This window comes from Stenotrophomonas geniculata ATCC 19374 = JCM 13324 (genome assembly GCF_001431625.1).
GTDB lineage: Bacteria > Pseudomonadota > Gammaproteobacteria > Xanthomonadales > Xanthomonadaceae > Stenotrophomonas > Stenotrophomonas geniculata.
This window is the reverse complement of sequence record NZ_LLXT01000082.1, coordinates 1-112,085: the sequence shown is the minus strand read 5'-3', so window position 1 is coordinate 112,085 and position 112,085 is coordinate 1. Positions and strand designations below refer to the sequence as shown.

Annotated in this window: 107 protein-coding genes (1 of these 107 running past the window's edge); 56 read left to right on the top strand and 51 right to left on the bottom strand. The window is 66.7% G+C overall.

Annotation, left to right across the window (positions count from 1 at the left end; translation table 11 throughout):
- A protein-coding gene (locus tag ARC63_RS05180) for an autotransporter family protein (RefSeq protein ID WP_057502704.1) crosses the window boundary here: on the bottom strand, positions 1-1,927 show its 5' portion. 944 nt of this gene lie to the left of the window's left edge; 1,927 of the gene's 2,871 nt are visible here — the first part of the coding sequence; the start codon lies at positions 1,925-1,927; its stop codon lies off the left edge, out of view.
- A gap of 254 nt (positions 1,928-2,181) precedes the next feature.
- On the opposite strand from ARC63_RS05180, the gene ARC63_RS05175 reads away from it, so the two are divergent.
- The 5 genes from ARC63_RS05175 to ARC63_RS05155 are packed head-to-tail and all read left to right on the top strand — an operon-like array spanning position 2,182 to position 8,185.
- Positions 2,182-2,691, top strand: coding sequence for an RNA polymerase sigma factor (locus ARC63_RS05175; protein WP_082587815.1), 510 nt, complete (start codon positions 2,182-2,184; stop codon positions 2,689-2,691).
- The gene (locus tag ARC63_RS05170; protein WP_057502702.1) at positions 2,688-3,656 is read left to right on the top strand and encodes a FecR family protein; all 969 of its coding nucleotides are present in this window, start codon (positions 2,688-2,690) and stop codon (positions 3,654-3,656) included. Before ARC63_RS05175 ends, ARC63_RS05170 begins: the two co-directional genes overlap by 4 nt.
- An 11-nt stretch (positions 3,657-3,667) precedes the next feature.
- Positions 3,668-6,466, top strand: a complete 2,799-nt coding sequence (locus tag ARC63_RS05165) for a TonB-dependent receptor plug domain-containing protein (protein ID WP_057502701.1) — start codon at positions 3,668-3,670, stop codon at positions 6,464-6,466.
- 46 nt (positions 6,467-6,512) lie between these two features.
- Positions 6,513-7,469: a hypothetical protein gene (locus ARC63_RS05160; RefSeq protein ID WP_057502700.1), complete on the top strand. Its 957-nt coding sequence runs from the start codon at positions 6,513-6,515 to the stop codon at positions 7,467-7,469.
- A complete protein-coding gene (locus tag ARC63_RS05155; protein ID WP_049455613.1) occupies positions 7,466-8,185 on the top strand; it encodes a hypothetical protein in 720 nt (239 codons plus the stop codon). The genes ARC63_RS05160 and ARC63_RS05155 overlap by 4 nt, the downstream gene beginning before the upstream one ends.
- An 82-nt stretch (positions 8,186-8,267) precedes the next feature.
- Here ARC63_RS05155 and ARC63_RS05150 read toward each other — a convergent pair whose 3' ends face one another.
- The 7 genes from ARC63_RS05150 to murJ form a co-directional block, all read right to left on the bottom strand.
- On the bottom strand, positions 8,268-8,933 hold the full coding sequence (locus tag ARC63_RS05150; RefSeq protein ID WP_054171253.1) for a lysoplasmalogenase: 666 nt from the start codon (positions 8,931-8,933) through the stop codon (positions 8,268-8,270).
- Complete coding sequence (locus tag ARC63_RS05145) at positions 8,930-10,813, bottom strand: M61 family metallopeptidase (RefSeq protein ID WP_057502699.1); 1,884 nt, start codon at positions 10,811-10,813, stop codon at positions 8,930-8,932. Before ARC63_RS05145 ends, ARC63_RS05150 begins: the two co-directional genes overlap by 4 nt.
- Before the next feature lie 182 nt (positions 10,814-10,995).
- A complete protein-coding gene (gene ispH, locus ARC63_RS05140) occupies positions 10,996-11,946 on the bottom strand; it encodes a 4-hydroxy-3-methylbut-2-enyl diphosphate reductase (protein ID WP_010483308.1) in 951 nt (316 codons plus the stop codon).
- Between the two features lie 27 nt (positions 11,947-11,973).
- Positions 11,974-12,498, bottom strand: a complete 525-nt coding sequence (gene lspA / locus ARC63_RS05135) for a signal peptidase II (RefSeq protein ID WP_010483311.1) — start codon at positions 12,496-12,498, stop codon at positions 11,974-11,976.
- Complete coding sequence (gene ileS / locus ARC63_RS05130; RefSeq protein WP_049411378.1) at positions 12,498-15,329, bottom strand: isoleucine--tRNA ligase; 2,832 nt, start codon at positions 15,327-15,329, stop codon at positions 12,498-12,500. The genes lspA and ileS overlap by 1 nt, the downstream gene beginning before the upstream one ends.
- A complete protein-coding gene (locus ARC63_RS05125; protein ID WP_010483316.1) occupies positions 15,326-16,273 on the bottom strand; it encodes a bifunctional riboflavin kinase/FAD synthetase in 948 nt (315 codons plus the stop codon). The genes ileS and ARC63_RS05125 overlap by 4 nt, the downstream gene beginning before the upstream one ends.
- A gap of 75 nt (positions 16,274-16,348) precedes the next feature.
- A complete protein-coding gene (murJ, locus tag ARC63_RS05120; RefSeq protein WP_057502698.1) occupies positions 16,349-17,953 on the bottom strand; it encodes a murein biosynthesis integral membrane protein MurJ in 1,605 nt (534 codons plus the stop codon).
- 117 nt (positions 17,954-18,070) lie between these two features.
- On the opposite strand from murJ, the gene rpsT reads away from it, so the two are divergent.
- Positions 18,071-18,340 (top strand): 30S ribosomal protein S20, encoded by a 270-nt coding sequence (gene rpsT / locus ARC63_RS05115; RefSeq protein WP_005408560.1) that lies wholly within the window; start codon positions 18,071-18,073, stop codon positions 18,338-18,340.
- A gap of 216 nt (positions 18,341-18,556) precedes the next feature.
- Here rpsT and cgtA read toward each other — a convergent pair whose 3' ends face one another.
- From cgtA to rplU, 3 genes are all read right to left on the bottom strand, one after another.
- On the bottom strand, positions 18,557-19,609 hold the full coding sequence (cgtA, locus tag ARC63_RS05110; RefSeq protein ID WP_057502697.1) for an Obg family GTPase CgtA: 1,053 nt from the start codon (positions 19,607-19,609) through the stop codon (positions 18,557-18,559).
- A 193-nt stretch (positions 19,610-19,802) separates the two neighbouring features.
- Complete coding sequence (gene rpmA, locus ARC63_RS05105) at positions 19,803-20,066, bottom strand: 50S ribosomal protein L27 (RefSeq protein WP_005415704.1); 264 nt, start codon at positions 20,064-20,066, stop codon at positions 19,803-19,805.
- Between the two features lie 18 nt (positions 20,067-20,084).
- Positions 20,085-20,393, bottom strand: a complete 309-nt coding sequence (gene rplU / locus ARC63_RS05100) for a 50S ribosomal protein L21 (protein WP_005408557.1) — start codon at positions 20,391-20,393, stop codon at positions 20,085-20,087.
- A gap of 338 nt (positions 20,394-20,731) precedes the next feature.
- Here rplU and uvrA point away from each other — a divergent pair, with 338 nt between their 5' ends.
- The 3 genes from uvrA to ARC63_RS05085 all read left to right on the top strand — a co-directional run bounded on the left by uvrA (position 20,732) and on the right by ARC63_RS05085 (position 24,940).
- Positions 20,732-23,722: an excinuclease ABC subunit UvrA gene (gene uvrA, locus ARC63_RS05095; protein WP_043396729.1), complete on the top strand. Its 2,991-nt coding sequence runs from the start codon at positions 20,732-20,734 to the stop codon at positions 23,720-23,722.
- A complete protein-coding gene (locus tag ARC63_RS05090; protein WP_010483330.1) occupies positions 23,722-24,129 on the top strand; it encodes an acyl-CoA thioesterase in 408 nt (135 codons plus the stop codon). Before uvrA ends, ARC63_RS05090 begins: the two co-directional genes overlap by 1 nt.
- Before the next feature lie 85 nt (positions 24,130-24,214).
- Positions 24,215-24,940, top strand: coding sequence for a hypothetical protein (locus ARC63_RS05085; protein WP_057502696.1), 726 nt, complete (start codon positions 24,215-24,217; stop codon positions 24,938-24,940).
- A 72-nt stretch (positions 24,941-25,012) separates the two neighbouring features.
- On the opposite strand, the gene ARC63_RS05080 is transcribed toward ARC63_RS05085, so the two are convergent.
- A complete protein-coding gene (locus tag ARC63_RS05080; protein WP_010483333.1) occupies positions 25,013-25,459 on the bottom strand; it encodes a copper chaperone PCu(A)C in 447 nt (148 codons plus the stop codon).
- Positions 25,460-25,493: 34 nt separating this feature from the next.
- Between ARC63_RS05080 and ARC63_RS05075 the strand changes: the two genes are divergently transcribed.
- The 4 genes from ARC63_RS05075 (at position 25,494) to ARC63_RS05060 (ending at position 29,234) form a co-directional block, all read left to right on the top strand.
- A complete protein-coding gene (locus ARC63_RS05075) occupies positions 25,494-26,270 on the top strand; it encodes an enoyl-CoA hydratase/isomerase family protein (RefSeq protein ID WP_010483336.1) in 777 nt (258 codons plus the stop codon).
- Positions 26,271-26,357: 87 nt separating this feature from the next.
- The gene (gene tesB / locus ARC63_RS05070; protein WP_005408551.1) at positions 26,358-27,278 is read left to right on the top strand and encodes an acyl-CoA thioesterase II; all 921 of its coding nucleotides are present in this window, start codon (positions 26,358-26,360) and stop codon (positions 27,276-27,278) included.
- A 4-nt stretch (positions 27,279-27,282) separates the two neighbouring features.
- Positions 27,283-27,792 carry a hypothetical protein gene (locus ARC63_RS05065; RefSeq protein ID WP_057502695.1) on the top strand — a complete coding sequence of 170 codons (510 nt, stop codon included), beginning with the start codon at positions 27,283-27,285 and terminating at the stop codon, positions 27,790-27,792.
- A gap of 224 nt (positions 27,793-28,016) precedes the next feature.
- Positions 28,017-29,234: an RNA polymerase sigma factor gene (locus tag ARC63_RS05060; RefSeq protein WP_057502694.1), complete on the top strand. Its 1,218-nt coding sequence runs from the start codon at positions 28,017-28,019 to the stop codon at positions 29,232-29,234.
- Between the two features lie 51 nt (positions 29,235-29,285).
- On the opposite strand, the gene ARC63_RS05055 is transcribed toward ARC63_RS05060, so the two are convergent.
- Positions 29,286-29,846, bottom strand: a complete 561-nt coding sequence (locus ARC63_RS05055; RefSeq protein WP_043396741.1) for an EF-hand domain-containing protein — start codon at positions 29,844-29,846, stop codon at positions 29,286-29,288.
- Between the two features lie 156 nt (positions 29,847-30,002).
- Between ARC63_RS05055 and ARC63_RS05050 the strand changes: the two genes are divergently transcribed.
- Positions 30,003-30,758, top strand: a complete 756-nt coding sequence (locus tag ARC63_RS05050; RefSeq protein ID WP_010483343.1) for an arginyltransferase — start codon at positions 30,003-30,005, stop codon at positions 30,756-30,758.
- Positions 30,759-30,796: 38 nt separating this feature from the next.
- Positions 30,797-32,011: an endonuclease/exonuclease/phosphatase family protein gene (locus ARC63_RS05045; RefSeq protein WP_049411395.1), complete on the top strand. Its 1,215-nt coding sequence runs from the start codon at positions 30,797-30,799 to the stop codon at positions 32,009-32,011.
- Between the two features lie 97 nt (positions 32,012-32,108).
- Here ARC63_RS05045 and purT read toward each other — a convergent pair whose 3' ends face one another.
- Positions 32,109-33,296, bottom strand: coding sequence for a formate-dependent phosphoribosylglycinamide formyltransferase (purT, locus tag ARC63_RS05040; protein ID WP_057502693.1), 1,188 nt, complete (start codon positions 33,294-33,296; stop codon positions 32,109-32,111).
- Between the two features lie 137 nt (positions 33,297-33,433).
- Between purT and ARC63_RS05035 the strand changes: the two genes are divergently transcribed.
- Genes ARC63_RS05035 through ARC63_RS05015 form a run of 5 tightly spaced genes read left to right on the top strand, consistent with a single transcriptional unit; the run spans position 33,434 to position 36,129 of the window.
- Positions 33,434-34,315 carry an SPFH domain-containing protein gene (locus tag ARC63_RS05035; protein ID WP_057502692.1) on the top strand — a complete coding sequence of 294 codons (882 nt, stop codon included), beginning with the start codon at positions 33,434-33,436 and terminating at the stop codon, positions 34,313-34,315.
- A gap of 45 nt (positions 34,316-34,360) precedes the next feature.
- Positions 34,361-34,540 carry a type II toxin-antitoxin system antitoxin gene (locus ARC63_RS05030; protein WP_010483358.1) on the top strand — a complete coding sequence of 60 codons (180 nt, stop codon included), beginning with the start codon at positions 34,361-34,363 and terminating at the stop codon, positions 34,538-34,540.
- Positions 34,537-34,716 (top strand): DUF4177 domain-containing protein, encoded by a 180-nt coding sequence (locus ARC63_RS05025; protein ID WP_010483360.1) that lies wholly within the window; start codon positions 34,537-34,539, stop codon positions 34,714-34,716. The genes ARC63_RS05030 and ARC63_RS05025 overlap by 4 nt, the downstream gene beginning before the upstream one ends.
- 3 nt (positions 34,717-34,719) lie before the next feature.
- Positions 34,720-35,310, top strand: a complete 591-nt coding sequence (locus ARC63_RS05020; protein WP_057502691.1) for a PH domain-containing protein — start codon at positions 34,720-34,722, stop codon at positions 35,308-35,310.
- Positions 35,311-35,319: 9 nt separating this feature from the next.
- Positions 35,320-36,129 (top strand): M15 family metallopeptidase, encoded by an 810-nt coding sequence (locus tag ARC63_RS05015; protein ID WP_057502690.1) that lies wholly within the window; start codon positions 35,320-35,322, stop codon positions 36,127-36,129.
- A gap of 159 nt (positions 36,130-36,288) precedes the next feature.
- Here the strand turns inward: ARC63_RS05015 and ARC63_RS05010 are convergent, their stop codons facing one another.
- From ARC63_RS05010 to ARC63_RS04995, 4 genes are all read right to left on the bottom strand, one after another.
- Complete coding sequence (locus ARC63_RS05010; RefSeq protein ID WP_057502689.1) at positions 36,289-36,660, bottom strand: DUF423 domain-containing protein; 372 nt, start codon at positions 36,658-36,660, stop codon at positions 36,289-36,291.
- 103 nt (positions 36,661-36,763) lie between these two features.
- Positions 36,764-37,837 carry a polyketide cyclase gene (locus ARC63_RS05005; protein ID WP_021203110.1) on the bottom strand — a complete coding sequence of 358 codons (1,074 nt, stop codon included), beginning with the start codon at positions 37,835-37,837 and terminating at the stop codon, positions 36,764-36,766.
- 234 nt (positions 37,838-38,071) lie between these two features.
- Complete coding sequence (locus ARC63_RS05000; RefSeq protein WP_057502688.1) at positions 38,072-38,713, bottom strand: response regulator; 642 nt, start codon at positions 38,711-38,713, stop codon at positions 38,072-38,074.
- Positions 38,713-39,915, bottom strand: coding sequence for a sensor histidine kinase (locus ARC63_RS04995; protein ID WP_057502687.1), 1,203 nt, complete (start codon positions 39,913-39,915; stop codon positions 38,713-38,715). The genes ARC63_RS05000 and ARC63_RS04995 overlap by 1 nt, the downstream gene beginning before the upstream one ends.
- A 153-nt stretch (positions 39,916-40,068) precedes the next feature.
- Between ARC63_RS04995 and ARC63_RS04990 the strand changes: the two genes are divergently transcribed.
- Genes ARC63_RS04990 through ARC63_RS04970 form a run of 5 tightly spaced genes read left to right on the top strand, consistent with a single transcriptional unit; the run spans position 40,069 to position 43,093 of the window.
- A complete protein-coding gene (locus ARC63_RS04990) occupies positions 40,069-40,665 on the top strand; it encodes a GNAT family N-acetyltransferase (protein WP_010483371.1) in 597 nt (198 codons plus the stop codon).
- Positions 40,611-41,456 (top strand): septum site-determining protein MinC, encoded by an 846-nt coding sequence (gene minC, locus ARC63_RS04985; RefSeq protein WP_049455603.1) that lies wholly within the window; start codon positions 40,611-40,613, stop codon positions 41,454-41,456. The genes ARC63_RS04990 and minC overlap by 55 nt, the downstream gene beginning before the upstream one ends.
- Positions 41,457-41,493: 37 nt before the next feature.
- On the top strand, positions 41,494-42,303 hold the full coding sequence (gene minD / locus ARC63_RS04980; RefSeq protein ID WP_010483375.1) for a septum site-determining protein MinD: 810 nt from the start codon (positions 41,494-41,496) through the stop codon (positions 42,301-42,303).
- Between the two features lie 2 nt (positions 42,304-42,305).
- The gene (minE, locus tag ARC63_RS04975) at positions 42,306-42,566 is read left to right on the top strand and encodes a cell division topological specificity factor MinE (RefSeq protein WP_004148073.1); all 261 of its coding nucleotides are present in this window, start codon (positions 42,306-42,308) and stop codon (positions 42,564-42,566) included.
- 44 nt (positions 42,567-42,610) lie between these two features.
- Complete coding sequence (locus ARC63_RS04970; protein ID WP_057502711.1) at positions 42,611-43,093, top strand: hypothetical protein; 483 nt, start codon at positions 42,611-42,613, stop codon at positions 43,091-43,093.
- Between the two features lie 120 nt (positions 43,094-43,213).
- Here ARC63_RS04970 and ARC63_RS04965 read toward each other — a convergent pair whose 3' ends face one another.
- The 3 genes from ARC63_RS04965 to ARC63_RS04955 all read right to left on the bottom strand — a co-directional run bounded on the left by ARC63_RS04965 (position 43,214) and on the right by ARC63_RS04955 (position 48,860).
- Positions 43,214-44,470, bottom strand: a complete 1,257-nt coding sequence (locus ARC63_RS04965) for a DUF819 family protein (protein WP_049411403.1) — start codon at positions 44,468-44,470, stop codon at positions 43,214-43,216.
- Between the two features lie 114 nt (positions 44,471-44,584).
- Positions 44,585-46,663, bottom strand: coding sequence for an alpha/beta hydrolase family protein (locus tag ARC63_RS04960; RefSeq protein WP_057502686.1), 2,079 nt, complete (start codon positions 46,661-46,663; stop codon positions 44,585-44,587).
- 232 nt (positions 46,664-46,895) lie between these two features.
- Entirely contained in the window at positions 46,896-48,860 is a 1,965-nt protein-coding gene (locus tag ARC63_RS04955) for an OPT family oligopeptide transporter (RefSeq protein WP_010483387.1), read from the bottom strand.
- Between the two features lie 199 nt (positions 48,861-49,059).
- On the opposite strand from ARC63_RS04955, the gene ARC63_RS04950 reads away from it, so the two are divergent.
- Positions 49,060-50,208 carry an acetyltransferase domain-containing protein gene (locus ARC63_RS04950; protein WP_057502685.1) on the top strand — a complete coding sequence of 383 codons (1,149 nt, stop codon included), beginning with the start codon at positions 49,060-49,062 and terminating at the stop codon, positions 50,206-50,208.
- Between the two features lie 79 nt (positions 50,209-50,287).
- On the top strand, positions 50,288-52,042 hold the full coding sequence (locus ARC63_RS04945) for a peptide MFS transporter (protein ID WP_057502684.1): 1,755 nt from the start codon (positions 50,288-50,290) through the stop codon (positions 52,040-52,042).
- Between the two features lie 57 nt (positions 52,043-52,099).
- Here the strand turns inward: ARC63_RS04945 and ARC63_RS04940 are convergent, their stop codons facing one another.
- A complete protein-coding gene (locus tag ARC63_RS04940) occupies positions 52,100-54,082 on the bottom strand; it encodes an alpha/beta hydrolase family protein (RefSeq protein WP_057502683.1) in 1,983 nt (660 codons plus the stop codon).
- A gap of 167 nt (positions 54,083-54,249) precedes the next feature.
- On the bottom strand, positions 54,250-54,885 hold the full coding sequence (locus ARC63_RS04935; RefSeq protein ID WP_005408523.1) for a LysE/ArgO family amino acid transporter: 636 nt from the start codon (positions 54,883-54,885) through the stop codon (positions 54,250-54,252).
- 137 nt (positions 54,886-55,022) lie between these two features.
- Between ARC63_RS04935 and ARC63_RS04930 the strand changes: the two genes are divergently transcribed.
- The 13 genes from ARC63_RS04930 (at position 55,023) to ARC63_RS04870 (ending at position 69,365) form a co-directional block, all read left to right on the top strand.
- On the top strand, positions 55,023-55,928 hold the full coding sequence (locus tag ARC63_RS04930) for a LysR family transcriptional regulator ArgP (protein WP_006424060.1): 906 nt from the start codon (positions 55,023-55,025) through the stop codon (positions 55,926-55,928).
- 169 nt (positions 55,929-56,097) lie between these two features.
- Positions 56,098-56,544, top strand: coding sequence for a GNAT family N-acetyltransferase (locus ARC63_RS04925; RefSeq protein WP_019336987.1), 447 nt, complete (start codon positions 56,098-56,100; stop codon positions 56,542-56,544).
- 192 nt (positions 56,545-56,736) lie between these two features.
- Positions 56,737-58,425 (top strand): malate dehydrogenase (quinone), encoded by a 1,689-nt coding sequence (gene mqo / locus ARC63_RS04920; protein ID WP_049480122.1) that lies wholly within the window; start codon positions 56,737-56,739, stop codon positions 58,423-58,425.
- A gap of 324 nt (positions 58,426-58,749) precedes the next feature.
- Positions 58,750-60,942 carry a TonB-dependent siderophore receptor gene (locus ARC63_RS04915; protein WP_057502682.1) on the top strand — a complete coding sequence of 731 codons (2,193 nt, stop codon included), beginning with the start codon at positions 58,750-58,752 and terminating at the stop codon, positions 60,940-60,942.
- 190 nt (positions 60,943-61,132) lie between these two features.
- Entirely contained in the window at positions 61,133-62,776 is a 1,644-nt protein-coding gene (mdcA, locus tag ARC63_RS04910) for a malonate decarboxylase subunit alpha (protein WP_057502681.1), read from the top strand.
- 10 nt (positions 62,777-62,786) lie between these two features.
- On the top strand, positions 62,787-63,107 hold the full coding sequence (mdcC, locus tag ARC63_RS04905; RefSeq protein WP_043396784.1) for a malonate decarboxylase acyl carrier protein: 321 nt from the start codon (positions 62,787-62,789) through the stop codon (positions 63,105-63,107).
- Positions 63,104-64,012, top strand: coding sequence for a biotin-independent malonate decarboxylase subunit beta (locus ARC63_RS04900; RefSeq protein WP_049455597.1), 909 nt, complete (start codon positions 63,104-63,106; stop codon positions 64,010-64,012). The genes mdcC and ARC63_RS04900 overlap by 4 nt, the downstream gene beginning before the upstream one ends.
- Positions 64,013-64,014: 2 nt before the next feature.
- On the top strand, positions 64,015-64,719 hold the full coding sequence (mdcE, locus tag ARC63_RS04895) for a biotin-independent malonate decarboxylase subunit gamma (RefSeq protein WP_057502710.1): 705 nt from the start codon (positions 64,015-64,017) through the stop codon (positions 64,717-64,719).
- On the top strand, positions 64,712-65,353 hold the full coding sequence (gene mdcG / locus ARC63_RS04890) for a malonate decarboxylase holo-[acyl-carrier-protein] synthase (RefSeq protein WP_010483417.1): 642 nt from the start codon (positions 64,712-64,714) through the stop codon (positions 65,351-65,353). The genes mdcE and mdcG overlap by 8 nt, the downstream gene beginning before the upstream one ends.
- The gene (mdcB, locus tag ARC63_RS04885; RefSeq protein WP_057502680.1) at positions 65,350-66,207 is read left to right on the top strand and encodes a triphosphoribosyl-dephospho-CoA synthase MdcB; all 858 of its coding nucleotides are present in this window, start codon (positions 65,350-65,352) and stop codon (positions 66,205-66,207) included. The genes mdcG and mdcB overlap by 4 nt, the downstream gene beginning before the upstream one ends.
- The gene (mdcH, locus tag ARC63_RS04880; RefSeq protein ID WP_057502679.1) at positions 66,204-67,124 is read left to right on the top strand and encodes a malonate decarboxylase subunit epsilon; all 921 of its coding nucleotides are present in this window, start codon (positions 66,204-66,206) and stop codon (positions 67,122-67,124) included. The genes mdcB and mdcH overlap by 4 nt, the downstream gene beginning before the upstream one ends.
- A gap of 97 nt (positions 67,125-67,221) precedes the next feature.
- Positions 67,222-68,589 carry an SLC13 family permease gene (locus tag ARC63_RS04875; RefSeq protein ID WP_057502678.1) on the top strand — a complete coding sequence of 456 codons (1,368 nt, stop codon included), beginning with the start codon at positions 67,222-67,224 and terminating at the stop codon, positions 68,587-68,589.
- A gap of 56 nt (positions 68,590-68,645) precedes the next feature.
- Positions 68,646-69,365 (top strand): GntR family transcriptional regulator, encoded by a 720-nt coding sequence (locus ARC63_RS04870; RefSeq protein ID WP_057502677.1) that lies wholly within the window; start codon positions 68,646-68,648, stop codon positions 69,363-69,365.
- A gap of 110 nt (positions 69,366-69,475) precedes the next feature.
- On the opposite strand, the gene ARC63_RS04865 is transcribed toward ARC63_RS04870, so the two are convergent.
- Positions 69,476-69,808, bottom strand: coding sequence for a hypothetical protein (locus ARC63_RS04865; RefSeq protein WP_057502676.1), 333 nt, complete (start codon positions 69,806-69,808; stop codon positions 69,476-69,478).
- A 151-nt stretch (positions 69,809-69,959) separates the two neighbouring features.
- Between ARC63_RS04865 and ARC63_RS04860 the strand changes: the two genes are divergently transcribed.
- Entirely contained in the window at positions 69,960-70,907 is a 948-nt protein-coding gene (locus tag ARC63_RS04860) for a nucleoside hydrolase (protein ID WP_010483429.1), read from the top strand.
- A gap of 4 nt (positions 70,908-70,911) precedes the next feature.
- On the opposite strand, the gene ARC63_RS04855 is transcribed toward ARC63_RS04860, so the two are convergent.
- The 6 genes from ARC63_RS04855 to ARC63_RS04830 form a co-directional block, all read right to left on the bottom strand.
- Positions 70,912-72,171: an MFS transporter gene (locus ARC63_RS04855; RefSeq protein WP_057502675.1), complete on the bottom strand. Its 1,260-nt coding sequence runs from the start codon at positions 72,169-72,171 to the stop codon at positions 70,912-70,914.
- A 78-nt stretch (positions 72,172-72,249) separates the two neighbouring features.
- Positions 72,250-73,263, bottom strand: a complete 1,014-nt coding sequence (locus ARC63_RS04850) for a hypothetical protein (RefSeq protein ID WP_057502674.1) — start codon at positions 73,261-73,263, stop codon at positions 72,250-72,252.
- A gap of 83 nt (positions 73,264-73,346) precedes the next feature.
- Entirely contained in the window at positions 73,347-74,660 is a 1,314-nt protein-coding gene (locus ARC63_RS04845) for a sensor histidine kinase (protein ID WP_010483435.1), read from the bottom strand.
- Complete coding sequence (locus ARC63_RS04840; RefSeq protein WP_057502709.1) at positions 74,657-75,397, bottom strand: response regulator; 741 nt, start codon at positions 75,395-75,397, stop codon at positions 74,657-74,659. Before ARC63_RS04840 ends, ARC63_RS04845 begins: the two co-directional genes overlap by 4 nt.
- 57 nt (positions 75,398-75,454) lie before the next feature.
- Positions 75,455-76,000 carry a redoxin domain-containing protein gene (locus tag ARC63_RS04835; protein WP_057502673.1) on the bottom strand — a complete coding sequence of 182 codons (546 nt, stop codon included), beginning with the start codon at positions 75,998-76,000 and terminating at the stop codon, positions 75,455-75,457.
- Between the two features lie 3 nt (positions 76,001-76,003).
- Positions 76,004-76,798 carry an alpha/beta fold hydrolase gene (locus ARC63_RS04830; protein WP_057502672.1) on the bottom strand — a complete coding sequence of 265 codons (795 nt, stop codon included), beginning with the start codon at positions 76,796-76,798 and terminating at the stop codon, positions 76,004-76,006.
- Between the two features lie 293 nt (positions 76,799-77,091).
- On the opposite strand from ARC63_RS04830, the gene ARC63_RS04825 reads away from it, so the two are divergent.
- The 5 genes from ARC63_RS04825 (at position 77,092) to ARC63_RS04805 (ending at position 80,676) form a co-directional block, all read left to right on the top strand.
- On the top strand, positions 77,092-77,736 hold the full coding sequence (locus ARC63_RS04825; RefSeq protein ID WP_057502671.1) for an HvfX family Cu-binding RiPP maturation protein: 645 nt from the start codon (positions 77,092-77,094) through the stop codon (positions 77,734-77,736).
- Between the two features lie 99 nt (positions 77,737-77,835).
- Positions 77,836-78,327 (top strand): HvfA family oxazolone/thioamide-modified RiPP metallophore, encoded by a 492-nt coding sequence (locus ARC63_RS04820; protein WP_057502670.1) that lies wholly within the window; start codon positions 77,836-77,838, stop codon positions 78,325-78,327.
- A 54-nt stretch (positions 78,328-78,381) separates the two neighbouring features.
- Complete coding sequence (locus ARC63_RS04815) at positions 78,382-79,227, top strand: HvfB family MNIO-type RiPP peptide maturase (protein ID WP_049413507.1); 846 nt, start codon at positions 78,382-78,384, stop codon at positions 79,225-79,227.
- The gene (locus ARC63_RS04810) at positions 79,220-79,954 is read left to right on the top strand and encodes an HvfC family RiPP maturation protein (protein ID WP_057502669.1); all 735 of its coding nucleotides are present in this window, start codon (positions 79,220-79,222) and stop codon (positions 79,952-79,954) included. Before ARC63_RS04815 ends, ARC63_RS04810 begins: the two co-directional genes overlap by 8 nt.
- Before the next feature lie 83 nt (positions 79,955-80,037).
- On the top strand, positions 80,038-80,676 hold the full coding sequence (locus ARC63_RS04805) for a ferric reductase-like transmembrane domain-containing protein (RefSeq protein ID WP_057502708.1): 639 nt from the start codon (positions 80,038-80,040) through the stop codon (positions 80,674-80,676).
- Positions 80,677-80,812: 136 nt separating this feature from the next.
- Here ARC63_RS04805 and ARC63_RS04800 read toward each other — a convergent pair whose 3' ends face one another.
- The 9 genes from ARC63_RS04800 to ARC63_RS04760 all read right to left on the bottom strand — a co-directional run bounded on the left by ARC63_RS04800 (position 80,813) and on the right by ARC63_RS04760 (position 89,901).
- Positions 80,813-81,949, bottom strand: a complete 1,137-nt coding sequence (locus ARC63_RS04800; RefSeq protein WP_057502668.1) for a metallophosphoesterase — start codon at positions 81,947-81,949, stop codon at positions 80,813-80,815.
- A 121-nt stretch (positions 81,950-82,070) separates the two neighbouring features.
- Complete coding sequence (locus tag ARC63_RS04795) at positions 82,071-83,612, bottom strand: TerC family protein (protein WP_057502667.1); 1,542 nt, start codon at positions 83,610-83,612, stop codon at positions 82,071-82,073.
- A gap of 43 nt (positions 83,613-83,655) precedes the next feature.
- Positions 83,656-83,880: a helix-turn-helix domain-containing protein gene (locus tag ARC63_RS04790; protein ID WP_010483459.1), complete on the bottom strand. Its 225-nt coding sequence runs from the start codon at positions 83,878-83,880 to the stop codon at positions 83,656-83,658.
- A complete protein-coding gene (locus ARC63_RS04785; protein WP_057502707.1) occupies positions 83,880-84,347 on the bottom strand; it encodes a DUF2975 domain-containing protein in 468 nt (155 codons plus the stop codon). The genes ARC63_RS04790 and ARC63_RS04785 overlap by 1 nt, the downstream gene beginning before the upstream one ends.
- A gap of 184 nt (positions 84,348-84,531) precedes the next feature.
- On the bottom strand, positions 84,532-85,116 hold the full coding sequence (locus tag ARC63_RS04780; RefSeq protein WP_057502666.1) for an NMCC_0638 family (lipo)protein: 585 nt from the start codon (positions 85,114-85,116) through the stop codon (positions 84,532-84,534).
- A gap of 94 nt (positions 85,117-85,210) precedes the next feature.
- Positions 85,211-85,642: a pyridoxamine 5'-phosphate oxidase family protein gene (locus ARC63_RS04775; RefSeq protein ID WP_029379872.1), complete on the bottom strand. Its 432-nt coding sequence runs from the start codon at positions 85,640-85,642 to the stop codon at positions 85,211-85,213.
- Positions 85,643-85,871: 229 nt separating this feature from the next.
- Positions 85,872-87,614: a GGDEF domain-containing protein gene (locus ARC63_RS04770; RefSeq protein ID WP_057502665.1), complete on the bottom strand. Its 1,743-nt coding sequence runs from the start codon at positions 87,612-87,614 to the stop codon at positions 85,872-85,874.
- Between the two features lie 162 nt (positions 87,615-87,776).
- Positions 87,777-88,802 (bottom strand): AI-2E family transporter, encoded by a 1,026-nt coding sequence (locus ARC63_RS04765; RefSeq protein ID WP_019337057.1) that lies wholly within the window; start codon positions 88,800-88,802, stop codon positions 87,777-87,779.
- 124 nt (positions 88,803-88,926) lie between these two features.
- Positions 88,927-89,901: an isocitrate lyase/PEP mutase family protein gene (locus tag ARC63_RS04760; protein WP_231298583.1), complete on the bottom strand. Its 975-nt coding sequence runs from the start codon at positions 89,899-89,901 to the stop codon at positions 88,927-88,929.
- Here ARC63_RS04760 and ARC63_RS04755 point away from each other — a divergent pair.
- Positions 89,887-90,783, top strand: a complete 897-nt coding sequence (locus ARC63_RS04755; protein ID WP_057502663.1) for a LysR family transcriptional regulator — start codon at positions 89,887-89,889, stop codon at positions 90,781-90,783. The genes ARC63_RS04760 and ARC63_RS04755 overlap by 15 nt on opposite strands.
- Here ARC63_RS04755 and ARC63_RS04750 read toward each other — a convergent pair.
- Complete coding sequence (locus ARC63_RS04750; protein WP_057502662.1) at positions 90,771-91,823, bottom strand: sensor domain-containing diguanylate cyclase; 1,053 nt, start codon at positions 91,821-91,823, stop codon at positions 90,771-90,773. The two genes, ARC63_RS04755 and ARC63_RS04750, sit on opposite strands and share 13 nt — an antisense overlap.
- A gap of 146 nt (positions 91,824-91,969) precedes the next feature.
- Positions 91,970-92,977 carry a LacI family DNA-binding transcriptional regulator gene (locus ARC63_RS04745; protein ID WP_057502661.1) on the bottom strand — a complete coding sequence of 336 codons (1,008 nt, stop codon included), beginning with the start codon at positions 92,975-92,977 and terminating at the stop codon, positions 91,970-91,972.
- Between the two features lie 95 nt (positions 92,978-93,072).
- On the opposite strand from ARC63_RS04745, the gene ARC63_RS04740 reads away from it, so the two are divergent.
- The 5 genes from ARC63_RS04740 (at position 93,073) to ARC63_RS04720 (ending at position 97,715) form a co-directional block, all read left to right on the top strand.
- Positions 93,073-94,125 carry a sugar phosphate isomerase/epimerase family protein gene (locus ARC63_RS04740; protein ID WP_057502660.1) on the top strand — a complete coding sequence of 351 codons (1,053 nt, stop codon included), beginning with the start codon at positions 93,073-93,075 and terminating at the stop codon, positions 94,123-94,125.
- 27 nt (positions 94,126-94,152) lie between these two features.
- Positions 94,153-95,370, top strand: a complete 1,218-nt coding sequence (locus ARC63_RS04735; protein WP_057502659.1) for an MFS transporter — start codon at positions 94,153-94,155, stop codon at positions 95,368-95,370.
- A gap of 12 nt (positions 95,371-95,382) precedes the next feature.
- Positions 95,383-96,507: a Gfo/Idh/MocA family protein gene (locus tag ARC63_RS04730; RefSeq protein ID WP_057502658.1), complete on the top strand. Its 1,125-nt coding sequence runs from the start codon at positions 95,383-95,385 to the stop codon at positions 96,505-96,507.
- 19 nt (positions 96,508-96,526) lie between these two features.
- Positions 96,527-97,390 (top strand): sugar phosphate isomerase/epimerase family protein, encoded by an 864-nt coding sequence (locus ARC63_RS04725; RefSeq protein ID WP_010483479.1) that lies wholly within the window; start codon positions 96,527-96,529, stop codon positions 97,388-97,390.
- A gap of 70 nt (positions 97,391-97,460) precedes the next feature.
- A complete protein-coding gene (locus ARC63_RS04720) occupies positions 97,461-97,715 on the top strand; it encodes a c-type cytochrome (RefSeq protein ID WP_049455691.1) in 255 nt (84 codons plus the stop codon).
- 10 nt (positions 97,716-97,725) lie between these two features.
- Here ARC63_RS04720 and ARC63_RS04715 read toward each other — a convergent pair whose 3' ends face one another.
- From ARC63_RS04715 to ARC63_RS04690, 6 genes are all read right to left on the bottom strand, one after another.
- Entirely contained in the window at positions 97,726-98,484 is a 759-nt protein-coding gene (locus tag ARC63_RS04715) for a 3-keto-disaccharide hydrolase (protein ID WP_043396888.1), read from the bottom strand.
- A complete protein-coding gene (locus ARC63_RS04710; RefSeq protein WP_057502657.1) occupies positions 98,484-99,059 on the bottom strand; it encodes a gluconate 2-dehydrogenase subunit 3 family protein in 576 nt (191 codons plus the stop codon). Before ARC63_RS04710 ends, ARC63_RS04715 begins: the two co-directional genes overlap by 1 nt.
- The gene (locus ARC63_RS04705) at positions 99,059-100,744 is read right to left on the bottom strand and encodes a GMC oxidoreductase (protein WP_057502656.1); all 1,686 of its coding nucleotides are present in this window, start codon (positions 100,742-100,744) and stop codon (positions 99,059-99,061) included. The genes ARC63_RS04710 and ARC63_RS04705 overlap by 1 nt, the downstream gene beginning before the upstream one ends.
- A gap of 27 nt (positions 100,745-100,771) precedes the next feature.
- The gene (locus tag ARC63_RS04700; protein WP_057502655.1) at positions 100,772-101,677 is read right to left on the bottom strand and encodes a hydroxypyruvate isomerase family protein; all 906 of its coding nucleotides are present in this window, start codon (positions 101,675-101,677) and stop codon (positions 100,772-100,774) included.
- Positions 101,678-101,888: 211 nt separating this feature from the next.
- On the bottom strand, positions 101,889-102,671 hold the full coding sequence (locus tag ARC63_RS04695) for an SDR family oxidoreductase (RefSeq protein ID WP_057502654.1): 783 nt from the start codon (positions 102,669-102,671) through the stop codon (positions 101,889-101,891).
- A complete protein-coding gene (locus ARC63_RS04690) occupies positions 102,668-102,994 on the bottom strand; it encodes a nuclear transport factor 2 family protein (protein ID WP_057502653.1) in 327 nt (108 codons plus the stop codon). The genes ARC63_RS04695 and ARC63_RS04690 overlap by 4 nt, the downstream gene beginning before the upstream one ends.
- A 57-nt stretch (positions 102,995-103,051) precedes the next feature.
- Between ARC63_RS04690 and ARC63_RS04685 the strand changes: the two genes are divergently transcribed.
- On the top strand, positions 103,052-104,005 hold the full coding sequence (locus ARC63_RS04685; RefSeq protein ID WP_231298580.1) for a LysR family transcriptional regulator: 954 nt from the start codon (positions 103,052-103,054) through the stop codon (positions 104,003-104,005).
- A gap of 123 nt (positions 104,006-104,128) precedes the next feature.
- Here ARC63_RS04685 and ARC63_RS04680 read toward each other — a convergent pair whose 3' ends face one another.
- On the bottom strand, positions 104,129-104,695 hold the full coding sequence (locus ARC63_RS04680; RefSeq protein ID WP_057502651.1) for a single-stranded DNA-binding protein: 567 nt from the start codon (positions 104,693-104,695) through the stop codon (positions 104,129-104,131).
- A gap of 170 nt (positions 104,696-104,865) precedes the next feature.
- Complete coding sequence (locus ARC63_RS04675; RefSeq protein WP_057502650.1) at positions 104,866-105,261, bottom strand: hypothetical protein; 396 nt, start codon at positions 105,259-105,261, stop codon at positions 104,866-104,868.
- Positions 105,262-105,399: 138 nt separating this feature from the next.
- Between ARC63_RS04675 and ARC63_RS04670 the strand changes: the two genes are divergently transcribed.
- From ARC63_RS04670 to ARC63_RS04660, 3 genes are all read left to right on the top strand, one after another.
- Positions 105,400-106,431 (top strand): LacI family DNA-binding transcriptional regulator, encoded by a 1,032-nt coding sequence (locus ARC63_RS04670; protein ID WP_010483499.1) that lies wholly within the window; start codon positions 105,400-105,402, stop codon positions 106,429-106,431.
- 131 nt (positions 106,432-106,562) lie between these two features.
- On the top strand, positions 106,563-107,465 hold the full coding sequence (locus ARC63_RS04665; RefSeq protein WP_057502649.1) for an ABC transporter ATP-binding protein: 903 nt from the start codon (positions 106,563-106,565) through the stop codon (positions 107,463-107,465).
- A gap of 12 nt (positions 107,466-107,477) precedes the next feature.
- A complete protein-coding gene (locus tag ARC63_RS04660) occupies positions 107,478-111,062 on the top strand; it encodes an ABC transporter permease/M1 family aminopeptidase (RefSeq protein ID WP_057502648.1) in 3,585 nt (1,194 codons plus the stop codon).
- Positions 111,063-111,195: 133 nt separating this feature from the next.
- On the opposite strand, the gene ARC63_RS04655 is transcribed toward ARC63_RS04660, so the two are convergent.
- Both ARC63_RS04655 and ARC63_RS04650 read right to left on the bottom strand, forming a co-directional pair.
- Entirely contained in the window at positions 111,196-111,489 is a 294-nt protein-coding gene (locus ARC63_RS04655; RefSeq protein ID WP_057502647.1) for a hypothetical protein, read from the bottom strand.
- Positions 111,486-111,950 carry a GNAT family N-acetyltransferase gene (locus tag ARC63_RS04650; RefSeq protein ID WP_057502646.1) on the bottom strand — a complete coding sequence of 155 codons (465 nt, stop codon included), beginning with the start codon at positions 111,948-111,950 and terminating at the stop codon, positions 111,486-111,488. Before ARC63_RS04650 ends, ARC63_RS04655 begins: the two co-directional genes overlap by 4 nt.
- Between the last annotated feature and the right edge of the window lie 135 nt (positions 111,951-112,085).

Genomic DNA, 112,085 nt, shown 5'->3' with positions numbered 1-112,085 from the left:
GGGAGGAGACCGACTGCGCCACCTGCGAGGCCAGGCCATCGGCATCGCCGCCGCTGCGCATGGCCGACTGGTGCTGCTGCACGACGTTGCCGATGCTGCCCACCAGTGCGGTGTCTGCCAGGCGCAGGCTGGCGTGCGCATCACCGCGCAGGGCACCGGCCTGTTGTGCGATCACATCGCGGTCGGCGAACTGCAGTGCGCCCAGCAGCGATCTCAGCCCCTTGTCCTGGCGATCGGAGGCCGTCGCCAGCGCACGGCCCAGGCCGTCGCCGGACGTACCGTTGGCGAACAGGCCCAGCTGGTCAAAGCCGGGGTTGGCGGTCAGCCACAGGCCATCGGCCGTCTGCTTCACGTTGAAGCTCAACAGCGAATTGTGGCGGGGACGGAACACATCACCGCTGATGCTGGCACTGTAGCCGGTGTCACCCAGGCGCACGGCCTCTTCGAAGCCACCCTGGTAGATCGGGCCCTTAACCAGATCACGACGGAAATCCTGGCCGTAGTAGCCCTGCGCCACGTTCAGTTCGAGGAAGGCCCCCTTGGAGATCACCAGTGCCCCCTCGGTCTGCTCGTCATCGAAGAAGGTACCCACGCGCAGGCGGCCTGCAGCGGTGCCGCCATTCTCTGTAACGTCGAACAGCACCTTGCCGCCCGGCATGATGTTGACGTAGCCATGGGTGACCAGGTCGCCACCGCGCGGCATCAGCGTGCCGAACACGCGCAGGCGGTTGAAACCGTCTTCGCGGTACGACGGGCCGGTGCCGTCCAGCAATGCAGCGCGGTCCATCGCAGTACCCGCCACGTCGCCATGGCCGACCAGCATGCCTGCGCCGAGCACGCGCACTTCCGATGCGCGCAGGGCACCGCCTTCCAGCGCGATGGTGCCATTGTCGACCAGCATGAAATCCGCACCCGTCGTCGCGGACGTGCGCCAGGTGGCGCCGTTGGTCACCCGGATCACGCCCATGGCGTTGTCCAGCGTGGAGACATCCAGATCAGCCAGCCGCAGCTTGGACAGCAACAGGTCCTGGATGTCCGGGTCACTGAGGTAACCCTGCACCGACAGCGCACCGATGCCCTGCGGACCCTTGCTGGATGCGTTGTAGATGCTCTGCGCGAGATTGATGTAGGTGGATCGCCAGTCGGTATTCCAGCGCGCGAAATCATCATCGACGAACGCCTGCAACTGGCGTCCGGTACGCAGGTAGCCTGGGTTGATGTCGCCGGTCACGTTGGCGGTGACATTCAAGGTGTCGCCCGGATCGCGGTACCCGTTCGCGGTGATGATCCTGTTGCTGTAGATGTCCTGGCCGGGGAACGACTCCAGCTTGCTGCCACTGCCATCGGGGTCGAAGGTGACCGAGGAACCGGTGCTGCGTGCCGGATCGCGGAACACCAGCAGGCCGTTCGGCTTCACCACTTCGTACATGGCCTTGTGCAGCAGCCCGGCATCCATGCCACCACCGTAGTTGCCGGTATAGATCTGGGTCATGCGCGGTGACGGCGTGTAGATCACCTTGCCGCCGCTGCTGGCCGCGTGGATCTGCACCGAGTCGATGAGCGGCAGATCGCCGGCCAGATAGCGTTCGACGCCACCGGACTGCATGATCGAGCAGGACGAGATGCAATTGCCGGACACGATGGTGTTCAGTCCGGAGGTGCGGATGATGCCCTGCAGCCACTCGCCGGCGATCAACGCACCGCCATTGGACGTGCGCAGCACCACCTCACGGACCGGCCGGCCTTCGGCCTGCGCCTTGGCCAGCAGTGCCGGCAGGGACACCACGTCGGCGTAGGTCACATCGCCACTCAGGAAGATGCGATCGCCCTGCACGTGATAATTCATTGCCATGACGTCATCCACCACGGATATGGCGGCAACGCCCATCAGCCCGGCCAGGGCCAGGCTCAACTTCGAATACTTCATGTGTTCTCTCTCCACCCGCAACACGCGGGTAGAACGATCAACGCCACAGCGGGGTGATCTCCCCCAGTGGAACGGATCCTGAAAAATGAATACATTCACAATGAGAATCCGATCGATGCACACTCTTCCCCATCCGGTCATCGTCGCGTAAAACTCGATGACGCATTCGCCACCGACAGTCGAGGCCAGCCCTGTCCACCCCGTCTCCCCTGATACATCGCGCGCCGGAGCTACCCGCACCTGCGGATGCCTTCATCGCGTTCGTACGCGAAGAGCGCGCACCGCTGTGCGCGTTCCTGCGCACGCGGGGGGTCGGGCCTGAGGATGCGGAGGATATCGCGCAGGACTGCATGGAGCGGCTGATCCGCTACCGCGCACAGGGCCCGGACGAACTGCGCCTGCTGCTGTATCGTATCGCCCGCAACCGCCTGGCAGACCGCGGCCGCTCGCCGCAGTTGCGGCCGCATCTGCCGCTGGCCGAACACGATGGCAGCGACGAACCGTCCAGTTCCTCGCCCGATCCATTGCGCCAGGCCGAGTCAGGGCAGATGCTGTCCCTGCTGCGGCAGGCCCTGTTCAAGCTGCCCGAACGCGCACGCGAGGTCTATCTGCTCAACCGCATCACCGGCATGAGCTACACGCAGATCGCGCGGCATTGTGGAATTACTGCCAAGACCGTGGAAAAACATATCGCCCGGGCCCTGCAGGGCCTGCGTCAGGAGTTGGGATCGGATCCGCTGCACAACGACAGGGACGGCCAATGAGTGGCACCCCGCACAGGGATGATGCACAGCTGTTTGAACGCGCCAGCGCCTGGGTAGCCCGCCCGGAAGCCCCGGACTGCACGTCGGTCGAACGCGAGGCGTTCGAGGACTGGCTGGCCGAAGATCCGGCCCACGTCAAAGCCTGGGTGCAGGCCGAAGCCCTGTTCCAGCAGGGTGCGGCGCTTGCGGCTGACCCTTGGCTGCGCACCGCCGCGGCACGGGCGGCGCGTCCGCCGCGCCGGCGCTGGCTGCCGGGCGTGGCCGCTGCCGCCGGTGTCTGCATGGCGATCGGCATCGGCTGGATGGTTGCCGTCGACGGCAACCCGACGCCGCAGGTCTACGCCAATGATTCGCACCAGCCACAGCAGCAGACGCTGGCCGATGGCAGCGTCGCCATGCTGGATGCCGGCACCACCCTCCGCGCACGCTTCGGCTGGCGCCATCGTGATCTGGTGCTGGAGCGGGGCCGGCTGCAACTGCAGGTCGCACCGTCGAACAAGGCGCTGAAACTGCACGCCGGCGACAGTACGATCCGTGACATCGGCACGACCTTCCAGGTGGAACGCCTGCGCGACGGCCTGGTCGAGGTCGCGCTGCTGGAAGGTGCCGTGGAAGTCAGCAACGGCGCAGCGCAGCACACGCTGGCGCCTGGCCAACAGCTGCAGGTACTGCCCTCCGGCCGCATCCAGCCGGGCCCTGCCCTCTCGTCCAACGCAGCCGCTGAAGGCTGGCTGCGGGGGCAACTGGTGTTCGATGCCACGCCCCTGTCGATCGTGGTCGAGCGCATGAACCGTTATGGCCGCACGCCGCTGGTGATCGTCGATCCGGAGATCACCGACCTGGCTGTAAGCGGCACCTTCCGCGCCGGTGATGCACAGGAGCTGCTGTCGGCGCTGGAACTGGGTTGGTCCGTGGCTGGCCAGACGCGTCCGGATGGCGCGCTGGAACTGCGCCGCACCTACTGAGGAGACCGGCAGTGACGGCAGGTCCGGGTGCGCTGCAGTGGGGGCTGCTCCGCGCCCTGCTATGCCTTGCACTGGGTGTTGCCGCACTACCGATGGCCGATGCCGGCGAGCCCGCCGGCACGCTGGAGATCGACGTGGGTGCGGGCCCACTGATACCGGCACTGCAGCAATGGGCCCGGCAGAGTGGCACCGCCCTGCTGTTCGACGCACGTGAACTGGATGATCTGCGCACCACTGGCACACGTGGCCAACGCGATACGGGGGCCTCCCTGAAGCTGCTGGTCGCCGGCCTGCCGGTGAACATCCTGCGCACGTCCTCGGGTGCCTTTGTCGTGCGACGTGTCCATCCCGAGCCACCTGCCACGCCACCGAAAGCGGTCGCAGCCCCGCGCCTGCCGCACCCGGCTCCCAGGTCCGCCGACACGCCACACCAGGTGGAACTGGCACCCATCCACGTCACCGGCAGCCGGCTGCCGCGCTCTTCGGTGCAGACCACACTGCCGGTCACCACCATCGATCGCGACGACATCCTGCGCAGTGGCTACGGCAATCTGTTCGACCTGCTGCGGCACCTGCCCGGCATGAACGGCCATCCCGCCATGAGTACCTCGCGCGGCGGCGATTCGCAGTACCTGCCGGTGGGTGCAGCGGCCACCACCAGCCTGGACGGCATGGGCCCGCGGGCGACGCTGTTCCTGGTCAACGGCCGGCGCCTGCCGCGTTATCCCATGGTGTCGCTGGAACAGGGCGGGCTCACCGACCTCGGCGGCATTCCGCTGAGCTTCGTCGACCGCATCGAACTGGTACGCGGCGGTGCCTCGGCCATCTATGGGGCCGATGCCATGTCCGGCGTGGTCAACATCATCCTGCGCGACCAGGCCGATGGGCCCGAAGCCATGCTGCAGACCGGACTCAGCAGCCGCGGCGATGCGGGCCAGTACCGCCTGCAGGCCGCCACGGGCGGCGCGCGTGGCAATGGGGACCGCTGGTTTGCCGGCCTGGATCTGCACCGTGTCGAGCATGTCGCCGGTGACCAGCGTGACTGGCATGCGGAAACCTCGCTGTATCCGATCGGCGCGATCTTCGGCAACTGGTACGTGCCCGCCCGACGCTGCGAGCCGCCCCTGAAGCGGCGCGAGGATGGCTGCTGGTTTGACAGCGCGCGCCCGCGTTCGCTGCAGCCCGCCTCGGATACCGCGTCGGCCTACCTGCACTACCGGCATGAACGTGGCGAGGGACGCTATGCCTATGTCGAGGCACGGGCCAGTCACAACCGTCAGCGCTTCGACCTGGGCCCGACTGCCGTTGCCGTAGTCTCGCGCGGAATCACCTTCAACAGTGTGCTGCGCGAGGCCGGCAACGTGCGCCCCAGCGTCCGCGCCACCGATGCGGACGTCACCGTCGGCATCGGCCGTGACCAGGGCCGGCGCAGCTGGGAGGTGGGCATCAGCGCGCAGCGCAGCGAAGTCACCTTGTCCACTGCCGGCACCGTGCGCACGACGCGCCTGCTTGAAGCAACGCAGGCGCGCAGGTTCACCCCCGGTTTCGACGCGCCGCCGGCGGCCGAGGCGGACACGCTGTTTCCGTCCATCCGCAACCGCGGCAGCACCGCACAATGGCAGGGCTGGTGGGGTGTGCAGCGTGAACTGATGGCGATGCCCGGGGGCAATGCGCAGCTGGCCACCGGCATCGACCTGCGCCATGAACGCTGGGTCTCGCGTCCGGATGCGCTGCTGAGCCAGGGCGACCTTGCGCTGGGCCTGCCGCAGCAGCAACGCCGCCTGTCGCGACAAAGCAGTGGCGTCTATACCGAGCTGGGCCTGCCGCTGGCACCCACGCTGCGCGCGGACCTGGCTGCACGCTGGGACCGCGACGGCGGCTTCATGGCGTTCTCGCCTCGTGCCGGGCTGCGCTGGAGCCCGACGCCGCACTGGTCGTTCCTGCTGGCCAGCGGGCGCGGTTACCGTGCACCGAGCCTGTTCGAGCAACGGCGGCCTCCCGGCTACTTCGGCTCGATCACGCTTCCGGTGTCCAATGCCCTTCCGGAATGTGCAATCGCCACCCGCGGTGGCGGCTGCAGCGTCACGGCCAACGTCGTAGAGAACGATGCACTGAAGGCCGAGCGATCGCGCAGCCATTCGCTGGCAGCCACGTGGACACCCAGCGACACGTTCTCGCTGTCGCTGACCCACAACATCGTGGAACTGCGCAACGAGATCCTCGCCCTGCAGCCCAGCGATGCGGTGTGGAATCGTAGTACCTGGGAACTGGATGAAGACGGCCACCTGAGCAGCCTGCGCCTGTCGTTCGACAACATCGGCCGCACCACCTCCCGCAACTGGGTGCTGCGTGGCGAGTACCGCATCGACAGCGGCAGCAACGGCCAGTGGTTGTTTTCGCTCGATGCGCTGAAACAGCAGGAGCTGCGCCGCCGCCGTGACCACGAGGCCGCCGTGGACCTGCGCGGCCACGTGACACCCGAGCTGGCTGCGGTGTTGAACGTGCAATGGCAGAACAGCAACTGGGACATCGCCCTGCGCGGCAACCAGGTCGGGCGCACCCGTGCCTGGCTGCCCGGGGCCGAGTGCCCGCAGGATCAGGTCGATCGGAACCAGTGCATGAATCCACGCCAGCTGCGCTGGAACCTGCACCTCGCACGTCGGCTGGGGCCGCGCCTCGTTGCAGCGCTGGATGTGCACAACGTACTCGATGCGCAACCGGTGAACTATCTGGTCGGCAATGGCGGACAGATGCCGGGCCTGGACGATCCGCTCGGCCGCTACTACCTGCTTACCCTGCAGTTCCGCTGAAGCGTAGTAATCTACGCGCCCTGTTCCACCGCGGTCCCCTTCCCCCATGAAAGCCTATCTCTGGTTCTGGGGCGCGTTCCTGCTGTTCTTCGCGTTGCCTTTTCCCTGCATTCTCTATTTCGGCACTTCGTGGCCGGTGGCGTTGGTCGACCGCAGCGCGCCGTGGCCGGCACTGTTGCTGCTCGCACTGTCGCTGGCCTTGTGGCTGACGCTGCTGTTCGCCTTCCTGCACTACCTGTTGCTGGGGCCACCGCGCGCACTGCACCGGGTGCAGTCGATCCTGGCCGACGGTGAACCGCGCAGTGCGCTGATCGAACAGGCCGAACAGACCGGCGTACAGGTGCGCGGCTTCGCGCAGTGGAAACTGCAGTTGTCCTTCAAGAACCTGTCAGGTACGCCGATCCGCGAACAGATGCTGGTGGTCGACAGCAAACCCCAGCTGCATCGCTTCGAGGTGGGCAGGCACATCGATGCGCGCCTGGGCCGGACGCCCGGGGCATTCCCCAACATCGTGCTGGACGATGCGCAGCCCGAACTGAATGTCGCCAGCCTGTGGCGGCGTGGCATCGGTGCAGCACTCGGCATCGCAGCCGTTGCCGCTGCCTATGTGTTGGCCTACCGGCTGCAGAACGAGGGGCTGGGCTGGACCTTCCTGTCGTTCGGTCACCCGCTGCTGGTATGCCCGCTGGTGCTGTGTGGCTATGCGCTGGGGCTGCGCCTGCTCGGCCGCCTGCTGCACGCCGATGCCCGCGGTGATGCGCTGAAGTATCGCGGCATCGGCGTGGAGGCCCGGGTATTGAAGGTCCGTCAGACCGGCACCTACCTCAACGAACAACCACAGGTGGAATTCCAGCTGGAATACATCGACCGCGAAGGCAGCGTGCAGCAGGCCCGCGTGCGCCGCTTCATCCCGCTGATTGAACTGGCCAACATCCCGCGCGAGCACGTGACGCTGCTGTACGACCCGGATGACCGCAGCAACGTGCGGCTGGAGGGAATATGAAACAGCCTCCCTCCACCCGCACGGTGTTCCTGGTACTGCTGCTGGTTCTGGCGGGCGCGGCCATTGCCGGCGGCGCAGTGCAGACCATCAGCGAAACGCTGGGGCATTCGGTACAGCCGGACCGGTTGCCCCCCTCCGTCCCGTCTCAGTCACAGCGCGAACAACCCGTATCGCTTGTGCCGTCCCCGGCGCCCTTCCCCGCGGCGAGTACCGCCGCGGCGCCCGAGCGCAACAATCGCCTGTTCGATGCGGACTACCTGCTGGCTGCCCGTCAGGCACTGGAGCAGCTGCCGGCACTGGCCGGCCAGCGGCTGACGGTCTTCCACAGCATCCACTTCTACGACGATGGCCGCATCAACCTGGATCTGGTCGATCCGCAACAGCCGGGCCACGTCGACAGCTATCACTTTGAACGTGGCCAGTGGCGCAAGGGCAATCCGGTGAACCCGCAGCAGTTCGCGCCGACCATCAGCCTGCAGCGCAGCAGCACATCCCTGGCCAGTATCGATTTCGAGGCCGTGCCGCGCGTGGCGCAGGCATTGCAGGAACAACGCAATGCCCTGCAGAACCCCGCATCCGAAGTCGGCCACGTGTATGTGATCGTGCGCAAGGGCGGCAAGCTGGTGTGGCTGCCGGACGAAGTGGCCGGTGACCGCGAATCCGTGCGCCTGCAGTTCGATGCGCAGGGCACTCTGCGCGGCGTGCACCGCCGATAGGCCACACAAAAAGGGGACGGAGGGGATTAAGTCGTATCTGCCTTGGTGCGGTTTTCGATTTAATCCCCTCCGTCCCCTTTTTCTATTTCACCGAGCGGGCGATGGCGTACTGCGCGCCGTAGTAGGTGGACAACACCAGCAGGCTGGCCAACGGCAGGCCACCGGCGAAGCGGTCCCAGGCCAGCAGGGAATCGCTGGCCACGAACAGCAATGCACCTGCCGCGGCCCAGCGCGCGCTTCGGGCGTCCACGGCACCGGGCTGCGGGCTGCGCCACTGCCGTGCCAGGGCCAGCACCGCCATCGACGCCAGCACCACCACGTAGGCCAGCACCGGCACACGCATCGGCACCGGCAGGTGCGGCCACAGGCCCATCACGTTGAGCACGGCAAATGCACCCAGCAGCACAGCGGCGCCGAACAGCCCACGCCCGGCACGCAGGCCATCGCGGAAGGCGACGATGTAGCAGACATGCGCCAGCAGGAACGCGACCAGTCCCGGCACGAACGCATCCATCGGCAGCATCAGCGCGATGTCGCCCACGCACGAAAGCAGCATGCCGGCCAGCACCGCGCGGCGGTAGAACGGCTGCGCCGGATCATGCACACGCCAGGCGATGGCCGCGATCAGCAGCGTGGTCGCGGGCTTGGCCAGCCAGTGCAGCCATCGCCCATCGCCGTGCAGGAACGCGCCGACGATGGCGAGGATCGTCATCAACAGGACCACGCCATCGCGGGCGCGCGACTTCATCGCGCCTTCCACAGATCTGCAAGGCGGTCTGGCTTGCCGGTGATGCGCTCCAGCACCGGGTACTGCAGGCCACCGTGATAAGCGATGCTCATGGTTTCAATGCGGTCGAACTGCTTCACCAGCAACATGATCGGCGCCTTGTCCTTCGCTGCCGCAGCCACCGCGTCCTTCAAGCGCTGGCTGCTGTACTCGCGCCCGCCCACCGCGATCACCTTCATGCCAGGTGCAAGACCGGCGTTGAAGGCCGGGCTGTCCCAGATCACATCACCGACCGTGCCGTTGTCGAGCACGGTCGCACCCAGCGAGTACGCCAGCAGCGCCGCCTTCGCGCGCTTCTCCTGCGCCTTGTAGGCATCGTTCGGGGTATCGCGGTAGACCAGCTTCCAACCCGCCAGCTCCAGGCCGCCAGTCAACGAACCGTGGCCGTCCAGGCGCCCGCGCAGGAACGTGGCCCAGTCGTACGGCGCGATGCCGTTCAAGGTCGCGACCACGTCATTGAAGGTGTACGGATTGACGTCCCAGTCGCCATTGCCGACGCCGAAAAAGGCGCGCGCGAAGTCGTCCAGGCTGCGGCGGTTGCCGCTCAGTTCGCGCAGCTTGCCCTCCACTTCCAGCCACAGCATCTGGCCGCCGGAGTAGTAGTCCTCGCTCATCTGGTAGTTGCGATACGGCAGCGTGCGACGCTGGGCGATGGTTGGGTCATTGGTGGTGTCCTGCAGCGGACGCCAGGCCAGGCCCGGGCGGCCACGGTCATAGGTCGCGGCCACATTGGCCAGCATGTCGCGCGCCTGCGCAGCCGACCACAACCCCGAGCGTGCTGCCAGCACCTGCCCCCAGAACTGGGTCTGCCCTTCGTACACCCACAGCAGGCTGTCGCCCATGGGCACGTTGAAGTTTGCGGTGGCCAGGTCGGCGCCGCGACGGTACTTGCCGTTCCAGGAATGGGTGTACTCGTGCGGCAGCAGGTCACGCATCCACGCGTTGCTGTCCCACTCGGTGAAGTAGCCCGGATCGGCACTGTTCTCGCTGGAACGGTGATGCTCCAGGCCGATGCCACCGAGGCGGTCGGTCAATGCCAGCAGGAACTCATAGTGGTTGTAGTGGCGCGCACCGTAGAGCTTGTCGGCCTGCTGCACCAGCGCGCGGTGCATCGTGATCTGCGCCTCGCTCGGCTTCAGCGACTTGGCGTCGTCGGCAAACACATTGAGGTGCACCGGCACCTTCGCACCCGGGTCGAGATCGATGCGCTGGTAGTGCTCACCGGCGAACAACGGCGAATCGACCAGGTGATCGTAGGAGATCGGCTTGAACACCACGGTGTCGCCGTCGCGGCGCGCGGTTTCCAGCGCAGTGGCGAACGACCAGCCCTTGGGCAGGGTCACGCTGGCCTGCGCCTGCAGCTGCCGTGCATCGATGCCGGCCGGATACAGCGAATTGGTATTCCACTGCAGGTTGAGCATCTCCGGGGTCATCACTACCCGCCCCTGGCTGCCACCCTGCGAAGACAGGAAATCGAAGTGGGCGACGATCTCGCTGACGCCCTCCGGTACGTTCACCTTGAAGGCATAGACGTTGTACTGGTCGCGCTGCCAGGCCAGCGGCCTGCCGTTGGCGGTCACGCGCAGGCCGGCCAGCTTGTCGATCGGGCCGGTGGGCGAATGGTTGCCGGGAATCCACTGCGGGTACAGCAGGGTCATCGGGCCGGGCTTGGCCGGTACGGTGGCGGTCACCTTGAAGATGCGACGGGCCAGGTCGCGTGCGTCGACCTCGATGCGCAGCAGGCCGGCAGCCGCCGCGTTCGCCGGTGGCGAGGTCTGCGCCAGTGCAGGCGTGGCCGCCAGCGCGAACAGCAACGACATCGCCAAGGCTCGGGGCTTCATCGGGCAACTTCCAACAACGGAGAATCTTCCGATGCTAGGCCTGTAACGTGCCCCGCCCCATGGCCAAAGGTCATGGGCAGGCCGCCCATCCTTGCATGCGAAAAAGCGTGCGAACCCGGGTTCGCACCCGCCAGAGCAGTTTCAGTAGATCCACGCCATGCGTGGATGAGGCGCTTCCGCGGTCAGTCGACCAACCGCAACCGCAGTTCCTTCGGCAGCGCGAACACCATCGATTCCGGTTCGCCGTCCAGTTCGCCCACGCCGCTGGCGCCCAGCTCGGCCAGGCGCGCGAGCACGCCGTCGACCAGCACCTGCGGCGCCGAGGCACCTGCGGTCACGCCGATGTGCTGCTTGCCTGCCACCCACGCCGGATCGATCTCGTGCGCGCCGTCGATCAGGTACGACTCCACGCCCTCACGGCGGGCCAGCTCGCTCAGACGGTTGGAGTTGGAGCTGTTCGGCGAACCGACCACCAGCACCAGGTCGCAGCGCTTGGCCAGGTCGCGCACGGCGTCCTGGCGGTTCTGCGTGGCGTAGCAGATGTCGTCGTTCTTCGGGCCCTGCATCGCCGGGAAGCGCTCGCGCAATGCATCGATGATGCCGCGCGTGTCGTCCACCGACAGCGTGGTCTGGGTGGTGTAGGCGAAGTTTTCCGGCTGGTTGATGTGCAGCGTGGCAACCTGCTCCACGTCCTCCACCAGGTAGATCTGGCCGGTGCCGGCTTCGCGGTTCCACTGGCCCATGGTGCCTTCCACTTCCGGGTGACCCGCGTGGCCGATCAGCACCACGTCACGGCCGGCACGGCAGTGGCGGGCGACCTCGAAGTGCACCTTGGTCACCAGCGGGCAGGTGGCGTCGAACACCTTCAGGCCACGGCGATCGGCTTCCTGGCGCACGGCCTGGGACACGCCATGGGCGCTGAAAATGACTGTGTTGTTGTCCGGCACTTCATCGAGTTCTTCGACGAAGATCGCGCCGCGCTGCTTCAGGTCGTCGACCACGAAGCGGTTGTGCACCACTTCATGGCGGACGTAGATGGGCGCGCCCAGCGTTTCGATCGCGCGCTTGACGATCTCGATCGCACGATCGACACCGGCACAGAAACCACGCGGGTTGGCGAGCAGCACATCCATCAGTTCAATCTCCCGGCAGCGGCCGGCTTACGGTTTCGGATTGGCATTATCCGCCTTTTTGGCGGACTTGCCGTCGAACAGGCCAAACAGGGCGATGCCGATGGCACCCACCACGATGGCCGAATCGGCGATGTTGAACGAGGGCCAGGTGTAGCTGCCCACGTACCACTGGATGAAATCGACCACATGACCATGCACCTGGCGGTCGATCACGTTGCCGATCGCGCCGCCGATGATCAGCGCATACGGCACGGCCGCCTTCCAGTTGCCACGGGCGGTGCCGCGCAGCCACCAGGCCATCAGGCCGCTGATGACGATCGCCAGCACGGTGAAGAAGTGCTTCTGCCAGCCACCGGCGTCGCTCAGGAAACTGAACGCCGCACCGGTGTTGTAGGTGCGGTACCAGTTCCAGAAGCCATCGATGACCACCACCGGCTGGAACTCCGGCAGGCTCGACAGGACCCAGGCCTTGGACCACTGGTCCAGGCCGATGATGGCCGCCGACAGCAGCAGCCAGACCAGGGCGTTCGGATGTGGACGGGGCGCGGCCATCAGAACCAGCTCCGCACTTCACCGGCACCGGTGATGTTGCTCACGCAGCGACCGCACAGCTCCGGATGATCGGCATTGCTGCCGACGTCGGCGCGGTGGTGCCAGCAACGCACGCACTTGGCCTTGGTGGTCGGCTGGGCGCTGACGAACACCTCGTCGGTGGTCGCCGGACGCACCTGCACGTCACCACTGATGAACAGGAAACGCAGTTCATCGGCCAGCGGCTGCCAGCGCGCGGCCTGCTCTTCGCTGGCGGCGATGGTGATTTCCGCTTCCAGCGCGGCACCGATGGCACCGTTGGCGCGCATCGGTTCCAGCACCTTGGCCACCTGCTCGCGCACAGCCAGCAGCTGGTCGAAATCGGCGGCGTTGAGCTGCGCATCGGCCGGCAGCGGCGCCAGGCCGTCGTACCAGGTGGTGAACAGCACGTGGCCGGCGTGCTCGCCCGGCAGGTAGCCCCACAGCTCGTCGGCGGTGAAGGTCAGGATCGGTGCGACCCAGCGGGTGAACGCTTCGGCGATGTGGTACATCGCGCTCTGCGCCGAACGGCGACCGTGCGAATCGGTCGGCATCGTGTACAGGCGGTCCTTGGTCACATCCAGGTACAGCGAGCCCAGGTCCACGCTGCAGAAGTTCAGCAGCAGCTGCACGATCTCGGCCATGTTGTAGCCGTCGTAGGCCGCCTTGATCTTCTCCTGCAGCTCCCACGCGCGATGCACGATCCAACGGTCCAGCGCGACCATCTGATCCAGCGGCTGCAGGTGCTGGGCCGGATCGAAACCGTCCAGGTTGCCGAGCAGGAAGCGTGCGGTATTGCGCAGGCGACGGTAGGCGTCGGCATTGCGCTTGAGGATCTCCTGCGACAGCGACATCTCGTTGCTGTAGTCGGCCGAGGCGATCCACAGGCGCAGGATGTCCGCGCCCAGCTTGTTCATGATGTCCTGCGGCTCGATGCCGTTGCCCAGCGACTTGGACATCTTGCGGCCGTGCTCGTCCACGGTGAAGCCATGGGTCAGGCACTGCTTGTACGGGGCGCGCTTGTCGATCGCCACGCCGGTCAGCAGCGAGGACTGGAACCAGCCACGGTGCTGGTCGGAACCTTCCAGGTACAGATCGGCCGGCTTGCCGAAGCCACGCGCGGCGAGCACGCCCTCATGAGTCACGCCCGAATCGAACCAGACGTCGAGGATGTCGGTGACCTTCTCGTAGTCGGCCGCTTCGGCACCCAGCAGTTCGGCAGCATCCAGCGAATACCACACGTCGATGCCCTCGGCTTCGACGCGGTCGGCGACCTGCTGCATCAGTTCCACCGAACGCGGGTGGATCTCGCCGGTCTGGCGATGGGTGAACAGTGCGATCGGCACACCCCAGGTGCGCTGGCGCGAGATGGTCCAGTCCGGACGACCGTCGACCATGCTCTGGATGCGCGCCTTGCCCCAGGTCGGGAACCAGCCGACGGTGTCGATGGCGGCCAGCGCATCGTTGCGCAGGTTGGCCTTGTCCATCGAGATGAACCACTGCGGAGTGGCGCGGAACACCACCGGCGTCTTGTGGCGCCAGCAGTGCGGGTAGCTGTGGCGGATCGGATGGAACGCCAGCAGCGAACCGTTGTCGCGCAGCACGCCGACGATGGCCTCCTGCGCCTTCCACAGGTGCTGGCCAGCCAGCACCACGTCACCGGCCGGCGGGGTCGATTCCAGGTACACGCCACGGCCGTCGATCGGGGTCACCTGGCCGGCGTTGTACTTGTCCAGCAGGCCGTACTTCTGGCTGACCACGAAGTCTTCCTGGCCATGGCCGGGGGCGGTATGCACCGCACCGGTACCGTCCTCGTCGGACACATGGTCGCCGTTGAGCACCAGGATCCCGCGTTCCGGGTAGAACGGATGCGCCAGGAGCTGGTTTTCCAGCGCCGCGCCGGTGGTTTCACCGTGCAGCACCACTTCGTCCACGCCGTAGCGCTGCAGTGCGCGCTCGGCCAGCGCGGCAGCCAGCACCAGCCAACGGCGCTTGCCGTTGTGCGCCGGGCCTTCGGCCAGGACGTAGTTGATCTCCGCACCAAGTGATACCGCCAGCGAGGCCGGCAGCGTCCACGGGGTGGTGGTCCAGATCGGCACCGCCACTTCGACGTCGGCCGGCACGCTCACGCCGAACGCCTGGCCGATGGCCTGCGCATCACGCGCGGCGTAGGCCACGTCGATCGCCGGCGATTCCTTTTCCTGGTACTCGATCTCGGCCTCGGCCAGCGCCGAGCCACAGTCGAAGCACCAGTACACCGGCTTGGCGCCGCGGACCAGGTGGCCATTGGCCACGACCTTGGCCAGCGCACGGATCTCGTTGGCTTCGAAGTCGAAGCTCAGGGTCTTGTACGGGTTGTCCCAGTCGCCGGTCACACCCAGGCGCTTGAAGTCCACGCGCTGGATGTTGATCTGCTCTTCGGCGAACTCGCGGCACTTCTGGCGGAATTCAACGGCGTCGAGCTTGGTGCCGACCTTGCCCCACTTCTTTTCGACCGCGATCTCGATCGGCAGGCCATGGCAGTCCCAGCCCGGCACGTAGGGCGCATCGAAGCCGGCCAGGTAGCGCGACTTGACGATGATGTCCTTCAGGATCTTGTTGACCGCGTGGCCGAGGTGGATGCGGCCGTTGGCGTACGGCGGGCCATCGTGCAGCACGAACAGCGGGCGGCCGGCGGCGTTGTCGCGCAGCTGCTGGTAGAGCCCCTGCGCTTCCCACTGCGCCAGAATGCCCGGCTCGCGCTTGGGCAGGTCGCCGCGCATCGGGAATTCGGTGGCTGGCAGGTTCAGGGTGGTCTTGTAGTCCTGGCTCACGCAGTGGCTCGCAATCTATGTTCGGAAAGGATGGCGCGCGCCTGTTCGGCGTCGCGGTGCATCTGGTCGGTCAGGGCCGCCAGATCATTGAATTTCTCTTCGTCGCGCAGCTTGGCGACGAATTCCACTTCGATGTGTCGACCGTACAGGTCGCCCTGGAAATCGAACAGGTGGGCTTCCAGCAGCGGCTCCACGCCCTCCACCGTCGGCCGCGTGCCGAAGCTGGACACCGACGGCCACGGCTGGTCGAACACGCCGTGCACCCAGGTCGCGTAGATGCCCGACAGCGCCGGGGTCTTCGGGAAACGCAGGTTGGCGGTGGGGAAGCCCAGCGTACGGCCGAGCTGGCGCCCGCGCACCACCCGGCCGCTGATCGCGTACGGTCGGCCCAGCAGATCGTTGGCGCGGGCGAAGTCGCCCTCCTGCAGCAGCTGGCGGATGCGGGTGCTGGAGATGCGCTCGCCATGCAGGTCGACCGCTTCGATTTCACCCGCGGTGAAGCCCAGTTCGGCGCCCATCTTCTGCAGCAGGGCCAGGTCGCCGCGACGGCGGTTGCCGAAGCAGAACTCCGGCCCGATCCAGACCTCACGCGCACTCAGGCGATTGACAAGCAGCTGGTGCACGAAGGTCTCGGCCGGCATCGCCGCCATTGCCGCGTCGAAACGCAGCAGGCCGATCGCATCGACACCGAGCTCGCGCAGGATCTCGACCTTGCTGCGGGCCAGGGTCAGCCGCGGCGGCGGCGTGCCCTGGGCGAAGAATTCACGCGGCAGCGGCTCGAACGCCACGGCCACCGCGGCCACGCCCAAGGCGCGCGCGCGGGCAACCGCGTGGCGGACCAGCGCACGATGACCCAGGTGGAGGCCGTCGAATGCACCGATACAGACCACGCTTCCGTTCGGGAACAGCTCCCCGCCCTCGACGCTTCTGAACAGCCTGCTCATCAACTCTCGTTCCGGCCCGACCGGGGCCGCCGCTTCAATGGTGTAACCCTGAAGTATAGCCGCCACAGGCCGCGATCAATGCCCACGCAGGTCGCGCGGGCGGAAGCCCATCGCCAGCATGGCCACCGCGTAGGTCGCACCGCCACCGCCGACCAGCAGCGACAGGCTGCCGATCCGCTCCCAGACACCCATCGCGGAGAACGCTGGCAGCCAGTGCAACAGGGCCAGCAGCACACCAACCATGGCCGCACAGGCCAGCAGCAGGCGCAGCAGATAGCCGCCCCAGCCCGGCCGGCGCTGGTAGACGTCGGTCCTGCCCAGCCAGTACCACAACAGGCCGAGGTTCAGGTAACTGGACAGTGCGCTGGCAATGCCCAGCGCCAGGTGCAGGCCCGGCTGCTTGCCGATGGCCGCCATTACGCCCTGCGCTTTCAGCTCATCGGGCACCATCACCTGGTACAGCACGGCCAGCAGCGCGAAGTTGAACACCATGTTGGCCACCAGCGCGGCCACACCGGCACGGACCGGAGTCTTGGTGTCCTGGCGGGCGTAGAACGCCGGCAGCACCACTTTCAACAGGGCGAACGCCGGCAGGCCGAAGCTCAGGCCGTACACCGACAGCGCGGTCATGCGGGTATCGAAGGCGCTGAACTGGCCGTGCTGGAAGATGGTTGCGATCAGCGGCTCGGCCAGCAGCAGCAGGCCCAGCATGGCCGGCACCGAGATCAGCAGGGTCATGCGCAGGCCCCAGTCCAGCGAGCGCGAGAAGCCCTCGCGGTCAGTACTCACGTGGTGGCGGGCCAGCGCCGGCAGGATCACCGTGCCCAGCGCCACGCCGAACACGCCCAGCGGCAGCTCCAGGAAGCGGTCGGCCAGCGACAGCCAGGACTGCGAGCCATCGGTCAGCTTGGCCGCGATGACGGTGTCCAGCAGCAGGTTGATCTGCGCCACCGACGAGCCGAACAGGGTCGGCACCATCAGCGTCATCACCTTGCGCACGCCCGGGTGGCGCCAGCCCCAGCGCGGCAGGGTCAGCAGGTTGATGCCCTTCAGCGAGGGCAGCTGGAACAGCAACTGCAGGATACCGGCGGCCAGTACCGCCCAGCCCAGTGCCAGGATTTGCTTCTCTGGAGTGCCGCCCAGCCGCGGGGCCAGCCACAGCGCACCGGCGATCATGCACAGGTTGAGGATGACCGGGGTGAGCGCCGGCATGGCGAAGCGCTGGAAGCTGTTCAGCGCGCCGCCGGCCAGCGCGGTGAGCGAGACGAACAACAGGAACGGGAAGGTCAGGCGGAACAGGTCGATCAGCAGGCCCTGCTTCACCGGGTCGGTATCAACGCCGCTTGAGAAGACCGAGGCCAGCTGCGGTGCGAAGATCAGCGCCACGGCGGTGACCAGCATCAGCACCCCACCCAGGGTACCGGCGGTGCGGGCCATCAACTCACGCAGTTCGGCGTGGCTGCGGGTTTCCTTCACTTCCGTGAACACCGGCACGAAAGCGGTGGCGAAAGAGCCTTCGGCGAACAACCGGCGCAGGAAATTGGGTACCCTGAAGGCAACCCAGAACGCATCGGTGACCGCATTGGTGCCGAACGTGGTGGTGATCACCTGGTCCCGGACAAGTCCGAGCACCCGCGAGACCATGGTCATGCTGCTGAACGACAGCAGGCCTCGCAACATCTTCGGTGAACTCACTCAGCGTCCCTCTTGACAATCGACTTGACGTGCATTTCTCGGGCCATCATACTAGCTAGCTTGCTGTTCCCATAACACCGATTTTTTCAGGAAACCACCACCGTGGCCAATATCAAGTCCGCCAAGAAGCGCGCCAAGCAGACCGTCGTGCGCAACGCGCGCAACGTGGCTCAGCGCTCGATGCTGCGCACCGCTGTCAAGAAAGTGATCAAGGCGCTGGACGCCAACGATGCCGCCGGCGCCGAAGCCGCCTTCGCCGTTGCCCAGCCGATCCTGGATCGCTTCAGCGCGCGTGGCCTGATCCACAAGAACAAGGCTGCTCGCCATAAGAGCCGCCTGAACGACCGCATCAAGGCCCTCAAGGCCGCCTGATCCGGCGTTGCCGCCCTGCCCTTCGGGGTTTGGGCTGCAGACAAAAGCCCGGCCTCGGCCGGGTTTTTTGTTGCCTGCGATCCAGCTTATGTAGAGCCGAGCCCACGCTCGGCTGCCGTCTGCGCGGAAAGCCGAGCATGGCTCGGCTCTACAGCAAAAGCAGTCCCAACAAAAAACCCGGCCGAAGCCGGGTTTTTGCACGGAACCACAACGGCATCACTGCGCGTTGCGGGCTTCCAGCTCGTCTTCCTTCTGGCGATCGAAGAACGCCATGATCCGGCTCATGATCGGGAAGGTGCCTTCGCGGCCCAGCGCCGAGACCAGGAACCACGGCTCCTTCCAGCCCAGCTCGGCGACGATCTGCTCGGCCGCGGCCTTCGCTTCGTCTTCGAACATCAGGTCAGCCTTGTTCAGCACCAGCCAGCGCGGCTTCTGCAGCAGCTCCGGATCGTGCTTTTCCAGTTCGCGCTCGATCGCACGCACCTGCTCGACCGGGGAAATGCCTTCCACCCCACCTTCCATCGGCGAGATGTCCACCAGGTGCAGCAGCAGGCGGGTGCGCTGCAGGTGGCGCAGGAACTGCGCGCCCAGACCGGCACCATCCGCCGCGCCTTCGATCAGGCCCGGAATATCGGCAATCACGAAGCTGCGGTGGTTCTCCACCTTCACCACACCCAGGTTCGGGTACAGCGTGGTGAACGGGTAATCGGCCACCTTCGGCGTTGCCGCCGAAACGGCACGGATCAGCGTGCTCTTGCCCGCGTTGGGGAAGCCCAGCAGGCCGACATCGGCCAGCAGCTTCAGCTCCAGCTTCAGCGTGCGCTCTTCGCCCGGCTCGCCCGGCAGCGCCTGGCGCGGCGAGCGGTTGGTCGAGCTCTTGAAGTGCATGTTGCCCAGGCCACCGCGACCGCCCTTGGCCACCAGCAGGCGGTCGCCGTGCTGGGTCAGGTCGCCGATGACTTCATCGGTGGCAACGTTGATCACCACGGTGCCGACCGGCACGGTGATGGTCAGGTCTGCGCCGCCCTTGCCATAGGCCTGGCGGCCCATGCCGTTCTCGCCGCGCTGCGCCTTGAAGATGCGCTCATGGCGGAAGTCGACCAGGGTGTTCAGGTTTTCGTCGGCGCGGATGTACACGCTGCCGCCCGCACCGCCGTCGCCGCCGTCCGGGCCGCCGAGCGGAATGAACTTCTCGCGACGGAAGCCAATGCAGCCGTTGCCGCCGTTGCCGGCGAACACTTCGATTTCTGCTTCGTCTACCAGTTTCATTGTTTCGATGCCTGCGATGGGCGCGGCCTGACTGCCGTCGCCTTGAATGTCATGCCGGCCGCGGGCCGACAACCCGGCATGGCCGGTCTTGCGTTCACTCTAACGAAAAGCCCCGCCGAAGCGGGGCTCTCCATGCAACGTGCTCTTCATCCAGCACAGCCATGCCGGGGCATGGGTGCCGGCGATGCCTGGATCAGGCGTCGGCCGAGACGATGCTGACGGTACGACGCTTCTTGGCGCCCTTGACCGAGAACTCCACCTTGCCGTCCACGAGGGCGAACAGGGTGTGGTCACGGCCCAGGCCAACGCCCGAACCCGGGTGGAACTGGGTGCCGCGCTGACGCACGATGATGTTGCCGGCTTCGATGGCCTGGCCGCCGAAGATCTTGACGCCCAGGTACTTCGGGTTGGAGTCGCGACCGTTGCGCGAGGAGCCTACGCCCTTTTTATGTGCCATGACTGCTTCTCCTGATGCTTAGCCGGCGATGCCGGTGATCTCGATTTCGGTGTAGTACTGACGGTGACCCTGACGCTTCATGTGGTGCTTGCGGCGACGGAACTTGATGATCCGGACCTTGTCAGCACGACCCTGGGACAGGACCTTGGCGGTGACGGCAGCGCCCTTCAGCGCATCGCCCAGCTTCACGCCGTCGCTGTCACCCAGCATCAGGATGTTGTCAAACTTGATCTCGCTGCCGACTTCGACTTCGAGCTTTTCAATGCGGAGCTTTTCGCCCTGCGCCACGCGGTATTGCTTACCGCCGGTGACCAGTACTGCGTACATGACCAGGCCTTCCTCTGTAGTTATTGTGGTCTGAGCTGCCGCCATCGAGGGCGGACAGGAGCGGAATTGTACGCAGATCAGCGGGCGCGGGTCAAGTCAACCCCTGCGCAGCCCGGGGGCCGGCCCTGTAGGGTCGAGCCATGCCCGGCTGAACGGTCCGGGGCCCAGGCAGCCGGGCATGGTCCGGCTCTACACAAAGCTGTCGGCCTGTCTCATCAGGTGAGACATCGGGCTGGCATTGTCGCCCATTGCCCCCATCTGGTCACCTCGGTAGGCTGACCGATTGCCGTTCCCTGCTGGCCCGGCACCCAGCCAACGCCCCCACAACCGGATCCCCCATGGCGATGGATTTCATCCGCATCCGCGGCGCGCGGACGCACAATCTGAAGAACCTCGACCTCGACCTGCCCCGCGACAAGCTGATCGTGATCACCGGCCTGTCCGGTTCGGGCAAGTCCTCGCTGGCGTTCGACACCATCTATGCAGAAGGCCAGCGCCGCTACGTCGAATCGCTGTCGGCCTATGCGCGCCAGTTCCTGAGCGTGATGGAAAAGCCGGACCTGGACCACATCGAAGGCCTGTCTCCGGCCATCTCGATCGAGCAGAAGTCGACCTCGCACAACCCGCGTTCGACGGTCGGCACCATCACCGAGATCTACGACTACCTGCGCCTGCTGTACGCCCGCGTCGGCACTCCGCGCTGCCCGGACCACGGCTATCCGCTGGAAGCGCAGACGGTCAGCCAGATGGTCGATCAGGTACTGACCCTGGACCCGGAACAGCGCTACATGCTGCTGGCCCCGGTCATCCGCGACCGCAAGGGCGAACACGCCCAGGTGTTCGACCAGCTGCGCGCGCAGGGCTTCGTGCGTGTGCGCGTGGACGGCGAGCTGCATGAAATCGATGCGGTGCCGCCGCTGGCGCTGCGCCAGAAGCACACCATCGAGGCGGTGATCGACCGCTTCCGCCCGCGCGAGGACATCAAGCAGCGCCTGGCCGAGAGCTTCGAGACCGCGCTGAAGCTCGGCGATGGCATGGCCTCGGTGCAGAGCCTGGACACCGCCGACGCCACGCCGGCACTGTTCTCCTCCAAGTACTCCTGCCCGGTCTGCGACTACTCGCTGCCGGAGCTGGAACCGCGTCTGTTCTCGTTCAACGCACCGATGGGTGCCTGTCCCGGCTGCGATGGCCTGGGCATCGCCGAGTTCTTCGACCCATCGCGCGTGGTCGTGCACCCGGAGCTGTCGCTGGCCGCTGGTGCGGTGCGTGGCTGGGACCGTCGCAACGCCTACTACTTCCAGCTGATCGCCTCGCTGGCCAAGCACTACAAGTTCGACGTGGACGCCGCGTGGAACTCGCTGTCGGCCAAGATCCAGCAGGCCGTGCTGTACGGCAGCGGCGACGAAACGATCACCTTCACCTACTTCACCGAAGCCGGTGGCCGCACCCAGCGCAAGCATCGCTTCGAGGGCATCATTCCCAACCTCGAACGCCGCTACAAGGAAACCGAATCGCCGGCGGTGCGCGAGGAGCTGTCCAAGTACATCAGCGAACAGCCGTGCCCGGAATGCAACGGCGCGCGCCTGAACAAGGCGGCACGCAACGTGTTCGTGGCCGATCGTCCGCTACCGGAGCTGGTGGTGCTGCCGATCGACGAGGCACTGAAGTTCTTCAGCGAACTGAGCCTGCCGGGCTGGCGCGGCGAGATCGCCGCGAAGATCGTCAAGGAGATCGGCGAACGCCTCGGCTTCCTGGTCGATGTCGGCCTGGATTACCTGACCCTGGAGCGCAAGGCCGACACCTTGTCCGGAGGCGAGGCGCAGCGCATCCGCCTGGCCAGCCAGATCGGCGCCGGCCTGGTCGGCGTGATGTACGTGCTCGACGAGCCGTCGATCGGCCTGCACCAGCGCGACAACGAACGCCTGCTCGGCACCCTCACCCGCCTGCGTGACCTGGGCAACACGGTGATCGTGGTCGAGCATGACGAGGATGCGATCCGGCTGGCCGACTATGTGCTGGACATCGGCCCGGGCGCGGGCGTGCACGGCGGCGAGATCGTCGGCCAGGGCACCCTGCAGGACATCCTGGAGGCACCACGCTCGCTGACCGGCCAGTACCTTTCGGGCAAGCGCGCGATCGAGATCCCGGCGCGCCGGCACACCCCGAACCCGAAAATGACCCTGCATCTGCGCGGGGCGACCGGCAACAACCTGAAGGGCGTGGACCTGGCGATTCCGTCGGGGCTGCTGACCTGCGTGACCGGCGTGTCCGGCTCGGGCAAGTCGACCCTGATCAACGACACCCTGTTCTCGCTGGCCGCCAACGAGATCAACGGCGCCTCGCATCCGATCGCTCCCTACAAGGAGATCGATGGCCTGGACCTGTTCGACAAGGTCGTGGACATCGACCAGTCGCCGATCGGCCGCACCCCGCGTTCGAACCCGGCCACCTACACCGGCCTGTTCACTCCCCTGCGCGAACTGTTCGCACAGGTGCCCGAAGCGCGTGCGCGTGGCTATTCGCCGGGCCGCTTCAGCTTCAACGTGCGCGGCGGCCGCTGCGAAGCCTGCCAGGGTGATGGCCTGATCAAGGTCGAAATGCACTTCCTGCCGGACGTGTACGTGCCGTGCGATGTCTGCCATGGCAAGCGCTACAACCGCGAGACGCTGGAGATCCTGTACAAGGGCTTCAACATCAACGACGTGCTGGAAATGACCGTCGAGGATGCGCTGAAGCTGTTCGAGCCGGTGCCGTCGATCGCGCGCAAGCTGGAAACGCTGGTCGACGTCGGCCTGAGCTACATCAAGCTGGGCCAGAGCGCGACCACATTGTCCGGTGGTGAAGCGCAGCGCGTGAAGCTGTCCAAGGAACTGTCACGCCGCGATACCGGCCGCACCCTGTACATCCTCGACGAGCCGACCACCGGCCTGCACTTCCACGACATCGAAGCGCTGCTGGGCGTGCTGCACAAGCTGCGCGACGAAGGCAACACGGTGGTGGTGATCGAGCACAACCTGGACGTGATCAAGACCGCCGACTGGATTGTGGATCTGGGACCGGAAGGCGGCCATCGCGGTGGCACCATCCTGGTCACCGGCACGCCGGAGGACGTGGCGGCCTGCCCGCAGTCGTACACCGGCCAGTTCCTGGCCCGCATGCTGCCCTCCACCAGCGCGCGCCCGGAGCAACCGGCTGCGGTGGCCAACAAGCCCGACGCCCGTCCGCCACGCAAGGTGAAGCCTGAGAAGCCGGCGAAGAAGGCGGTGGCTGCCAAGAGCACCGGCAAGACCAGCAAGACCGCGACGACCCGCAAGAAGAAGGACGCCTGATGAGCAGCGAACACAAGATCCTGGCCCGCATCCCGATCAGCGTGCGGTGGCGCGACATGGACAGCATGGGCCACGTCAACAACGCCAAGTACATTTCCTATCTGGAAGAAGCCCGCGTGCGCTGGATGCTGGGCGTTGAAGGCGTGTCGATGACCGACCGCATCGCACCGGTGGTGGCCGCGACCAACGTCAACTACCGGCTGCCGATCGTGTGGCCCAACGACATCCTGGTCGAGCTGTTCGTCGAGCGCCTGGGCAACAGCAGCGTGACCATCGGCCACCGCATCGTCGACCAGCAGGACGACTCAAAGCTGTACTCGGATGGCAACGTAGTGGTGGTGTGGATGGATACGCAGACCGGCAGGAGCGCACCGCTGCCGGAGGCGATCCGCAGCGCGTCGAGCTGATCCGCTTCTGGTAGATGCCGACCTTGGTCGGCGTCTGGTCCGCCGGGCATGGCCCGGCGATACCGTTGCAATTCAAAGGACTGACATGATCCACCAGACTGAACTGAGCGACCTGCTGCCCGGCATGGTCCCCTTCCCCACCGGCGTCTTCCCCGCTGACCAAGCGTGGCTCGCCCAGCATCTGCTGCCGCTGCTGAAGATCGACCTGGGCGTGCTGCGCCCGGAACTGGCCGGCCAGGTGGCAACGATGCTGTGCCCGATCGAGCCGTATGACGGCTGCATCGGCGAGACCACCGAAGAACACCACAACGATTTCACCGGCACCAACTGGATCGCCTTCGAACTGACCGCCGGCAACGAGATGCGCTTTCTCGGCAACGAGGGCTATTTCATCGGCGACGCGGTGCAGGACAAGCACGCGCAGGAACACATCGCACAGATGCGCGAGAGCTACGCCAAGGCCCGCGACTACCATGCCGCGCACGGCCGTCTCGCCTGCTACTCGCGCTACGGCAACGGTGAGGCCAGCGAGCGCGATTACCTGGATACGCTGGGGGGACCGATAGGCTTCGGCAACTGGACCGAGACCGCGGAGATTCCCGCGGCATTCGAACTGCGCTTCACCGACGCTGCCGATGACCCCAACGCTGCGGACGATGCTGAAACGGTGATCATCACCCGCAATGGCAACACGTTCTTCGCCGTGGCCGACGTGGCCGGCTACAACTGGTGCGCCACCGGTGCCGATGCGATCGTGATGCTGTACGAGCCGGAAAGCCGCACGGTGCTGTTCTCGTACGACTGGACGTAAGCCCCCGCAGTAGTGCCGGCTGCTGGCCGGCATTTCCTGTGCTGCCGGCCAGCGGCCGGCACGACCATCCCGCTACGGCGCAGCCTTGCGCACGGTCAGCGCCGCACTCGCTTCGCCACCGCCTTCCAGCTGCAGCCGCAGCGGCAGCGCCTGACCTTCCTTCAACGGGCCCTTGCCCTGCATCAGCATCAGGTGCAGGCCACCGGGTTTGAGCTCGGCACGCGCGCCCGGTGCCAATGGCAGGCGCTCGATCGCGCGCATCCGGCTGACCCCATCGACGATGGTGGTTTCGTGCAGCGACACATCGCCAAACACCGCACTGCTTGCGCCGGTGATCACCACCGCCTTGCTGCAGCCGTTGTGGATCACGCCGTAGCCGGCGGTCATCGGCATCGCCGGATTCGGTGGCAACCGCGCCCAGCCCTGCTCCACCGTGACGCAGGCCGGTTCCGCCGCCGAAACCGATGCTGCGGCCGCACACAGAACCAACAGTACGCCAACGAATGGTTTGGTTATCATCGTCCAGGTTCCTTCTTCGCAACGAGACCGCAGCATGACGACGCTCATCGAGGTGATCAACCATGGCCCCATTCGCGAACTGCGCCTGGCGCGGCCGCCGGTCAACGCACTGGACACCGAACTGTGCCGGCAGTTGATCCATGCCATCGAGCTGGCCATGGCCGAAGACGCGCACGGCATCGTGCTGTCGGGCAGCGAGCGCATCTTCACCGGCGGCATGGACGTGCCGCACCTGCTCTCGCATGGAGATGACAAGCACAAGTTGCTGGACACCTGGAACGCCTTCTTTGGCGCCGTGCGCACGCTGGCCGAGAGCCGCATTCCGGTGGTCGCGGCGATCACCGGCCACGCCCCGGCGGGTGGCTGCGTGCTGGCCCTGTGCTGCGACTACCGCGTCATGGCGCGCAGCGCCGATCCGTCGCGACCGTATGCCATCGGCCTGAACGAAGTGCAGGTCGGCCTGATCGCACCGGAGGGCATCCAGCGCCTGCTGCGCCGTGCGGTGGGCGTGCACCGCGCCGGTGTCCTGCTGACCACCGGTTCGCTGGTGCCGGCCGAACAGGCGCTGCAGATCGGCCTGGTCGACGAACTGGCCGAAGGTGACCTGGTGGTCGCGCGTGCCGTGGCCTGGCTGCAGAACCTGCTCAAGCAGCCGCGCCAGCCGATGCTGCTGACCCGCGCCATCGCCCGCGCGGACCTGCACGTGGCGCTGCAGCCGGACCTGATCCAGCTCGACCGCTTCGTCGAGGCCTGGTTTGCGCCGGACGCACAGAACGCCCTGCAGGCGCTCGTGGCCCGCCTCGGCAAATAGCGGTTGCCTCGCCCGGGGTCAGATCCCTTTCGCCGGGCGAAAGGGAACTGACCCCTGACCGGTATAATCAGGCCCTCTTTCACTGCCGTGGCCGCCCCCTTGAACGACACGCCCGAACCCGTCGTCTCCGAGCTGATCGACCTGCTCACCCTGGAGCGGCTGGAGGACAACCTGTTCCGCGGGCAGAGCCGCGACATCGGCACCAAGTACGTGTTCGGCGGGCAGGTGCTGGGCCAGGCGCTGGCCGCGGCCCAGGCCACGGTCGACAACGGCCGCCACGTGCACTCACTGCACGCCTACTTCCTGCGCGCCGGCAACATCGACCACCCGATCGTCTACGACGTGGACCGCACGCGCGACGGCGGCAGCTTCTCGGTACGCCGGGTCACTGCGATCCAGCACGGCAAGGTGATCTTCTTCTGCGCGGCCTCGTTCCAGCAGGCCGAGACCGGCGCCGAGCACCAGCACAAGATGCCCGAAGTGCCGCAGCCGGAAGACATCGAACCGAACCGTCCGCTGCCGGCCGAAGTGCTGGAGCGGCTGCCGATCAAGGTGCAGCGCTGGCTGTCGCGCGGCGGCCCGTTCGAGTTCCGCCATGTCTACCCGCGTGACGAACTGAACCCGCCCAAGCGTCCGCCCTACCACCAGGTGTGGCTGCGCCTGAGCGAGCCGGTCGGCGACGCCCCGGAACTGCACCAGGCGCTGCTGGCCTATGCCTCCGATTTCCACCTGCTGGGAACGGCAACCTTCCCGCACGGCATCAGCTATTACCACCCGCACGTGCAGATGGCCTCGCTCGACCACGCGATCTGGTTCCATCGCCCGTTCCGCGCCGACGACTGGCTGCTGTACTCCCTGGACAGCCCCAGCGCGCAGGATTCGCGCGGCCTGGCCCGCGGCCAGTTCTTCACCCGCAACGGCGTGCTGGTGGCCAGTACCGCGCAGGAGGGCCTGATCCGCGTGGTTCCCGACCAGGCCGCGGCCGCCGCCGTGCCGGCCAAGGAGTAAACCGATGCGCCAGATCTTCAGCAGCCAGCGCGTGGAAACCGTCGAAGGCGTAGCCGACCTGCTGCGCGAGCACGGCATCGACGTCAAGGTGACCAACGGGCGCTCGTACAAGACCCGCCGCCGCGGTCAGTTCAGCTATACCGACCTTGGCAACGCCAACGCCTACCCGGCAGTCTGGATCGTGCGCGCCGACGATCAGCCGCGCGCACGCGAAATCCTGCGCGAGGCCCGCCTCCTCGACACCACCCGCCGCGACCACCCAACCGCCGAGTTCGCCTTCCGCGACGCCGCCGAAACGAGCGGCAGCGGCCGCGGCTGGGCCTGGCGCATCCGCATCGCCCTGCTGGTGGTGATCGCCGGCGTGGCGCTGGTGATCGGCCTGCGCCATCGCGGCGCCCCGGCACCTGCCGCACCGGCTCCTGCCGCGCAGGCCCAGCCGCAGCAGGCGCAACCGGCCCCTCAGGCCGCGCCGGAAGAGGAAGAAGTCCGGGTCCGTATCCAGCCCTCCAAGTAAGAGGCGGTAGCGCCGGGCCATGCCCGGCGAGCACAGCGGCCTGGCAGCAGGGTCGCGACTTCACCGTAACCCGTCAGGATTGGAGCCCCCTTGTTGTTCAAGGGGGTGCGCCAACGGCGCGGGGATGAGGTGGAATGCGCGGACCGCAGATGCATCAGCATCTGCGGTCACATTGGGCGCGCAGCTCCGTCATGGGACACAATCCCAGCAGGAGAGCCGCCGCCATGACGACGTTCGCCGCATCGATCGACCAGACCCTGGAACGCGAACTGCCCGCTGCCGCCAGCGGTTGCCAGCACGCCTACGGCCGCATCGTGCTGGCCTGCCAGAACACGGTCACCGCCATCGCGCTGGCCATCACCCGCGACCGCCAGGCCAGCGAGGACATTGCCCAGGAAGCCTTTGTGAAGGGCTGGCAGCAGCTGCACCAGCTGCGCAGCGCGACCAGCTTCCTGCCGTGGCTGCGGCAGATCACCCGCAACCTGGCCCGCGACTGGCTGCGCGCCCAGCGTGGCCGTCCACTGACCGGCGAGGCGGCCGAGGTGGCGATGGGGATGGCCGCAGATCCATCGCCGGGCGCCGCCGATCGCCTGCAGCGGGTGGAGGAAGAAATCGCCGCCGAGGACATCATCTCCACCCTACCCGCCGACAGCCGCGAAGTGCTGTTGCTGTACTACCGCGAAGGCCAGCGCTCGCAGCAGGTGGCCGACCTGCTCGGTCTCAGCGACGCGGCGGTGCGCAAGCGCCTGTCGCGCGCCCGCACCCTGGTGCGCGACGGCCTGCTGCAGCACTTCGGTGAGTTCGCACGCAGCAGCGCGCCGAGCGCTGCATTCGCCACCGCCGTGGTGTCGATGGTCCTGGTGGCCGCACCCGGCACCGCCAGTGCCGCGATCCTGCTCAGCACCGGCGTCGGCGTGGGCGGCAGCAAGCTGGGCCTGGGCGGCGTCAGTGCCGCAGGCGGCGCAGCCATGGGTTCACTGACGGCCGCCGCCAGCCAGCTGCACCTGATACCCGCCAGCAACTGGGCCGCCGTTGCCGGGGGCGTCGTCGGTGGCATCATCGGCAGCTATCTGGGGGGCCGCTTCCTGCTGCGCTTCGCAGACACCCCGCAGGAACGGGCGGCCGTGCGACGGTTCGTGCACCTCAATACGTTCACTGCGATGGTCGTCTGCACCAGCCTGTTGGTTTCGCTGATGCTGCAGGTGCCGCTGTGGCTGCAACTTGCCATTCTCGTCATCGGCCTGGGTACGGTGAACTACCAGTGCCTGGTGCCGCTGCAGCGCGTGATGGCCCCCATGATCGCGCGTGATTCGGCGCGGCGCGGCCGCAGCGGAACCAACTGGCAATACGAATCCGTCTACGGGCGCACCGGCATCATCGGCGCGAACGTCTTCGTGATCGCCTTGGTGGTGTATGCATTGATGCGCAGCGGAAACGTATAACGGACAACGCCGGCAGTCTGCCGGCGTTGTCGTCATTCACTGCGTCGACCCTCAGCGCTGCGGCGCCGGTGCGCCACCGTCGCGCGGACCGCCATGGCGCGGGCCACCGTGCATCGGGCCCTTGGCGGCGTCGAACTCGGCCTTGCTCAGCTGGCCGTCCTTGTTGGTGTCGGCGGCAGCGAACCAGGCATCACGATGCTGCTTCATGCGCAGCTCGCGGTCGGCCTTGTCCAGATAGCCGTCCTTGTTCAGATCAAGCTGGTCGAAGCGCGCGGCCAGGCGCGGATCGGCCTTGGCTTCCTCGCGGCTGATGCGGCCGTCCTTGTTGACGTCCAGCTTGGCCCAGCGCTCACCGCCGTGGCCACGGCGGCCATGCTTCCAGCGCGGCAGCTCATCGCGCGAGAGCTTGCCGTCCTTGTTCTTGTCCAGCTCGTCGAACTTCGCGGCCAGGCGCGGGTTGGCAGCGGCTTCGCCGCGGTCGATGACGCCGTCGCCGTTGGTGTCCAGTTTGGCCGGACGCTGCGCGGGCGTGGCCGGGGTGTCGGCAGCGAGCGCGATACCGGAAGCGGAGGTGCCGAGCAGCAGGGCCAGCAGCAGGGGGGTACGGATCATGAGGTCACTCCTGGGGATGGGAACAGCGTCGGGGTGATCACTTCACCCTCGGGGGACAACAACGCCCGGGCGCGACATCGGTTGACGCCGCTGCCGGTGCCATTCATCCGGCGGACAGTCGCCGCCACTGCGACAACCTGGGGCTATGCTGTGCCCATGGCGATGCATGGCGACAGAGACGACGAACTGCGACTTTTCCAGACCGGCGAGCACCCCTGCGGGTACTGGTCGGACCGGGTGGCACGCGACCTGGTGCTGGACCCGAACGACCGCCGCCTCGGTGCGCTCTATCCGCTGGCACTGAGCTGGGGCTTCCGCCGCAGCGGCGATCTGGTCTACCGGCCCCATTGCGCGCACTGCCAGGCCTGCGTGGCGGTGCGGATCCCGGTGGCGCGCTTCGCTCCGGACCGCAGCCAGCGCCGCTGCGCCGCCCGCAATGCCGACCTGGAGGTACGGATCACCGCCGCCACCGCCCGCGACGACCTGTTCGCGCTGTATCACCGCTACCTCACCCACCGCCACGCCAATGGCGGCATGGACGACCACGGCCCGCACGAATTCGAGCAGTTCCTGATCGGCAGCTGGTCGCACACCCGTTTCATGGAAATGCGCCTGCCCGGCCACGACGGCCAGCCCAGCCAACTGCTGGGGGTGGCGGTGACCGACGTCACCGAGCACGGCCTGTCGGCGGTCTACACGTTCTTCGACCCGGACCACGCCGCGCGCGGGCTGGGCACCTTCGCGATCCTGCAGCAGATTGAATGGGCGCGCCGCGAGGGCCTGCCACACGTGTACCTGGGCTACTGGATCCGCGGCCACCAGAAGATGGACTACAAGCGCCGCTTCCATCCGCTGGAGGCGTACGACGGCCGCCGCTGGCACGATTTCGACAACGAACTGGACGGGCGCTGACAAACCGCTGACACCAGGCCAGGTGCACAATACGGCCCATGAACATGACCCGCCGCCATCCCCTGATCCTCGCCCTGGCCCTGCTCTGCGGCGCCACCGCCCCTGCCTTCGCCACGTCCCCCGCGATGACCGAAAAGCCGTCCACTGCGCTGCGCCTGGCTACCTACAATACCTCGCTGTACTCCGACGACGCCGGTGGCCTGATCAAGGAACTGGAAGGCGACAGCGAGCACGCACGCAAGATCGCCGCGGTACTGCAGCAGGTGCGCCCGGATCTGGTGCTGCTGAACGAATTCGATTTCGACGACGCCCATCGCGCCGCCGACCTGTTCCAGAAGCGCTACCTGGAAGTCGCCCAGCCCGGCGGCGGCAAGCCGCTGCATTTCGCCTACCGCTATCTGGCCCCGGTCAATACCGGCGTGCCCAGTGGCCTGGACCTGGACAACAACGGCGTGGTCGGCGGCGAAGGCCGCAGCCGCGGCAACGATGCGTGGGGCTACGGCCTGCACCCGGGCCAGTACGGCATGCTGGTGCTGTCGCGTTACCCGATCGATGAAGCCAAGGTACGCAGCTTCCAGCTGCTGAAATGGAGTGCGATGCCGGGTGCCATCCGCCCGGTCGATCCGCGTACCGGCCAGAGCTTCTACAACGACCAGGTGTGGTCGCAGCTGCGCCTGTCGTCGAAGTCGCATTGGGACGTGCCGGTGAAGACCCCGGCCGGCGTGGTGCATGCGCTGGTCTCGCACCCGACCCCGCCGGTGTTCGACGGCCCGGAGAAGCGCAACGCGGCGCGCAACCACGACGAGCTGCGCCTGTGGCAGGAGTACCTTTCCAAGGGTGACAAGCCGTGGCTGTGTGACGACAAGGGCCAGTGCGGTGGCCTGGCGCAGGACGCACGCTTCGTGATCCTGGGCGACCTCAACAACGACCCGGTCGACGGCGATGGCCGCCATGAGGCGATCGTCGAGCTGATCGAGAACGCCCGCGTGCTGCGCTACCCCACCCCGCGCAGCGTCGGCGGTGAGCAGACCAGCCTGGCCTATGCGGCCAAGGGCATCGAGCGCAAGGGCGCACCGTTCCACGCCACCGGCGACTTCGGCCCGAAGTCCGGCACCATGCGCCTGGACTACGTACTGCCCTCGACCGGTTTCGAGTACATCGGCAGCGGCATCTTCTGGCCGGCCAATGAAAGCCCGGAGGCGAAGATCGCCGACGGCAGCGACCACCACCTGGTGTGGGTGGATGTGCGGTAGAGTCGACTGTTAGTCGACTGCACGGAAATCTGTACCGACCAACGGTCGGTACCCACCGGGTTTCGGTAGGCGACGACCGTTGGTCGTCGCTCCTTTCTTACGGGCGCAGTTCGACGCCGATGGCGTCGGCGGCATCACGCGCGATGGCGCGTGCTACGTCAATGGTTTCCGCGCGCGCCAGGGTCACGCCCACGCGGCGATGGCCGTGCACGCTCGGCTTGCCGAACAGGCGCACGGCGGTGTCCGGCATCTGCAGGGCGGCGGCGACGTTGTTGAAGTACGGCACGCCCTCGCCGTGCGCCAGCAGCGCGCACGAGGCCGACGCGCCGCTCTGGCGGATCACCGGAATCGGCAGGCCGAGGATGGCGCGCGCGTGCAGCGCGAACTCGCTCAGCTCCTGCGATACCAGCGTCACCAGGCCAGTGTCATGCGGGCGCGGCGACACTTCGCTGAACCACACTTCGTCGCCCTTCACGAACAGCTCCACGCCGAACAGGCCCCAGCCACCGAGGTCGTCGGTGATCGCGCGCGAGATCTCTTCCGCGCGCGCCAGTGCCGCGCTCGACATCGGCTGCGGCTGCCAGCTTTCGCGGTAGTCGCCGTCCTTCTGCAGGTGGCCGATCGGTGCGCAGAACGAGGTGCCGCCGGCGTGGCGCACGGTCAGCAGGGTGATCTCGTAATCGAAATCGATGAAACCTTCGACGATGCAGCGGCCGGCACCGGCACGGCCACCGGTCTGCGCGTACTCCCACGCCGGGGCGATGTCCGCCTCGCTGCGCAGGGTGCTCTGGCCCTTGCCCGAGGACGACATCACCGGCTTGACCACGCACGGCAGGCCGATGGCGGCCACGGCAGCACGGTACTCGGCCTCGGTATCGACGAAGCGGTACGGCGAGGTCGGCAGGCCCAGGGTTTCGGCGGCCAGGCGGCGGATGCCTTCGCGGTCCATGGTCAGGCGTGCAGCACGCGCGGTCGGGATCACCCGCAGGCCCTGCTCCTGTTCCAGCTGGACCAGGGTCTCGGTGTGGATGGCCTCGATCTCCGGCACTACCAGGTGCGGCTGCTCCTGGGCGATCAGCGCGCGCAGGGCCATCGCGTCCAGCATGTCGATCACGTGCGAGCGGTGTGCGACCTGCATCGCCGGCGCGTCGGCGTAACGATCGGCGGCGATCACCTCCACGCCCAGCCGCTGCAGCTCGATGGCCACCTCCTTGCCGAGTTCGCCCGAGCCCAGCAGCAGCACGCGGGTGGCGGAGGGGGACAACGGAGTTCCAAGCTTGGCCATGGCAGTTCCAGCAGCGATGTGAAGGCGGGTGGGCATTCTAGCTGGCCGGGCACCCGGGCCATGGCATCCGACGAACGGTAGTCGACAAGTGATATCACTTTGATATCTTCACCTTGAACCCTCAAGGACGTACCGCCATGAAAGAGAAGTCGCTTGCCTCCCTCAACGGCCTCGGCACCCTGGCCGGATCCCTGCTGGCTGCGCTGGCCGGCGGGGCGCTGTTCGTGCTGGGGGTGGCGGCCAAGGCCAGCACCGGCTCGCCCAACCTGCTGCTGATGCTGGCCGGCGTGCTGGTGGTCGCTGCCGCGGTCTTCATCCTGGCCGGCCTGTACACCATCCAGCCCAACCAGGCGGCCGTGCTGAGCCTGTTCGGCAAGTACGTCGGCACCGTCAAGGACAACGGCCTGCGCTGGAACAACCCCTTCTACGCCAAGCGCCGGGTCAGCCAGCGCGTGCGCAACTTCGAGAGCGGCAAGCTGAAGGTCAACGAGCTGGACGGCAGCCCGATCGAGATCGCCGCAGTGATCGTCTGGCAGGTGGTCGACGCCTCCGAAGCGGTCTACAACGTGGACGACTACGAGAGCTTCGTGCACATCCAGTCCGAATCCGCGCTGCGTGCGATGGCCACCAGCTATCCCTACGACCAGCACGAGGACGGCCAGCTGGCCCTGCGAAGCCACGCCAGCGAGATCTCCCAGCACCTGAAGAACGAGCTGGCCGAGCGCCTGGCCGATGCGGGTGTGCAGGTGATCGACGCGCGCATCAGCCACCTGGCCTACGCCGCTGAAATCGCCCAGGCGATGCTGCAGCGGCAGCAGGCCAACGCGGTGATCGCCGCACGCACGCGCATCGTGGCCGGTGCAGTGGGCATGGTCGAGATGGCCCTGGCCGAACTGCATAAGAACGGCGTGGTTGAACTGGACGAGGAGCGCAAGGCGCACATGGTCAGCAACCTGCTGACCGTGCTGTGCTCGGACCGCGGCACCCAGCCGATCGTCAATGCCGGCTCGCTGTATTGAGCCACACTCGCAACGGGGCGCCCCACCGCCCCGCCAGGAGCCCCCATGAGTGAGAAGAAAGCCTATCCGCTGCGCATCAACGCCGAGGTCCTGGCCGCGGCGCAGCGCTGGGCCGACGACGAGCTGCGCAGCCTCAACGCGCAGATCGAATACGTGCTGCGCGACGCCCTGCGCAGGGCAGGACGCCTGCCGAAACCCACGCCATCGCCGGAGGACAAGGAATGAGCACGCGCTGGAGTTACCAGACCATCGAAGTGAAGACCACGATGATGGGCACCCTGAAGGCCGAGGACATCCAGAGTGAACTGACCCGCCAGGGCCAGCTTGGCTGGGAACTGGTCAACGTCATCATCCCGGCCCCGATGCGCCCGGCGATGCTGGTGTTCAAAAAGGAGGCCTGAACCATGGGCGGCAGCGACCCCAAACCCTTTGACGTGGCCGAGAGCTCGCCGCTGCGCGTGCTCTGGATCGTGCTGCCGCTGCTGGCTGCCTTCGTGGCCTGCCTGTACGCACAGCTGTACAAGGCACCGGCAGGCGCCCCCTGGATCGAAGTGACGCTGTCGCCGCCCTGGTTCCGGATGGGCGGCAGTGCGGCATGGAGCCTGATCGTCATCGCTGTACTCGCTGTCGGGCTGGGAGCCGCATTCTTCCGCCGCCGCGTGGCGCTGGCCGGCAACGTGCTGGACGTGCGCTCGACGATGTATCGGCGGCGCGTGCCGGTGGCGCAGCTGCGGCTGGACCAGGCCGAGGTGGTCGACCTGCAGCGTGACCGCCGCTACGGCATCCGTGTCAAAACCAATGGCTATTCAATGCCGGGCTTCTACTCGGGCCACTTCCGCCTGCAGGGCGGCGGCAAGGGCTTCGCCCTGGTCACCGACCGTGCGCGCGTCCTCGCCCTGCCGGTCAGTGATGGCAGCACGCTGCTCAGCGTGGACCGGCCGCAGGCCCTACTCGATGCACTGCGCAAGGTGGCCGCGTCGGCGCCACGGCAGTAAGCTGCGGCGATGCAACGACGCGCCCCCCTGCTGATCAATACCGAGGCCATCGAGCTGTGGCCCGCCCACCTGCTGCGTGCACGCAGCAACCTGGATGCACGCCTGCTGTCGCAGGCGCACTGGGTGCTGCGGCGCAAGCGCGATGGTCGCTACCTGGCGGCGGTACTGGCGCAGGGTGTGCACGCCATGGTGCCGCGCCTGCAACGCGAGCCCGGGGTCGAGGAAGCACTGGCGCTGCTGGATGCCGCGGCAGCGCGGCCCTTCGCCGCCGGGCTGGAAGAACAATGGCTGCCGCTGGCCGGGTTGCAGCAGCGCCTGCAGCAGCTTGGCCTGGATGCACAGCGCTACGCGGACGGCAGCGGCTTGCCGCTGGAATCCGAACCGTGCCTGCTGCACTTCGCCGGTCGCGACCGCTTCGCCCGCCCGTTGTGGCTGCGCCGTGGCGCCGCGCAGGGCTGGCGGCGGATGCAACTGCACGCGGCACAGGACGGAATTGCGCTGGACGCGATCTCCGGCTTCCGCAGCCATGCCTACCAGCTGGGCATCTTCGAACGGAAGCTGGCGCGCGGCTTGAGCGTGGCAGAGATCCTGAAGGTGAATGCCGCACCGGGGTTCAGCGAACACCACAGCGGCCACGCGCTGGACATCGGCACGCCGGGCGACGCGCCGGCCGAAGAATCGTTCGAAGCCACCGACGCGTTCGCGTGGCTGCAGGCCCATGCCGGTGAACACGGCTTCCATCTGAGCTACCCCCGCGACAACCCGCACGGAATCGTCTACGAACCGTGGCACTGGTGCTGGAAGCCGGCCAACGGCTGAGCCCCTCGTGGCGAAAGCCTGGGGCAATCAGTGCATGGCCGCAGGATGGAACAAGAGAGCAAAGACAAAAGCGGGTCGCTTCGCTCGAAGCCGAGCATGGCTCGGCTCTACAGAAGCTGACGGCGCAGCGGTGTCGTGCTTGGCCGATCTCCGCTGCCGTCACCGCCTCAACGCATTGATCCCCAGCAACACCCATCCGGCCATCATGCTGGTGCCGCCAATCGGTGCCATCCGCGTCGGCCACTGCCACAACGCGCCGCCCACCAGGCTGCCGGAAAACAGCAGCACTCCCAGCAGCAGCAAGTACAGCGCCAGATGCGCGATCGCTCCCTGCGCGCGCGGTCCGAGCGCCACCAGTACCGCACCATGCGCGAACGCATACAGCGCCGCCATGTTCAGATGCTGCTGCGCCAGCGGGTCGGCCACACCGTGCGAGGCGTAGGCCGACAGGCCGATCGAGACGGCGGCCAGCAGCGCACCCAGGCAGGCCAGCAGCGAAGGCTTACGTGCGCGACGTTCGAGATTGAACATGTGGGCTCCTTGCGCAGCGCCCTTGCCGGGCGCCAGATGAAAAAAAACGCGCCGCAATGAGCGGCGCGTTTTCGTGTCCAACACTACATGGGTCAGCCGAAGCTTACTTGACGGCCCAGTAGATGTCGTAGGTACCTTCCGGGGTGAACGACTTGTCGATGCCGTCCTTCCAGGTTTCGTACGGACGGTCGATCACTTCGTTGCCGGAAGTCACGGCCCAGGCACGCAGACCGTTGCGGGCCACGTCCAGACCCGCCATGTGGCCGGTGTAGGCGGCATGCGCCGAACGGTGCGGAGCCACATGCACGTACTTGACCGGAGCGCCACCGTCGATCTTGACGGTCAGCTCTTCAGCGGTGGCACCTTCAGCACCCTTCTTCTTCACCGGCTGGGCGATGTCGAAGGCGTACTTTTCCTGACCGAAGTCGGTGGTGATGATGCGGAACGGACCGGCGGCTTCAAGGCCATTGGCCTCCATCACGCGCTTGATCCACTCCTGGTTGTCCTTGATGGACTTGGTGATCGTGTCCTGACCACGGTCCACGTTACCGGCGTTGACGACCAGCAGGTCTTCAGCCGGCACGTCGACGATGCCCAGATCGGTCAGCGGGGCTTCCGGGGTGCGGTAGTCCACGTTCGGGACGGTGGCCAGCATGTTGGCCATGCGCGACAGACCCATCTTGATGTCGTCGCCGATCTGGCGGCTGACATACAGGCCTGCATAACGGCCGAACAGGTCAAAGCCGTACTTCACCGAGTAGTCCTGGGTGATCTTGACGTTGCGGCCACCCTTGCCGGTCGGCTCCAGCGTGAAGGTGGTGATCTTGTCGTGACCCTTGGTGGCGTCATCGATGGCGATCGCAACACGCTTGTTCTCTTCGGCTTCGGTGATCTTCCAGGAACCGGTGCCCAGGTCCTTGGAGGTGAAGTCGAGAGTGGCACCGACGCCGGAGGCCGGGCCGGACAGCTTCAGTTCAACGGCGGGATCGCGCAGTACCAGCGGGTTCCAGTCCTTGAAGCGGCGCAGGCTGCTGACCGTGTCGTACACGATCGTCATCTTGCGGTTGGTCTCGATGCTTTCGGTGATGTGACGCTCGCCCGGCAGACATACGCCAATGATGACGAACAGGCCAGCCACGATCCCCAAGGCGATCAGGAACTCGATAATACGGGTCATTCAGAGAGTCTCCGGGGCCGATCCCACGGCCGGGTTGATTGAAGCGAAGCGCCAATCCTAGCAGGCTTCGCGGGCATTGTTTATCGGGATTGGCGCACCGGTTTCCCTGCCGGCTGCGTATTTGTATGGACAAAGAATTCGAAGGGTACCGCATACCGATACCCGTGAAGTAGGGGGCAACCCCACCCGAGGGCCATGCCTGGGCCTCAAGTCATTGTCCTGAAAAGGTTTTCCTCAGACCAGCTGAAGCTCGAACGCCTTCAGTACGGCACGCGTACGGTCGCGCACGCCCAGCTTGGACAGGATGTTGGACACGTGGTTCTTGATGGTGCCTTCGGCCACACCCAGCGAATTGGCGATCTCCTTGTTGGAGAAGCCACTGGCCATCAGGCGCAGGATCTCGGTCTCGCGGTCGGTCAACGGGTCCGGCCGGTCCAGGCTGACGAACTCGTTGCGCATGTGCTCCAGGCCGGACAGCAGGCGCTGGGTCACGGCCGGCTGCACCAGCGAACCGCCTTCGGCCACGGTGCGGATGGCACCGACCAGCTGCGCCAGGGTCACGTCCTTGAGCAGGTAGCCCTTGGCACCGGCCTTGAGCCCGGCCAGCACCAGCTGGTCGTCGTCGAAGGTGGTGAGGATGATGGTCGGCGGCAGCTGCTCCTGGCGCGACAGCACCTGCAGCGCCTCCAGCCCGGACATCACCGGCATGCGCATGTCCATCAGCACCACGTCGGGACGCACCTGCGGTATCAGCTCGACCGCCTGCCGGCCATCGCCGACCTCGGCCACCACCTCGATACCGTCGTCGAGCGCCAGCAGGGAGCGGATTCCCTGCCGCACCAGGGTTTGGTCGTCGACCAGGCAGACGCGAATCATCAACGCACTCCTTCAGGAACCTTGGTAAGGGTGGCCGCCAGCACCGTTGCCGGCACCGTCGCCCGCAACCGGAAGCCTTCACCGGGGCGGGTTTCGACCTGCAGCTGGCCACCACATTGTTGCAGGCGCTCGCGCATGCCGCGCAAGCCATTGCCCACATTGACCATATCCGCGCCGACACCGTCGTCGCGGGCCTCCACCACCACCCGGTCGGGGGCTTCACGGTACACCTTGATCCACAGGTGGCGGGCGCCGGCGTGGCGCACCGCGTTGGTGATGATCTCCTGGGTGCAGCGCAGCAGCACGTGGGCCCTCTGCGGGTCCTCCACGTTCAGCGGATCCTCGATGTCCAGCTGGATGTCCAGCGAAGGCACATTCTCGGTCAGCGGGCGCAGTGCCGCGGCCAGATCGATGGCGCCGGTCTCACGCAGCTGGCTGACCACCTCGCGCACGTTGCCCAGCAACAGCTTGGCCAGGGCGTGCGAGCGCTTCACATGGTCCAGCGCCTGGCCCTCGGCCAGGTGGCCGGCCACTTCCAGGTTCAGGGTCAGCGCAGTCAGCTGATGCCCCAGAAGATCGTGCAGCTCACGCGAAATGCGGGTTCGCTCATTGACCCGGGCGCTTTCGGCCAGCAGGGCGCGGGTGGCGCGCAGCTCCGAATTGAGCCTTCGCTGCTCGTCGCGGGCCTGGGTCTGCTGTCGCGCGACAAGGCTGGTCACGAAGATGAACATGGAAAAGCCGCCATACAGCAGCGATTGCATCACGGCTTCGAACAGCGGGAAGTGCAGCAGCATGTAATAGACCGGGGCCACCGCCAGCTGGCTGACCAGCAGCCACAGCACGCACAGGCGCGCCGACAGCATCCACGGAATGACGCCGGCAGCCACCATCATCAGGATGCTGCCAAGGCCGGAACCACTGAGGTAGCTGACGCCGAGCGCCGAAACCGTCAGCAGCAGCAGCAGGCCGCGGTCCAGCCAGGTGGTGTGACTGTCGCTGTCGCTGCGCAGGAGGCGGGTCAGCCAGTAGTACGCGGCGCCGAAGGACAGGTAGGCGACGAACAGCAGGATCGCCCAGCTGCCCATATCGCTGCGGCTGTGCAGGTTCTCGAACTGCGAGTACGCCAGTGGCAGGCCGACCATGACCCAGGTAAACAGGCCGGCCAGACGGAGGACGCGGGTATGGCTGAGGACTCCCAACATGCCAGCACTCTACGGGCCCGGCCTGCGTCGCGCACTCCCACGGAAGTCATGCATCTGCGGCCCCCTGTTCATGCCGCAGCCCACCCCGGGCATGCAATAATCGTGCGCAGGGTCCAATTTGACGGACCAACCGCGTTACCCCACGGAGTCACAATGTCGATTGTCATCCGCGACGTGCGCGAGCACGAGCTCGATTCCGTCCTGGCTTTGAACAACAACGCTGGCCTGGCCATCCTTCCCCTGGATGCGGCCCGCCTGCGCCTGTTCTACGAAACCGCTGAGTATTTCCGCGTCGCCGAGCGCGACGGCAACCTGGCCGGTTTCCTGATCGGCTTCGGCAGCGACAGCCAGCACGACAGCAGCAACTTCGCCTGGTTCAAGCAGCAGCTGGACACCCCGTTCTTCTATATCGACCGCATCGTGGTCGCCAGCCGCCGTCGTGGCGGTGGCGTCGGCCGTGCGTTCTATGCCGACGCGCAGAGCTTCGCCGAGCTGCGCTACCCGCAGATGACCTGCGAAGTCTTCCTCGACCATGGCGCCGATGCCGCCCTGCTCTTCCACGGCAGCTTCGGCTTCCGCGAGCTGGGCCAGAACACCATGCCGCAGGTCGATGTGCGCGCCAGCATGCTGGCCAAGGAACTGTGCAGCTACCCGTGGGTCCAGGAGACCTACGGCGGCAAGCTGCCGGATGTGGCATGGACACGTGCCCGGCAGCTGCCGGCACAGGCACAGCGGCCGACGGGGACCTGAGCGTGGCGGTGAATTTCGATTACGAACAGGCCGGTGAACTGAAGATCGGCCAGGTGGGCGTCGCCAACCTGCGCATCCGCACCCTTGATGTCGAGCGCCTTGTGCAGGAAATGCGTGAACGCGTCACCCGTGCGCCGAAACTGTTCGGCCGCGCGGCGGTGATCCTCGACTTCGGCGGCCTGAGCCAGGTGCCGGACGTGGCTACCGCGCAGGCGCTGGTCGATGGCCTGCGCAGTGCCGGCGTGCTGCCGGTGGCGTTGGCCTATGGCACCAGCGCGGTCGACCTGCTCTCGCAGCAGCTCGGGCTGCCCCTGCTGGCCAAATTCCGCGCCCAGTACGAGCGTGCCGAGGCCGAGCCGGCTCCGCCGCCGTCCGCGCCTGAACCGCGTCGCGCGGCCCGTGCCGAACCGAAGCCGGCGCCGGCCACGCCGGTGGCCAAGGTCGCCGACGCCGCCGCACCGCAACCCGGCCGCATGCAGCTGGGCAACGTGCGTTCGGGCCAGCAGCTGTACGCTGAGAACTGCGACCTGACCGTGATGGCCACCGTCGGTGCCGGCGCCGAAGTCATCGCCGACGGCAGCATCCATATCTACGGCACCCTGCGCGGCCGCGCGCTGGCAGGGGCCCAGGGCAACACCGCGGCACGCATTTTCTGCCGTGATTTCCATGCGGAACTGGTGGCCATTGCAGGCCACTACAAGGTACTGGACGATGTCCCGGACAACCTGCGCGGCAAAGCCGTGCAGGTGTGGCTGGAACAGGACCAGATCAAGATCGCTGCGCTGGACTGACGCAGCTCCAAACTCATGCAGAACCAGGAGAAGTCCTTTGGCTGAAATCATCGTAGTCACCTCCGGCAAGGGCGGCGTCGGCAAGACCACTTCCAGCGCGAGCCTGGCCTGCGGCCTGGCACGGCGCGGCAAGAAGGTGGCGGTGATCGACTTCGACGTCGGCCTGCGCAACCTCGACCTGATCATGGGCTGCGAACGCCGCGTGGTGTACGACTTCGTCAACGTCGTGCACGGCGAAGCGACCCTCAAGCAGGCCCTGATCAAGGACAAGCGCTTCGAGAACCTGTACGTGCTGGCCGCCTCGCAGACCCGCGACAAGGACGCACTGACCCAGGAAGGCGTGGGCAAGGTCCTGAAGGACCTGGCCGCCGACGGTTTCGATTACATCATCTGCGATTCCCCGGCCGGCATCGAGAAGGGCGCCTTCCTGGCGATGTACTTCGCCGACCGCGCCGTGGTGGTGGTAAACCCGGAAGTGTCGTCGGTGCGCGACTCGGACCGCATCATCGGCCTGCTCGATTCGAAGACCCACAAGGCCGAGTCCGGCCAGGACGTGCCGGCCTTCCTGCTGCTGACCCGCTACACCCCGCTGCGCGTGGAAAGTGGCGAGATGCTCAGCATCGCCGACGTCGAGGAAGTGCTCGGCCTGAAGGCGATTGGCGTGATCCCCGAGTCGGGTGACGTGCTCAACGCCTCCAACAAGGGCGAGCCGGTCATCCTGGATGTCGAGTCCGCTGCCGGCCAGGCCTACGACGACGCCGTCGCGCGCATCCTCGGCGAAGAACGCCCGATGCGCTTCACCAACGTCGAGAAGAAGGGCTTCTTCAGCAAGCTGTTCGGAGGGTAAGCATGGGCCTGTTTGATTTCCTCAAAGCGAAGAAGACCACCGCCGAAACCGCCAAGAACCGCCTGCAGATCATCATCGCGCAGGAACGCAGCAACCGTGGCGGCCCCGATTACCTGCCGCTGCTGCAGCGTGAGCTGCTGGAAGTGATCAAGAAGTACGTGAACATCGACGTCGATGCGGTGAAGGTCGACCTGGTGAAAGATGGCCAGCACGACGTGCTGGACATCTCCGTGGCGCTGCCTGAAGGCCCGGACAAACCCTGATCTCCTGCCCCGCCCGTGCCTGCATGGGCGAGGCGCCCAACCGCATGACCGATACGACAACCGCCGTGGACATCACCTGCGTGGGCGACATCGCCTTCGCCGATGCGCAGCGCCTGCTCGCCGCGCATGGCCTGCGGCTGCACCACGTCGCGGCCGGTGAAGCGATTCCCGGCAGCTACTGGGGCGAGCCCGAGGCCGGCATCATCGCCAGCAACGTGTATGTGCGCGACGACACTCCCGTGCATTCGATGCTGCACGAAGCCTGCCACCTGATCGTGCTGCCGCCGGAGCGGCGTGCGCGGGTGCATACCGACGCCACCGACTCGGTGGCCGAGGAAGATGCCACCTGCTACCTGCAGATCGTGCTGGCCGGGCAGCTACCGGGTGTTGGCACTGCGCGGCTGATGGCCGACATGGATGCCTGGGGGTATACGTATCGGCTGGGATCCACCAAGGCGTGGTTTGAACAGGACGCCGAGGATGCGCGGGCGTGGTTGATCGAACGCGGGTTGCTGCAGGCGGCGTAACCGCCATCCACGCATGGCGTGGATCTACTGCAGAGCCGAGCCCATGCTCGGCTGCTCTTCGCTGTCACGAGCGCGAATGCAAAGCCAGAAGCAGCCGAGCATGGGCTCGGCTCTACAGGATCACCCCTGCCCGGCCAGCGCGCGCAGGGTAATACCGACGATGTAGGCCAGGTACGTGCCGGTCGCATAGCCCATCGTGCCCAGCAGCACGCCCACCGGCGCCAGCGCCGGATGGAACGCGGCCGCCACTACCGGCGCCGAGGCCGGGCCACCGATGTTCGATTGCGAACCGATCGCGAAATAGAAGAACGGCACCTTCAGCAGCTTGCCCAGGCACCACAGCAGCACGATGTGCACGGCAATCCAGATCAGGCCGAGCAGGAACAGCCACGGGCGATCCAGCAGCGCCAGCAGATCCATCTGCATGCCGATGCAGGCGATCAGGAAATACAGCAGCAGCGAGCCCAGCCGCGAGGCGCCCGCCCCTTCCAGGGTACGTGCACGGGTGAAGCTCAGGCTCAGGCCCAGCGAGGTCGACAGCACCACCACCCACACGAATGGCGCATCCAGGCTGAACTGCGAAGCCCAGCTGACGTTGGCCTTGAACCACGCCGCCAGCGGCGCGCCGATGGCGTGCGACAGGCCCACGCCACCGAAGGCCACCGCCACGATCAGCATCAGGTCGGTAAGGCTGGGAATGCGCTCGTGCTCGGCCTGGAAGCGCGCGATGCGCTCCTTCAGTTCATCGATGGCCGAGGTATCGGCGCCGCTGCGTGCATCGATCTTCGCGGCGCGCCCGGCCAGGAAGATCAGTGCCGCCATCCACACGTAGCCGACACCCACGTCGACCACCGCGAACTGGCCGAACGTGGTGGCGTTGACGTCGAACACTTCGCGCATCGCCAGCATGTTGGCGCCGCCACCGATCCAGCTGCCCGCCAACGCGGCCATGCCGGCCCAGGTGTCGCCGGCCACGGTTTCCGGATGCACCGCGCGCATCAGCAGGAAGGCCACCACCGCGCCGAGCATGATGCTGGCCGATGCGCCCAGGTACATCAGCACCAGCTTCGGGCCCAGCCGCAGGATGCCCTTGATGTCCACCGCCAGCGTCAGCAGGATCAGCGCCGCCGGCAGCAGGATGTCGCGTGCGATCGGGTTGTAGAGCTTGGTGTTCTGGCCATCGATGAGGCCGACGGTGTTGTAGATGCCGGGAATCAGGTAGCACAGCAGCAGCGCCGGCACGAACGTGTAGAAGCGCTTCCACAGGCCCTGCTCGCGCGAGGCGGTCCAGAACACGGCGCCGAGGGTGGCGGCGATCAAGCCGAAGACGACGATGTCGTTCTGGATCATGCAGGTGCTCTTGTAGAGCCGAGCCATGCTCGGCTGCTGTTGGCGAAGGTGTGCCGACCAACGGTCGGCACCCACCGGCGGGAACATCGGCACCCACCGTCGAAAACAAAAGCGCCGCCCCGAAGGGCGGCGCTGCAGTCATCAGTTGCCGATGTGCTGCTTCAGCCAGGCATTGACGGTGTCATGCCACAGGATGCTGTTGTTCGGCTTCAACACCCAGTGGTTCTCGTCCGGGAAGTACAGGAACTTCGATTCGATGCCCTGGCGCTGTGCAGCGGTGAACGCAGCCAGGCCCTGCTCGACCGGAATGCGGAAGTCCTGCTGGCCGTGGATGACCAGGATCGGCTTCTTCCAGTCCGCCACGTGGTTGACCGGGTTGAACTTCTCGTAGTTCGCGGCCTTCTGGTACGGGGTACCGCCCTGCTCCCACTCGGTGAACCACAGCTCTTCGGTGGCGTAGCCCATCATGCGCTGGTCGAACACGCCGTCATGGTTGACCAGGCACTTGAACGGGCTGTTCCAGTTGCCGGCGATCCAGTTGACCATGAAGCCACCGTAGCTCGCGCCCAGCGCACAGGCCTTGTCACCGTTGAGGAAGGAATACTTCTTCAGCGCCGCGTCCCAGCCCTTCTGCAGGTCTTCCAGCGGGCGGTCGCCCCAGTGCTGGCTGATCGCATCGGTGAAGGCCTGGCCATAGCCGGTGGAACCGTGGAAATCGATCATCACCACCGCGTAGCCCTGGCCCGCGTAGGTCTGCGGGTTCCAGCGGTAGCTCCAGCCGTTGCCGAAGCTGCCCTGCGGACCGCCGTGGATCAGGAACGCGACCGGGTACGACTTGCCTTCCTGGTAGTTGTGCGGCTTGACCACGTAGCCGTGCACGGTGTCGTTGTTCCAGCCCTTGAACTCGAACTGTTCGTAGTCACCGAAGGTCACGTCCTTCAGCACCTCGCCAGCAGCCGGGGTCAGCGCGCGCAGTTCGCCGATGGCTTCGCCCGCGGCCGGCAGCAGGCCGACCAGTACCTGGTCGTTGCTCTTCAGGCTGTTGCGGGTGATGGCCACGCTGTTGCCGGCCACGTCGACAGCAGTAACGCTGCCATCGCCAATCAGCTTGGTGGCCTTGCCGCTGGCCACGTCGATCTGGAACAGCGGGTGTTCGCCGAGGTCATCGGCAGTGGTGTAGATGCTGGCACCGTCGGCGGACAGGGCGATGCCGCCAGCCGAACGATCCCACTGCGGGGCGATCTCGCGCGTCTTGCCGCTGGCAACGTCCATCGCCATCAGGCCAAAGCGATCGGCTTCGAAGCCCGGGCGCTTCATCGCACGGTAGAACAGGGTTTTGCCGTCGGCGCTGAACACCGGGCCGGCATCCCAGGCCGGGTTGGACGCGGTCAGGTTGACCGGTGCCTGCTTGCCTGCGGCGTCGAAGCGGTACAGGTCGAAGTTGGTCGACCATGGCTCCTGCTTGCCGGCCACACGGATGCTGGCCACCACGCTGGCACCATCCGGCGACCACGCGAAATCATCGTTGCCACCGAACGGCTTGGACGGCGCGTCGCCATCGATGGTCGCGCTCAGTGCAGAAGCGCCCTTGACCGCGCCGGCCTTGGCCGACGGCAGCGGCGCCACGAACAGGGTATTGCGGCGGCCGTCGTTCCAGGTATCCCAGTGGCGCACGAACAGCGAATCGAAGACCTTGCCGCTGGCCTTGGCGCCGGCCACGTCCTTCAGCTTCTTCTCGGTGCACGCCAGATCCGAGGCGCAGGCCTGGAACACGCCGGCGCTGAACAACACGCGGTCGTCCTGCGGCGACACGTGGTAGCTGTCCACGTCCACCGGGAAGTCGGTCAGCTGGCGCGGAGCACCGCCGCTGATCGGCTGCGCGTAAAGCTGCTGGCTGCCGTTCTTGGCGCTGAGGAAGTACACGGTCTGGCCATCGGCCGACAGCGATGCGGAGTTGACGTTCCAGCCAGCCGGGGTGATCTGCTTCGGCGGCGCCGCATCGCGGGTGCGCAGGTTGCGTGCGAACAGCGCGGTGGAGGCCTTCAGGTTGGCGTCGACGCTGCGCTTGGCGAACACCACGGTGCCGCCGTCAGCGGTCAGTACCGGCGCGGAGACGCGGTCCATGGCCACCATGTCGCGGACTTCCAGGCCACGGGCAGCGGCAACGCTGGGCAGGGCGGCCAGCAGGCTCAGTGGCAGCAGGGCATGACGCAGTTTCATCGGGGTCTCCGCAGGACGGCAAAAAACCGATGTTAGGCCCGTGCGGCCGGGGCTGCCAAGGCCATCGGTCATGCCTGTGGGCGGCAATCGCCAGAAACAGCAAACCGCGCCGTAGCGCGGTTTGTGGGGACACGGGGGTCGGATCCGATTCCGGCGGAATCGGCTCTGACCCCAGACGCTGTCAGCGTGGGGTCAGAGCCCTTCCCTCCGGGAAGGGATCCGACCCCCTGCATTACGCCTTGGCGTACTTGCCAGTGCGGTAGATCAGCCAGCCGACCAGGAACAGCACGGCCAGGCCGATCCACTGTGCGCCCGGCAGGTGGAACGGCACGGCCAGCACGTCTGCGCGGCTGCTGACCACGATCGGAATCGCGATGGCGATGCCCATCAGCGCCTCGCCGGTGATCAGGCCGGCAGCGAACAGCACGCCCGGCTTGTGCACGCGGTCGCGGCCTTCTTCGTCATCGGCGCGCACCTTGTGGAAGCGCTCCACCAGGTGGGCAATCAGGCCACCGAGGAAGATCGGCACCATCAGTTCCAGCGGCAGGTAGATACCGATGGCGGCGGCCAGCACCGGCACGCGGAAGCGTGCGTTGCGCGACTTCAGCCAGCTGTCGAAGGCGATGATGGCGGCGCCGACCACGGCACCGATGCCGATGAAGGTCCACGGCAGTTCGCCACCGAACAGGCCCTTGGCCACCGAGGCCATCAGGTTGGCCTGCGGTGCAGCCAGCGCGTTCGGGTGCAGCTCGGACTTCACGCCGATGCCGTAGGCGGTAGCCAGCAGGTTCAGCACCGGGGCCATGATCAGTGCGCACGAGAACGCACCGATGCCCAGCATCAACTGCTGCTTCCACGGGGTGGCGCCGACGATGTAGCCGGCCTTGAGGTCCTGCAGGTTGTCACCGCCGACCGCCGCAGCGCAGCACACCACCGCGCCGATCATGATCGCAGCCACCGCACCCAGCGGCGCACCGCCGGCACCGACCGGCTTGAGGCCATCGGCGCCCAGCAGCACCACCAGCACGGCCGAGGCGAACAGGATGGTGGAGATGGTGATGCCCGAGACCGGGTTGTTGGACGAACCGATCAGGCCGGCCAGGTAGGCCGAGACCGACACGAACAGGAAGCCGGCGACGATCATGATGAGGGTCATCGGGATCGACACGTGCCACTGGCCGACGATGGCCTGGTACAGGGCCAGCAGCGGCAGCACGAAGACCACCAGGGCCACCAGCATCCACTTCATCGGCAGGTCGCGCTCGGTGTGCGCCAGCACCGGGCCGCCGCTCTTGCGGGCGGCGGCAAAGCCGCTCTTGACGCCGTTGAGCAGCGACTTGCGCAGCGAGATCAGGGTCCAGATACCACCGATCAGCATCGCGCCGACACCCAGGTAGCGCATCTTCGCACCCCAGATGGCAAACGCGGCTTCGGTGGACGAAGCGGTGGCGACCGACGCGGCCAGTGCCGGATCGGTGTTCATGAAGAACGCCTGGTAGATCGGAATGGCGATGTGCCAGGTCAGGATCGAGCCGGACACCACCACGATGCCGACGTTGAGGCCGACGATGTAGCCCACGCCCAGCAGTGCCGGCGACAGGTTGGTGCCGATGAAGGCGGTGACCTTGGAGCTGCCGACGTAGGCCGAAGTGGCCCAGGCATCGGGAATCAGGCGCATGCCGCTTTCCGCGGCCAGCTTGACGAAGGCACCGATCACCGCCGACAGGCCGAGGATCTTCAGGCCCGGGCCCGGGTTCTCACCGGCCTTGAGCACTTCGGCCGCGGCCTTGCCTTCCGGGAACGGAAGCGGGTCTTCGACGATCATCGAACGGCGCAGCGGCACCGAGAACAGCACACCCAGCAGGCCGCCAAGGCCGGCGATGCCCAGCACCCACCAGTACTTGAAGTCCGGCCAGTAGCCCATGATCACCAGCGCCGGAATGGTGAAGATCACACCGGCGGCGATCGACGAGCCGGCCGAAGCGCCGGTCTGCACGATGTTGTTTTCAAGGATGGAGCCACCGCCCAGCAGGCGCAGCACGCCCATGGAAATCACCGCGGCGGGAATGGCGGTGGCGATGGTCAGGCCTGCGAACAGACCGAGGTAGGCGTTTGCGGCCGACAGCACCACCGCCAGCACGATGGCCAGGGCCACTGCGCGGAAGGTGAGCTGCTTGGGCGCAGCGTCGTGGTTCATGGAAGCCCCTGCTGGCAAAAAATCCCTGCCACGCTAGCGTTCAGGACAGATCAAGTCCAGCGTGCCAAAGGATGGGGCGTGTGCTGCAGCGCAATGGGCCAGTACGTGGACCGGCAATCGACCGACCCGGCAAAGTCCGGTTGGGCACACCGCAAATGATATGTTATATCTTAATGCTACCTTGTTGTTACTGCATCGCATGCCCCCTTCCCCCTCCCCTCGCCTGGCCTCCATCGACCAGCTGCGCGGCACCGTGATGCTGTTGATGTTGCTGGACCACGTGCGCGAGACCTTCTTCCTGCAGCACCAGGTGAGCGACCCGATGGACGCGGCGACGGTCTCCCCTGCGCTGTTCGCCTGCCGTCTGCTGGCCCACCTGTGCGCACCCGTGTTCGTCCTGTTGACCGGTCTGTCGGCCTGGCTGTACGGCCAGCGCCAGGCGGATCCGCGCCGGGCCACGTCCGCCCTCCTGCTCAAGCGCGGCCTGTTCCTGGTCGTGCTGGAACTGACCCTGGTGAACTTCGCCTGGACCTTCCAGCTGCCACCGGACACGCTGTACCTGCAGGTGATCTGGGCCATCGGCCTGAGCATGATCGCGCTGGGCGGCCTGTTGTGGCTGCCCCGTCCCGTCCTGCTGGTGGCCGCGGTCGCGGTGGTGGCCGGGCACAACCTGTTCGACAGCGTACGGCTGCAGGGCAATGGCCTGCTGCCGGTGCTGTGGAAAGTGCTGCACCAGCGCGACTGGATCGAGGCCGGTGCGCTGCGCCTGCGCACGTCCTATCCGCTGCTGCCCTGGATCGGGGTGATTGCGCTGGGCTACCTGATGGGGCCGTGGTTCGGTCGCGAGCGCGCGCCAGAGCAGCGCCAGCGATGGCTGCTGTGGGCAGGCATCGGTGCGCTGGCCCTGTTCGCGCTGCTGCGGTTCGCCAACCAGTACGGGGATGCACCGTGGCATTACCAAAGCAGCACGCTGCGCACATGGATGAGCGTGTTCAACATCACCAAGTACCCGCCGTCGCTGCAGTTCCTGCTGTTGACCCTGGGCGTGGGGCTGTTGCTGCTGCGCCTGTACGAATGGCCGCCACTGGCGCGCGCACTGCGCCCGCTGGCCGATATCGGCGCCGCGCCGATGTTCTTCTACCTGCTGCACCTGTATGTGCTGAAGGGGCTGTACCTGGCCGCGCTGGCAATCTGGGGACCGACGCACGGTGACCTGTACGCGCTGGATTCGGTGGCCGGCCTGCTGCTGGTGGCCTGTGCGCTGGCGGTGGTGCTGTACCCGCCGACGCGGGCGTTCGCGCGGTTCAAGGCGCGAAGGCGTGACCTGGCGTGGTTGCGGTACCTGTGATCGCCCAGACCAATCCGGCAATCCACGCATGGCGTGGATCCACTGAAAGCGGATCGGGCCACAGGCCTATAATTCCGCGATGAATTCCACTGCTATCGCTTCCGACGACTTCCTGGGCCATCCCAAGGGCGTCTACGTCTGCTTCTTCACTGAAATGTGGGAGCGCTTCTCCTTCTACGGCATGAAGGCGCTGCTGCTGCTGTACCTGACCAAATACCACCTGTTCGGCGACAAGGCCGGCCTGGACCTGCTCGGTGCCTACGGCGGCCTGGTGTACTGCATCCCGGTATTCGGCGGCATGCTGGCCGACCGCTGGCTGGGCATGCGCCGAGCGGTGCTGTTCGGCGGTATCCTGCTGGTGCTCGGCCACCTTGGCATGGCCTTCGAAGGCCACGCCGCGTACCGGGTGAACGGCGAAGTGGTGCGCGACACCTCGGCACTGGCGGTGACCTACCTGTCGCTGGCACTGATCATCATGGGCGTCGGCTTCCTCAAGCCGAACATCTCCACCATCGTCGGCAAGCTGTACGCCAAGGACGATCCGCGCCGCGATTCGGGCTTCTCGCTGTTCTACGCCGGCATCAACCTCGGCGCGCTGTTCTCCTCGCTGGTGTGCGGCTTCCTCGGCGAGGCCTATGGCTGGAAGTACGGTTTCGGAGCAGCCGGTATCGGCATGCTGGCCGGCCTGGCGATGTTCCTGTGGGGCCAGAAGTACCTGCAGGGCCATGCCGAACCGCCGCAACCGGCGGCACTGAAGCAGACGGTGCTGGGCCTGCCGCGCGAATGGCTCATCTATCTGTGCGCGGTGCTCGGTGTGCTGCCGGTGGCGTGGCTGATGTGGGCCGCCGGCAATGGCGCATTCGCGCTGGGCGGTGAAATCAGCCTGGCGCTGATGCTGATGCTGGTGGTGCTGGGCGGCGTGCTGGTCTGGTTCGCCTGGTTCACCGGCAGCAAGTGCACGCCGGTGCAGCGCCAGCAGATGATCGCGCTGATGGTGCTGATCTTCATGGCGCTGGTGTTCTTCACGATGTACGAGCAGTCCTACGGCTCGTGGGTGACCTTCACCGACCGCCTGCTGACCAAGGACATCGTGCCCTCGCTGGTGATCACCGGCGGTACGCCGCTGCCGTGGTCGATCATCTCGCTGCTGCTGGCACCGCTGGGCTTCGTGGTCAGCGCGCGCCTGTCCGAACGGCGCCCGGGTTCGGCTGCGCCGCGCACGTTCTTCGCCGCCATCGTCGTGCTGATGCTGGTGCTGCTGGTGCGCGACTGCCTGGTGATCCCGCAGACCGCAGGCTCGCTGACCTACCTGGGTGGCCTGTTCCTGGTGCTGCTGGCACCGGCCTTCGCCGCACTGTGGACGTGGATGGACCGCCGCGGCTGGGAACCGGGCAAGCCGGTCAAATCGGCCTGGGGTCTGGTGATCGGCGCGCTGTCGTTCGTGCCGCTGGCACTGGCCGCACAGCAGGTCGGCGCTACCGGCGAGATGGCCAGTGTGTGGTGGCTGGTGCTGGCCTACTTCCTGCTGGCCAGTGGCGAGATGTGCCTGTCGCCGGTCGGCCTGTCGGCGGTCACCCAGTTGGCCGTGCCGCGGGTGATGAGCCTGATGATGGGCACCTGGTTCCTGGCCACCGCATTCTCGGAGACGCTGGCCGCGCTGTTCGGCAAGCTGGCCGCGATCGAGGTGCCGGAAGGCGAATCGCTGGACATGGTGGCCGCCGCCGGCGCCTATGCGCACCTGTTCTGGCTGCTGATGTGGATCGGCCTGGGCTGTGCGCTGGCCGCCTTCATTGCCGCGCCGCTGCTGAAGAAGATGATGCACGGGGTCAAGTAAGCCCGCTGCAGGCGAAATCCGGGGCGGCGGATCGATCATCCGCCGCCCCCGGCTTGTTCAGGGCGCGCTGCTCTTTTCCGCAGGCGTGGCCTGCGCGGCCACCTGTCCCCCCAGGCTGCGCGAGAGGAAGGCCAGCAACCTGCTGTAGTAAGTGCGTTGATTGGCAGGAGAATAGAAACCATGCCCTTCGTTCTTGACGAACAGGGTTTCCACCGGCGAGCCGGCCTTCTTCAACGCAGCTTCCATGCGTTCACTGTGCACGATCGGCGCACGCTGGTCCTGCCCTCCCGCGGCCAGGAATACCGGCACCCGCACCTGCGCGGCCAGATTCACCGGGGAACGCTCTGCCAGATCCTTGGGCGATCCCAGCCAGTTGCGCAGATAGGCCAGGCCTGACTCATCACTCTGGATGTCTCCACGGGCGTACATCAACGGCAGGTCGTAGATGCCGACGTAGCCTGCCGCGCACTGGTAGAGGCCCGGCTCGCGCACCGCCCCCATCATGGCCGCATAGGCACCGTAACTGGCCCCGTAGATGCAGATGCGGTTCTTGTCGGCCACGCCCTGTTCGATCGCCCAGCGCGTGGCATCGGTGACGTCATCCTGCATCGACAGTCCCCATTGCTTGCGCGCGGCCTGCATGTGGGCCCGGCCATAACCGGAAGAGCCGCGGAAATTCACCTGCAATACCGCGTAACCTGCCGCCGCCAGCATCTGCGCCTCGGCGTCATAGGCGCCGTCGTCGGCAACACCGATCGGACCTCCGTGCGGCACCACCACCATCGGCAGCGCACGGGCCTCGCGGCCGTGCGGGACGGTAAGGAAGCCATGCAGCGGACGCCCATCGCGCGCCTTCAGGCTGATCGGACGCACCTCCGCCGCCAGCGCGGGGTCGATCCAGTCGCTGCGGCTGATCAGGTGCCGTGCACTCTTGCCAACCGTGTCATAGAGATAGAAATCGCCCGGATTGCTGCCTGACCAGGTTTCCACCAGCACCGTCCTGCCATCGCGCGTGCTGGAGGTGATGTAGGCCGCTCCGCCCAGGCCCGCTTCGAGGCTGCGATAAAGGCGGGCTTCGTTCGAGGCGTCATCGAAGAATGCCGTTCGCGGCGCACTGCCAAGGAACAGTGCCCCGACCGGCACGCGGCTGCCTGGGCGCCGGATGATGCGCGCCGGGTCGGCGCTCTCATCGCGCAGCACGGTGCGTCGTTCATTGCTCTGGGGGTCCCAGCTGACAATGGCATCGGGTCCGTCTGCCTGCTCGACCTGCAGGTACGCCAGGCGACCGTCGGCCGAGAAGCCGAGGGGCAGCTCGATGCGCTTGCTCAGGGATTCATCGTTGAGCAGGATCCAGTCGCTGTTGCTGCCTGTGCGGTAGTAGAGCTTCTGCGTGCCATCGGTAACGACAGCGCGCGCGAAACGCACCTCGCCCTGCTCATCGATCGTGAAGTCCGCATCGGGGATGGGAGCCCGTGCCACCGCGTTGCGGCGACCGGTGATCACATCCATGCGCTCGACCTGGGCATGCGAACTGCCGACCAGCGGGATCACCGTCACCAGTGCGTTACGATCGTCATCCTTGAGTTCGTCGCTGAGGTACGCGGCCACCAGGCCTGCCGGCTTGACCTTGATGTTGGTGCCCAGGCTCTGGTCGGCAACCCGGTAACCCACCAGCAGCTCGCCGCCCTTGCCGTTGGCATTGATACCGAACAGTTCGCCGGTCGGCGTCGGCCGGTCCAGCACGCCGAACTTCTGTGCCATGCCCACCAGCAGTCGCTCGTTGCTGACCCAGTCGAAGGTGTGGGCGTGATCGTTGCGGGGCGGGCGGAAGCTGCCGACCATCTTCATGTCGGCAATGCGATAGATCGCCAAGGCGGTTCCCGCCTCCAGCGGAACCGTCGCGGCGATGTACTCGCCCCCCGGCGAAATCTTGATGTCGGTATACGACTCCTGCCGCAGATAGCGATCCAGGTCCAGCGCTGCGGCCGATGCCCCACCCACAACCGCTCCCAGCAGTACAGCCAGCACAATCCTGCGCATCCTTCCCCCATGGAAAACCGGACACCCTGTCCGGATGCACGATTCCAGGCACGTGACCGATTGCCGCGCCACATCGGCAGAAAAAACGACGGCACCGTTGCCGGTGCCGTCGTTACCACTACCTTGGAGAGAGAGTCAGGACGTGGGTTCGGGGGGCGTGCGCCGGGTCAGTGGACCCCGCGCACCGCCAACGTGAGGGCCAGGATGCTGAGGATCACGGCAATGGTGCCGTCGAGCACGCGCCAGGTACTGGGCTTGGTGAACAGCGGCGCCAGCAGGCGTGCACCCAGGCCCTGCGCGGTCAACCACAGGCAGCTGGCGGTGACCACGCCAGCGGCGAAGGCCATGCGGGCGTTGCCGAAGTTCTCGGCGATCGAACCGATCACCATCATGTCCAGCCAGAAGTGCGGGTTGATCAGCGAGAAGCCGACCGCGGCCATCAGCACCGCGCGGCGGCTGCCGTCGTCACTGTCGGCCTCGCCCATGCCACCGCCACCGGCGATCGCACGGCGTGCCGACTTCATTGCGTACCAGGCCAGGAACGCGACACCCGTCCACAGCACGGCGGTGGTCAGCCACGGCAGTGCCGAGGTGAGCGTGCGCAGGCCGGCCACGCTGGCGAAGATGAAGATCGCATCGATGGCCGCACAGGTGGCAACCACCGGCACGATGTGCTTGCGCAGGATGCCCTGGCGCAGAATGAAGGCGCTCTGGGCCCCGACCACGGCGAACAGGCCGATGCCGGTAGCTGCACCAGAGAACCAGGCACCGAGGCCGGTGCTGGCGGAGATGACCGAGAACATGGGATTCACTGCCTTTACTTGCTTGGGGGACGGTGCCTCGCGAAGGCGGACAGCACCGGAACGGGCGCCATTGTCGCGCCGCAACATGAAAAAGACGAGCTAAACTTCCTAAACCAACATTAGCGGAACTTAATTCGATGCGTATCGACCATGCCCAGCTGCGCGCCCTGGCCGCGGTGATCCGCGAAGGCAGCTTCGACCGCGCCGCACAGTCGTTGAATGTCACGCCCTCGGCCATCTCGCAGCGGGTCAAGGCGCTGGAGGACCGGGTCGGCCGCCTGCTGGTCAAGCGCGGCACTCCGGCCACCGCCACCGCCGAGGGCCAGGTGCTGGTGCAGCTGGCCGAGCAGACCGCCCTGCTCGAACACGATGCCCTGCACCGTATGGGCCTGGCCGACGAGGACCTGCCCCAGGCAAGCATCCCGGTGGCGGTGAACCACGACAGCCTGGAGACCTGGTTCCCGCAGGCCGCCTCGCAGTTCGCGCAGAGCACCGGCACCACGCTGGACCTGCGCGTGGAAGACCAGGACCACACCGTCGAACTGCTGCGCCAGGGCACGGTGCTGGGCGCGGTGACCACCCTGGATGAGCCGGTGCAGGGCTGCCAGATCCACGCGCTGGGCAGCATCCGCTACGCGGCGACCTGTACCCCCGAGTTCCGCGAGCGCCATTTCGCCAAGGGCGTAACCGCGCAGGCGCTGGCGCAGGCCCCGGTGCTGGTATTCAACCGCAAGGACGAAATGCAGTCGCGCTTCGCCCGGCGCATGGCGGGCGACGACCTGCCCAGCACCGCGCCGACCTGGTGGATTCCGTCCACCCGCGCCTTCGTGCAGGCCAACCTGGGCGGCATGGGCTGGACCATGAACCCCCTGCCCTTGGTCAAGCGGCATCTGGACGCCGGGCGACTGGTCTACGTGCGCCAGCGCGCGTGGGAAGACGTGCCGCTGTACTGGCAGCATTGGAAGGGCGACGTGCAGACCATGGCCCTGCTGACCCGCGCGGTGCTGGATGCCTCCTCCGCGCTGATCCGGCGCAAGCGCTGAAAAGGGGACGGAGGGGATTAAGTCGTTCAAGACCCAAACGACATATCGGGCAAAGACGACTTAATCCCCTCCGTCCCCTTTTTGCTCCATCCAATCTCCACGCAACCTCCACACGGGGTCCATGCGTGATGCGGATACTGGTCGGCCGATCACTGCAAGGATGCCCTGCATGCCTGTATTCGTCCGCGATGCGCGCCCCGAAGATGCCGCCGCCTGCATCGACCTGCGCGGGCGCACCCGCGAGAACGCCTTCAGTGCCGCCCAACTGGCGGAACTGGGCATCACCGAGGACAGCTGGGCCGCCGGCATCGCCCAAGGCGATTCGATCGGCCGCGTCGCCTGGGAGGGCGAGCGCATGGCCGGTTACTGCTTCGCCGACCGCGACAGCGGCGAGGTGCTGGTGCTGGCCCTGCTGCCGGACTACGAAGGCCGCGGTATCGGCCGCCAACTGCTGCAGGACGTGGTGAGCCTGACCCGCGATGCCGGCCACCGGCGGCTGTTCCTGGCCTGCTCGGCCGACCCGCGATCGCGCTCGCACGGCTTCTACCGCCGCCTGGGCTGGCGCCCGACCGGCGAGATCGACGACGCCGGAGACGAGATTCTGGAGCTGGTCTGATTGAAGGCGTCGCCAGGCATGACCTGGCGCTATGGGTGACGGGCCGCGAAAGGCCGGATGCTGCGTTGCATCAAAAAAGGACCGGAACCGGTTAGAATCGCGCCAGGATGTTGCAAGGCGTTGTTTCTTCACGCCCTTTCCCTGCTTCATGCGCATCCTGACCTCCTCCCCTCCGCCAACGATCCCGCCCCCATGAAGAAATTTGGCAAGGCCCTGCTCGCCCTGCTCGTGCTGCTGTTGCTGGCCGCCGCGCTGTTCCTGTACTGGCCGCTGACCCAGCGCTCGGTGCCCGCCGCCAGCAACGACAAGCCCGTTGACGTTGTGCTGGTCGGCGCCGGCATCATGAGCATCACCCTGGCCACCTACCTGCAGGAACTGCAGCCGGACTGGAACATCCAGGTCTACGAACGCCTCGACGGCGTCGCCGGTGAAAGCTCCGATGGCTGGAACAACGCCGGCACCGGCCACTCGGCGTTCGCCGAACTGAACTACACCCCGGAACTGCCCGACGGCAGCATCGAGACCAAGCGCGCGGTCGGCATCGCCGAATCGTTCGAGGTCTCGCGCCAGTTCTGGTCGCACCAGGTCAAGCAAGGCCGGCTGAGCCAGCCCAGCGACTTCATCAACCCGACCCCGCACATGAGCTTCGTCTGGGGCGATGACAACATCGCCTACCTGCACAAGCGCCAGCAGGCCCTGGTGAAGAATCCGCTGTTCTACGGCATGCAGTACTCGGAAGATCCGGCGCAGATCAAGCAGTGGGCCCCGCTGCTGATGGAAGGCCGTGACCCGAAGCAGAAGGTTGCCGCGACCTGGATGCCGCTCGGCACCGACGTCAACTTCGGCGTGATCACCCGCCAGCTGACCACCGGCCTGCAGCGCAGCCCGAACTTCAGCCTGCATCTGAACCATGAAGTGAGCGCGCTGCGGCAGAACGCCGACAAGAGCTGGAACGTGACGGTGAAGGACCTCAAGGCCGGCACCGAATCCACCACCCACGCCCGCTTCGTGTTCATCGGTGCCGGTGGCGCCGCGCTCAAGCTGCTGCAGATGTCCGGCATTCCGGAATCGAAGGACTACGCCGGCTTCCCGGTCGGTGGCCAGTTCCTCGCCTTCCAGGGCCAGGACGTGACCTCGCGCCATGGCGTGAAGGCCTACGGCATGGCCGAGACCGGTTCGCCGCCGATGTCGGTGCCGCACCTGGATGCGCGCAAGCTGGACGGCAAGCCGGTGGTGCTGTTCGGGCCGTTCGCGCTGTACAGCACCAAGTTCCTCAAGCACGGCTCGTGGTGGGACCTGTATTCCTCGGTCACCCACAACAACGTCGGCCCGATGCTGGAAGTGGGCAAGGACAACCTGGACCTGGTGCAGTACCTGATGGGCCAGGCACGCCTGAACGATGCCGACCGCCAGGCCGAGCTGGTCAAGTACTTCCCCAATGCCAAGCCGGGTGACTGGAAGCTGGTCACCGCCGGCCAGCGCGTGCAGATCATCAAGCGTGATCCGCTGAAGGGCCCGGTGCTGCAGTTCGGTACCGAGATCGTGACCGACAAGGACCACACCATCGCGGCCCTGCTCGGCGCCTCGCCGGGTGCGTCGACCTCGCCGCCGATCATGCTGGACCTGATGGCCAAGGCCTTCCCGGACCAGATGAAGGCCGGCTGGGAAACCCGCCTGCGCGAGATCGTGCCGTCGTACGGGCGCAAGCTCAACGACAGTGCCGCGCTGGTCAACGAGATCCGTACGCTGACCAGCCAGACCCTGCACCTTCCCTACCTGGAAGTGCCGGTGGATGCCAACGCGGCAGCACCTGCACCGGCCGCAATTCCGGCTCCGGTCAAGGAAAAGCGCAACGCCAACGAGGAACTGCAGGCGCTGTAAGCCCGCCGTTTCCTTTCGACGCACACGAACGGCCACCTTTGGGTGGCCGTTCGTTTTTTGGGGCGGCTCCCTGCTGTAGAGCCGAGCCCATGCTCGGCTCCAGCAAAAAGCAGCCGAGCATGGGCTCGGCTCTACAGAAGGCGATGCCTGGTGCCGGAAATCCGATGCACGATGACGCGAATTGTAATGTTGTTAAGAATTATTTACATTTGCGTCCTACGCAGTGACCGCCCCTCCCAGATGGACCTGATGTGCCCGAAGCCGCCGCCCCGGGTACTGGACGACTGCTGCCGCCCTTCCCCGCTTCCAAGCCTCGAGCCCACCATGTCCCTGACCCTGCGTAACCGCCTGCCCCGCCGCGCGCTGCTGCCGGCTGCCCTGCTTTCGTCGCTGTCCCTGCTGGCCGCGCCCAGCGCGTTCGCCGCCGCCGATGGCGCCGCCGATGCCAAGACCCTGGACCGGGTCAGCGTCCGTGCCGAGCAGTCCGCTCCGCCATCCAGCACCACCCGCCTGCCGATCACGCTGCAGGAAACCCCGCAGTCGGCCACTGCGATCAGCCTCAAGCGCCTGCAGGACGAATCGCTGTTCAGCATCAACGATGTGATGCGCAACGTCACCGGCGTCAGCGTGTCCTTCTATGACACCCAGCGCCCGCTGTACTACGCGCGTGGCTTTGCCATCACCGACTTCCAGGTCGACGGGATCCCGACCTACAGCGGTTCGACCAACCAGGAATACGACACCGCCTTCTACGACCGCATCGAAGTGATCCGCGGCGCCAACGGCCTGCTCAGTGGCGCCGGCGTGCCGTCGGCCACGGTCAACCTGCTGCGCAAGCGCCCGGGCAAGGAGTTCGATGCCTCGTTCGCGGTCAGCGCCGGCAGCTGGGACTATCGGCGCATGGAGGCGGACGTGACCGCGCCGCTGACCGATGACGGCCGTTTCCGCAGCCGCGTGGTCGCCGCCTATACCGATCGTGGCCTGTATTACGACCGTTACGACGAGAACAAGATGGCCGGCATGGCGGTGCTGGAAGGCGACGTCACCGACAGCACCACCGTCACCCTCGGTTACCAGAGCCAGGACAACAATCCCACCGGTTCAACCTGGGGCACCGTGCCGTTCTTCGACAACCAGGGCAACTTCGCCCACCTGCCGCGTTCGACCAACCTGTCGCCGAAGTGGAGCTACTGGAAGCGCGAGAGCAACACCGCGTTCGCCAACCTGGAACAGCGCTTCGGTGACAACTGGCTGCTGAAGATCAACACCGCCTACACCCGTGGCAACGTGCAGAACGTGCGCCTGTACGGCACCGGCAACCCGGACCCGGTGACCGGCTCGGGCATCTACCTGCGTGCCGCCGCCGGTGATTCCAAGGACACCCGCCGCAATGTCGATGCCTACCTGTCCGGCAGCTTCGACCTGTTCGGCCGCGAGCACGACCTCACCGTTGGCGCACAGTGGTCGGACCTGGAAGGCACCACCAACACGCTTGCACTGAACTTCCCGAACGACTGGGCACGCTGCGGCGGCGAGCGCTGCTACTACATTCCCAACGTGTACAACTGGAACGGCGACATCTCCGAGGTGACCTACCGCCGCACCGGCGCGCGCCGCGTGGCCAAGACCACGCAGAGTGGCGTCTATCTGGCCACCCGTCTGCGCCTGGCCGATCCGCTGTCGCTGATTGCAGGCGCGCGCCTGAGCCGCTGGGAAACCCTCAGCCGCTCGTACAACGCCGCAGGCGCCTATACCGGCACCAGCGGCGCCTACAAGGTGAGCGATGAAGTCACCCCGTACGTGGGCCTGGTCTACGACATCACCCCGAACGTGTCGGCCTATGCCAGCTACACCGAGATCTTCAACCCGCAGAACTTCAAGGACCGCAACGAGAACCTGCTGGCACCGGTGCAGGGTTCGAACCTGGAAGCAGGTATCAAGACCCAGTGGCTGGATGGCCGCCTGACCGCCAATGCCGCCGTGTTCGAGGCCAAGCAGGACAACTATGCGGTGCGCGACATGGGCGTGCCGGAAGGTTCGCTCAGCGATGGCACCTCCGCCTACGTCGGCGTCAACGGCACCAAGGCGCGCGGCTGGGAAATGGACGTCAACGGCGAGATCCTGCCGGGCTGGACGGTCAATGCCGGCTACACCCACGTCAAGGTCACCCGAGCGGCTACCGACCTGCTGTACGCCAATCCGCCGAAGGATCTGTTGCAGCTCAACACCCAGCTGCAGCTGCGCGGCGCGCTGGAACGCCTGAGCGTTGGCGGCGGCCTGCAGTGGCAGAGCAAGGTGCAGGGCTACAACATCGCCTACCCGCTGGGCGGCACGGTCACGGTGAACCAGCCGGCCTACATGCTGGTGCAGTTCAATGCCAACTACCGCATCAGCGACAGCTGGACCGCAACGCTGAGCGTGCGCAACGCACTGGACAAGACCTACTGGGCGAATCTGGACTACAACAACTACGGCGAACCGCGCTTCGTGTCGGCCAGCCTGCGCTGGAAGTTCTGAGCCACCCGCGAACCGGTGGGTGCCTGGTGGGTGCCGACCGTTGGTCGGCACGCCCTCCGCCACGACCCACCGTCGTGGCCTACCTGAATGGGCCCGCCTTCGTGCGGGCCCTTCTTTTTGCTGCACTGCAGGTTGCACCCCTCTTCATAATTATGCCGTAATTACATCGACACCAATCGGAAGCCGGTCGATGAACCCGAGCTGGGATACGTTGGAACGCAGCCGCCAGGCCCGCCTGGAACGTGCCGCGCCGTGGGCCCGGGGACGCGAGGTCGCCGCCACCGATGTGGGCGAGCTGCTGCACGCACTGCTGGAGCCAGGCGACAAGGTCTGCCTGGAGGGCAACAACCAGAAGCAGGCCGACTTCCTCGCCCAGGCCCTGGCCGACCTCGACCCGGCACGGGTGCATGACCTGCACATGGTGCAGTCGGTGCTCTCCCTGCCCTCGCACCTGGATGTATTCGAGCGTGGTATCGCTTCGAAACTGGACTTCTCGTTCTCCGGCCCGCAGTCGGTGCGGCTGGCCAACCTGGTGGCTGAAGGGCGCATCCAGATCGGTGCCATCCACACCTACCTGGAACTGTTCGGCCGCTACTTCATCGACCTGACCCCGCGCGTGGCCCTGGTCGCCGCGCAGGCCGCAGACCGCCACGGCAACCTCTACACCGGACCGAACACCGAAGACACGCCGGTGATCGTCGAAGCCACCGCCTTCGGTGGCGGCATCGTCATTGCCCAGGTCAACGAAATCGTCGACACCCTCCCCCGCGTCGACATTCCCGCTGACTGGGTCAACTTCGTGGTGCAGGCACCGAAGCCGAACCATATCGAACCACTGTTCACCCGCGACCCGGCGCAGATCTCCGAGATCCAGGTGTTGATGGCGATGGTGGCCATCAAAGGCATCTACGCCGAGTACGGCGTCAACCGCCTCAACCATGGCATCGGCTTCGATACGGCGGCCATCGAACTGCTGCTCCCCACCTACGCCGAATCGCTCGGCCTGAAGGAAAAGATCTGCCAGCACTGGGCACTGAACCCGCATCCGGCGCTGATTCCGGCCATTGAATCGGGCTTCGTGAAGTCGGTGCACTCATTCGGTTCGGAACTGGGCATGGAGAAATACATCGCGGCGCGAGGCGATGTGTTCTTCACCGGCGCCGATGGCTCGATGCGTTCCAACCGCGCGTTCTCACAGACCGCCGGCCTGTATGCCTGCGACATGTTCATCGGTTCCACACTGCAGATCGACCTGCAGGGCAACAGCTCCACCGCCACCCGCGATCGCATCGCCGGCTTCGGCGGTGCACCGAACATGGGCTCGGATGCGCGAGGTCGTCGCCACGCCAGCGATGCCTGGATCAAGGCCGGGCAACAGGCTGCACGCCCGGGCGAGATGCCGCGCGGGCGCAAGCTGGTGGTGCAGATGGTGGAGACCTTCCGCGAGCACATGGCGCCGGCCTTCGTTGAACGTCTTGATGCCTGGGAACTGGCCGAGCGCGCGGACATGCCGCTGCCGCCGGTGATGATCTATGGTGACGACGTCAGCCACGTGCTGACCGAGGAAGGCATCGCCAACCTGCTGCTGTGCCGCACGCCGGAAGAACGCGAGCAGGCGATCCGCGGCGTGGCCGGCTACACCGCCGTCGGCCTCGGCCGCGACCGCGCGATGGTGGAAAACCTGCGCGACCGCGGCGTGATCCGCCGTCCCGATGACCTGGGCATCTCTGTGCGCGATGCCAGCCGTGACCTGCTGGCGGCGCGTTCGGTGAAGGACCTGGTGCGCTGGTCCGGCGGACTGTACGACCCGCCCAAGCGCTTCCGCAACTGGTAAAGGGCTGAGCATGGAAACCCTCGACTATCGATTCGAAGGACACACTGCGGTGCAGTTTCCGCGCGATGCGGTGCTGGTCGGCGTACTGGCCTCGGGCAACCTGGAAATCCTGCTGGAGCCGGCGGCGCAGGACGGCGCGATGACGGTACGCATCATCACCGCCGCACAGGGCTTCGGGAACGTGTGGCAAGCGGTGATCAGCGACTTCGCAGAGCGTCATCCGCTGCGCGATGTACGCATCTCGATCAACGATGCGGGTGCAACTCCGGCGGTGGTCAGCCTGCGACTGGACCAGGCCGTGGAAACCCTGCTCAGTGGAGATGCACGATGAACCGGACGCAGCGCCACAGTTACTACGAAGCCGATGCGCGCGAGCGCATCGCCGGGTTGATCGACGCGGGTTCGTTCAGCGAATTCCTCGGCCCGGCGCGGCGGATGATGAGCCCCCACCTGGCGCAGCTCGATCAGCCTGCGGCCTTCGACGATGGCATCGTCGTCGGCGAAGCCACGCTGCAGGGAAGACGCGTGCTGCTGGCCGCACAGCAGGGTGAATTCATGGGCGGCGGCGTGGGCGAGGTGCATGGCGCCAAGTTGACCGGGCTGCTGCGCCGTGCGGCGGCAACCCGCCCTGACGGTGTGCTGCTCCTGCTCGACACCGGCGGCGTGCGCCTGCACGAAGCCAATGCAGGGCTCATCGCCATTTCCGAGATCATGCGCGCCACCCTGGCCGCGCGTGCAGCGGGCGTGCCGGTGATCGCGCTGATCGGCAGCGGTAACGGCGCCTTCGGCGGCATGGGCATCGTGGCCCGCTGCTGCAGCACGGTCATCATGTCCGAAGAAGGACGCCTGTCGCTGTCCGGGCCGGAAGTGATCGAGACCGTGCGTGGCGTGGAAGAGTTCGATTCCCGCGACCGCGCACTGGTCTGGCGCGTGACCGGTGGCAAGCACCGCTACCTGATCGACCAGGCACAGGTGCTGGTACCCGATGCCATCGAGGCCTTCGCGCATGCGGCATTCGATGCGCTGCAGCCCGATACCCGCAGCATCGATCCAGTTACTGCACTGGCCGCGCTGCAGGAACGCCATGTGGCATTGAAGGCGCGCGTGCAGGCCTGGAGCGATTGCCGCGATGGCCTGGAGATCTGGGCGCGGCTGGGCATTCCCCACCCCGAACGCCTGCCACTGCTCGACACCGATGAGTTCCTCATCGCCACCGCCGACCGGAGCCTGCCATGAGCATGCAACTGCAGAGCCTGCTCGATGCCCTGTTCCCGCAGGGGCATGCGATTGCGGTGAACGATTCGGTGCTGACCGGCAGCGCTACCACCGAGGACGGCGAGGTGACCGTGATCGGTACCGCCGACAAACTCGAAGTCGGCGTGGACCACGCACTGGCACTGGCCGGGATGGTGCTGGCCAGCACCCGCGTACATCCTCAGCGGCCGATCGTGATGCTGGTGGATACCGCCGGCCAGCGCCTGGCGCGGCGCGACGAACTGCTTGGCATCAATGGTTACTTTGCGCATCTCGCGCAGACGCTCGATCTGGCACGCCGCCGTGGTGCGCAACTGGTCACGCTGGTCTACGGTGAATCCGTCAGTGGCGGCTTCCTCTCATTCGGTCTGATGGCCGACCACATCCACGCCCTGCCCGATGCACAGGTGCGGGTGATGGACCTGCGCGCGATGGCACGGGTGACCAAGCAGCCGCTGGAGAAGCTGCAGTCGCTCAGCCAGACCTCACCGGTGTTCGCACCGGGCGTGGAAAACTACGTAGCGATGGGTGCGGTGGACTCGATCTGGAACGGCAACCTGGCCGCCCACCTGCTGCAGGCACTGCGCACGCCCGCCGATGGCGACCGCCGCGCCGTGCGCGGAGCCGAACGTGGCGGGCGCATGCTGGCCGCACGCGTGGCTGCTGCCGTGAGCCAGGGCGATGCCTGAGCGGCTGCCCCGCCATACGCTGGTCTGGCTGTCAGCGCACGCCGGCTGGCAGGCGGACATTGCCGCGCATGAGTCGCGCTTGGCCGATTGGTTTGCGCAGGGCCGGCCGGCCATCGTCGCGCGACGTGCCGCCGATGATGCGGACCCCCGCCTGCGTCTGGGCGTGCCGCTACCGCCCGTCGAGGGCAAACTGCGCCTGGCCCTGCGCGTACCAGCACACGATGTGCTGCGCACCGCGCCGCCGCCGACACTTCAGACGGTGCTGGAAGGCGACGTTCCACAGGACTGGCAGCGGCCCCTTGAAGTGCTGCAGAACATCGCTGGGGCGCGCGTAATCGGTGCCTTCGCGTGGCAGCACCTCACTGGCCTGCGCTATGTGCACGCGCGCTCGGACGTCGATCTGCTGTGGCCGATCGACACCACCGCGCAGGCCGATGCCCTGGCTGCACGGCTGCAGGCATGGGAAGCCGAACACGACCGGCGGGTCGATGGCGAGCTGTGCCTGGGCGGCGACGCCGCCGTGAACTGGCGCGAGTACGCCGGACGCAGCCGCGAGGTACTGGTCAAGCGCCTCGATGGTGCCGCACTGGAACCACGCGAGGCATTGTTCGCCTCCGCCGGGGTGAGCGCATGAACGCCGTCGTGCAACCGGCGGTCAGGCCGGCAGCTGCCGTGGACACCGCGCGTCTGGGGCGCCTCGCCGTCGCCAGCCTGCATGCGGAGCTGGCGCTGGCGCCCAAGCCCGGACTGGTCACACCCTTCGACACCGGCAGCCATCACGACATGGACGCCGGCACGTTCCTGCGCAGCCTGTTCGCGCTGCGCCACTATTTCACCGCCGTGGCATACCTCGGTGCAGCCGGGGCGGACTTCGACGCCTTGCGCCGGTGTGGCATCGCCGCCGAAACCGCGATGCAGCGCGCGACCGCCGGCATCAATACCCACCGTGGCGCGGTCTTCAGTCTCGGCCTGCTGGTGGCGGCCGCCGCGGCCTGTCGCTCCCACCTGGGCCATGCCGCCACGGGTGAGCAGGTCTGCCAGGAAGTGCGCCGTTGGGCTGCCGAGCTCGCCGGCGCACCTCTGGATGCGAACAGCCCTGGCCAGCGCGCGCGCGCGCGGCACGGCGTGCAAGGTGTGCGCGAACAGGCGGCCACCGGCTACCCGCTGCTGCGCGACGTGGCACTGCCTACCCTGCGCCACGCACTGGCCAGCGGCCTGCCACGCGAGGCCGCGATGTGCCAGACCCTGATGCAGCTGATCGCGTGCGTGGATGACCTCAACCTGCTGCACCGTGGCGGCGCCGACGGCCTGCGCTGGGCCCAGCGGCAGGCGCGCCGTTTTCTGCGGGACGGCGGTACCTTCGTACCCGGCTGGCAGGCACACCTGCACGACATCGGCGAGGGCTTCGTCGCGCGCCGCCTGAGCCCGGGTGGCAGCGCCGACCTACTGGCCTGCAGCTGGTTCCTGCTGCAGCAGGAGGGCGCATGAGCCTGGCCCTGCTCTGCCCCGGGCAAGGTGCGCAGCACGCCGCGATGTTCGAGCGCGTGCGCGATCTGCCTGCCGCGCACAACGTACTGGAGGCTGCCAGCGCAGTGCTTGGACGCGATGTGTTCGCGGCGGCCGCTGACGAATCGCGCTTCGGCAATGCACTCGCTCAGCCCCTGCTGTGTGCAGCCAGCCTCGCGCACTGGCAGGGACTTCGCGAAGCAGTGCCAGCACCGGTGCTGGTGGCCGGCTACAGCATCGGTGAACTGGCGGCGCATGTGGTTGCCGGCAGCGTTGATGCGAGCACCTGCCTGAGCCTGGCCGCGCAGCGCGCGCGGCTGATGGATGCCGCCAGCCCTGCCGATGCAGGCATGCAGGCCGTGCTGGGGCTGGAGCGCCATACCCTGCAGCCGCTGTGTGATGCACACGGCGCACATGTGGCCATCGCCAACGGCCGAGATCACTTCATCGTCGGCGGCACGCAGGCCGCTCTGCAGGCGCTGGCCGATGACGCTCGCGCGCAGGGTGCGGAGATCCGCCCGCTGCCGGTGCATGTGCCCGCGCATACGCCGCTGCTCCGCTCTGCTGTCGCAGCGTTCGCCGCCGCACTCGATGCCTCGGCGCTGCAGGGCCCACGCCTGCCGCTGCTGGCCGGCATCGATGCGCGTCCGGTGCGGGATCGCGCAACGGCGGTCCACACGCTGTCGTTGCAACTGGCGCAGACCATCGAGTGGGCGCAGGTGATGCGCCAGGCCTACGAGCGCGGTGCGCGGGTGTTCCTGCAGCTGGGCCCGGGCAATGCCTTGGCCCGCATGGTCGCGTCCGATTATCCGTGCTGCGAGGTGCGCGCGGTGGAGGAATTCCAGAGCCTCGACGGCGCGGCGGGCTGGGTCCGCAGCGCGCTGGAGCGGCTGCAGTAACGGGTTCGAGCAGTACGCAACACGCAGTACGTCGCCTTACCCCGGGATGGCGGGTCTCCATCCGCGCTGTACGTGAGTCACGTGTCTGGGAGGGCGCATGAGTCCACAAATCGCAACGATCATCGGTCTGGTGATCATGTTCATCGTCGCCACGGCGATGCCGATCAACATGGGCGCCGTTGCCTTCGCGCTGGCCTTCATCATCGGTGGGCTGTGGGTCGACATGGGCGGCAAGGAGGTCCTGGCCGGCTTTCCCGGCGATCTGTTCCTGACCCTGGTTGGCATCACCTACCTGTTCGCCATCGCGCAGAAGAACGGTACCATCGACCTGCTGGTGCACTGGGCGGTGAAAGCGGTACGCGGCCATATCGTGGCCATTCCGTGGGTGATGTTCGTCATCACCGCGGTCCTCACCGCCTTCGGCGCACTCGGCCCCGCCGCGGTGGCGATCATCGGGCCGGTCGCGCTGCGCTTTGCCAAGCAATACAACATCAACCCGCTGATGATGGGCCTGCTGGTCATCCACGGTGCGCAGGCCGGCGGCTTCTCGCCCATCAGCGTGTACGGCAGCATCACCAACGGCGTGGTGCAGAAGGCCGGGCTGGAAGTGACCGAGATGGCGGTGTTCCTGACCAGCCTGGGCTTCAACTTCATGATGGCCACGATCTGCTTCTTCGCTTTCGGTGGCGTCGCCCTGCTGCGGCGTGGCTCGATCACCGCAGCAGGAACGATCAGCACTGCCGAACTGGCGATGGCCGGTGGCCCGCAGGCGTCGTCGCGCCAGTTCGCGATCGAAGGCCATGGCGCGCTGGTCGCAGCAGGCGGCGGCACGCTCAGCAATGATCCGGCGGCACTGGACGCGGTGGGCCTGACCCGCGAGCGGTTGTTCACCCTGATCGGCCTGCTCGGCCTGGGCGTGGCCGCGTTGATCTACAACCTCAACGTCGGCCTGGTCTCGATCACCGTGGCGGTGGCGCTGGCGCTGTTGTCGCCACAAAGCCAGAAGGGTGCGGTCGATGGCATCAGCTGGTCCACCGTGCTGCTGATCTGCGGCGTGGTGACCTACATCGGCGTGCTGGAACATGCCGGCGCGGTGGACTTCATCGGCAACGGCGTGTCCGACATCGGCATTCCGCTGCTGGGCGCGCTGCTGGTCTGCTACGTCGGCGGCATCGTCTCCGCATTCGCCTCCTCGGCGGCGGTACTGGGCGCCACGATTCCGCTGGCGGTGCCGTTCCTGCTGCAGGGCCACCTCAGCGCCGCCGGCGTGATCTGCGCGCTGGCGGTGTCGTCCACCATCGTCGATGTCAGCCCGTTCTCGACCAATGGCGCACTGGTGGTGGCCTCGGCCGCGAAGGAAGAACGCGAGACCCTGTTCCGCCGCTTCCTGGTGTACAGCGGTCTGGTGGTCGCGCTGGGGCCGCTGCTGGCCTGGCTGGTGTTCGTGGTGCCGGGCTGGATGTAACCGCCATCGGGTCGTGCCGGCCGCTGCCCGGCGCGACCTGGCGTTACACTCTGCGCATGGCCATTGCCCCTGCCCCGCAGTCACCGAAGAAGCGCGCACCTCTGTACGAAGAGGTGGCCGAACACGTGCGCGAGCGCATCTACGACTACCGGCTGCCGCCGGGTGAGTGGATCGACGAGCCCGCGCTGTGCGAAGAACTGGGCATCAGCCGCACGCCGCTGCGCGAGGCGCTGAAGCTGCTTGCTGCCGAAGGCCTGGTGCAGATCGATGCGGGTCGTGGCAGCAGGGTCACGCGACTGACGCTGGAGGACCTCAACCAGCTGTTCCCGGTGATGGCGATGCTGGAAGGCCGCTGCGCGCACGAGGCGGTCCGGCATATCGATGATGCTGGGGTACAACGGCTGGAAGACCTGCATGCGGCGATGGAAACCGCTGCGGCCGAGGGCAACATCGCCGAGTACTACCGCAACAACTACCTCATCCACGAAACCGTGCAGCACTATGCCGGCAACCCGTGGCTGATCCGGATCACCCACGACCTGCACCGCATCCTGAAGATGCACCGTGGCCGCCAGTTGCTGACCCCGGGCCGCACCGCGCAGTCGCTGGCAGAGCACCGCGAACTGATGGAGTGCTTCCGCAAGCGTGACGCCGCTGCCGCCGAACGCACCATGGAGCGCCACCTGCTCAGCCAGGGTCAGGCGTTGGCCGCCTATGTCGCGGCAGGCGGGTTGTTGAATGTGCCGGCGCCGCTGCCGACCGAAGGCGGCGGCTGAGCAGGCCGTCGTCGCATTTGTGGAGTCGAGCCATGCTCGACTGCTGTTCAATCAAGCACCGCGGCGTTGGAGCGAAATGCAGTCGAGCATGGCTCAACTCTACAGAGATCTCAGTCGCTGCTGCTGCCACCACCACCGTCACTGCTGCCGCCGTCGCTTCCACAGTCGGAGCTGCTGTGGTTGTGCTGGCTGTGGTTGTCGCCGGTATACCCGCCCGAATGATCGTAGGCACCGCCGAGACCGTTGTCCCCCCGGCCTCCCGAGCCATCGGCGGTGGCGACCGCCATGCACAGGATCGCGCCGACCAGGGGCAGCAGCCAGATCAGCAGCAGCTGCACCGTCCGGCCGCCCGCCGACAGGCCATCACGCCTGACGATCACCACGGTAGCCACCACGTTCAGGCCCAGCACCAGCAGGACCAGCAGAAGGGCAACGATCAGCATGCGGCGACTCCGTGCCTGGACTGGGGGCATTATGGCCTGCCACCCCGGCAATGGCCCTGCCTGTCATGAAGATGGGACAATGTAGGGCGCGCCGGCCTGTCTCCGGGCCGCCGGCGCCCCCCGCACCACACGGAAGAAGAAGAACAACAACATGCTGAAAGTCATTTTCGATACCGACCCGGGCGTCGACGACGCCCTGGCCCTGCTTTACCTGCACAAGCACGCCCAGATCGACCTGATCGGCGTCACCACCACCTTCGGCAATGCCTCGGTGGAGTCGACCACGCACAATGCGCTGTACCTGAAGCAGGCCTGGGGCTTTGCCGCACCGGTCGCGCGCGGTGCCGGTGGCCCGCTGCAGCCGGAAGCCACCCCGGAAGCCTGGCCGGTGCACATCCATGGCCACAACGGCCTGGGCAACCACCCGGTGCCGGCCGAACTGGACGTGACCGCCGACGCGCGCCCCGCCCACCAGCTGATCATCGACCTGGTCCGCGCCCATCCGGGCGAGGTGACCCTGGTCGCGGTCGGCCGCATGACCAACCTGGCCCTGGCCCTGCAGCAGGCGCCGGACATCGCCAGCCTGGTGCGCGGCGTGGTGCTGATGGGCGGCGCCTTCCACGTCAACGGCAACATCACCCCGGCCGCCGAGGCCAACATCTGGGGTGACGCCGAAGCGGCCGACGTGGTGTTCACCACCGATTGGCCGGTCACCGCGATCGGCCTGGACGTGACCACCCGCGTGGAAATGGACCGTGATGGCCTGGATAAGCTGGCCGCACTCGGCGGCGCCGACGCCGAGCTGGTCCGTGCACTGTCGCAGGACTACGTGGACTTCTACCTGCAGGCCGGCCACAAGGGCATGGTCGTGCACGACTGCTGCGCCTGCATTGCCCTGACCCGTCCGGAGCTGTTCCAGTTCGAGCGTGCCAGCGTGCGCGTGGCCACCGACGGCGTTGCCCGTGGCATGACCATTCCGAAGCCGGAAGGCATGGGCTTCGGCCCCAGCGTGTGGGATGGCCACGTGCTGCAGTCCGTCGCCATCGGCGTGGATGCGGCCGCGGTACTGGCCGACATCGAGCAGACCCTGAAGGTCTGATCGGCTAGCGTCTGGCCCTGCCTGGGACGGTCTCGGGCAGGGTCCACAGCACCGGAAGTACCAGCACTGCCACCAGCGCGATCATCGCGCCCGGTGCCGCCGCCCAGCCGCTGCGTTCCACCCACCATTGCGCCAGCCAAGGCGTCGCGCCGCCGAACACCGCGGTGGCCATGGTCACACCCAGTGCCAACCCGCTGACCCGGCCTTCGCCCGGGAACTGCTCGGCCGTGGCCGGGGCCGCGACCGCACTGACACCACCGGCCACGCAGGCCAGCAGCACGGCGGCCAGCGCGATGCCCAGCGCCGTCGCCTGCGCCATCCACGCGAACAGGGACAGCGGCAGCAGCGCTGCCAGCACGGTCAGGCCCAGCAGCACCGGCCGTCGTCCGACGCGGTCGGACAATGCGCCGCACAGTGGCGTGATCGCGATCACCGCCACTGCCGCAATCGTCGACAGCCACAGCGCATCGGCTTCGTCATGACCCTGCGCATGCAGGAACGACGGCACGTAGGTGATGCCCACGTAGTAGGTGATCGAGCCCAGCGCCGAGATCGCGAAGGTGCGCGCCACTGCTGCGGGATGGTTGCGGAGCACATGCCGCAGCGGCGTGGCGGGAATGCTGCCCTCGCGCTGCTGGCGCTCGAACTCAGGCGATTCACGCATGCCCGACCGCGCAACCAGGATCACCAGTGCCAGCGCGGCACCGAAGAAGAACGGAATGCGCCAGCCCCAGCTGTCCAGCTGCGCGATGGGCAGCAGCGCGACCGTGAGCGCGGAAATCGCCACCGCCAGCAGCGCCCCCACTTCGCTGGCTGCCGACGCCAGCGAGGTCACCAGGCCTCGTCGCCGCAGGGGTGCGCTTTCCAGCAGGTAGGCCACCACGCCGGTGTATTCGCCGCCCACCGAAAACGCCATCACGCAGCGCAGTACCAGCAGCAGCACGCCCGCCGTGGTGCCTGCGGTGGCCGCGGTTGGCAGCAGCGCAGTGGCCAGCATTGCCGCCGCCATCAACGCCATCGAAGCCAGCAGCATCCAGCGCCGGCCCAGGCGGTCGCCCAGGTGGCCGAAGCACAGCGCGCCCAGTGGACGCATCAGGTAGGACACCGCGAAGCCGGCAAGCGTGACGAGCAGCGCCTGCTCGCCACCACCGAAGAACACCCGCGACAACACCGTGGCGAAGTACAGGTACAGGGTGAAGTCGTACCACTCCACCACCGTGGACAGGCCGGCCACCCACATCGAGCGCTGCCGCGCCGCGGTCATTGCTTGTTCGCCTTCAACAGCCTCGTTCCCGTGGGTGCAGGTTCCTGGCAGGGTGTCACGACCCGGGTGAAATGCCGGTCATCGGCCATCCATCGGCTGTATGTACTGCGTCTCGTGCCCGGTGAAGCGCTCACCGTCAAAGCCAAAGCAGAACCGCCCTTCCTCGAACGCGCGATAGACAAGCAACGCGCCATCCAGGCAGAACTGCTGCCGGTCTACGCCCGTTTCCAGGGTTCCGTAGCGGATGGCGTCTCCGCCCTTCTCCGCTGGCCCGGTGAAGGCATCGATCGGTAATGGCGTGGCGCGTCCGGTGCGCGTGTCGACCAGCACCACCGAGCGCTGGAAGAACCCGGGGCGATCATCGACCTGCACCAGCAGGTAGTGCTGGTTGAAGTTGGGCTTTTCGTTCCTGAGGGCTTCCTCGATGCGCGCCACGTGCTGCGCATCGCAGAAATCGATCGGGCTGTAGCGATAGCTGCATCCGTCGTGGTCGTAGGGCAGGTTCATGCCGGAATAGCTCACGCCTGCCTGGTCGCCCAGGTCGTCTCCCGGTTCCGGCGTGCTGCACAGCAGCCACGAGCGCTGTGCATCCTCGGGATCGGCCATCAATTTCGGCTCGCGTCCCGCCTCGTAGGCCGCACCACCCGGGAAATCCTGCCCGAACTGATGGCGGGCAATCGAGCGTGCCCTCTCCAGCGGCAGGCCGATCTTCGCACCACGGAATGAAACGAACGTCATCGTCGGAAGGATCACCTCCTCCACCGGCAATCCTTTCCATTGCCCCCGCACGCAGAACGTGGCGATCTCGTTTTCCTCATCCACCTTGCAGGGTGTCGACGCGTCCTCGGCCAGCCAGGGATGGGCCGGACGCCCAGTCTGATGATCGATGTACCAGCCGTCCAGCGCGCAGGTCGGCAAGGCATCGAGCAGCGGAGAGAGGTCTGTTGCCGTGGCCGGGGCGGCAAGCGATGTGCCCGCTGCGGGTGTCCCGGTCAGCGCATCCGGTGTGCGCTGACATGCGGCCAGCACGAGTAGACCGACCAGCAGCGCGACGTGGCGCGCACGCTGGATTGAATGCTGCGTTCCCTGCATTGCGTGTTTCCTGGTTTCGACACCCGCTAGATGATCGCCGATCCCGAGGCCATGCAGGTGCGTGGATGCATTGACCCCGCCAGTTACCCCGGCAGCTGCAATTCGGCCCGCAGGCCACCGCCCTCACGGTTGTGCAGCCGCAGCGAGCCGCCCAGCGACTGCGCCAGCTGCACGGCGATGGCCAGACCCAGCCCGGTGCCGCCGGTATCGCGGTTGCGTGAGCTTTCCAGCCGATGGAACGGTGCCAGCACCGCCTGCAGCTGGTCCTCCGGGATGCCGGGGCCGCGGTCGGACACGCTGATCCACGGCCGGCCTGCTGCATCGCGCCCCGCCTCGATCTCGGCACTACCGGCGTAGCGCAACGCGTTGTCGACCAGGTTGCCGACCACCCGCCGCAGCGGCTGCGGCCAGGTCTGCACGGTCAGGCCTGTGGGTGCGCCACCACTGACCGCCTTGCCCATGTCTTCATAGTCGCCCACCACGCTGGCCAGGAACGCGCCAAGATCCATCGCCACTGGCGCGCCACTGGCCACGTGGCTGCTGCGCGCGTAGGCCACGCCTTCGCGCACCAGTTGCCCCAGGTGGTCCAGGTCATCCAGCAGGCGCTGCTGGGTGGCATCTTCGGGCAGGGTTTCCACGCGCAGCTTCATGCGCGTGATCGGCGTCTGCAGATCGTGCGAGATGGCCGCCAGAATCTGCAGCCGCTCGCTGACATGGCCACGGATCCGCGCCTGCAGTGCATTGAGCGCGGCTGCGGCCGTGCCCACTTCGGCGGGGCCGTCTTCGGGCAGCATCGGTGCGTCCTTGCCAGGCTGCAGTTGCTCGACGGCGTGCGAGAGCTGCCGCAGCGGGCGCAATGCCAGCCGCACCGCCAGCCAGGCGCATACCAGCAGCAGGGCCAGCTGCACCAGCAGCACGGCCGGCAGCCAGCGCGCCAGGGGCAGGCCCGACGGTGTGACTTCGATGGTCAACGGTGAACCGTCGTGCAGGCGCAGCTCCACTTCAAAACGTTCCGGCAGCCGTGCCACCTGCCGCGCCTGCAGCGGATAGCGGTGTTCCAGACTGTCATCGATGATGGCGGTGACCTGGCGCGCACGATCGGTTTCCAACGCCGGGCCGGCCTGTGCCGGGCGCAACAGGTAACGGTACGTGCGCCGCTCCAACCGCGGCACCCAGGCCTGGCGCTGGTCGGCCGGCAGGTGTTCCAGCAGGGCCACGCTCACTGCTGCATCCTCGTCCAGGTTGCGCAGCATCATGCTGCGGGTGGACTGGTAGCGTTCGTAGAACAACAGGCCGAAGGACAGCGCATGGGCCAGGATCAACCCGCCCAGCAGCACCAGCAGCAGGCGCGCCGACAGCGTGCGCGGCCACGGCAGGCGGCGCGCGCGGGCGTTCATTCCTCCGGCCCCAGCAGCTGCACCGGCACGCTGAACACGTAGCCTTCGCTGCGCACGGTCTTGATGTAGGTGGGCTCACGCGCGTCATCGCCCAGGCGCTGGCGCACGCGGCTGACCAGGAGATCGATGGAACGATCGAACAGTTCTGCATCACGGCCCTGGGTAAGGCTGAGCAGCTGGTCGCGGCTGAGCACACGGTTGGCGTGGTCGAGAAACACGCGCAGCAGGCGGAATTCCGCACCGCTGAGCGGATAGGCGGTGTCCTGCGCATCCAGCAGATGGCGGGCAGTGGTATCCAGGCGCCAGTCGCCGAAGGCCAACTGGCGGCCGGCTTCACTCACCTGCAGGTTAGGCGGCAGCATCTGCGTGCGCCGGATCACCGCATTGATGCGCGCCAGCAGTTCGCGTGAGGAGAACGGCTTGGTCACGTAGTCATCGGCGCCCATTTCAAGGCCGATGATGCGGTCGGTTTCGTCGTCGCGGGCGGTCAGCAGCACCACCGGCACCGCGCGATGCTTGCCGGCACGCAGGTTGCGGCACAGGCGCAACCCGTCCTCGCCGGGCATCATCACGTCCAGCACCACCAGGTCCACCGCGTGGGTGTCCATCAGCGCGCGCATCGCACGGCCGCCATCGGCCTGGCTGACGCGCAGGCCGTTGCGCTGCAGGTAGTCGGCCAGCATCTGGCGGATCTCGCTGTCATCGTCGACGACAAGGATGTGCGGTACGTGGTTCATTGCGTTCTCGATGAAGACGGAGGTCAAGGCCGCGCGGCGCGGCCATGGTAGCGCGGCTCAGGGGCTGGCCAGCAGGCGCTGGATCTCGCTTTCGGTACGTGCGTAATCGCCTTCACCGTAGTGGCGGTAGACCACCCTGCCCTGCCGGTCGACCAGGTAAAGCGCCGGCCAGAAGCGGTTGCCCCAGGCGTTCCAGATCCGGTACTGGTTGTCCTGCACCACCGGCCAGGTGATATCCAGCCGCGCGATGACCTTGCGCACATTGCCGGGCAGGCCTTCGTAGGCGAACTCCGGAGTATGCACGCCGATCACCTGCAGCCCCTGCCGCGCGTAACGTGCATGCCACTGGTGCACATGCGGTGCCACGGTGAGGCAGTTGCTGCAGGCGTAGGTCCAGAACTCGACCAGCACCACCTGCCCACGCAGTTGATTCAACGCGAGCGGTGGGCTGTTGTGCCAGGGCCCGCCGCCATCGAACCCGGCAGCAGGAGCGGCCTGCGCCGGATGCGCACCGGCCTCCGGGCTGGGCAAGGCCATCAGCAGTGCCGCCCCACCCAGCAGGCCCAGCAGCAACGGCAGTACATACACACGCAGCGCGCCCATCGTTCAGCCTCCCTGCTCGGCCAGCGGCAGTTCGGCCGGCTTCACGCCTGCGGCTTCCAGAATGCTGTCAGCCACCTGAGCCGGGTGCGAGAGCAGCGACACATGGCTGCTGCCGATCGATTGCAGCTGCGCGCCAATGCGCTTTGCGGTGGCCGCCTGCAGTTGCGGCGACAACATGCGGTCGTCACGGCTGAGCACGTACCAGCTCGGCTTGCTGCGCCACGCGGCCACAGTGACGGACTCACCCAGCGCGCTGGCCTTCAATGGCACCTGCGTGCTGTACAACAGTGCAGCGGTCTTCTTCATCACATCCGGTGCGAAGTCCTGGGCGATGGCGTCGGCTGGCAGGGTCAGGTAGCCGTCCCTCTCCTGCAGGCGCGTCAGGCCCGGGCCGACCGGATAGCCCTCGCCCTGCTGTGCCGATGACTGCCCGGCATCCGGTGCGAATGCGGCCACGTACACCAGCGCCTGCACCTTGGGATCGTTGCCCGCTTCGGTGATGACCGTGCCGCCCCAGCTGTGGCCGACCAGCACGACCTTGCCCGGTGCGGCGGCAATCGCGCGACGGGTGGCGGCCACATCGTCGGCCAGCGAGGTGAGCGGGTTCTGCACGGCCACCGCAGGCAGTTTCCAGTCATGCAGGGTGGTGATGACCTTGTTCCAGCTGGAGCCATCGGCGAAGGCACCGTGGACCAGGATGACGGTGGGCGCGGCGCCGGCATCGGCCTCGGCGGCGAATGCCGGCGTCGCGACGCCGGCAAGGGCGAGGGCAGCGGCGAGCAGGGTGGTGCGGATCATGGGTGGCACTCCGGTGTTGGGAGTGGCCATTTCCGCCTGGGGGTGTATCGGCGCTGTTTCGCTGCGAGGCAGAGTTGTACCGGACTGTAGGGCGGCGGCAGATTTCTACAGTTGGATACATTCGGCCGCTGGGCATGGCCCGGCGAACGCCCGACGCGGCGTCTTTGTATCTGACTGTACGAACCCCTGACACAGCCACAGTCGCTGACAAAACCCCGGGCAACAGCACACGTTGCCGATACCTGCGTGGCTCGGAATGGCCTCCATCGACCACTGGCCCGCAGGACACTCCCATGATCAGCTCCGCTTCTTCCGTGTATACACCCCGCCTGGACGCCGTCGGCCGCTGGCTCTCGCCATTGGCGCTGCGCGCCCTGCTGGCCTGGGAGTTCTTTGAATCGGGCCGCGAGAAGCTGGCCGGACAGAACTGGTTCGCCGACCTGGAAGGACGTTTCCCGTTCCCGTTCTCCACCCTGCCTGCGTCACTCAACTGGCAGCTGGCCACCTGGCTGGAACTGGTGGGCGCGGTGATGCTGCTGCTGGGCCTGGCCACGCGCTCGGTGGCCTACATCTTCTGGGTGCTGACCCTTGTTGCCATCGCTGCCGTGCACTGGCCGGACCAATGGAACAGCCTGGGTGAGCTGTGGCAGGGCTACGCAATCACCGACCAGGGCTACGGCAACTTCAAGCTGCCGCTGCTGTTCCTGGCCATGCTGCTGCCGCTGATCCTCAACGGCGGCGGTGCACTCAGCCTGGACCGCCTGCTGGCCGGCCCGCAGCGCGCCGCGGCGGGCAACGACGGCCTCGGCTGGGGCGTGAGCCTGATCGCCCTGCTGCTTCCGGTCGCCGCGCTGCTGCCCGGTATCGGTTTCGGTGGCGCACTACTCGGCGGTGCCCTGCTGCTGGGTTACCGACTGCGCCGTCGCCGCAACGCCTGATCCGCTTCACCCCTTCCCGCGCTTCTTCCCTTCGTTTCCGTCGCCTTCAAGCGGCGTCCATCCCGCACGCCCTGCGTGCCCATCCAAGGAGTCATCACCATGTCCGTCTCGACCAAGAACACCGCTGCTTCCCGTCTGCCGCGCATCGGCGCCATCGGCATCGCCCTGGCCGGTGGCCTGCTGCTGGCCGGCCAGGCGGCCGCGATCCAGCCACTGGCCATCGGTGCCGTGGCCATGAGCGCCGCCGCCGAAGGCAAGTGCGGTGAAGGCAAGTGCGGTGAAGGCAAGTGCGGCGCCAACAAGGCCGCCACTGGCAAGCCTGCCGCCAAGGCCAAGGTGGCCGAAGGCCAGTGTGGCGAAGGCAAGTGCGGCGACGCTTCGTTTGCCCGCACCGACCGTGACCACGACGGCCGGGTCTCGCGTGCCGAGTTCAACGCCGTGGCGGCCAAGCGCGCCGCTGAATTCGACCGCATCGACACCGACCACGACGGCTACATCAGCGAACAGGAGGCGCACGACTACCTGCGCAGTGTCTACACCGCCAACGGCAAACCGATGCCGAAGGGCCTGTTCTCCCGCGTCAACGACTGATCGTCCCCCCGGCGCCGCCGCCACGGCGGCGCCACTGCCCTGGAGTACCGTCGCATGCGCTTGCCCCTGCCTTCCGCCAGTGCCGGTCTCGGCCTGCGCCGTGGCCTGATCGATGAACTGCTGGCGATGCCGGCCGATGCCATCGACTTCCTCGAAGTGTCGCCGGATAACTGGATCGGAGTTGGCGGTGCCCACGGCGCCGCGCTGCGCCAGCTGAGTGAGCGCCATCGCCTGACCTGCCACGGCCTGTCGCTGTCGCTGGGAGGGCCGGACCCGCTGGACCGCACCCTGCTGACGCAGACCCGCGCGTTCCTCGACCTGCACCAGGTGCAGCTGTACAGCGAACACCTGAGCTACTGCGCCGCCGGCGGCCATGTCTATGACCTGCTGCCGCTGCCGTTCACCACCGAGGCCGTGCATCACGTTGCCGGTCGCATCCGCCAGGTGCAGGACACACTGGGCCGGCGCATCGCCGTGGAGAACATCTCCTACTACGCCGTGCCAGGCGCGGACATGAGCGAGATCGACTTCATCACTGCAGTGCTGGCCGAGGCCGACTGCGACCTGCTGCTGGACGTCAACAATGTCTTCGTCAACGCCTGCAACAACGGCTACGACGCCTTCGATTTCCTGGCACGCGTGCCGGCGCATCGCGTCGCCTCGCTGCACGTGGCCGGCCACTTCGACGAAGACGATGGCTTCAAGATCGACACCCACGGCGCGCCGGTGAAGGGCGTGGTCTGGGCGCTGCTGGGGGAAGCCTATGCGCGTGTCGGCGTGCGCCCCACCCTGCTGGAGCGCGATTTCAACTTCCCGCCTTTGGCCGAGCTGCTGGCCGAGGTGGAGCAGATCCGCCACGCGCAGGCCGATGTGCTGCTGCCCGAGGTGGCCCATGGCTGAGCCGCTGGCCACCCTGCAGCAGCGCTGGGCCGACCATGTACGCGACCCATCGATGCCCGCGCCTGAGGGCATCGATGCACGGCGGATGGCGGTCTACCGCCGCCTCTGCATCGACAGCCTGGACAGCCTGCTGGCAGGCAGCCTGCCGCGCCTGCAGGCGCAACTGGGTGATGCCTGCTGGCGCGACACCGTGGAGCACTACTACGCGCGGCATGCCTGCCATACCCCGTTGTTCCCGCAGATCGCCGGCGAATTCGCCGCGTGGCTGGGCGTGCAGGCAGACCTCGCGCTGCCGGGCTGGGTGGCGGAACTGGCGCATTACGAAAGCACGCAGCAGGCACTGCACATTGAAGCGCGGGACACCGGCCAGCAGCCATTGCATGCGCCACAGGCAGGCAGCGTGCTGGCGCTGTCTCCACTGGTGCGGGTGCTGGGCTACCAGTGGCCTGTGCATGAGGACGCCGGCCAGAACGGTGCGCCTACCGCGATGCCGACGTTGCTGCTGCTGCGACGCCTGGGTGACTTCAGCCTGCAGGTGCAGGAACTTTCACCGCTGGCATATGCGCTGCTGTCGGCGTTCGGCGATGACGGCGCCCGTGCGGAAGACGCGCTGCAGGTACTGGCCGATCTGCATGGCGTGGCCGCCGACGAACTACGCACAGCCTGCATTCCGCTGCTGGGCGAGCTGTGCGCGGCCGGCGTGCTGGTTGTGCCGAACGACTGTTGAAGGCGCCGGCCAGCGGCCGGCACTCCCCATTCCTTGGCCGGCCAGAGGCCGGTGCCACCCATTTCCTGATTCGAGGTTTGATCATGGCTGTTTCCAATACGTCCTCCCTGCACGGCTGGCGCCTGTTCGTGGCCATCGCCGTGGTCCTGATCGCCTTCGCACTGGCGGCGTTCACCCTGCAGCCCGACGTGGTCGAGGGCAGCCGCGCGGCGATCCGGGTGACGGCACGCACATCGTTCCTGCTGTTCCTGGTCGCCTTCACCGCATCCTCGTTCGCCAGCCTGCTGCCCGGCCCGTTCACCCGCTTCCTGCTGCGCGAGCGTCGCATCGTCGGCCTGTCGTTCGCGTTCTCGCACCTGCTGCATGCGGTGGCGATCACCGCCTTCGGCATCCTCAACCCCGCGTTCTGGCCGGCGCGCTCAGCCCTGGCCAACCTGCCGGGCACGATCGGCTATGTAGCCATCCTCGCCCTGGCCATCACCTCACATCGTGGCATCGCCCGCCGCATGGGTCCCACTGTGTGGCGTCGCCTGCACGTGACCGGCATGTGGATCATCGCCGCAGTGTTCACCTATTCGTACTTCAAGCGCGTGCCCGGCAACTTCTGGTACGCGGTGCCCTCCGCGTTGCTCTTCACCGCCGTCGTGGTGCGTGCGATCGCCAAGCGGGCGCAGTCGCTGCGGCGCGATGCGCATGCGCGGCCGCCGCTGCGGAGTTCCTGAGGAGGCGGTTACCTTTGGAGCCGAGCCCATGCTCGGCTGCCTCTGGTTCAGCCGAGCATGGGCTCGGCTCTACAGAGGGATCACAGCACGAAAGGCAGCGAATTCCCTGCGGAAAGGGATCTGACCCCACTTCAGGTCACGGGGCGCGGCGCAGGGTGATCAGGGTGATCTCCGACGGCACACCGATGCGCGCGGGGAATCCGGCCCACAGGCCAGCGCCATTGCTCACGTACAGTGTCATCCCGTCCACCTCGTAACGCCCGGAGACATAGCCACCGTTGGCCCGCTTCACCAGCTGGTCCATGCCGATGATCTGGCCGCCGTGGGTATGCCCGGACAACTGCAGCTTCACACCGCGCGCAGCGGCCTCACGCGCATTGCGTGGGCGATGATCGAGCAGGATCACCGGCGCGGAGGGATCGGCGCCAGCCAATGCAGCGTCCATATCCGGCAGCGGCAGGCCGTAGCGTGCCGCCACCGGGTCGGTGACACCGGCGATGGTCAGCGCCGCATCGCCACGCCGCACCTGCATGTGGCTGTTCTCCAGCACCTGCATGTGCAGCGCGCGAAACGCCTGCATCCACGCCTGGTACTGCGCGTAATACTCGTGGTTGCCGGTGATGGCGACGACGCCGTCCGGCGCCCGCAGGTCCACGAGTGGACGCGCGTCGTCACGGCGGGCCTCGACACTGCCGTCGATCAGGTCGCCGGTGATCACGATCAGGTCCGGCGTCAGTGCGTTGCTCTGGTCCACCACCCTGCGCACCCAGTCACCGGTCAGCAGGCGGCTGGCATGGATGTCGGTCAGCTGCAGCACGCGATAGCCGTCGAACGCAGCCGGCAATCCGGCGATGCTCACCTCGATCTGCCGGGGCTTGGGTACCGCCATGCCCTGGCTGACGCCGTAGCCACTGACCAGCAGGGCCAGCATGCCGGCCGCCGGTCGCAGACTCCGCGTGCGCAATGCGGCTACCGCGCGTGGCCAGCGCAGCAGGCGGGAAGCAAGCAGGCTCACGTCCAGCGCCAGCATCAGCAACGCCAGCAGCAACACCGCCGTGGAGCCGGTGGCCAGCGTGGCGATGGCCAGTTTCGGAATCTCGGGCGAGGCCATCGTGCCCCAGAACATGGCGACGATGCGCAGCTGCACGGCAACGCCCACCAACAGCAGTGACAGCACGACTTTCATCCAGATGGGCATGCGCAGCGGCCAGAACAGGCGCCAGGCCACATACAGGCCCATCAACAAACCGATCGTACTCAGCACTGCAACCATCCGGGAAGGAAAGCGGGCCCGCCATGGTGACGGTTGCGGGCCGTGTTGTGTAGAGCCGAGCCCATGCTCGGCTTCTCAACATGCAGCCGAGCATGGGCTCGGCTGTACAGCAACAGGTGGGTCAGGCCATTCCGTCGAGGCGCTGCACGCGCAGGCGGGCAATGCGACGCTTCTCCATCGCCAGTACGGTGATGCGTACATCCGCGATCTCCACTGCGTCACCGATGTCCGGCAGGCGTCCCAGGCGCTCCAGCACCAGGCCGGAGATGGTCATGTAGTCGGCACTGCGCGGCAGCGATACGCCCGCCAGGCGCTGCAGATCGTCCAGGGTCAGCGCACCGTCGGCCTCCCACTGGCCTTCCCCCTGCATGACCACGCCATAGCGCTCGTCCTGGGTGTCGACCAGGTCACCGGCAATGGCCGCCAACAGGTCGTTGGCGGTCACCAGGCCTTCCACGCTGCCGTACTCGTCCACCGCCACCGCCAGCGGCACCGGGTGCTGGCGGATCAGTTCCAGCGCCTGCAGCGCACTGGCGCTGGACAGCACGTACTGCGGCTCACGCAGGTTGCCTTCCAGCTGCAGCGGCCTGCCCTGCAGCAGGTCGGCCAGCAGGTCGCGGCTCTGCACCACGCCTCGCAGGCTGTCCAGGTCGCCGTCGCCGACCAGCAGGCGGGTGTGCGGCGATGCCACCAGGCGTGCCACCACGTCGTCCTGTCCACGCGCCAGGTCGATCCACTGCACGTCGGCGCGCACAGTCATCACGCTCGACACCGGGCGATCCGCCAGCCCCAGCACGCTGCGGATCATCTCGTGCTCGGCCGGCTGCAGGCGCTCTTCGGCATCGACGTGTTCGTCAGCACTTTCGTCGTCGTGGCCATTGGTCGGGCGCGCGCCCAGCATGCGCAGCACCGCATCCGCAGTACGTTGGCGGAACGGCTGGCGGCGCTCGTTGCGCTCGCGGTTGAAACGTACCCACTGGTTGAATGCCTCGACCAGGATCGAGAAAGCGATGGCCGCGTACAGGTAGCCCTTCGGGATCTTGTAGCCCAGGCCCTCGGCCACCAGGCTGAAACCGATCATCAGCAGGAAGCCCAGGCACAGCACCACCACCGTGGGATGCTTGTTGACGAAGCGGGTCAGCGGCTTGCTGGCCACCAGCATCAATGCCATCGCGATGGTCACCGCGGCGTACATCACGCCCAGGTTGTCGACCATGCCGACCGCAGTGATCACCGAGTCCAGCGAGAACACCGCGTCGAGTACCACGATCTGTGCCACGACCATCGCGAAGCTGGCGTAGACCTTCTTGCCATTGTCCTCGTGCTGGCGGCCTTCCAGCCGCTCATGCAGTTCCATGGTGCCCTTGAACAGCAGGAACAGGCCGCCACCCAGCAGGATCAGGTCGCGTCCGGAGAAACTGTGGTCGAACAGCGTCAACAGCGGCTCGGTCAGCTTCATGATCCAGGCCAGCGCGGCCAGCAGCACCAGCCGCATCAGCAGGGCCAGCGCCAGGCCGATCACCCGCGCGCGGTCACGCTGGTGCGGCGGAAGCTTGTCGGCAAGGATCGCGATGAACACCAGGTTGTCGATGCCGAGAACGATCTCCAGCACGACCAGGGTTGCAAGGCCCATCCATATCGAGGGGTCAGCCAACCATTCCATTTCAGGTCCGTTTCGTCAGTAGGTAGGGAAAAAGGGAAAGCACTCAGTCAGCGTCCTGCGCCTGCGTCGGGTCATGCCCGAGCAGATCACCGGGCGTGCACTGCAGCTCACGGCAGATCGCATCCAGGGTGGAAAAGCGGATGGCACGCGCCTTGCCGGTTTTCAGGATCGACAGGTTGGCCAGGGTGATGTCGATGCGCCCGGCCAGCTCGGACAGGGTCATGCCCCGTTCCTGCAGCATGCGGTCCAGGGTGATGACAATCGCCATCAGATGACACCATCGAGGTCATCGCGCATCGCTGCGCCCACGGCGAACACGCGCGCCAGCACGAACAGCATCAGCACCGCCACCAGGCCGGTGATCGACATGCCGCCGCCCACCTCCATCCAGGTGAAGTCGGGCCCCATCCAGGCCGCGTAAGCGCCGATCAGGATCGACAGCAGCTCCATCGCCAGCATCAACCACGCCATGCGTTGCAGGCGCTGCGCGTTGGCGTGGGTGAACGGCCGCTCGCGCGCCGCCGACTTCAGCAGCCGCAGCAGATGGCGCAGGAACAGCAGGCACAGCACCAGCAGCGCGACGATCGCGCCCAGGCCGAGGCAGAAGTGCAGGAACAGGTCGTTGCCGTGCGCGGCGGCGGCGGCGCTGTCGTGCACGCTGTCGAGCAGCCAGCGGCGGTCGTGGGCCACCAGCGGCACCGCCAGCAGTGCGGCCAGGATGCCCAGCCAGCACATCGCCCGGACGGCCTGTACGGCGGCCTGGGCCAGGGTGAACAAGCCTCGCGCGGGTCTGGCGCGGGCGGGACGAGCGGTCAAGCGGCCTCCGGCATTGGGGTGGCCTCGCCGCCCCGGAGTGGATTTATCGATAAACGATATACCATACGCCGCGTGAAAGGCTGAATCGCGCGCGTGGCCCCTGTCAGGGCCCAGGCGCGCCCTGCTCCAGCATCGCTTCGCCCGGGGCCGCCGAGGCCATCGCCTGCACCCCTGCATCGGCCGCCTGCCGCGTGACCAGGCGGAAGCGCACCTGCAGCTTGGCCTGCCCCGGCGTGGCCCAGCCGTACTGGATGGCCACCTGATCGGCCGACAGTGGCCCACGCCCTGGCAGCGATCGCACCTGCAACGGTTTGGGTGCGGCCTGCACCAACCGGGCGAATCCCTTCTGCACGACCGCCGCGTCGGCCTTTTCGGCGTAGACCGTACACGTGCCATCGTCCGCCCAGCTCACCGCATAGCGGCCACTGGCCAGAGGCACCATCCACGCCACGCCCGATTGCCCCTGCAACAGCGTGGCGGCTTCGGCGGGCTGCAGCGGCGACAGCTCATTGGATTCCATCAACGACTGCAACCGCGCCGGGGCACCGATGTGCTGCATGCAGGCGGTATCGAACAGCTCGCTGAAGGGATCCTGCGCCGGCGCCTTGGCCTTGGGCGTACGCGCGGGTTGCGCCACCGCCAGGGTGGGCAGCAGGGCCAAAGCCAGCCAGAAGAACGCAGGACGCATCGGAATTCCACGCTACGGAAAACAGCAGGGAGGATGGCAAAGGCCTGGCGCGCCGCGCAATGGCCGCGATGGCCACCAGCCTCCCGCTGCCGGGTCAGACTGCCATTTCGCCCTGGTCCTCGCCATCCCAATAGTGGATGCGGCTGGCGCGCACGTGAATCAGTACCAGCCCCGGTGTATCCACGCCCTGCTCGAACCAGCGCTCAAGATCCTTCACCCAGTGCTCGCGCATCACAGCGCGATCGCGCACCAGCGCCGCCCTTCCCTGCACGTGCACGAACAACGGCGGCTTGCCCAGCAGTGACCTGCTGCCGGAAAAACCCAGCGCAACGGCGGGGTCAGCCTCAATCTCGTGCACCATGTCGGTGTCTTCTGTGGTGAAGAACCAGCTGTCACCGTCGTAGTCCACGTCACCGTTGTTGCTCATCGGACGACCGGCAATTTCTCCGCCGGCGCGGGTCTGCAGCATGGTGAAATCGATGTCGGCCATCTTCTTGGCCAGTTCGGGCAGTGTGAGCTGGGTCATGGTGTCGTCCTTCATCAAGTGGAATCCCAGCGTCTGCGCAGAGCGGTGACCGAAGCGTGGAAGGTCAATGTCGGCTTCTTCACAGAAAGCGAGATAGGGCGCGTGGCGCGTGCGTGACGCGCTGCTCACCACCCCACCTGCGTTTGCAGCAGCTGCACGCCCCATCGCGCGCCGGGCGATCCTGCAGACGCTGCGACGGGTGCATGCACGCATTGGCTGACGCGTGCCATCAGCGCGTGATGCGACCGCCCCCCGCCACCCGTACCCGATCGCGCCCCTGCGCCTTGGCCCGGTACATGGCCGCATCGGCGGCACGCAGCAGGGTGCGCCAGCCCAGCGCGTCGGTGCCGCCCTCGGCCACGCCGAAACTGGCGGTCACCCGCAGCACGGTGCCACCGGCCAGCGTGATGTCCATCTGCTGCAGGGCCAATCGCAATGACTCGGCCAGCTGGCGGCCACCGGCCAGATCACCGTCGGCCAGCAGCACCAGGAACTCCTCACCACCATAGCGGGCGATGCTGTCGCTGCGGCGCAGGTGGCGCTGCAGCAACTGCGCCACCTGCACCAGCACTTCGTCGCCAGCTTCATGGCCATGGCCATCGTTGATCGCCTTGAAGCGATCCACATCCAGCAGGATCACCACGGCGCTTGCATCGCCTCCGGCGTGCCTCTGCTGCACCACCTCATCCAGCGCGCGCCGGTTCAACAGTCCGGTCAGCTCGTCGGTGCCGGCGAGCTGGCGCAGCTCGCTGGTCAGTGCCGAGCGCTCGCGCGATTTCTCACGCAGTACTTCGATGGCGTCGAACAGGCGCTGCATCTCGGCCAGCGGATGGGTGACATGCTGCTCCGGGCCAGGTGCATCCGTGGCGAGCTGGATCACCTGCTTCTGCGCCTGCAGCAGTGGCTGCAGGATCTGCAGGTGGGCGATGCGCAGGGCCACGCCCAGCACCACCAGCGTGCCCAGCGCGGTCGCCACCAGCACAGCCAGGCGCATGGCCTCGCGGTTGCGGGTGCGTTCGTATCGGGCGATGGACACGCTCAGGTAGCCATCACGCAGGGCTTCCAGCGACTGCAGGGTAGGCACGTAGCGCGTGGTGAACTCGGCAGCGGTCCACGGCGGTGGTACACCACGGCGGCCATCCTCGATCAACTGCTCGATCATCGGCAGCGATTCGCCGAAGAACTGCCGTCGTGCCATGTCCCAGTGCCATGACAGTTCCGGGTCGCTGCGGAACACCGACTCATGGCTGCCCGCCAACCGCCACAGCTCCAGCAGGCGGCCCTCGGTCTGCAGTGCAGCGCGTACCTGCTCCTCGCGCCATGCCCCCGGTACCGCGACCGGCGCCATCACGTTCGAGGCCAGGCGGCCGCCATGTTCGCGAAGATCGATCAGCACCTGGCCCTGCATCGCCGGAATCGCCGCTTCACGGTCGGCGCTGACCAGCACGTTGATCTGTGCCGAGGTCAGCAGGTGCAGGCGATCAACCACGGCGAACATGCCACTGATCGCACGCTCCACCGCCTCCACCCGGCGCGCATCGTGCGGTTGCGCCACCACCCGGTCCACCGCAGCCCGTGCCGACTGCAGGCGACGTTGCGCGTCGGCCAGCAGGCCACGCTCATCCAGCACGCCCGGGGCGTTCTTGAACACGGTCTCCAGCTGCAGCATGGCGGTGTCGACCCGCTTGCGCGCGGCCGCCAGCTGCGCGGCCAGCCGCGCCTGTTCGGCGGCGTCGGCCGGGTCAGCCCCCAGCAGGCTGTTGGCCGGACCGCGCTCGGCCGAAGCCAGGTTGGCGAGATCGAAGGTCTGCCGCAGCTGGCGCAGGCTGGCCAGGTTGTCTTCGGCGCCGGTGTAGCGCAGCGTACCCTGGACCAGGGCGATGGCCATCAACGGCAGCGTGCACACCACGAACAGCCCAGCCAGGATCCAGACCCAGGTCCGCAACCTGATGGGCGATGCCTTGCCGGCCATGCAGAATTCCCCTGAAGTGCGGCTCACTGTAGCGAGCGGCTCCGGCGGCGCCAAGCCAGCGCCGTACGATCCGCCGGGGTGGATATAGCGCAGCGCGCGCGAACGCGCCGACAACGCCGGCGCCCCCCGTCCAGCCGGTCAGATGCGACAGGTCACGCCGGGTCAGATCCAGCGCTGGTCGACCAGTTCGCGTTTCACGTAAGCGTAGAACACCGGCGCCGCCACCAGGCCGGGCAGGCCGAACGCCGCTTCCATCACCAGCATGGCCAGCAGCAGCTCCCATGCGCGGGCCTGGATTTCACCGCCGACGATGCGCGCGTTGAGGAAGTATTCCAGTTTGTGGATCACGATCAGGTACAGCAGCGCGGCCACGGCCACGTAGAACGAGACTGACAGCGCGACGATGGTGATGATCGTGTTGGAGATGATGTTGCCCACCACTGGCAGCAGGCCGGCGATGAAGGTGATCAGTACCAGCGTCTTGGACAGCGGCAGATGCACGCCGAACAGCGGCAGCACGCCCAGCAGGAAGATCGCGGTGAACACGGTGTTGAGCAGCGAGATCTTCACCTGCGCGAACACCACCTGGCGGAACGCGGTGGCCAGGCGGCTGGTGCGCCCGATCAGTTCCTGCGCCAGCGGCCCCATCTTCGGCAGCGGAAGTTCGTCGTACAGCGCGATCATCGCCCCCAGCACCATGCCGATCAGTACGCGCACGCCCACCTGTACCACCGACGTGCCGGCCACGCCCAGCTGGCGCTGGTGTTCGGCGGCCCAGTCATTCAGCGCCGCACGCAGCGCCGGCATGTCTTCGGGGATATACGGCTGCAGCAGCGCCGGTACCTGGTGGCGCGACGAATTGAGGATGTCCATCAGCCGCGCCAGCAGCGCGTCCGGCCCGCCGGTCTCGTTGCGGAAGAACGACGCCACGCCGATGCCGGCCAGCACCAGTCCGCTGATGATGATCGCCGACAGCACGATCACCGCGATTGCCCGCGCCCTTCCCGGCGGCAGCCTGCCTTCCACGGTCGACGCCAGTACGTGGGTCAGCTGGAACACCAGCAGCCCCGACAGCAGGGTCACCACCAGGCCCAGCTTCAACGCCAGCCACATGCCCAGCAGCATCATCAGCCAGGCCGCGATCCTCGGAACGGGGGGCTTGGGCTGGGCAACGAGGGCGTCTTGCATGGGCGGCGCGTCCGGGCGGGGTGGCCCATGGTAGAGGATTGGCGACGACGATTCCGGGTGCAGGATGAACGGGCATCAGGCGAGGATTCCGGCGCCCCTCACCCGCCCATCGGCGCCTCCGGAATCACGCCCGGTCCAGCGCCAGATACCGCGCCGTGCGCACGATCGCCTCGCGTTCGCCGAAGCTGACCAGCTCGCCGGCAATACGTCCGCTGTCCCCGCTCGCGGCGATCTCCTGCAGCGTGCGCTGCATGGCCCGGATTGCGGCCCGTTGCAGGTCCGAAGGGATGATCACCAACCGGTAGTCGAGTTCGGCCAGCCGTTCCACTGGCACCAGCGGCGTCCTGCCACTGTGAAACATGTTGATCAGCTTCGGCCCGGGCACCCGTTGCGAGATCGCCTCGATCTGTTCCAGGGTTTCCGGTGCCTCCACGAAGATCATGTCCGCCCCCGCGTCCACATAGGCCTGCGCCCGTTCGATGGCCGCGTCCAGGCCCTCGCAGGCGATGGCATCGGTGCGCGCAATGATCATCAGCTCCGGATCGTGCCGCGCCTGGCAGGCAACCCGGATCTTCGTGCACATCTCGCCTGCGTCGACCAGCGTCTTGTCATCCAGGTGCCCGCAGCGTTTGGGGAACGCCTGGTCCTCGATATGCAGCGCGGCGACACCTGCCCGCTCGAATGCACGCACCGTACGCTCCACGTTGGCGGTTCCGCCGAAGCCGGTATCGGCGTCGGAGACCACTGGCAGGTCGCAGGCATCGACGATCCGCTCGATCTGCGCCAGTACTTCGGTGAATCCGAGCAGCCCGATGTCGGGCACGCCGGCCGAACGCGCGATGGCACCGCCACTGGCATACACCACCTCGAACCCGGCCAGCTCCACCAGGCGGGCCGACAGGCCGTCGAAGACCCCCGGTGCGATCACGCTGCGGCCGTGCCCGAGCAGGTCGCGCAGCTGGCGTGTCTTCTTCATGTGGTCTCCCTTGCAGATGGACTTTTGGCGTGGGATACCGATGATGTGGTCGCCACCGGCGACCGTCCAATACCGTGTTCGTACAGCATCAGAACGTCTGAGGTTCCAATGGAACTGCGCCACCTGCGCTACTTCGTCATGACCGCCCAGCTGCAGAGCTTCACCAGGGCCGCCGAGGCCCTGCACATTGCCCAGCCGCCGCTGGGGCAGCAGATCCGCGCACTGGAGGAAGAGATCGGAACACCGTTGTTCCATCGCCAGGGACGCGGCATCGTGCTCAGCGATGCCGGGCGGGTGTTCTGGAAAGCGGCGGAGGACATCCTCGCGCGCGTCGACCAGGCCAAGGAAGAGGCGTTGCGCGCCGCGCGCGGCGAGGTCGGCACGTTGACGTTGGGGTTGACCGAATCGGCGACCTATAACGAAGCGGTCACCGCGCTGATGCGCAGCTTCCAGCGGGCGCATCCAGCAGTGCAGGTGCAGCTGGTCGAAGATGGCAGTGAATCCCTGGTCCGGCGCCTGGATGATGGCGAGCTCGACGCAGTGATCGTGCGCCCGCCATTTTCCGGCACCGGTGAACGGGTGACACAGCAACTCAGTGCCGAGCCACTGGTGGCAGTGCTGCCAGCCGATCACCCGCTGGCATGCCGGACGAGCATCGCGCTGGCCGAGCTGCGCGATGAGCGTTTCATCCTGTTCTCTCGGAAATCGGGGCAGGGCCTGAGTGCAGACGTAGTCGCCGCCTGCCGCAGCCAGGGGTTCACTCCGGCCATCCAGCAGGAAGCGCCGCAGGTGGCTTCAGCGATCAACCTTGCCGCCGCCGGCCTGGGTATCGCCATCGTGCCGGCGTCGATGCAGAGCATGCACCGGAGCGGCTTGGCCTTTGTTGCACTGGAGCTGGGCATGCCGACCACCACGCTGCAGTTGGCAGTGCGCTGCGATCCTCCCGCGACGGCCGCCCAGCTGCTGGCCTGCGCCAGAGACGTGACAACACCTCATTCTCCATAGCTGGCGTTGTTCTTGCCCTGGCGCTTGGCGTGGTAGAGCGCGCGGTCGGCCAATGCCAGCCAGTCCTCGACGCTGCCGCCCCGCGGCGTGGCAGCAATGCCGATGCTGACGCTGAACTCGATGCCCGGCGTTGCCTGCCGTGCTGCTTCCAGAAGTTGCAGACGAACCCGCTCTGCCACATGCATCGCATCGATGGGCGCACAGTCCTGCAGCAGCACGACGAACTCGTCGCCTCCCAGCCGCGCAGGGGTATCGCCGGGCCGGGCAAAGGTGCGCAATGTCGCCGCGATATGCCGCAGCACCTCATCACCGGCACGATGACCATGCGAGTCATTGATGCGCTTGAAGTCATCCACATCAAGCATCAGCAGGCAGGCGAAACCACCCTGCCCCTGCGCCTTGTCCAGGGCCTGCTGCGCGCGGACGATCAGGAAGCCGCGGTTGGCCAGCTCCACCAGCGGGTCCATCCGGCTCAGCCGCTTCAACTGGCGGTTCTGCGATTTCACCCGCCGCGCCAGCTGCCAGCTGAGGATGCTGAGGCCGATGCCGTAGACGAACAGGAACGGCACACTGAGTACGATCGTGCGCTGCGATGACACCGGCTGATAGGGAAACCCGAGTACCCACCAGGTGAGCGCGAACCCCACTGCCAGCGCCAGTGTGGCCCGTACCGCCAGCTTCACCCCGCCGGCGGCGATCTTGTCGGCGACCAGCAGCGCGGCGAACAACGCACTGGGCACCACGCTGAGTCCCATGAAGGCGATCCAGCCACCGCCAAAGAAGGAATCGATCACCATGCAGCGGAACTGGACCACCGCGGGCTGCCGTGAGCGATGGGTCAGCACGAGGGCGAGCGCCGGCCAGGCCAGCGCATTGAGCAGCAGCAGGCTCCACGCCAGCGCACCGTCCTGGCGTTCGAGCATGATCGAAGCAATGGGGATTGCCCCCAACCCGTTGCCCACGAAACGCATCCAGCCGATGCGCCGTGCCGCGCCGATGCCTTCGACCGAGACCTCGGTCGAGTCCGTCAAGAACGGCATTGCCGACCCCCTTGAGCGATCGCAGCTGCCACCAAGGCCCTTGCCGGGCTGCCTGCGGTGAGTCTGACAGCTCTGCGTCAATTCGGGATCAAGGTTGCAGAAGCCATCTGGCGACAATCAGTGAGGCAGCGCGCTCTGTCCTGCCCTCACCCGGCCCTGGGTGCAGCCGTCGAGCCCCGCAGCATCAGGCTGAAATCCAGCGTCTGCTGCAGCGGCACATCCACGTGTTCGATGATGGCAAGCAGCAGGTTGACCGCGCGCTCACCAATCTCCCGCATCGGCTGTCTGATCGTCGTCAGCGGCGGCGTGAGGTAGCGCGAGGAGGCCAGGTCGTCAAAGCCGACGATGGACAGATCCTCCGGCACGCGGATGCCCAGCTCCCGACAGGCCGCCAGGGTGCCCAGCGCCATCTGGTCGCTGAAACAGAAGACCGCAGTCGGTACAGGCGCGGCGGCCAACATCGCCATCGCGGCGGCATGGCCGGACTCCACCGAAAAGTCACCCGGCACGATGTTCAGCTGGCGCAGGCGTCCACGCGCCTTGCCGGCCGCCCGCACCCCTTCCAGCCGTTGCTGGTGCAGCGGATTGTCGGGGGGGCCACCGACCACCGCAATGCGTTCGTGTCCCAGCCCATACAGGTGTTCCATCACCGCGCGCGCGGCGGCGGCATTGTCGATGTGGATGCTGGGGATGCCCAGCGAAGGATCGAACTCGCAGCCGTTGACCACCGGCGCGGCGGCACCCCGCTGTTCGACGATGTCACGCGCCGTCGGTGGCAGGCGATGCCCCAGCACGATCATGCCGTCGGCCTCGTTGCGCCGGAGCATCTGCGCATAGCGCTCCTCGCGATCCGGTTGATGCTGGGTGTCCCCCAGCAGGACCGCGTAGCCAACGGCCTGCGCGGCGTCCTCCGCACCCTGCAGGATCTGGGCGAAGAACGGATTGGCGATGTCCGGGACGGTGACCAGGATCTTGCCGCTGCGCTGGGTCTTGAGCGTGCGGGCCACCGTGTTGGGCACATAGCCCAGCGCGGCGGCAGCCTGCTCGATACGCGCGCGGGTCGCCGGCAGGACTTTGTCCGGCCGCGAAAGCGCCCGCGACACTGTGCCTGCGGAGACGCCGACGTGCTTTGCGATGTCGTAGATGGTGGCCATGGCGTTAGATCTCCTGCCCGCTGTGCACTGCACAACAGGTCCTGCGTGAGCCCCTGCTAGGATAATGCAATCGATTGCATCGAGGGCGAATCACGTTGAAGACGCTCAAGGGTCCAGCGCTGTTCCTGGCGCAGTTCATCGGCGACACAGCTCCTTTTGATCGGCTGGACACGCTGGCCGGCTGGGCCGCAGGCCTGGGCTATTCTGGCGTACAAGTGCCGACCAGCGCGCCCCACCTGTTCGACCTGGCCGAGGCCGCACGCAGCCAGGCGTACTGCGACGACCTTGCCGGCATGCTGGCCGGGCATGGCGTACAGATCACCGAACTGTCCACCCACCTGCAGGGGCAGCTGGTCGCCGTCCATCCCGCCTATGACAGCCTGTTCGACGGATTCGCACCGCCGGAAAAGCGCGGCGACCCGTCCGCGCGCCAGGCCTGGGCAGTGGAGCAGCTGCTGCTGGCAGCCAAGGCCAGCCAGCGGCTGGGACTGACCGCACACGCCACCTTCTCCGGCGCACTGGCCTGGCCCTACTTCTATCCCTGGCCGCAGCGCCCGCCCGGCCTGGTGGAAGAAGCCTTCGCCGAACTCGGCCGCCGCTGGCGTCCCATCCTCGATGCGTATGACGCCTGCGGCGTGGACCTGTGCTTCGAGATCCACCCGGGGGAGGACCTGCACGACGGTGCGACCTTCGAATGCTTCCTCGACGTGGTCGATCACCACCCGCGCGCGAAGATCCTGTACGACCCCAGCCACCTGCTGCTGCAGCAGATGGACTATCTGGGGTTCATCGATCGCTACCACGCGCGCATCGGCATCTTCCACGTCAAGGACGCGGAGTACCGCGCCAGCGCCTGCAGTGGCGTGTATGGCGGCTACCAGGACTGGATCGATCGCCCGGGCCGGTTCCGTTCACTCGGCGACGGCCAGATCGACTTCAAGGCGATCTTCTCCAAGTTCGCCCAGTACGACTTCCCCGGATGGGCGGTACTGGAATGGGAGTGCTGCCTGAAGCACCCGGAAGACGGCGCACGCGAGGGCGCCGCCTTCATCCGCGACCACATCATCCGCGTGACCGAGCGCGCCTTCGACGACTTTGCCGACAGCGGCACGGACGCCGGATCACTGCACCGCATGCTGGGAATCTGAGCCGACACCGCCCCGGGAGGGCAAGCCATGACGCACGCCATGTCGCGCTTGGGCGCGATGATGTTTCTACAGTTCTTCATCTGGGGGGCGTGGTTCGTCACCCTGGGTACCTATCTGGTGCAGGGCCCGCTGCAGGCCAGCGCGAGCCAGGTGGCAACGGCATTCCTCAGCCAGTCCATCGGCGCCATCGTCGCGCCGTTCCTGGTCGGCCTGATCGCGGATCGCTACTTCGCCGCGCAGCGCATCCTGGCGGTGCTGCACCTGGCCGGTGCGGTGCTGCTGTGGCTGGCCTCCACAGCAGACAGCTTCAGCACGTTCTCCGCCTGCGTGATGGGCTACATGCTGCTGTTCATGCCGACGCTGGCACTGGCCAACAGCGTGGCGATGCGGCACATGCAGTCGCCGGAGAAGCAGTTCCCGCTGGTGCGCGTGGCCGGCAGCGTCGGCTGGATCGTGGCCGGTGTGCTGATCGGCTGGCTGGGCTGGGAACAGGCGCATCGGCTTGAACTGACGTTCCGGATGGCGGCGCTGGCATCACTGCTGCTGGGCCTGTATGCCTTCACCCTGCCGCACACGCCGCCGCTGGCGCAGCAGCGCGATGCCGGCCTCGGGCAGATCCTCGGGCTGGATTCGCTGCGGCTGCTGAAGTCGCGCGCCTATCTGGTGTTCTTCCTGGCCTCCATCGCCATCTGCATCCCACTGTCGTTCTACTACAACTTCACCAATCCGTACCTCAACGACCTGGGCGTGCGCGGCGCTGCGGGCCTGCAGTCGCTGGGCCAGGTCTCCGAAGTGCTGCTGATGCTGGCCATGCCGTTCCTGTTCGTCCGGCTGGGGGTGAAGACGATGCTGGCGGTGGGCATGGCCGCCTGGGTGGTGCGCTACGCCATGTTCGCCTTCGGCGATGCGGGCGGCGGTTTCTCCCTGCTGGTGATCGGCATCGTGCTGCACGGCATCTGCTACGACTTCTTCTTCGTCACCGGTCAGATCTACACCGATGCACATGCCGGCCCCGCCGCGCGCAGCAGCGCGCAGGGGTTCATCACCCTGGCCACCTACGGCGTAGGCATGCTGATCGGCACCTTCCTGTCCGGCGCGGTGGTGGAGCACTTCACCACTGCGGCCGGCCCCGACTGGCAGCAGATCTGGCTGTTCCCGGCAGGCGTTGCACTGGCGGTGCTGGTCGCCTTCCTGCTGCTGTTCCGCGACCGGCCGGCGGCCACGGCCGCGCCCTCCACGCCCTGAGGATCCCAGTCGATGCCCAAGCTTGGAATCGCCATCGTCGGCGCCGGCATGATCGGCGCAGTGCATCGTCGTGCGGCACTGCTGGCGGGTGCCGAGGTACGCGGCGTGGCCGCCTCGTCACCGCAGCGTTCACATGAGGCGGCGCAGTCCTGGAATGTCGCGCGTGCCTATCGGGATATCGAGGAGGTGATCACCGACCCGCAGGTGCAGGTCGTGCACGTCTGCACGCCCAATCACCTGCACCGCGCGATGGCCCAGGCTGCGCTGGAAGCCGGCAAGCACGTGATCTGCGAGAAGCCGCTGGCCACCTCGCTGGAAGATGCACAGGCGTTGGCTGCGCTGGCGGCCTCGCGCGGCCTTGTGGCCACGGTACCCTTCGTCTACCGCTACCACCCCGTGGTCCGCGAGGCGCGCGCACGCATCGCCCAGGGCGATCTGGGGCCGTTGCACCTGATCCACGGCAGCTACCTGCAGGACTGGCTGCTGGACCCGGCCAGCAACAACTGGCGCGTGGACCCCGCGTTGGGGGGCACTTCGCGCGTGTTCGCCGACATTGGTTCGCACTGGTGCGACCTGGTGGAATGGATCAGCGGCGAGCGTTTCGCCGAGGTCAGCGCGGCGTTCTCCACGGTAATCGCCGAGCGCGGCGCCGTCAGCGGGCAGAGCTTCAGCACGCCAACGGCCGCCAGCGCGATGCAGGCCGTCACGAGCGAAGACGTGGCTGCGGCGATGTTCAGGACCGACGCCGGCACGCTGGCGTCATTGACGGTCAGCCAGGTCTCGGCCGGACGCCACAACCGCCTCTGGTTCGAGATCGATGGCGCCAAGGCCAGTGTGGCCTTCAACCAGGAGGATGCCGAACGACTGTGGATCGGCCTGCCCGACCAGCGCGAGAAGATCTTCGTACGCGGCCCCGGTGCCGGCAGTGACGATCAGCGCCGCCTTTCCGTGCTGCCGGCCGGGCATGCACAGGGCTACGCCCAGTGTTTCGAGGCGTTTGTCGCCGACACCTATCGCGCCATTGAAGGCGAGCGGCCGCAGGGCCTGCCGACCTTCGAGGACGGCCTGCGCTCGGCGCAGATCGTTGACCGTGTCATTGCATCGGCCAGGTCGCGTGCCTGGACCACCATCGGTTGAATCCCGGGAGGATCTGTTGATGAAAGCTCTTTTCCGTAGAAGTGCGAGTCTCATCCTGCTGTTCGCCACCCTGCCCGCTTTCGCGGACGAAGCCGCCAGCACGCAGAAACCGATCGCGGTGCAGATGTATACCCTGCGCAACGCCGGGTCGCTCGACCAGCAGCTGAAGATCGTCCACGACGCCGGTGTGCACGCAGTGGAGACGGTCGGCACGCAGAACGCCAGCGCTGCGGAGCTCAAGCGGCTGCTGGACCGGTATTCGATCAAGGCGGTTTCGTCGCATGTGCCGCTGGCCGAGCTGCGCAATGATCTGGACGGCGTGGTGACGTTCAACCGGTCGATCGGCAACACCACGCTGGTGGTGCCGTACCTGGATGCGAAGGATCGGCCGACAGACGCCGCGGGCTGGACCGCACTGGGCCAGGAGCTGGGCAGGATCGCGAAACAGGTACGAGCCAAGGGCATGCGCCTGGCCTATCACAACCACGACTTCGAGCTGGTCGACTTCGATGGCAGCACCGGACTGGAGCTGCTGTTCGCAGCGGCCGGCCCCGACCTGCAGACCGAGCTGGACCTGGCCTGGGTCGCACGTGCGGGCCTGGACCCGGCCGTGATGCTGGGAAAATTCCGTGATCGCGTGTTCGCGGTGCACGCCAAGGACAATGCGCCCAAGGGCCAGGCTGAAGACGAAGGCGGATTCGCCGCCGTCGGCCAGGGCGTACTGGACTGGAACGCGATCCTGCCAGCCGCGGCCGCCGCGGGCGTGCACTGGTACATCATCGAGCACGACCAGCCGCGCAACCCGGCCAAGGTCATCCAGACCGGCGCGGACTACCTGCGTGAACACCTGGCCATCGACCAACCTGCTCGCGCACCGCGCTGATGCGAAGGAGCCTCGCTTGAACACTCGCCTGAAATTGAGCTTCACCCTGACCGCGGTCCTGTGCGGCGCGATGCTTGCGACCAAGGCCTGGTGCAAGGACGATCCTGCGGCCGGTGCGAAGCTCTACAGCGCAAACTGCACGGCCTGCCACGGTGCCGATCGCGCTGGCATGCCGGGCGCGTTTCCCGCGCTCACCGACATCAGCAAACGACTGCAGCCGGCGCAGATCAAGGACAAGATCAGGAAGGGCGGCGGATTGATGCCGCCCTTCCCGCAGCTTTCGCAACAGGAAATCGATGACATCGCCAGCTACCTGGCGAAATAGCGGGTGGGCGCTACAGTTCGCGCACCCAGATGTTGCGGTAGCTGACCTTGGAGTCATGCTCCTGCAGATAGAGCGGCGCGCACGCATGGGGCGCGTACGAAGGCGCACCGATGTACTCGGTCTTGCCTGCCAGCACGGTGTCGTCCTGGACCAGCACGCCGTTATGCAGCACGGTGATGCGCGCGGGCGACGTCAGGCCGCCGCCCTGCGAGAACCGCGGCGCCTTCCAGATGATGTCGTAAACCTGCCACTGGCCCGGTGCGCGCGAGGCGTTCACCCGTGGCATGGCCTGCTTGTAGATCGAACCCGCCTGGCCGTTGGCATACGTCGGGTTGTTGTAACTGTCGAGCACCTGCAGTTCATACAGTTCCTGCAGGAAGATACCGCTGTTGCCGCGGTTCTGGCCGTCGAAGCCCTTCGTCTCGGTGGGGGTACGCCATTCGACATGCACCTGGACATCGCAGAAGCGCTGTCGGGTGCGGATGCCTTTGCTGCCCGGCACCACGGTCATCGCACCATCGGCGACGGTCCAGGGCACGCGCCCGCCCTGCTCTGCCTCCCACGCCGAGACATCCTTGCCATCGAACAGCACGATGGCGTCGGACGGCGCTTTGCCCGCGGGCGTTTCCACGACTGCAGGCACCGGCGTCCACACCTCGGTCTTCTTCGGGTCACGCGCAGCGTCGGCACCGTTCTGCGCGAAGGCAGGTACTGCGGCCAGCAGGCCGGTGGCCATCAACAGAGAGCGGATCATCAGAATATCGTCCATCAGCTGGTTCCCCACGCCGGCGTGCCGGGAACATAGGCAAGGTCGCCGTCGTAACGGCCCGGCACCGCGACGTACTGCAGCACCCCTGTCGCGCCGACCTTGGAGGTGAAGAAGCCGAAGATGGCCAACTGCTTGAGCATCGTGAAGTAGTGCGGCATCGCCTCGCCCCCTTCTGGTGTGCCGGTCTCGGTCACGTCGGCAGGGCGTGCCTTCGCTTCAGCGTCCAGCGTTCGCAGCAACCCGGCGCGGGCTTCCGGTGTGAGCGATACGAAGCGGCCACCTGCGCGTTTGTCGATGTCGGCCAGGCCGGCGCGAAACGCCGCCTGCTGCCGGGCGGTGTAGCAATCGCTGACGAATGTCGCCATGAACAACCCGGCACCGGCGTCCTTCGCACCAGGTGTCCGGGTCCGCGGCAGGACGGTCTCGGCGATCTCGTCCAGCGTGCCGACATCGGCATCGGAGAAATGGATCTTCGTGGCGCCCGCCGGTGCCTGCCCCTGCACAAGCGCAGGCAATCCAACCATGGCCGCGCCGGTGGCGGCGACGATCATCTTCAGCAGTTCGCGACGATCCATCAGAGGTTCCCCGCTTTCAGTTCGCGTACCGCGTGGTCGGCCGCGCGCGCGGTCAGCGCCATGTAGGTCAGCGAGGGATTCACGCAGGCGCTGGAGGTCATGCAGGCACCGTCGGTCACATAGACGTTGGGAGCATCCCAGACCTGGTTGTGCTGGTTCAGTACCGAGCTCTTGCGATCACGTCCCATGCGCGCGGTCCCCATCTCGTGGATGCCCTTGCCCGGGGCATAGTCGTTGTCGTGCATCTTCACGTCCTTGACGCCGGCCGCCTCCAGCATCTCGGCAGCATCGGCGGCCATGTCCTTGCGCATCGCCAGTTCGTTGGCACGCATGGCAACGTCCATCGCCAGCACCGGCAGCCCCCACTTGTCCTTGCGGTCGTGGTCCAGGCGGATTGTATTGTCGTGGTGCGGCAGCATTTCACCGAACCCGGTCATGCCGATGCGCCAGTCACCCGGCACGGTCAGCGCTTCCTTCAGGTCGGCGCCGATGTTCAGCTCGGCGATCTCGCGCGACCAGCCGTTTCGGCTGGCACCGCCCTGGTAGCCGAACCCGCGCAGGTAGCCACGCTTGTCGGCTGCGACGTTGCGGAAGCGCGGAATGTAGAAACCGCAGGGACGGCGGCCGAAGTAGTACTTGTCTTCGTAGCCCTCGACCCGGCCCGAGGCACCCGCACCGAAATGATGATCCATCACGTTGTGCCCCAACTCACCGGACGAAGAGCCCAGCCCGCCGTCCCATACATCGGTCGCCGAATTCATCAGCAGCCACGTCGAGTTGAACGACGACGCATTGAGGAAGATCACCTTGGCGGTGTACTGGTAGGTCTGGCCGGTTTCGGCGTCGATGACCTCCACGCCACGCGCACGCTTGCGATCCTTGTCATAGAGCACTTCCTTGACGATCGAGAACGGACGCAAGGTCAGGTTGCCGGTCTTCATCGCCGCTGGCAGCGTCGCCGCCTGGGTCGAGAAGTAGGCACCGAAGGGACAGCCCAGGATGCACTTGTTGCGGTACTGGCAGTTGACGCGCCCCTGCTCGGGCATCGGCTTGGTGATGTTGGCGGTGCGCGAGTGGATCATGTGGCGCGTTCCGCCGAAGGCCTTCTTGATACGCGCGGCCACATCCTTCTCAACGATGTTCAAGGGAATCGGCGGCAGGAACTCACCGTCCGGCAGCACGTCCAGTCCTTCGCGCGTGCCGGCGATGCCGGCGAACTTTTCCACATGGTCGTACCACGGCGCGATGTCGGCGTAGCGGATCGGCCAGTCAGCAGCGATCCCATCCTTGAGGTTCGCCTCGAAATCCAGATCGGAGAAACGATAGCTCTGCCGGCCCCACATCAGCGAGCGACCACCCACGTGGTAACCACGGAACCAGTCGAAGCGCTTGGTCTCGATGTAGGGCGATTCCTGCTCATTGGCCCACATCCCTTCCAGGTTCTCGGCCAGGCCGTAGTCACGCATCAGCACCGGGAACTCGGCCTTCATGGCCTGCGTTGGACGGTTGCGGTGCGGGAAATCCCACGCCTCCTTCATCGCGTTGACGTAGTCCTTGACGTGCTCGATGTTGCGACCGCGTTCCAGCATCAGGACCTTCAGGCCCTTTTCGGTCAGCTCCTTCGCCGCCCAACCGCCACTGATTCCCGAGCCAACAACAATGGCGTCGTAGTGATTATCTGCCATGGGTTTCTCACCTGGGTGGATATCGTTTCAGACGTCGCAGAGGCGGATCGCCTCGCGCAATGAGGCAACGGGATCGGGCGCTGCAGGCGTAAACTCCTGCGCCAGATACCCCTCGAAACCGGTATCGCGGATCGCGCGACAGATGGCCGGATAGTGAAGCTCCTGCTGGTCTCCGATCTCGTTCCGGCCTGGCACGCCTGCGGTGTGGTAATGCTTGAAGCAGGCGTGGTGTTTTCCAATGGTGGCGATGATGTCGCCTTCCATGATCTGCATGTGGTAGATGTCGTAGAGCAGGCCGAAGTTGTCCGAGCCCAGCCGCTGGCACAGCTCCAAGCCCCAGGCCGAGTGGTCGCACAGGTAGTCGTGGTGATCGACCCTGGAGTTGAGCAGCTCCATCACCAGCACCACGCCGCGCTTCTCGGCATGCCCGAGGACGCGCTTGAGGCCAGCCTCGGCATTGGCCATGCCTTCGGCGGGGTCCATGCCGTTGCGGTTGCCGGAAAAGCAGATGAGGTTTCGATAGCCGGCATCGGCGACCAGATCGATGTGCCGCGTGTAGCGCTCCACCAACTGGTCATGGAACTGGCGCCCGGCAAAGCCCTTGGTCAGGCCCAGCTCCGCGCCGTTGCACATCGAGCTGTACACGCCATGGGCCTTCAACGTCGGCCAGTCTTCCGGGCCGACCAGGTCGATCGCGGCGAAGCCGATGTCCTTCACCGTCGCGCAGAGCTGGGTGACGGACAGCTGCGGGAAGGTCCAGCGGGCGACGGAGTGCTTCAGGTTGCCTTTGAGCGGCGCGGTGGCGGCGAATGCGGGCAGCGTGCCCGCGATTGTCGCGGCCCCCAGGCCAATGCTGCCGGCAACTGCGATGCGCAGCGCATCGCGCCGCGTGAGCCCCGTCGCCGGGGCCGGTCTGATCGAATGGACGGACATCCACCTGCCGGCCTCCCAACCGGTATCAAACGCAACGATTCACTGCAATGCAATCGATTGCACCATAGGGGAGGAAATTGTCTGTTTGCAAGTCGCGGTGCACGAAAGCTGATGCTGCGGGGCACAACTCCGCAGGAATCGCGGACAAAGGAAAGCCCCGCATGAGCGGGGCTTTCTTTCTGGGCGGTGGCAGCGGGACGACGCCTGTTGGCTACAGGGTCGAGACCGTGCCGCCGTCGATCCGATACTCCGTTCCGGAAATCGAGGCAGACCGGGGAGACGCCAGGAACGTGATCAGATCGGCCACCTCCTGCGGTGCCGCGGGGCGCCCCACCGGGATCCCCCCGAGCCAGTCCATGACCAGCCTCTTGCCCCCTTCATAATCGGTTCCCGCTTCTGCCGCGATCCGTTCTGCAAATTCCCGGGAAGCCTCTGTCTCGATCCAGCCCGGCGCAACGCTCAGCACGCGCACGCCCTTGGCGGTGACCTCTCTTGAAAGCGACTTGCTGTACGTCGTAAGTGCCGCTTTGGCCGCGGCGTACGCGGTGGTGGACTCCGGCAGAGGCAGCATGCGCTGGATCGAACTGACATGGATGATCACGCCAGCGCGCTGCGCGAGCATGGCCGGCAGCAAGGCGCGATCCAGACGAACCGCCGGCATCAGATTGAGGTTCAGCTCGGCAAACCAATGCGCATCACTGATCGCCGCGAAGCCGCCGCCTGGTGTCTTTGATCCCCCAAGCACATTGATCAGGATGTCGGCACCGTCCCACGCCTGCAGAACGGCCTGGGCGAAGATGCCGGTGCCCTCGGCCGTCGACAGATCGGCTGCCACGTACGCGACCCCTTCGACCGGCCGTGCCGGCAAGCTGCGCGCAGACGTCATCACCCGGACCCCGGCCTCGGCCAGGGTCCTGACCACCGCAGCCCCCACACCCAACGTGCCGCCGGTTACCACGGCCCGCAGGCCACCGAGTTGAAGATCGAAGCTCATGCAGTGATCTCCAGCGCTGCAATCAGGCCTCGTTGCAGTTCGAAACGGTAGGTCAGCAGGATCGGGCTGCCTGGAAAATTGCCGCTGACAGTGGCGCGGACAACGTGACAGTGTTCCTGCCGCGCGATGGCGCATGGCACGCTGGTAGCACGGTACTTGGCCGATGCCTCGGCCAGGAAGGCCTTGATCGCGTTGACGCCGGTGAGCGTGCGCCCGTCGTCCTTGAGGATCGCCTGGGTGGTGAAGCAACGCCCGAGGGCTTCGGGGTCATGCTCGGCCGCGAAGTACGCGGCAATGGGCTCTGGGAGGGTCAGTGCATTCATTGCTGGGCTCCTGCAGTGGTGAGGCGCTCAGGATGTGCACGCAGGCCAGTTAAGTGAATGCCCTATAATCCGAATGGGTTATGTCGAAAAGTCTACCTAATGCGCGGATCCGAGTTCACTGAACTGAAGGCTTTCGTGGCGGTGGTGGAACGCCAGAGCTTCGCGCGGGCTGCGGAACATCTGGGGGTATCGCCCTCGGCGCTGAGCCAGACCATCCGCCAACTGGAAGGCCGCCTCGGCACCCGCCTGCTCAATCGCACGACCCGAAGCGTCGCGCCATCAGCAAGTGGCGGGCGACTGTACGCGCGCATAGCGCCGCTGTTCGAGGAGTTGGCCGTAGCGGTCGCTGAAACCCGCGAGGCGACCGGGCGGGTGAATGGGACGCTGCGCATCAATACGCTGGGCATCGCCGCGAGAACACTGATTGCCCCGCGGCTTGCCCGCTTCCACCAGGCCTACCCTGATGTCGTTGTCGACATCGTGGTCGACGACGCGCTCAGCGACATCGTCAGTGGGCGGTTTGATGCAGGCATCCGTGTGGGCGGGCAGCTCGAGAAGGACATGGTGGCCATCCGCCTCACTCCCGACCTGAACATGGTCGCCGTGGCGTCACCGGATTACGTCGCACGCCGTGGAACGCCGCGATCTCCAACGGAACTGCAGGACCATGCATGCATCAACTGGCGGCTGCAGAGTGACGGCAGGCAGTACCGATGGGAGTTCAAGAAGCGAGGCCGCCACCTGGAGGTCGCCGTGGACGGTCCTGTCGTCACCAATCACGCTGACGTCGGGATTGCGGCGGCACTGGCCGGCCTTGGAATCGCCTATCACTTCGAGCAGGATCGCGTGGGGGAACTGCTGGCCCAGGGATTGCTGGTGCGGGTACTGGCGGATTGGTCGGTCTCGCGCCCCGGGCTTTTTCTCTACTACCCGAACAGGCGGCATCGCCCCGCCCTGCTGGGGGCGTTCATTGATTGCCTGCTGGACCAGGGCGTGTTCTGCAATCGGTGACAACATCGAGGAACGTCCGCATCGGCGGCCGTCGGACAACAGGATCCCGGCAGGGCCTCAAAAACGACAAGGGCCCCAGGCAGGCATGCCAGGAGCCCTTGTCGGGATGCACCGAAGGTGCGCTTAGAACGGAATATCGTCGTCAGCGAAGTCGTCCATCGGCGGAGCCTGCTGCGGCTGCGGGCGCTGGTTGCCACCCTGGTTGCCGTAACCGCCGCCCTGGTTGCCGCCCTGGTTGCCATAGCCACCGCCCTGGCCGCCACGCTGACCACCGCCACCGCCGCCGTACTCCTGGCGCGGCGCCTGCTGACGCTGCGGGCGATCGCCGCCGTAGTTGCCACCGCCGCCGCCTTCACCGCGGCCGCCCAGCATCTGCATTTCATCTGCAACGATGTCGGTGGAGTACTTCTCAACGCCGTCCTGGCCGGTGTACTTGTCGTAGCGCAGGCTGCCTTCGACGTAGACCGAGCTGCCCTTGCGCAGGTACTCGCCGGCGATCTCGCCGAGCTTGCCGAAGAACACCACGCGGTGCCATTCGGTACGTTCCTGCTGGTTGCCATCCTTGTCCTTGCGGACGCTGGTGGTGGCCAGGCTGATGCGGGTGATCGCCATGCCGCTCTGGGTGTACTTCACGTCCGGGTCGTTGCCGAGATTGCCGACCAGGATGACTTTGTTGATGCCGCGCGCCATAGATGGATTCTTCCGTTGTCCGGGGCTGGACCAGTGATAGCACACCCGACGGGGTGCCGATACGCTGGACCTCCCACGGTTGCGAATGGGGGATATCGGAACGATGCATCTTACCATTCCCTTCGCCCCCGGCCCGTCGGGAATCCGGCCGATCCGGGTCGGAACCGACCTCAACGAAGCAGGGGGCGATCCAGCAGCAAGCCGGTGACCCGTGTGACCTCCCCCACCGCCACCACCCTTGGCCCTTCATGGCAGTGGAAGCGCACGCCGGGCCGGATACGCTCCCGGTGCAGCCCCGCCCTGAGCACCTCATTGACCACGGTCAGGCCGGCCAGCAGGGGCTCGCCCACCGGCAGCGGCAGCTCGGTCGCCCAGCTGTCGCCCTCGGCGTGCCGGAAGTCGGGCCAGATCATGAACAGCTCTGGCGCCCCGGCGACAGCGGCGTAGGCGAAGTCCCAGCGGATACCGTTCCGGGCCGGGCTGCGTCGCCCGCCCTCCTCCGGCGCGAGGATACGGATCCGCGCCTCGAAATCATCCGGAACATCCGGGTACAGGCGAAAAGACACCGCTTGGCTCCATCAGGCTGTGGCACTGACCGTCGCATGCCTGCGACCTTGACCACAAGCAGCATCGGGCGGGACTGCCTGCAGCCCCCCCATGGCATCATGCCCAGGCACCTTTTCCCCAGCCCCTTCCGCGCGCCCATGACGATCAAAGGCAAAGCCACCTCCCTGGACATCGCCCACTTGGCCGGGGTCTCCCAGCCCACCGTGTCGCGGGCCCTGCGGGGCAGCCCGATGGTCAATGCCGAGACCCGCGAGCGCATCCTGCGCATCGCCCGCGAGCTGAACTACAAGGTCGACAAGAACGCCTCCAGCCTGCGCCTGCGCAACGCCGGCACCCTGGCCCTGCTGTTCTTCGAGGACCCGACCAACGACGACTCGCTGATCAACCCGTTCTTCCATTCGATGCTGGGCTCGATCACCCGCGCCTGCGCGCTGCACGGGCAGGACCTGCTGGTCTCGTTCCAGCAACTGTCCACCGACTGGCAGGCCGATTACGAGGACAGCAACAAGGCCGACGGCATCATCCTGCTCGGCTACGGCGACTACCACGAATCGCGCGACCGCCTGCAGCGGCTGGTCGAACAGGGCACGCACTTCGTGCGCTGGGGCGCCGCCCTGCCCGGCCAGCCCGGTGTCTCGATCGGCAGCGACAACTTCCAGGGCGGGCATGACATCACCACCCACCTGCTGCAGCAGGGCTGCCGCCGCATCGCCTTCCTCGGCCATGCCTCCAGCCATTACCCCGAATTCCAGGAGCGCTACCGCGGCCATGTCGCGGCCCTGCAGGACCACGGCCTGGCCGCCGAACCGGCGCTGCAGCACGATGCGATCACCACCGAGGCTTCCGGCCAGGAGGCCTGCCAGGCGCTGCTGGCGCGCGGCGAACCGATCGATGCGATCTGCGCCGCCAGCGACCTGATCGCCATCGGTGCGATGCGCGCCCTGCGCGAGGCCGGGCTACGGGTGCCGCAGGACGTGGCGGTGACCGGCTTCGACGACATCCCGCTGGCGGCCTCGGTGTCTCCGGCGCTGACCACGGTGCAGCAGGACACCAAGCAGGCCGGCCAGCTGCTGGTGGAGCGCCTGCTGACGCTGATCGGCCGGCAACCGGTGGAGGGCCAGAGCATCCCGGTGAAGCTGGTGGTGCGGGAATCGTCGCTGCGCCGGTAAGCGCCACCAGACCTCCCGCCACGCCTCAACGTGCGACGGCGGAATTCTCCCCCCATGACCAACGGCGGATGCGCACGGAAGCCGATGCGCGGATAACGCGCAGACATCGCCCATGGAAAGGTGTACGTCGCATGCTGAAGATCGATTCGCTGTCCAAGACGTACGCCAACGGCGTGCATGCCCTCAACAACGTCACCCTGGACATCCCGCGCGGCATGTTCGGCCTGCTCGGTCCGAACGGCGCCGGCAAGTCGTCGCTGATGCGCACGCTGTCCACCCTGCAGGAAGCCGACAGCGGCACGGCCACCCTCACCATTCCAGGCGAGGCGCCGATCGACGTACTGCGCGACAAGGACGCGGTGCGCCGTCGGCTGGGCTACCTGCCGCAGGATTTCGGCGTGTACCCGAAGGTCAGCGCGCTGGACCTGCTGGAACATTTCGCGGTGCTCAAGGGCCTGACCCAGCGCGCGCAGCGCCGCGAGGTGGTCGATGGACTGCTGCAGCAGGTGAACCTGTGGGACGCGCGCAAGCGCAAGCTCGGCACCTACTCCGGCGGCATGCGCCAGCGCTTCGGCATCGCCCAGGCGCTGCTGGGAGACCCGCGGCTGGTGATCGTCGATGAGCCCACCGCCGGCCTCGACCCGGAAGAACGCAACCGCTTCCTCAACCTGCTGGCGGCCATCGGCGAGAACGTGGCGGTGATCCTGTCCACCCACATCGTCGAAGACGTGACCGATCTGTGCCCGACGATGGCGATCATGAACAAGGGCCAGGTGCTGCTGACCGGCCGCCCCAGCGAAGCGATCGACGCCCTGCAGCACCAGGTCTGGCGCAAGCAGGTCGATCCTTCGGAACTGGCCGACCACGAGGCACGCTACGTGGTGCTGTCCACCCGCCTGGTCGGTGGTCGCCCGGTGATTCACGTACACAGCGCCAATGACCCCGGCGACGGCTTCGCCGCCGTAGCCCCCGACCTCGAGGACGTGTACTTCCAGCGCCTGCGCCTGCAGGCCCGTGCCCGCGCGGCAGCCTGAGCGGAGCACGCCATGATCCTCAACTTCTTCCGCTTCGAGCTGCGCGAGCAGCTGCGCTCCCCGCTGCTGTGGCTGCTGGCCGGGCTGTTCGCCCTGCTTGCCTTCGCCGCCGCGTCCAGCGACGCGGTGCAGATCGGCGGTGGCGCCGGCAACGTGCACAGCAACGCGCCCACCGTGATCGCACAGATGCTGGGCATCTTCACCCTGCTCGGCATGCTGGTCACCGCGCTGTTCGTCAGCAACGCGCTGTTGCGTGACTTCGAACTCGGTACCGCTGAACTGATCTTCGCCAGCCCGGTGAAACGCCGCGACTACCTGGCCGGGCGCATCGCCGCCGCCCTGGCGGCAGGCCTGCTGGTCTACGTGCTGATCGCGTTCGGCCTATGGCTGGCACCATTCATGCCGTGGGTCGATCCCGAACGCATGGGCCCGATCAGCTGGCAGGGCTATGCGTGGACGTTCGCAGTCATCGTCATTCCCAACCTGTTGTTCACCACCGCGCTGCTGTCGCTGCTGGCGGCGCTGACCCGCTCGATCCTGTGGGTCTACATCGGCCTGGTGGCCTACCTGGTGCTGTATGGCGCCAGCGCGGCCCTGCTGCGCGACATCGACAACACGTGGATCGCGGTGCTGAGCGAACCGCTGGGCATGCGCGCACTGGGCCGCACGATCCGCTACTGGTCCACCGCCGAGCGCAACAACGGGATTCCCGAGCTGGCCGGTTACCTGCTGGCCAACCGCGCCCTGTGGTTGGGTGTGGCTGCCGTACTGTTCGCCGCCACCTTCGCGCTGTTCCGCACCGAACGCAGCGGCAGTGGCCGTCGGCGCTGGGGCCGCAGGCCGGCGCAGCCGGTTGCCGATGCCGCCGGCATCCGCCCCAGCCGCGCGACACTGCCGCGCGTGGTACCGGCGTTCACTGCCACCACCGCGTGGCAGCAGTTCCTGCGCCAGGTCCGCTTCGATACACGCGGCGTCCTGCGCAGCGTGCCGTTCATCGTGCTGCTGATACTGGGCCTGGCCAACTTCCTGCCCAGCGCGCTGTTCCGGCAGACCCTGTACGGCACCTCGATCTGGCCGGTCACCTCGCAGATGATCATGGGGCTGCAGGGCGCCTTCAGCTGGCTGCTGGTGATCATCGTGTTGTTCTTCGCCGGTGAGCTGGTCTGGAAGGAACGCAGCGCGCGCATCAATGAAGTGACCGATGCCATGCCGGTGCCGAACTGGGTGCCGCTGCTGGCCAAGTTCACCGCACTGCTGGCCGTGATCGTCTGTTTCCAGGCCGCCGGCGCGCTGGCGGCGATGGGCGTGCAGCTGGCCAAGGGTTACACGCATCTGGAGCCGCTGCTGTACCTGCGCAGCCTGGCGCTGGATTCGGTGGTCTACATCCTCATGGGGGGCCTGGCGCTGGTGCTGCAGGTGCTCACCAACAACAAGTTCGTCGGTTACGCATTGCTGATCGTGGTGATGATCGGTCAGGGTGTGCTGGGCATGCTCGACTACACGCAGAACCTGTACAACTTCGGCAGCTGGCCCAACGCACCCTATTCGGACATGAACGGCTACGGCCACTTCCTGACCGGGCAGCTGGCATTCCAGGGCTACTGGGCCCTGTTCCTGCTGACCTTGATGTGCCTGGCGTCGGCCTTCTGGGTACGAGGTGTCAGCCAGGGCCTGCGCCAGCGCCTGGCCCTGGCCGGCCGTCGCCTGCGCGGCCCGACCGGCGCCTTCGCCGCGGTGGCCGCGCTGGCGTTCGTCGGCGTGGGCGGCTGGCTGTACTGGAGCACCAACATCCGCAACGAGTTCCTTTCTCCGGACCAGCAGCTGGACCTGCAGGCCCGCTACGAGCGCGAGCTGTCGAAGTACCGCAACCTGCCGCAGCCCCGCATCGTGGCGGTGGACAACCGCGTGGACCTGTCCCCCGAATCGCAGTCGATGGTGATCGATGCGAACTGGACGGTACGCAACACCCACGCCACGCCGATCCAGGACGTGCACGTCTCGATGGGCGATGACAAGCAGCTGATCGCGGTCGACCTGGGTGGGCAGACACTTTCGATGCATGACGCCGATCTCGGCTACCGCATCTACCGCCTGCAGAAACCGCTGCAACCGGGTGAAACCCGCAGCGTACATTTCCGGGTGGTGCAGAAGCCCAACGGCATCACCGCCGGCCAGGCACCAAGCAACATCGTCGACAACGGCACCTTCTTCAACAGCCGCGTACTGCCGTCGTTCGGCTACAACGAGGGCGCGGAGATCACCGACCGCAACGAGCGGCGCAAGCGCGACCTGGGTGAGCCGCGGCGCATGCCCAAGCTGGAAGACGAAGCCGCGCGTGCCAACACGTACATCTCCAACGATGCCGACTGGCTCGACTTCCGCACCACGATCTGCACGGCACCAGACCAGGTGGCGCTGGCCCCGGGCTATCTGCAGCATGAGAGCACGGTCAATGGCCGGCGCTGCTTCAGCTATGCCATGGACCGGCCGATGCTGAACTTCTACGCCTATCTGTCGGCGCGCTGGGAGGTGCGCAAGGCAAAGTACAAGGACATCCCGATCGAGGTCTACTTCGACCCGGCGCACGGCTACAACGTGGACCGGATGATCGAGGCGGTGCAGAAATCGCTGGCCTACTACGAGGCGAACTTCACCCCGTACCAGCATCGCCAGGTGCGCATCATCGAGTTCCCGGGCTATGCGCGCTTCGCGCAGTCGTTCGCCAACACCATCCCCTACTCCGAGGCCATCGGTTTCATCGCCGACCTGCGTGACCCGGACAAGGTGGACTACGTGTTCTATGTGACCGCGCACGAGATCGCACACCAGTGGTGGGCGCACCAGGTGATCGGTGCCAACGTGCAGGGCGCGACGGTGCTGTCCGAATCGCTTTCGCAGTATTCGGCACTGATGGTGATGGAGCAGGAGTACGGCCGCCAGCACATGCGCCAGTTCCTCAAGCGCGAACTGGACGGCTACCTGTCCGGGCGTGGTGGCGAGGCCATCGAGGAACAGCCGCTGGAACGTGTGGAGAACCAGCAGTACATCCACTACCAGAAGGGTTCGCTGGTGTTCTACCGGCTGCGCGAGGAGATCGGCGAGCAGGCGCTTAACCGGGCATTGAAGCGTTTCCTGCAGGACAAGGGTTACCAGCAACCGCCCTACACCACCTCGCGCGAATTGCTGGCCTACATCCGCGCCGAGACCCCGGCCGACCGCCAGCCGCTGGTTACCGACCTGTTCGAGAAGATCAGTTTCTACGACAACCGGGTGATGGTCGCCAGCGCCCGCAAGCGCGATGACGGCCGCTACGACGTGACCCTGGACCTGCATGCTGCCAAGCAATATGCCGACGGCAAGGGCCAGGAAAGCGACGGGAAGATGGATGACTGGATCGAGATCGGCGTGTTCGCCAACGGGCCTTCAGGCAAGGAACGCGACCAGAGAGTGCTGTACCTGCAGCGTCATCACATCACCAGCGCCGATCCGAAGATCACGGTGACCGTGGATGAAAAGCCGGATGAAGCGGGCTTCGATCCGTATAACAAGCTGATCGACCGGGTGAGCGACGACAACCGGCGCAAGGTGACGATGTGAGGCAACGTGGCGCCGGCCTGTGCGCCGGCGTTCCACGCAACACGTGCGGGCTTGGCTCGGCCTTGCTGTTTGGCTTGGCCCTACTGTAGTGGCGAGCCATGCTCGGCACATTGTCTACGGCAGCCGCGAAAATTCAGTGCACCGCGGCCTTCGGCCCCAGCAATGCCAGCAGCACATAGACCACGATCGAGGCGACGGTGCCGAATGCTGCCGGCAACCCGAACGCCCACGCCGAACGGCCCTGCTGGCGTGCCCACTGGGCCAGATGCCAGGCCGCGCCCAGGTTGATCAGCCAGGCAATGACGAACACCGGCCACAGCACCATGCCCACCGCGCGCAGCAGGGGCATGGACACCAGCGCGGCAACGATCGCCGCGATCAGGAAGATCAGGGCCGAGCGGGGATGGCGCGATGTGGATGCGCTCATGCGGCCAACCTGCGCACCATCACCAGCACGCGATAGCTGCGGTTGTCGGCTTCCTGCAGCGGCTTCCAGCCCAGCCGAGCGTACAGGCCGCCATCCAGCGCTTCGGTCTGTAGATACAACTCGGAAACGCCCATCCGAACCGCCTGCGCCGCTGCCTGCTCGACCAGCCCACTGGCCAGCCCGCGGCCCCGATGGCTATCGGCCACGAACACGCTGCCCAGCCAGTGCTCATACTGCGGGAATGCCTGCATCTCTCTGCGCTTGAGCTGCACGGCACCAACCAACTGGTCTCCATCGAAGGCGGCAATCAGGTGCGGGAAACCTCCGGCGTCCTGCGGCGGATTGAGCCGCTGCAGTTCCTGTTCCAGCGACAGGCCGGCGTCCTGGCCCCATTCCGCGTGGTACCACTGGGCCAATTGCTGCCGTGCCGGTGCGTCGGCAGGTAATACCCTGAATTCCATGGCAATGCCTTGATCCCGATATTGCCCAAGAGGATCACGGACGGCGCTCGAAGGGAAGCCCTCTGTGGAGTCGAGCCATGCTCGACTCATCAGGCCATGTGCGAAAGGCAGTCAAGCATGGCTTGTATGTTCCTC

Excerpts from the sequence above, each read along its gene's own strand:
- ARC63_RS05170 (WP_057502702.1), top strand. The coding sequence starts at position 2,688 with ATGAGTGGCACCCCGCACAGGGATGATGCACAGCTGTTTGAACGCGCC.
- ARC63_RS05160 (WP_057502700.1), top strand. The coding sequence starts at position 6,513 with ATGAAAGCCTATCTCTGGTTCTGGGGCGCGTTCCTGCTGTTCTTCGCG.
- ARC63_RS05155 (WP_049455613.1), top strand. The coding sequence starts at position 7,466 with ATGAAACAGCCTCCCTCCACCCGCACGGTGTTCCTGGTACTGCTGCTG.
- ARC63_RS05150 (WP_054171253.1), bottom strand. The coding sequence starts at position 8,933 with ATGAAGTCGCGCGCCCGCGATGGCGTGGTCCTGTTGATGACGATCCTC.
- ARC63_RS05145 (WP_057502699.1), bottom strand. The coding sequence starts at position 10,813 with ATGAAGCCCCGAGCCTTGGCGATGTCGTTGCTGTTCGCGCTGGCGGCC.
- ispH (WP_010483308.1), bottom strand. The coding sequence starts at position 11,946 with ATGGATGTGCTGCTCGCCAACCCGCGTGGTTTCTGTGCCGGTGTCGAT.
- lspA (WP_010483311.1), bottom strand. The coding sequence starts at position 12,498 with ATGGCCGCGCCCCGTCCACATCCGAACGCCCTGGTCTGGCTGCTGCTG.
- ARC63_RS05125 (WP_010483316.1), bottom strand. The coding sequence starts at position 16,273 with ATGAGCAGGCTGTTCAGAAGCGTCGAGGGCGGGGAGCTGTTCCCGAAC.
- murJ (WP_057502698.1), bottom strand. The coding sequence starts at position 17,953 with ATGTTGCGAGGCCTGCTGTCGTTCAGCAGCATGACCATGGTCTCGCGG.
- cgtA (WP_057502697.1), bottom strand. The coding sequence starts at position 19,609 with ATGAAACTGGTAGACGAAGCAGAAATCGAAGTGTTCGCCGGCAACGGC.
- rpmA (WP_005415704.1), bottom strand. The coding sequence starts at position 20,066 with ATGGCACATAAAAAGGGCGTAGGCTCCTCGCGCAACGGTCGCGACTCC.
- rplU (WP_005408557.1), bottom strand. The coding sequence starts at position 20,393 with ATGTACGCAGTACTGGTCACCGGCGGTAAGCAATACCGCGTGGCGCAG.
- uvrA (WP_043396729.1), top strand. The coding sequence starts at position 20,732 with ATGGCGATGGATTTCATCCGCATCCGCGGCGCGCGGACGCACAATCTG.
- ARC63_RS05090 (WP_010483330.1), top strand. The coding sequence starts at position 23,722 with ATGAGCAGCGAACACAAGATCCTGGCCCGCATCCCGATCAGCGTGCGG.
- ARC63_RS05085 (WP_057502696.1), top strand. The coding sequence starts at position 24,215 with ATGATCCACCAGACTGAACTGAGCGACCTGCTGCCCGGCATGGTCCCC.
- ARC63_RS05080 (WP_010483333.1), bottom strand. The coding sequence starts at position 25,459 with ATGATAACCAAACCATTCGTTGGCGTACTGTTGGTTCTGTGTGCGGCC.
- ARC63_RS05075 (WP_010483336.1), top strand. The coding sequence starts at position 25,494 with ATGACGACGCTCATCGAGGTGATCAACCATGGCCCCATTCGCGAACTG.
- ARC63_RS05065 (WP_057502695.1), top strand. The coding sequence starts at position 27,283 with ATGCGCCAGATCTTCAGCAGCCAGCGCGTGGAAACCGTCGAAGGCGTA.
- ARC63_RS05060 (WP_057502694.1), top strand. The coding sequence starts at position 28,017 with ATGACGACGTTCGCCGCATCGATCGACCAGACCCTGGAACGCGAACTG.
- ARC63_RS05055 (WP_043396741.1), bottom strand. The coding sequence starts at position 29,846 with ATGATCCGTACCCCCCTGCTGCTGGCCCTGCTGCTCGGCACCTCCGCT.
- ARC63_RS05050 (WP_010483343.1), top strand. The coding sequence starts at position 30,003 with ATGGCGATGCATGGCGACAGAGACGACGAACTGCGACTTTTCCAGACC.
- ARC63_RS05045 (WP_049411395.1), top strand. The coding sequence starts at position 30,797 with ATGAACATGACCCGCCGCCATCCCCTGATCCTCGCCCTGGCCCTGCTC.
- purT (WP_057502693.1), bottom strand. The coding sequence starts at position 33,296 with ATGGCCAAGCTTGGAACTCCGTTGTCCCCCTCCGCCACCCGCGTGCTG.
- ARC63_RS05035 (WP_057502692.1), top strand. The coding sequence starts at position 33,434 with ATGAAAGAGAAGTCGCTTGCCTCCCTCAACGGCCTCGGCACCCTGGCC.
- ARC63_RS05030 (WP_010483358.1), top strand. The coding sequence starts at position 34,361 with ATGAGTGAGAAGAAAGCCTATCCGCTGCGCATCAACGCCGAGGTCCTG.
- ARC63_RS05025 (WP_010483360.1), top strand. The coding sequence starts at position 34,537 with ATGAGCACGCGCTGGAGTTACCAGACCATCGAAGTGAAGACCACGATG.
- ARC63_RS05020 (WP_057502691.1), top strand. The coding sequence starts at position 34,720 with ATGGGCGGCAGCGACCCCAAACCCTTTGACGTGGCCGAGAGCTCGCCG.
- ARC63_RS05015 (WP_057502690.1), top strand. The coding sequence starts at position 35,320 with ATGCAACGACGCGCCCCCCTGCTGATCAATACCGAGGCCATCGAGCTG.
- ARC63_RS05010 (WP_057502689.1), bottom strand. The coding sequence starts at position 36,660 with ATGTTCAATCTCGAACGTCGCGCACGTAAGCCTTCGCTGCTGGCCTGC.
- ARC63_RS05005 (WP_021203110.1), bottom strand. The coding sequence starts at position 37,837 with ATGACCCGTATTATCGAGTTCCTGATCGCCTTGGGGATCGTGGCTGGC.
- ARC63_RS05000 (WP_057502688.1), bottom strand. The coding sequence starts at position 38,713 with ATGATTCGCGTCTGCCTGGTCGACGACCAAACCCTGGTGCGGCAGGGA.
- ARC63_RS04995 (WP_057502687.1), bottom strand. The coding sequence starts at position 39,915 with ATGTTGGGAGTCCTCAGCCATACCCGCGTCCTCCGTCTGGCCGGCCTG.
- ARC63_RS04990 (WP_010483371.1), top strand. The coding sequence starts at position 40,069 with ATGTCGATTGTCATCCGCGACGTGCGCGAGCACGAGCTCGATTCCGTC.
- minC (WP_049455603.1), top strand. The coding sequence starts at position 40,611 with ATGGACACGTGCCCGGCAGCTGCCGGCACAGGCACAGCGGCCGACGGG.
- minE (WP_004148073.1), top strand. The coding sequence starts at position 42,306 with ATGGGCCTGTTTGATTTCCTCAAAGCGAAGAAGACCACCGCCGAAACC.
- ARC63_RS04970 (WP_057502711.1), top strand. The coding sequence starts at position 42,611 with ATGACCGATACGACAACCGCCGTGGACATCACCTGCGTGGGCGACATC.
- ARC63_RS04965 (WP_049411403.1), bottom strand. The coding sequence starts at position 44,470 with ATGGCTCGGCTCTACAAGAGCACCTGCATGATCCAGAACGACATCGTC.
- ARC63_RS04960 (WP_057502686.1), bottom strand. The coding sequence starts at position 46,663 with ATGAAACTGCGTCATGCCCTGCTGCCACTGAGCCTGCTGGCCGCCCTG.
- ARC63_RS04955 (WP_010483387.1), bottom strand. The coding sequence starts at position 48,860 with ATGAACCACGACGCTGCGCCCAAGCAGCTCACCTTCCGCGCAGTGGCC.
- ARC63_RS04950 (WP_057502685.1), top strand. The coding sequence starts at position 49,060 with ATGCCCCCTTCCCCCTCCCCTCGCCTGGCCTCCATCGACCAGCTGCGC.
- ARC63_RS04945 (WP_057502684.1), top strand. The coding sequence starts at position 50,288 with ATGAATTCCACTGCTATCGCTTCCGACGACTTCCTGGGCCATCCCAAG.
- ARC63_RS04940 (WP_057502683.1), bottom strand. The coding sequence starts at position 54,082 with ATGCGCAGGATTGTGCTGGCTGTACTGCTGGGAGCGGTTGTGGGTGGG.
- ARC63_RS04935 (WP_005408523.1), bottom strand. The coding sequence starts at position 54,885 with ATGTTCTCGGTCATCTCCGCCAGCACCGGCCTCGGTGCCTGGTTCTCT.
- ARC63_RS04930 (WP_006424060.1), top strand. The coding sequence starts at position 55,023 with ATGCGTATCGACCATGCCCAGCTGCGCGCCCTGGCCGCGGTGATCCGC.
- ARC63_RS04925 (WP_019336987.1), top strand. The coding sequence starts at position 56,098 with ATGCCTGTATTCGTCCGCGATGCGCGCCCCGAAGATGCCGCCGCCTGC.
- mqo (WP_049480122.1), top strand. The coding sequence starts at position 56,737 with ATGAAGAAATTTGGCAAGGCCCTGCTCGCCCTGCTCGTGCTGCTGTTG.
- ARC63_RS04915 (WP_057502682.1), top strand. The coding sequence starts at position 58,750 with ATGTCCCTGACCCTGCGTAACCGCCTGCCCCGCCGCGCGCTGCTGCCG.
- mdcA (WP_057502681.1), top strand. The coding sequence starts at position 61,133 with ATGAACCCGAGCTGGGATACGTTGGAACGCAGCCGCCAGGCCCGCCTG.
- mdcC (WP_043396784.1), top strand. The coding sequence starts at position 62,787 with ATGGAAACCCTCGACTATCGATTCGAAGGACACACTGCGGTGCAGTTT.
- ARC63_RS04900 (WP_049455597.1), top strand. The coding sequence starts at position 63,104 with ATGAACCGGACGCAGCGCCACAGTTACTACGAAGCCGATGCGCGCGAG.
- mdcE (WP_057502710.1), top strand. The coding sequence starts at position 64,015 with ATGCAACTGCAGAGCCTGCTCGATGCCCTGTTCCCGCAGGGGCATGCG.
- mdcG (WP_010483417.1), top strand. The coding sequence starts at position 64,712 with ATGCCTGAGCGGCTGCCCCGCCATACGCTGGTCTGGCTGTCAGCGCAC.
- mdcB (WP_057502680.1), top strand. The coding sequence starts at position 65,350 with ATGAACGCCGTCGTGCAACCGGCGGTCAGGCCGGCAGCTGCCGTGGAC.
- mdcH (WP_057502679.1), top strand. The coding sequence starts at position 66,204 with ATGAGCCTGGCCCTGCTCTGCCCCGGGCAAGGTGCGCAGCACGCCGCG.
- ARC63_RS04875 (WP_057502678.1), top strand. The coding sequence starts at position 67,222 with ATGAGTCCACAAATCGCAACGATCATCGGTCTGGTGATCATGTTCATC.
- ARC63_RS04870 (WP_057502677.1), top strand. The coding sequence starts at position 68,646 with ATGGCCATTGCCCCTGCCCCGCAGTCACCGAAGAAGCGCGCACCTCTG.
- ARC63_RS04865 (WP_057502676.1), bottom strand. The coding sequence starts at position 69,808 with ATGCTGATCGTTGCCCTTCTGCTGGTCCTGCTGGTGCTGGGCCTGAAC.
- ARC63_RS04860 (WP_010483429.1), top strand. The coding sequence starts at position 69,960 with ATGCTGAAAGTCATTTTCGATACCGACCCGGGCGTCGACGACGCCCTG.
- ARC63_RS04855 (WP_057502675.1), bottom strand. The coding sequence starts at position 72,171 with ATGACCGCGGCGCGGCAGCGCTCGATGTGGGTGGCCGGCCTGTCCACG.
- ARC63_RS04850 (WP_057502674.1), bottom strand. The coding sequence starts at position 73,263 with ATGCAGGGAACGCAGCATTCAATCCAGCGTGCGCGCCACGTCGCGCTG.
- ARC63_RS04845 (WP_010483435.1), bottom strand. The coding sequence starts at position 74,660 with ATGAACGCCCGCGCGCGCCGCCTGCCGTGGCCGCGCACGCTGTCGGCG.
- ARC63_RS04840 (WP_057502709.1), bottom strand. The coding sequence starts at position 75,397 with ATGAACCACGTACCGCACATCCTTGTCGTCGACGATGACAGCGAGATC.
- ARC63_RS04835 (WP_057502673.1), bottom strand. The coding sequence starts at position 76,000 with ATGGGCGCGCTGCGTGTGTATGTACTGCCGTTGCTGCTGGGCCTGCTG.
- ARC63_RS04830 (WP_057502672.1), bottom strand. The coding sequence starts at position 76,798 with ATGATCCGCACCACCCTGCTCGCCGCTGCCCTCGCCCTTGCCGGCGTC.
- ARC63_RS04825 (WP_057502671.1), top strand. The coding sequence starts at position 77,092 with ATGATCAGCTCCGCTTCTTCCGTGTATACACCCCGCCTGGACGCCGTC.
- ARC63_RS04820 (WP_057502670.1), top strand. The coding sequence starts at position 77,836 with ATGTCCGTCTCGACCAAGAACACCGCTGCTTCCCGTCTGCCGCGCATC.
- ARC63_RS04815 (WP_049413507.1), top strand. The coding sequence starts at position 78,382 with ATGCGCTTGCCCCTGCCTTCCGCCAGTGCCGGTCTCGGCCTGCGCCGT.
- ARC63_RS04810 (WP_057502669.1), top strand. The coding sequence starts at position 79,220 with ATGGCTGAGCCGCTGGCCACCCTGCAGCAGCGCTGGGCCGACCATGTA.
- ARC63_RS04805 (WP_057502708.1), top strand. The coding sequence starts at position 80,038 with ATGGCTGTTTCCAATACGTCCTCCCTGCACGGCTGGCGCCTGTTCGTG.
- ARC63_RS04800 (WP_057502668.1), bottom strand. The coding sequence starts at position 81,949 with ATGGTTGCAGTGCTGAGTACGATCGGTTTGTTGATGGGCCTGTATGTG.
- ARC63_RS04795 (WP_057502667.1), bottom strand. The coding sequence starts at position 83,612 with ATGGAATGGTTGGCTGACCCCTCGATATGGATGGGCCTTGCAACCCTG.
- ARC63_RS04790 (WP_010483459.1), bottom strand. The coding sequence starts at position 83,880 with ATGGCGATTGTCATCACCCTGGACCGCATGCTGCAGGAACGGGGCATG.
- ARC63_RS04785 (WP_057502707.1), bottom strand. The coding sequence starts at position 84,347 with ATGTGCTGGCTGGGCATCCTGGCCGCACTGCTGGCGGTGCCGCTGGTG.
- ARC63_RS04780 (WP_057502666.1), bottom strand. The coding sequence starts at position 85,116 with ATGCGTCCTGCGTTCTTCTGGCTGGCTTTGGCCCTGCTGCCCACCCTG.
- ARC63_RS04775 (WP_029379872.1), bottom strand. The coding sequence starts at position 85,642 with ATGACCCAGCTCACACTGCCCGAACTGGCCAAGAAGATGGCCGACATC.
- ARC63_RS04770 (WP_057502665.1), bottom strand. The coding sequence starts at position 87,614 with ATGGCCGGCAAGGCATCGCCCATCAGGTTGCGGACCTGGGTCTGGATC.
- ARC63_RS04765 (WP_019337057.1), bottom strand. The coding sequence starts at position 88,802 with ATGCAAGACGCCCTCGTTGCCCAGCCCAAGCCCCCCGTTCCGAGGATC.
- ARC63_RS04755 (WP_057502663.1), top strand. The coding sequence starts at position 89,887 with ATGGAACTGCGCCACCTGCGCTACTTCGTCATGACCGCCCAGCTGCAG.
- ARC63_RS04750 (WP_057502662.1), bottom strand. The coding sequence starts at position 91,823 with ATGCCGTTCTTGACGGACTCGACCGAGGTCTCGGTCGAAGGCATCGGC.
- ARC63_RS04745 (WP_057502661.1), bottom strand. The coding sequence starts at position 92,977 with ATGGCCACCATCTACGACATCGCAAAGCACGTCGGCGTCTCCGCAGGC.
- ARC63_RS04735 (WP_057502659.1), top strand. The coding sequence starts at position 94,153 with ATGACGCACGCCATGTCGCGCTTGGGCGCGATGATGTTTCTACAGTTC.
- ARC63_RS04730 (WP_057502658.1), top strand. The coding sequence starts at position 95,383 with ATGCCCAAGCTTGGAATCGCCATCGTCGGCGCCGGCATGATCGGCGCA.
- ARC63_RS04725 (WP_010483479.1), top strand. The coding sequence starts at position 96,527 with ATGAAAGCTCTTTTCCGTAGAAGTGCGAGTCTCATCCTGCTGTTCGCC.
- ARC63_RS04720 (WP_049455691.1), top strand. The coding sequence starts at position 97,461 with ATGCTTGCGACCAAGGCCTGGTGCAAGGACGATCCTGCGGCCGGTGCG.
- ARC63_RS04715 (WP_043396888.1), bottom strand. The coding sequence starts at position 98,484 with ATGGACGATATTCTGATGATCCGCTCTCTGTTGATGGCCACCGGCCTG.
- ARC63_RS04710 (WP_057502657.1), bottom strand. The coding sequence starts at position 99,059 with ATGGATCGTCGCGAACTGCTGAAGATGATCGTCGCCGCCACCGGCGCG.
- ARC63_RS04705 (WP_057502656.1), bottom strand. The coding sequence starts at position 100,744 with ATGGCAGATAATCACTACGACGCCATTGTTGTTGGCTCGGGAATCAGT.
- ARC63_RS04700 (WP_057502655.1), bottom strand. The coding sequence starts at position 101,677 with ATGTCCGTCCATTCGATCAGACCGGCCCCGGCGACGGGGCTCACGCGG.
- ARC63_RS04695 (WP_057502654.1), bottom strand. The coding sequence starts at position 102,671 with ATGAGCTTCGATCTTCAACTCGGTGGCCTGCGGGCCGTGGTAACCGGC.
- ARC63_RS04690 (WP_057502653.1), bottom strand. The coding sequence starts at position 102,994 with ATGAATGCACTGACCCTCCCAGAGCCCATTGCCGCGTACTTCGCGGCC.
- ARC63_RS04685 (WP_231298580.1), top strand. The coding sequence starts at position 103,052 with ATGCCCTATAATCCGAATGGGTTATGTCGAAAAGTCTACCTAATGCGC.
- ARC63_RS04680 (WP_057502651.1), bottom strand. The coding sequence starts at position 104,695 with ATGGCGCGCGGCATCAACAAAGTCATCCTGGTCGGCAATCTCGGCAAC.
- ARC63_RS04670 (WP_010483499.1), top strand. The coding sequence starts at position 105,400 with ATGACGATCAAAGGCAAAGCCACCTCCCTGGACATCGCCCACTTGGCC.
- ARC63_RS04665 (WP_057502649.1), top strand. The coding sequence starts at position 106,563 with ATGCTGAAGATCGATTCGCTGTCCAAGACGTACGCCAACGGCGTGCAT.
- ARC63_RS04660 (WP_057502648.1), top strand. The coding sequence starts at position 107,478 with ATGATCCTCAACTTCTTCCGCTTCGAGCTGCGCGAGCAGCTGCGCTCC.
- ARC63_RS04655 (WP_057502647.1), bottom strand. The coding sequence starts at position 111,489 with ATGAGCGCATCCACATCGCGCCATCCCCGCTCGGCCCTGATCTTCCTG.
- ARC63_RS04650 (WP_057502646.1), bottom strand. The coding sequence starts at position 111,950 with ATGGAATTCAGGGTATTACCTGCCGACGCACCGGCACGGCAGCAATTG.